We start from the raw sequence: 110820 nt of genomic DNA, 5'->3' as shown, positions 1-110820 counted from the left end.
CACCCGGTGCGGGCCGGCCCTGCGCGGGGCAGGACCGGGCACATGTCCTCCCGTCGACGCCGGTCAGCCCTGGCGTGCCTTGAAGCGGGGGTTCTTCTTGTTCACGACGAAGACCACCCCGCGGCGGCGCACCAGCTGGGCGCCCGGCTTGGACTTCAGTGAGCGCAGGGACTTGCGCACCTTCATGGCTGGATTCTCCTCGTACTCAGGAACACAGGGCGGTCAGCCGCGGGACGTGGCAGGACGGCCGTAGCGGCGGTGGAAGCGTTCGATGCGGCCGGCGGCGTCGACGACCCGCGCCTTGCCGGTGTAGAAGGGGTGGCTCGCCGACGAGATCTCCACGTCGACCAGCGGGTAGGTGGTGCCGTCCTCCCAGACGACGGTCTTCGACGCGGTGGCGGTCGAACGGGTCAGGAAGAGGGCGTCGGCGGCCCGGTCGCGGAAGACGACGGGCCGGGATGCGGGATGGATGCCTGGCCTCATGGGTGTGCCTCCTGGTGGCCGTCGGCCCGAGAGGGCGGCGGCGTGGTTCAGCGTTCCTCGCGGAAGGTGACGTGCCGGCCGGCGACCGGGTCGTACTTGCGCAGGACGAGCCGGTCGGGGTCGCTCAGACGGTTCTTGCGCGTCACGTAGGTGACGCCGGTACCCGCCGTCGACTTCAGCCTGACGACGGGACGCACGGTGCTGCGTGCCATGAGAATCTCCCTTCACCCGCACCCCGGGATTGGCCAGGGCATGTCAGCGGACTCGATGAGGTGAACCGCGCAGGGGCCGCAGGCATTCCCGCCGCTCACGGTGTGCGGTGGCGGGCCCTCTCGCGGGACTCCGCGAGCATGTCGTCGGAGCCGGCTGTCACACGTCCCGCCCTCTGACGACGAGCACGGCGACGACGACCGCGATCAACGGCCACAGCCCGTACACCGTCCAGGAACCGGGGACCGTGGCGCTGAACATGCGGGAGCCGGGCTCCGGTGCCCAGTTCTGGACCAGGCGCTGCCAGGCGGCGACGACCATGGAGTGGTTGACGTCGGCGGACCACCGCTTGCTCTGCGAGAAGACGGTGGGCAGCATCAGCAGCGTGAAGGCGCAGGTGGCCATGGTGGCGGCGCTGTGCCGGATCAGCACGCCCAGGCCGAGCCCGATCAGTGCGCAGACGGGGGCCAGCAGCGCGGAGGCCACGAGTGCCCGCGGCACTCCGGGATGCGTGATCGACACGCCCGCGTGACGTGCGTCCAGGATGGCCTGGGAGACGAGGAAGGAGCCGGTGGCGACGACTGTGCCGACGGCCGTCCACAGCGCGGCCACGACGGTCGCCTTGGCCAGGATCACCGAGCCGCGGGCGGGGACGGCCACGGTGGTGGTGCGGATCAGGCCGCTGCTGTACTCGCTGACGACCGTGATGGCGCCGACGCTGCCGGCGACGAGCATCAGCGTCATGTAGCCGGGCTGTGGACAGGCGTCGAAGGGCCGGAAGTCGGCGGGGCCGCGCGGGGTCGTACGGGCGGCCGCCAGGTTGTGGGAGTCCGCGAGCGCCGCCACGACGGCGGAACCGACCACGAACAGGCCGGCGAGTGCGATCGTCCACCAAGTGGAGCGCAGGGACCGCGTCTTGATCCACTCGGCGGCGATCAGGTCACGGAAACGGGCGGGCGAGGGGCTGGTGAGGGTGGTCATCGGTGCTGTCCTGCCAGGTATTCGACGCTGTCGGCGGTGAGTTCCATGAACGCCTCCTCCAGTGAGGCCGTTCGCGTGGTCAGCTCGGTCAGCGGGATCCGCTGTTCCAGGGCGAGCGCTCCGATCCGGTCCGCCGGCAAGCCGGTCACGGCGAGTCTCCCGGCGCCCGCCGGGCCCTGCGGCGCGATCGACGCTCCGGCGGCGGTCAGGACGGCCGCCAGTTCCGTGGCCCGCGGGCTGCCCACCACCACGCCGCGGTGGGTGCCGCGGGCCGCGAACTCCTCCAGCGACTCGGCGGCGATCAGCCGGCCCCGGCCGATGACGACGAGCTGGTCGGCGGTGTTCTCCATCTCCGACATCAGGTGGCTGGAGAGGAAGACCGTACGTCCCTCGGCGGCCAGTCGGCGGAAGAGGCGCCGCACCCAGAGAACGCCTTCGGGGTCCATGCCGTTGATCGGCTCGTCGAACATCAGCACCGGTGGATCGCCGAGCAAGGCGGCGGCGATACCGAGCCGTTGCTTCATGCCGAGCGAGAAACCGCCGATTCGCCGTCTCGCGGCCTCGGCCAGCCCGACCTCCTGGAGCACCTCCTCGACCCGCCGCGGCGCGATGCCGTTGCTTCGGGCCAGTGCGGACAGGTGGGCTGCCGCGCTGCGTCCGCCGTGCACCTGGCCGGCGTCCAGGAGTGCGCCGACGTGCCGCAGGCCACGCGGGTGGCTGCGGAAGTCGGACTCGCCGACCGTGGCGGAGCCGCCGGTGGGTTCGTCGAGGCCGAGGATCATCCTCAGGGTGGTGGTCTTGCCGGCTCCGTTGGGGCCGAGGAAGCCGGTGACCTGTCCCGGCCGCACGGTGAAGGTCAGGCGCTCCACAGCCGTCTTGTCGCCGTAGCGCTTGGTGAGTTCGTTGACTTCGATCACGGCGACAACGGTGCCCGGAGGCGCCCTGTGCGGGCATGGGGCCGTGGGCGGCAGACGCGCGCACCGGATTGGCCCGCGGGTGTACGTCCCGGGGCCGATGCCGTGGCCGGGGCCGACTGGTTAGTCTCGCGGCATGACCACCACCGACGACCCGGCCACCCTCGCGTCCTTCGGAGCGCGACGCAATCGCCGGAAGGGCCCGACCGTGGTGACGAGAGCGACGGTCACGGCCTGGGCGGGGGGCGTGCTGTACGTCTTCCTGTCGCTGGTCCTGGTGTCAGGCGCGCCACCGGACTCGGGCCCGCTTCTCGCGGTCGGGGCACTGCCGGCGCTTGCCCTGCTCGTCGGGGTGCTGCGGCGGACGCCGCTGACGGCCCTGGCGCTGACGCTTTTCGGCGCCACCGCCGTGGTGGTCGTCCCTCTTCGCACCACCACTGCGAGCCTGACGCTGTCCTATCAGGGCCAGTTCCTGGCGTACCTGGCGGCGGACCTCGTCCTGGGGTACATCGTCGCCACGTGCAGGCGCCGGGTCTCCGTCGTCGCCGTGGCTCTGGCATTCGGTGTGCAGTTGATGGCGATCGGCTTGTTCGCACACCGTCCGGAGTTCCTGATCTTGGACGGTGTGGTCGGCCTGCTGGCGATGGCCGCGTCGTGCATGCTCGGACTGCTGAGCCGCGAGCGCCGCGAGCACGCGGTGGCGCTGCGCGCACAGGAGGTCGCCGAGGCGGTCACCGCCGAACGGCTGCGGATCGCAAGGGAGTTGCACGACATGATCGCGCACTCCGTCGGCATCATCGCGATCCAGGCGGGGGTGGGCAGCCGGGTCATCCACACACAACCCGATGCGGCCCGCGACGCTCTGCGAGCCATCGAGAACACCAGCAGACAGACCCTGTCCGGCCTGCGCCGCACCCTGGTGGCACTCCGTCAGGCCGAGCCGGGCGCCGCGACGGCGGAACAGACGCGGCCCGCGCCCTCACCGGGTCTGGCGGACGTCGAACGGCTGGTTGCGGCGACGGCGGAGGCCGGGGTACGAGTCGAGGTGCGCGTCAGCGGGGAGCGGCGGCCGCTGCCGGCCGACGTCGATCTGTCGGCCTACCGTATCGTGCAGGAGGCGCTGACCAACGTGGTCCGCCACGCGGGCACCGGGCACTGCACGGTTGCCGTCGACTACGGCGACGAGGAGTTGTGCGTGGAGGTCGTCGACGACGGGCGCGGTGCCGCCGGGGACGGCTCGGGCCACGGCTTCGGCATCGTCGGCATGCGGGAGCGGGCCGCACTGCTGCACGGCCGGTTCAGCGCCGGACCGCGTCCCGAGGGCGGCTTCCGCGTGGTGGCCCGGCTGCCGCTGCCCGAACCCGTCGGCCTCGCGGTGGGGACCCGATGAGCGTCCGGATCGTCCTCGCCGACGACCAGCCGCTGGTACGGTCCGGACTGCGGGTCCTCATGGCCGATCACCCCGACCTGGAGGTCGTCGGCGAGGCCGCCACCGGCGAGGAGGCGGTCCGGCAGGTCCGGGAGACCGGCCCCGACGTCGTGGTCATGGACATCCGGATGCCCGGCACGGACGGCATCGAGGCCACACGCCTGATCACGGCCGGCCACGCGTCGACCCGCGTGCTGATCCTCACCACCTTCGACGAGGACGACCATGTCTACGGCGCACTGCGGGCCGGTGCCAGTGGCTTCGCCGTCAAGGACATGGCACTGGACGACATCCTCGCCGCGATCCGCGTGGTCGCCGCCGGCGACGCACTGATCGCGCCGAGTGTGACACGCCGTCTGATCGCGGACTTCGTCGAACGCCGGACGGCCGTTCCGGAGCGCTCCGGGCGACTGCTCGAGGGCATCACCGAGCGGGAACGGGAGGTGCTGACCCTGGTCGGACGCGGGCGGTCCAACACCGAGATCGCGCAGGACCTCTTCATCACGGTGGCCACCGCCAAGTCACATGTGTCCCGGCTGCTCACCAAACTCGGTGCCCGCGACCGGGTTCAGCTCGTGATCACCGCGTACGAGGCGGGGCTGGTCACGCCGTGGAACTGAGCACCGTACGACGATGAGCCGCGCCCCGGAATGGCACGGCCGGACCGTCAGCCTCGGGTGAGCGCCCCCGGACGCCCGCTTCCACGGCCGCCGTCCGGTCCACGCGCGATGCTGCTCGCGGGCTCAGGCGGGCGCAGGCCTTCCGGGCCGCTGTCGTCAGGCTCCGTCACAATCCCCTGCGCCTGTCGTCAGGATGCCCTCCGCTGCCGCCTGATCGGTTCTCCCACCCGGTGCATGTGGGTGAGGGCCTCGCGGTAGGACCGGATCAGGCCGGTCTCGTGGTACGGCACGCCGATCTCCGCACAGTACGCGCGGACGATGACCTGGGCCCGCCGCAGATGGGGTGTGGGCATGCTCGGGAACAGGTGGTGCTCGATCTGGTAGTTGAGCCCGCCGAGCAGCACATCGGTGAGCCGGCCGCCGCGTACGTTGCGGGAGGTGAGGACCTGGCGGCGCAGGAAGTCGGGGCGTTCGTCGCCGCTGAACGTGGGCATGCCCTTGTGGTTCGGTGCGAAGGTGCAGCCGAGGTAGACACCGAAGAGGCACTGGTGCACGAAGAGGAACGCGACCGCCTTGCCGGGCGAGAGCACCAGGAACAGCGCGGACACATAGGCCGTGAGGTGAAGCAGGAGCAGGCCGGCTTCCAGGAACCGGTGCTTCATGGCGGACGAGCGCAACGCCCGCAGGCTCGCGACATGCAGGTTGAAGCCCTCCAGGGTCAGCAGCGGGAAGAACAGCCACGCCTGGTGCCCCCCGATGAGACGGGCGAGGCCACGGCTGTCGCGGGCCTGGGCGGTGGACCACACCAGGATGTCCGGGGCGACATCCGGGTCGAGTTCCTCGTGGTTGGGGTTGGCGTGGTGGCGGGTGTGCTTGTTCATCCACCAGCCGTAACTCATGCCGATTCCGAGATTGCCGAAGAGCCGGCCCCAGTTCTCGCTCGGACGCCCCCGCCGGAACACCTGACGGTGAGCCAGGTCATGTGCCACCAGGGCGACTTGACCGAAGGCCAAGGCCAGGAAGGCCGCCACCGCGAGCTGCCACCAGGTGTCGCCGAGCACGAGGAAGGCGCCCCAGCCCGCCGCCAGCAGCGCGGTCACCAGAGCGAGCCGTGCCGTGTAGTAGCCGGGGCGCCGCCTCATCAGGCCCGCCTCGGTGATACGCCGGGACAGCCGCGCGAAGTCGCTGCCGCCTCCGGGGCCGGACGTACGGGCACGGGCGGCGGACGCCTCGGCGGCGGCCGAGGCATGCGTGGAGATCGTCATGCGTCGAGTCTCGGCGCGCCCGTCCGACCGGAACATCCGGTCAGGCCCCGACCCGATGGGGGGCTTTCCCTACGCCACCCCAGGGTGTTGCCCCCCGGCCGAGCCGCTGACCTCAGGCTTCTCGGGAGGGCGACCCGGCGAGGAGTTCGAGCGTGTCGATCACGCGGTTGGAGAAGCCCCACTCGTTGTCGTACCAGGCGACCACCTTGATGTGCCGGCCGTCGACTCGGGTGAGGGCCGAGTCGAAGATCGACGAGGCCGGATTGCCGGTGATGTCGGAGGACACGAGAGGGTCGTCGGAGTATTCGAGGACGCCGGCGAGCGGTCCCTGTGCCGCGGCGCGGTACGCGGCCAGGACGTCGTCGCGGGTCACGTCACGCGCGACGGTCGTGTTGAGCTCCACGATCGAGCCCACCGGAACGGGCACACGGATCGAGTCGCCCGACAGCTTGCCGTCGAGGCCCGGCAGCACCAGGCCGATCGCCTTGGCCGCGCCCGTCGTTGTCGGCACGATGTTGACCGCGGCGGCACGGGCACGGCGGGCGTCGCGGTGCGGACCGTCCTGCAGGTTCTGCTCCTGCGTGTAGGCGTGCACGGTCGTCATGAAGCCGTGCTCGATCCCGGCGAGTTCGTCCAGCACGGCAGCCAGCGGCGCGAGGGCGTTGGTGGTGCAGGAGGCGTTCGAGACGATCGTGTGCAGGTCCGGGTCGTAGGCGTCGGTGTTGACCCCGTACGCGAGCGTGACGTCGGCTCCGTCGGACGGCGCGCTCACGAGCACCTTTTTCGCGCCGGCGTCGAGGTGTGCCCGGGCGGCCTTCGCCGAGGTGAAGCGGCCGGTCGCCTCCAGGACGATGTCCACGCCGAGGTCGGCCCACGGCAGCTGCGACGGCTCGCGCTCGGCGAGGACGGTGATGCGACGGCCGTCGACGACGAGGGCGTCTCCGTCGGCGGTCACGGGACGGCCGAGCCGGCCGGCCGTGCTGTCGTAGGCGAGCAGCCGTGCGAGGGTCGCGGGTTCCGTCAGGTCGTTCACGGCGACGACTTCGAGGGCGCTGCCGCGTTCGAGCAGAGCGCGCAGCACGTTGCGTCCGATACGGCCAAATCCGTTGATGGCAATGCGAGTCATGGGCGGTGTCCCTTCGGTTCCCGTCGGCTCCCTCGGTTCCCCACCAGCGTCGCGTGCCGCCTTCGCGCATGACCGTGTCGAGAGCGCCATGGTTCGCAAGGATCGCGCCAGGGGGCTATTCGCCCTGGGTGAAGGTGCGCCGGTATTCGCTCGGGGTGGTGCCGAGGATCTGCTGGAAGTGGGTCCGCAGATTGGTGCCGGTGCCCAGGCCGACGTCGGCGGCGATCTGCTCGATGCTGCGCTCGGAACGTTCGAGCAGCTCGCGGGCCAGGTCGACGCGGGCGCGCATCACCCACTGCATGGGCGTGTATCCGGTGTCCTCGACGAAGCGCCGGGAGAGGGTGCGCGGCGAGACCGCGGCGTGCCGTGCGAGCACCGTGAGGGTGAGGGGCTCGCCGAGGCGGTGCAGCGCCCACTCGCGGGTGGCGGCGAACCGTTCGCCGAGCGGCTCGGGCACACTGCGCGGCACGTACTGGGCCTGTCCGCCACTGCGGTAGGGGGCGGCGACCAGGCGCCGTGCCGCGTGGTTGGACACGGCGACCCCGAGGTCCTTGCGCAGGATGTGCAGGCACAGGTCGATGCCGGAGGCGGCGCCGGCCGATGTCAGCACGCTGCCCTCGTCGACGAAGAGCACGTTCTCGTCCACCCGGATCAGCGGGTGCTTCGCGGCGAGGGCCCGCGAGTAGTGCCAGTGCGTCGTCGCACGCTTGCCGTCGAGCAGTCCCGTGGCCGCGAGCGCGAAGGCCCCCGTCGAGATGGCGGCGAGCCGCGTGCCCCGGGCGTGGGCGGCGAGCAGCGCGTCGACGACGGACCGCGGCGGATCCTCGCGGTCCGGAAACCGGTATCCGGGGATGAAGACGATGTCCGCCCACGCGAGCGCGTCGAGCCCGTGGGCGACGTGGTACGACAGCCCGTCTCCGCCCGCGACGAGCCCGGGCTGCGCCCCGCACACCCGTACCTCGTACGGCATGCTCGCCCGCGTCGTGAACACCTGGGCGGGGATCCCGACATCGAGCGGTTTGGCGCCTTCGAGCACCAGGACGGCGACGCGTCGCAGACGGGGGGACGGCACGGAACACAGGGTACGAGAAGCTCACGAGGTGTTCGCAGCCCTCCCCGTCCCTGCGGGTAGGTCTTCTCGGACGACGGGCGTACGACGACGGGCCCCGTCGGAGGTGAACCGACGGGGCCCGCTGCCCAAGGTGTGCGGCGGTGCGACGGGTCAGTCCGTGCCGGACTCCATCGCGGCGCGGTCCAGGGCCGCGTCCTCCTCCGTGACTTCGCCACGGGAGGCGATCGCCTCGGCGCCACCCTGCGGCATGGCACCGATCAGGCCGGTGGAGGCGGCCTGGGCGGCGCCGATCAGGGCCGGGTGCTCGGTGCCGACCATGCCCAGCCCTGCGTACTGCTCCAGGCGCGCTCGGGAGTCGGCGATGTCCAGGTTGCGCATGGTGAGCTGGCCGATCCGGTCCGCCGGGCCGAACGCGGAGTCCTCGGTGCGCTCCATCGACAGTTTGTCCGGGTGGTAGCTGAACGCCGGGCCCGTGGTGTCGAGGATCGAGTAGTCCTCACCGCGCCGCAGCCGCAGGGTCACCTCGCCGGTGACCGCGGCACCGACCCAGCGCTGCAGTGACTCGCGGATCATCAGCGCCTGCGGGTCCAGCCAGCGGCCCTCGTACATGAGGCGGCCGAGCTTGCGGCCCTCGTTGTGGTACTGGGCGAGGGTGTCCTCGTTGTGGATCGCGTTGACCAGGCGCTCGTAGGCCGCGTGCAGCAGGGCCATGCCGGGCGCCTCGTAGATGCCGCGGCTCTTGGCCTCGATGATCCGGTTCTCGATCTGGTCCGACATGCCGAGCCCGTGCCGGCCGCCGATGGCGTTGGCCTCCATGACCAGCTCGACCGGCGAGGCGAACTCCTTGCCGTTGACCGTCACCGGACGGCCCTGGTCGAAGCCGATCGTCACGTCCTCGGGGGCGATCTCGACCGAGGGGTCCCAGAACCGCACGCCCATGATCGGCTCGACGGTCTCGACCCCGGTGTCCAGGTGCTCCAGGGTCTTCGCCTCGTGGGTCGCGCCCCAGATGTTGGCGTCGGTCGAGTACGCCTTCTCCGTGCTGTCGCGGTACGGCAGGCCGTGCGCGAGCAGCCACTCGGACATCTCCTTGCGGCCGCCCAGCTCGGTCACGAAGTCGGAGTCCAGCCAGGGCTTGTAGATCCGCAGGTGCGGGTTGGCGAGCAGGCCGTAGCGGTAGAACCGCTCGATGTCGTTGCCCTTGAAGGTGGAGCCGTCGCCCCAGATCTGTACGTCGTCCTCGAGCATCGCCCGGACCAGGAGGGTGCCGGTGACGGCACGGCCGAGGGGCGTGGTGTTGAAGTAGGCACGCCCGCCCGAGCGGATGTGGAACGCGCCGCACGCGAGCGCGGCCAGCCCCTCCTCGACCAGGGCGGCACGGCAGTCGACCAGGCGCGCGATCTCGGCACCGTAGGTCGTCGCACGGCCGGGTACCGAGGCGATGTCGGGCTCGTCGTACTGGCCGATGTCGGCGGTGTAGGTGCACGGGACGGCGCCCTTGTCGCGCATCCACGCGACGGCGACCGAGGTGTCGAGGCCGCCGGAGAAGGCGATTCCGACGCGCTCGCCGACCGGAAGGGAAGTGAGGACCTTGGACATAGGAAGAGTATGCATCATTACGCATGCCCATGCATAGCCCGGATCCAACTTCTCGTTCCGGGGTGGCGGCCGAAGGCGGAGATCGCGACGCCGCCCGCCCGGAGGCCGGGCCGCGCCACCGGCGTGGCGCGCGGTGGCGTCGGGCTCACTCAGCAGGCGCATGCCCGCCGGCGGCGACGGCGAGGGTGAAGGCCTGCTCCACCGCGGCGGGGATGTCGGTGACCGGGAACAGCGTGTGCCGTACGGTCCGGTCGGGACCGACGACGAGGATCAGCCGCTTGATGCGCAGGTCCTGTCCGGCCCGGAAGGCCGGCAGCCGCAGGCCCGCGGTGAGCTGGAGCTGGGCGTCGGACAGCAGGAGGAAGGGCAGGTCCTCGGCCCGCGCGAAGGCGGCCTGTTCCTCGGGGGTCTGAGTGCTCACACCGTGGACGGCGATGCCCGCCGCCTCGAACTGCGGCCAGACGGCGCGGAATTGGCGGTTCTCCAGGGTGCAGCCCGCGCTGCCGGGGATCGGCGGCCCGGCGAGACCGGCCGGGACACCGGGGATGCCGGCCGCAGGGTAGGCGAACAGCACCGTGGGGCGGGGCGCGGCGGCCACGGGGTCGTGCGAGCGGCCGTCGGTTCCCGGCAGCCGGAGACCGAGGGGTACGGTCTCGCCGACGAGCGAGGCGACCCGCTGGGCCTCGGCCCCGTGGTCGGGGGCCTCGCCGGTGAGCGTGCCGTCACCGAGCAGCCACCGGTCGGCCCAGTCCTGCAGCGCCACCAGGACCGGCACCAGGCCGCGGCCCTGTTCGGTGAGTACGTACTCGTAGCGGGGCGGCCGCTCCTGGTACGGGCGTCGCTCCAGCACGTGGTGATCGGTCAGGGTGCGCAGGCGCTCGCTGAGGATCTTGCGGGAGACGCCCAGTTCGCCCGCGAGCCGGTCGAAGCGCACATGGCCGCGCGCGATCTCCCGCAGGACGAGCAGGCTCCACCAGTCCCCCACCACCGCCGCGGCCTGCGCGATGCCGCAGGCGTCGTCCGCGACCCGCCGTGAACTCATCGTCGCGCTCCTCAGGCAAAGCCGTTGACAGGCTGTCGGACCTCCATAGTAGGTTCCCATTCGGAACTTAATAAGTATCGAAAGGGAACCCACAATGTCCCAGCAGATGTGGACCGCCGTCGACGACTACTTCAACGGGTTGCTCGTGAAGGAGGACGACGCCCTGCTCTCGGCCGCCGGGGACAGCGATGCCGCGGGGCTCCCGGCGATACAGGTGGCCCCCAACCAGGGCAAGCTGCTGAACCTGCTCGCCCGGATCCGGGGCGCCCGCCGCATCCTGGAGATCGGCACCCTGGGCGGCTACAGCACCATCTGGCTCGCCCGTGCTCTGCCGGACGACGGCCGCCTGGTCACCCTGGAGAGCGATCCGCACTACGCCGCCGTGGCCACCGCCAACATCGCCCGTGCCGGGCTGGACCACATCGTCGACATCCGCGTCGGCAAGGCCCAGGACACGCTGCCGCTGCTCGCGGCCGGAGAAACCGGCCCGTTCGACCTGGTCTTCATCGACGCCGACAAACCCGCCAACCCGGAGTACCTGGAGTGGTCCCTCGAGCTCACCCGGCCCGGGAGCATCATCGTCGGCGACAACGTGGTCCGCGAGGGCGCGGTCACCGACGCGGTCAGCGACGACCCGCGCGTCCAGGGCGTGCGCCGCTTCACCGAACTCATCGCCGAGCACCCGCGGTTGACCGCCACCACCCTGCAGACGGTCGGTTCCAAGGGCTACGACGGCTTCACCCTCGCCCTGGTCACCGAGTGAGCGACCGTCCGGCCGCCCTCCGATCGCCATCGGGAACGCCGCCCCCGGCAGGAAGGATCCCCAGCCTGCCGAGGGCGTCGAGGTTCAGCTTCCGGCCAGCAGCCGGCGTACGACATATCCCGCGGAGTCCACGCCCGAGCTGCCGCCCTCGACGAGCGCGGCGACCGAGATGCGGGAGTCGTAGGCGGTCAGCCAGCCGTTGGTGTGGTCGCCTTCCTCCGCGGTGCCGGTCTTGGCGCCGACGCCCACCAGCCCGCCCAGACGCGGCGCCGCCGTACCGCTGGTGGCCACGTTGCGCATCATCGACTGCAGATAGCCGGCCGTGCGGGCGGAGATGGGCCGGGACACCGTCTCCTGGTGCTGTCCCGGCAGGATGACCGGCTGCTCGAAGCCGGCGCCCCGGACGGTGGCCGCCACGGACGCCATGAACAGAGGCGTGGCGGTGACCTTGCCCTGGCCGATGAACTGGGCCGCCTGGTCGCCGCCCTGGACGTCCGCCGGAATGCTCGGGTCGGTGGTGGCGACTCCCCCGCCGATGGACCAGTTGCCCATGCCGAAGACGTTCACGGCCTCGTCGTTCAGCGCCGAGGCGTCGCCGCCGTGCACGAGGTAGTGGAATCCGTCCTTGATGAAGGAGGTGTTGCACGACACCGTGAACGCCTGGGCCAGGGAGGAGCCGGGGTTGGCCCGCACGCCGGAGTCGTTGTGGAACAGCTGACTGTTGGCCATCAGCGAGTCCTTGCACGGCGCCGGGCTGCTCGGCGTGAGACCTGCCTTGTCGAAAAGGGCCGCCGAGGTGATGATCTTCATCGTGGAGCCGGGGGACTTGATCCCGTTGATGGCGATGTCGCCGTCGTCGCCCGAGTGCGCGATCGCCAGGATGTGGCCGTTGCGCCAGTCCAGTGCCACGGTACCGGCGGGCTTCTGCTGAAGGTGGGCGTCCTTCACCGCACGCTCGGCCACCGTCTGGAGGCCGGCGTCGATGGTCGTCCTGACGACCGCGGGGCGGCCCTTGGAGAAGACTTTCAGCGTCTTCACGCCCGCGCCGCCGGCGTCGACGACGGCCACGCCCGTTCCGGGGGTCCCGCCCGCGGGCTTCGCGTTCTTGCCGATCGTGGCCGCGATGTCCCGCAGTGACGCGAAGCCGGACAGGTCGGTCTTGCCGTCGCTCGCCACGACCTTCGTACCGCCCGCGCCGGCCGGCAGCTTGCCCGCGGTCAGCGACTGGCCGTCCCCCAGGCCCGGATAGAGCACCGAGTTGTTCCAGTGAACGGCCGAGCGACCGTTCGTGCTCTTGAGCACGGCCACCGCGCTCGGGTAGCTCCAGGTACCGCCCGCGACCTCGGCGGTCACGTCGAAGGTGACCTTGGTGGCACCCGGCGTCACCGACGAGGGGCCCTCCGACAGGATGTGACCGAACGACAGCTTCTTCAGGTGCAGGCCGTCGGCGTAGTCCCGCAGCGCCTGCGAGGCCGTACCCGGTACGTCGGTGTCGCCTGCCGCGCCGTCGAGGCTCTGCCGGGACCAGCCGTCCAGGAAGGCTCGGGCCCGCTTCACCGCCTCGGCGTCCGACGGGGGCGTACTCGACAGCGCCGACGGGTCGAAAGCGCGCGCATCCCGGGAGTCCGCGTCACCCGCCGAGCCCGAGGCCAGGCCGTGCAGGACGTTGTAGGTACCGATCCCCCCGAGGGCGAGCAGCGCGGTGCAGGTACCGGCGAGGCCGATCTTCACAGCTCTGTTCATACGCAGGATCGTATGTATGTTGCACGAACAAGTGTGCCGATTTCCGGTAGATCGTTATCGGAACGTCAAGGTGCCCGGGGCGGCGCCCCACTGCTGGTGCCCGGGGCGGCGCCCCACTGCTGGTGGCCGGGGCCGTGGTCAACCGCCCGGCCGCGGGCATGCCGCTGCCCCGCTGCTCACCGAGCGCCGTGTCCCGGCCGGTGTCCGAGGACCAACGCCGGGCCGCTGCCCAGGCGGGCGGCCTGACGACAACTGCCCCCATACATCGGATGTGTTCACTAGCAGCAGTTGCCCAACTCATTGACACGCGCGACGGCCATCTCTACGTTCCCGGATACACCCGATGTTTCGATGAACCGTCAGGTTTGGAGGGCACCGATGACCTCGCAGCCGGAGAAACGCTCGCCGGTTCCCCGCAGATCCGTACTCGGTACCGCGCTGGGCGGGGCGGCGGTGGCGGCGCTGCCGGGGACGGCCCGGGCGGCGCAGTCCGAAGGGACGGGGCCGTCCGACGGCGCCGGGTCGACCGGCCAAGGAGCCGGGCGGCCCTGGAGACTCCGCGACACCATGACCTCCGACAGCGCGTGGGAAGACTTCCTGCGCGGCCAGGACCTGCTGTGGACCAGGCTGCCGACGCTCTGGTACGAGGGCCCGTTCCTCGGGGACGGGCTGCTCGGCAGCATGGTCTACCAGGAGCCGGGGGCCAACCGGATCCGTTTCACCGTGCAGCACGGTCGCGTCCAGGACCACCGGCCCGAGTTCGGCAGCGGCTGGGGCACCTGCCGGCTCCCGGTCGGACATCTCACGCTCGATCCGGCCGGCACCATCACCGCCGTCGACTGGCGGCTGAGCCTGTGGAACGCCGAACTCACCGGCACCGTCACCACCACCGCCGGCACCCTCACCCTCTCCGCGCTCATCCACGACGAGGTCTTCGCCGCCCGCGTGACGGCGGCCGGCGGCGAGAAGGTCACCTGGACGTTCCACCCCGAGGACGCCATCAGCCCCCGCAGGATCCAGGAGGCCCCGCCCGCCGGATACACCGCCAACCCTCCCTGGACCACCCGGACCACCGCCGACGGCACCGCCCAGGTGCTCCAGCCGCTGACCGGCGGCGGCCGGACCGCGACCTCCTACCGCCGCTCCGGCGACGACCTCCTGCTGAGCGTCGGCCACAGCTTCCCCTCGTCCTCCGCCGCCGAGGCCGACTCGCTGCGCAACCTGCGGCGCGCGCCGTCGTACGACGTCCTGCGTCGCCGGCACACCGGCTGGTGGCACGCGTTCTACCGGAAGAGCTTCGTGTCGTTCCCCGACCAGCGGCTGCAGAGCTTCCACTGGATCCAGCTCTACAAGGTCGCCTCCGCCAGCCGCACGGGCGGCCCCGTGATGGCCACCTCCGGGCCGTGGCTGGAGCCCACCCCCTGGCCGGCGGTCTGGTGGAACCTCAACGTCCAGCTGGAGTACTGGCTCATCCAGGGCTTCAACCACCCCGAACTCGACTCGCTGGCCGGCACGTTGCGCCAGAACCAGGAGCAGCTCACCGCCAACGTGCCCGCCGCCTACCGCTCGGACAGCTCCGGCATCGGACGCAGCTCCGACATGTTCTGCAACCGCGAGGTGGGCCAACCGGGCACCGGAGCCGAGACCGGCGACCTCACCTGGGCGCTGCACAACGTGTGGCTGTCGTACCGGCACTCCATGGACAAGTCCCTGCTGCGCGACACGATCTACCCCCTACTGCGCCGGACCATCAACTACTACCTGCACTTCCTCGCCCCGGGCAGCGACGGCAGGCTTCATCTGCCGAGCACGCTCTCACCCGAATATCCCGTGGTGCCGCCTCAGGACACCAACTACGACCTGGCCCTGATCCGCTGGGGCTGTCAGACGCTCCTCGAGTCGGCACAACTGCTGGCAATCGACGACGAGTTGAAACCCCGCTGGCAGGAGGTGCTGGCCCGGCTCACGCCGTACCCGGTCGACGACAACGGCTTCATGATCGGCGCCGACACCCCGTACGCCCAGTCCCACCGGCACTACTCGCACCTGCTGATGGTGTACCCGCTCCACCTCGTCACCTGGGACCAGCCCGAGAACCGCGATCTGATCACCAAGTCGGTGGTCCACTGGCACGCGCTGACCGGAGCCCACCGGGGCTACAGCTACACCGGCGCCGCCTCGATCTACGCGATGACGGGGGACGGCGACACCGCGATCGGCTACCTGCGGAAGTTCTTCGACCCCAGCACCCGTTACCCGTGCCGCGCCAACACGCACTACACCGAGGCCGGTCCGGTGATCGAGACGCCGCTGTCCGCCTCGCAGTCCCTGCACGACATGTTCTGGCAGAGCTGGGGCGGCGTCGTCCGGGTCTTCCCGGCCGTTCCGTCCGCCTGGAAGGACGTGACCCTGCACAACTTCCGTACCCAGGGCGCCTTCCTGATCAGTGCCGTGCGCAAGTCGGGTGCCACCCGGTTCATCCGGGTCAGGAGCCTTGCGGGCGAGCCACTGCGGCTCCGGCACGGCCTGAGCGGGCCCCTCACCGCGGTGCTGGACGACGGCACCCCGGCCCACACCCGGGACCTGGGCGACGGCACACTCGCCATCGACCTGCCCAGGGGCCGCGAGGTGCTCGTGCACTCCGGTTCCCGGCCCGACCTCGTCATCGCCCCCGTCGCCGTGAGCGAGCCGGGCGCGGCGTGGGGCCTGCCGTAACCGCCGTCCGGAAGGGGAGGGTTCCATGGCTGTTCCGCTGAACGGAGCAAGATCCGTGGTCGCCGCGCTCTGCGCCGGGCTTGCGGCCACGCTCCTCGCGAGCGTGCCCGCCCGGGCCGAGCAGCACGAGCGCACCTGGGCCGTGTCCGAGGCGACGCACGCACCCCGCGCCCGAATATCCCTGGACGACACCGCCGGCACGCTGACCCTGTCGGTGTCCCGCGAGGGCCGTACGGTCGTCGAGCCGTCGCCCCTCGGCATCGTCACCGAACAGGCCGACCTGTCACGGGGGTTGCGCTTCGTGCGGCGCAAGGACCGTACGATCGAGGGGCGTTACCGGACGAAGTCCGGAAAGCGGCTCGACCGCTGGGTCCACATGCACGAGACCCGGCTGTCCTTCGCCTCCGGCGCCGGCGCCCGCCTCGACCTCGTGGTCCGCGTCTCCGCCGACGGCGTCGCGTACCGGTACGTCCTGCCCACCGGATACGGCGACGTCGTCGGCGAGACCTCCGCGTTCAACCTGCCGCCGGACGCGAGCGCCTGGCTCGGCACCTACCGGGTGGACAACGAGGGCCGGTTCAACGAGTACTCCGCCGCGACCGCCCCCACCGACGAGTACTCCGACCAGGCCCTCTTCGCCACCGACGGCGGCTACACCCTGCTCGCCGAGTCCGACCTCACCGGCACCTACTCCGGCGCCCGGCTCGCCCACACCCAGGGCACCGGCACCTACCGCATCAAGCTCGCCGACGACCGCGTCCGCACCGACGGGCCCCTCACCACCCCCTGGCGGGCCTTGATCACCGGTGACCTCGCCACCGTCACCCGGTCCACGTTCACCGACGACCTGGCCCCCGCGTCCCAGGTCTCCGACACCTCCTGGATCCGCCCCGGAACCGTGCTGTGGACCTGGCTCGCCGGCGGCCGCGCGGCCGGCCAGAGCCTCGCCGCGCAGGAGGCGTACGTCGACTACGCCGCCGAGCGGCACTGGCCGTACGAAGCCGTCGACGCCGGCTGGTACTTCAAGTCCGACGCGTGGGACACCACCGATCCCGACTGGCAGACGGACAGCTGGCTTCCCCAGCTCGTCGGCTACGCACGCGCCAAGGGCGTCGGGATCGTCGTCTGGATCCATCAGCGCGACCTCGACACACCCGAGGAACGCGCCCAGTGGCTGCCCACGCTGGAGCGGTGGGGCGTCAAGGGAGTCAAGATCGACTTCATGAACTCGGAGTCGCAGTCGATGCTCCAGTGGTACGACACGATCCTCCGGGAGACGGCCGCCCACCACCTCGTGATCGACTTCCATGGCTCCACGATCCCCAAGGGCATCCAGCGCACCTGGCCGCAGGTGATGACCATGAAGGGCGTCGACGGCGAGGAGAAACGCACCAACACCGCCGTCCACCTCACCACCCTGCCCTTCACCCGGAACGTCATCGGCTCCATGGACTTCACGCCGGGCGGCTTCCAGCGCGCCGGCCGGCGCCCTGATTCCGACGCGGCCGAGGTCGGACTCACCGTCGCCTACGAGTCGGGGCTCCAGATGTTCGCGGGCACACCCGAGTCGTACGACGCCCGGCCGCTCGCCCGAGGCTTCCTCGGACAGGTCCCGGCGGCCTGGGACGACACCCGGCTGCTCGCCGGCCGCCCGGGGCAGGAGGCCGTCCTCGCCCGGCGCAGCGGCGACCGCTGGTTCCTCGGCGGGGTGTACGCGGGCGCCGCCCGCACGGCCGAGATACCGCTGTCGATCGGACCTGGACGCTGGCTGGTCGAGACGATCCGGGACGGCGCCGACGGACTCGTCCGGGACCGGCAGGTACTGCGCGGCGGTGACGCGTTCAGCGTGGACATCACCGCGAACGGCGGTTTCGCGGGCATCGCCTGCCCCTGGCACCCCGGCATCACCACTTGTTACCGCTGACCCCTCGCGCCCGAGCGGCCGAACTGCCCTGCGCCGACAGGGCGGTTCGGCCGCACGCACGACCGGGACCAGCATCGGCTGCCGTGCGGCGCCTAGACGCCCGAGGTCACGGCCTTGAGCTCGGTCAGTGACTCCCGGATCAGCTGCCGCATCGCGCGTTCCTCGCCCGGTGCGATCCAGCGTTCGAAGGCGACCTTGAAGACGGCGACCGCGGCCTCGGCGGCGAGGCTCGCGGCAGGCTCCGCGAGGCCACGGCCGCGCAGGGTGTCGACGAGCGCGGCCGCCAACGACGCGAGCTTGATCAGCTCGCGCTCCTGGAGTTCCGCGTTCGCCGTGATCACGGCGTGCCGCCGGCGCGCGAACTCGCGTCGGTCGGCGAACATCTCGGCGACGGCGTCGAGCCCCACCGTCAGGGCGTCCAGCGGGACCGCGGTCTGCGGAGCGCCCGCGACCGCCCGGACGAACAGATCCTCCAGCTCGCCGGAACCGGCGAAGAGCACCTCGCGCTTGTCGGCGTAGTGCCGGAAGAAGGTCCGCTCGGTGAGCCCGGCCCGCTTGGCGATCTCCGCCACAGTGGTCTGCTCGTACCCGTACTCGGCGTAGAGCTCCAGTGCGGCCTTCGCCAGGCGTCCGCGCGCGTCCGGCTCCCATCTACCCATGCCGAGATCTTACGTGATGACAGAGGCTGACATCAGGTGTAGCGTCTATGACAGTCACTGACATCGAAATGTCTGGGGTCTCCTCATGCGCATCTTCATCACCGGCGCTTCCGGCTGGATCGGATCCGCCGTCGTACCCGAGCTCCTCGAAGCCGGTCACCAGGTCGTCGGGCTCGCCCGCTCCGACGCGTCCGCCGACGCGCTCGTCACGGCGGGCGCGGAGGTCGTCCGCGGCACCGTCGACGATCTCGACCTGCTGCGGGACGCGGCCGCCGCGTCGGACGGGGTGATCCACCTCGCCTTCAAGCACGACATCGCCTTCAGCGGCGACTTCCAGGGCGCCGCCGAGGCCGACCGCCGCGCCGTCGACGTCTTCGGCGAGGCGCTCGCGGGCAGCGACCGGCCCTTCGTCCTCGCCTCCGGCCTGGCCGGTCTCGCACCTGCGCGGGTGGCGACCGAACAGGACATGGCCGCGTTCGACGGCTCGCCGGTCTCGATCCGCGCCGCCACCGCACAGGAGGTGCTGGCGTTCGCCTCGCGCGGCATCCGCTCCTCCGTCGTACGGCTCTCGCCGACCTGTCACGGCGAGGGGGACAACGGATTCATGGCGACACTGGTCGCCATCGCCCACGAGAAGGGCGTCTCCGGCCACATCGGCGACGGCGCCAACCGCTGGCCGGCCGTCCACCGCCTCGACGCCGCGCATCTGTTCCGCCTGGCGGTCGAGCAGGCCCCGGCCGGATCGGTGCTGCACGGGGTCGCGGAGGAGGGCGTCGCGATCCGTGACGTCGCCGAGGTGATCGGCCGGCACCTCGACGTGCCGGTGGTCTCCGTGGCACCCGAGGCGGCGGCCGGGCACTTCGGCTGGCTGGCCGGCTTCATCGGCCTCGACCTTCCGGCGTCGAGCACGCTGACCCGCGAACTGCTGGGCTGGAAGCCGACCCAGCCGGGTCTCCTCGAAGACCTGGCGAAGGGATACTCCCGCTCCCCTGCCGTCGGCGCCTGACGGCACTCCGCCGACCGGGGGACTCCGGTACTCGGCCGCCCCGGGGGGGGCCTCCGGTCCCGGGCCGAAGGGCGGAACGCCGGGCCCCCAACGGCAGGGGCCGGGCGATCGGCACATCGCCGGGCTCGGCGGCCCGGGCGTACACGCCGATCGCCACCGGGGCCGGTGCCTCCGACGACCGCCCACGCGTCCCCTGCCGACAGGAACGCGTCGGCGTCGGCACACCACTCGGTGCGGAACAGCCGCCGGGCCTCGTGGCGTTCGGATGCCTGACGGTGAGACATCGGTCTCGGACGCACGGAGGGGCGGGCAGACGGACGGGAGGAAGGGCGGAGTCAGAAGTCACGGGGCTTAAGGCCGGCCAGGCCCGTGTCCCGCATGATGCGCTCGATCGTCTCCGGCAGGGAGCTGTCGGCGCCGATGACCGTCTCCGCTCCCCCGGGCAGCAGGTCGCGCTGCCGGTACCACTCCCGCAGGTCGGCCTCGCTCACGTGGCCGGCGATCGGCTTGGTCGCGTGGCGGGCGAGGGTCTCGTCGAACGGCACGTCGAGGTAGTAGCCGCAGGTGGGCCCCCGGTGGTCGGCGCTCAGCCGGGCCAGCATGTCCCCGTAGCGGTCGGCGTACAGGATGCCCTCGACGATCACGTGATAGCCGGCGTCCAGGGCATAGCGGGCCACCATGTCGATCAGGCCGATGTTCGCCGCTCCCGGCCGGTCCCGCTCACGCAGCACGACACGGCGCAGGTTGTCCTGTTCCACGAGGGCCAGCCCACGGCCGAACCGGTCGCGGACACCCGCCGCGACGGAGGACTTGCCCGAGGCGCTGTTGCCGCGCAGCACCACGAGTCGGGTCTGTTCGGTACCGACTCCCATCTGGTGCAGGGTACCGGCAGCGCCGTCCGAGTCCGGGGGTCACCAGTCGACGTGTGCGGTGATCCATGCGGCCAAGCCGTCTTCGTCGCCCGCCGGGGGCAGTTCCGGACCGCAGCTGAGTGGGGTGCAGGACAGTTGCAGATGGGTGAGGTAACCGTACGGGCCGTTGTCGGCCGACGGCCCGACCACGAGGACGTGAGTGGGCGTGCGCCAGATGCGATGTGTCAGCGCGGGCCCGGTGACGACGGTGGCGGACGACACGACCGTCCGTGCGGCGGCTGCGCCCAGGCACTCGGTCACCGCCTGTGCCGCCTGGGCGAGGACGGCCTCGCAGTCCTGGTCCGTGCACGGTTCCTGGGTGGTCCAGCCGGGCAGTTGCCGCCAGCCGTCCAGATAGCCGGACAGCCACGGGCCGTTGGCCATGGACTCATCGTCCGGGTCGACGGGGTACATCTCGCCGAAGACGAGGAAGTACCGTGCGTCGAGGCTTCCGAACGGGCTGAGGCCGTCACTGCACAACACATGCTGGTCAGCGGTACGGAAGGAGTCGCAGACCAGTTCGTGCTCCCAGTTCCAGCCGCGACGCGCTGTCTCCTCGTCAACGGCATCCACGTCTTCGGGAACGTACGGCACGAAGGGCAGCGCGACGAACTCGGCAACGGCCTCGACGGTCAAGGGGCGGTGTGCGAGGACGTGTACGGGTATCGGCATGTGGATCACTCTAGAAGCGGCGGCGGACGACCTCCCCGTGCCCCGTCAGAGGAGCCGGGCCAACTCCTGTGCCAAGGGCTCCAGTATGTGTGGTGAGTAGGGCAACGGCAGGTAGACAATCGCGAGTTCGGCGCCCTCGGCGGCGAAGGCGGCAGCGCCGGCGGCGGCTTCGGCCGGATCGTCGGTGAAGCGGACCTGGGCCGAGAGGCGGATCTCCGCGGGATCGCGCCCGACACGGTCACAGTGTTCGAACAGCACCTCGCGTGCCCTGCGGAACTGTGCCGGGGTCCCGGTGTCGAAGTTCCAGTGCTGGGCGAACCTGGCCACCGTGCGCAGCGTGCGTTTCTCCCCGCTGCCGCCGATGCACAGCGGTGGATGAGGGCGCTGAACGGGCTTGGGGTTGCAGCGCGCGTCCGACAGCTCGTAGTAGGCGCCCTTGAAGGTGGTGGTCCGCTTGGGCCCGAGAAGACCGGTGAGCACCTCGCAGGCCTCTTCGAAGCGGTCGCTCCGCTGTCGCGGCGTGCCGAGCTCGATGCCGTACGCGCGCGACTCCTCCTCGTTCCACCCCGTCCCGATGCCGAGTTCCAGCCGTCCGTGGGAGATGACATCGAGTGTGGCGGCCATGTTGGCGAGGATCGCCGGGTGACGGTAGTGGATACCGGTCACCAGGGTGCCCAGCCGCAGCCTCCGGGTGGCCTGGGCCAGTGCCGCCAGGCTGATCCAGCCCTCCAGTCGGGGTGTCGCCGCGTTCGTGCCGTGCATGGCCTGGAAGTGGTCGGAGGTCCATCCGGACTCGAAGATCTCGATCTCGTCGGCCGCACGCCATACATCGAGCATGGCCTCCCACGAGGTGCCCTGCGGCGATGTCTTGAAAGCGAAGCGCATCGCGTCAACTTAGCTCAGGGGTAAGGCCGTCGAGGTGTGTTGAGTAGGCGTGGCCGCCTGCGGCATGGCCGTCCTGGACGCCGCCATGTCGCCGGACGCCACCGTCGGGGCGGACCGGAACTAGGCCACCGCTTCCCGGTCCGCCCGGACGCGGACGCACGCACACACCTGGCCGCGACCGGGAGGCCGAGCGCCATGCCGCCGGTGGCGACGCCGTGACCGTCACCGCTCGCCTCCCCGGCGAGCGGCCGGTCGCCCCGTAGGGTGGGTCCGTGACCGGCGAGACTGATCTGCAGACACTGCTCAGCGGCATGCGTCCGGAACTGAATCCGGGACGCTATGTCTTCACCATGGCGGAGGGCGGCGTGCCATCCGGTGTCACCCCGGTGGTGACGGTGGCCGAACAGGAGGGCCTGACCCTCGTCGTGCCCCAGGCGGAGGCGGACGCGGCGGGGATGGCGTACGACTATGTGGCCGGATGGATCACTTTGCGGGTGCACTCCGCGCTGGCCGCGGTCGGGCTGACCGCCGCTGTCTCCCGCGCCCTCGCCGACGCCGAGCTGAGCTGCAACGTCGTCGCCGGCTTCCACCACGACCACCTCTTCGTGCCCTACGAGCAGGCCGAGGAGGCCATGGACGTCCTGCGGCAGCTGGCCCGCGACTCTTCCTGACTCCCTCGAGGACGGCGTCGAAGCGGCCCAGGCAGGGCAGCCACGCCGGTGCGTGGCGGCACTGTCCTCGACGCCCGGCCACCGCGGTCGTACCCCTTCGCGTAGCCGGGGCGCGGCGCCATCGTGCGGCGAAGGGCGAACATCTGGTACCGGGGCGCGGTGTACGAGGTCGAGGCCGACAACCGTCCGCGCCGGAAACCGGAGCGGCTGCGGATCGTCGAACGGCGGGCGGGAAGCGAACCGGCGGTACGGCTGGAGCACGTCCTCGGAGACGAAGGTACGGTCACGGTCGTGGCGGGCGTGCTCCACGGCGCGGCGCGCCCTGTCACCGCCGAACTGCAGGGATCCGTACGGGTACCTGGCCGCTGGGCGTCTCTGCGGCAGGCGCACGGTGACGGCCGTGCGATCTGCGGGCGTGGTGGGAGGCGGCCGCGGGACGGCGCCTCTCCGGCACGCCGTTCGAGGCACGCCTGGGGCACCGACTCCGCGAGGCCACGCTGTGGGCGGTGCCCCGGCCGCGCGGCGAAGGCCGCTGGGAGGTACGGCTCGTCGTGCTGCTCCGTGGTCGTTCCCTCCTCCACCCCGTCGCCGCGGTCGGTCTCCTGCTGTTCCGAAGCCGCGTCCACGGCCAACGACAGCTCGATGCCGGCTCCTCTGTGCGAGGACGGGGCCGAGCATCTGCGGCACACGGAACCGTACGGGGCCGCGTACGCAACTGAGGCGCACCGTGGGGATCATGCTTCTCGACGTCGTCCGCTGAGGCGGGCACCCGATCACCGGCCGCCTTGACCTTGCCCCCAGGGGCAGGGTTTAGCGTCTGGGTGAGGTGAACGGCATGAGGATCAGTGAGCTGGCGGGTCGGGCCGGGGTGACGGCGAAAGCGGTGCGGTACTACGAGTCGCTGGGGCTGATCGCACCCGAGCGCCTGCCCAATGGCTACCGGGACTACGGCGAGGACGACGTACGCCTCGTGCGGGAGATCAGGACGCTCCACCGGCTCGGTATCCCCGTGGAGCGCACGCGGCCGTTCCTCGAGTGCCTGGCGGCCGGACGGGCACACGCGGACGACTGTCCCGCCTCCCTCGCCGGGTACCGCGAGGCCATCGACGAGCTCACCGAGCGCATCGAGTCCCTGAGCGCCCGCCGCGCGAGGCTGATCGCCAACCTGAACGCCGCCGCCCAGCGGGGCAGCCGCGCCGTACCGCCCGGGGAAAGAGGCACCGGACGCATGGACTACCTCACGCTGCCGGCGGACCTGCCCGTCCCCGAGGACGACGGCGCGGCGGACCACCTCCCGGGCATGGAGGTACCGGGCCTCGAGCTGCTCGACACAGCGGGCCGAACGGTCCGCCTGGACGCGCTCGGGCCCCGGCGCACGGTCGTCTACGTCTACCCCCTCACCGGCCGCCCCGGCACCGACCTGCCGGAGGGCTGGAACTCGATTCCCGGAGCCCGTGGCTGCACGCCCGAGTCATGCGGCTTCCGCGACCACTTCCACGACCTGCTCGAAGCCGGCGCGGGCCGTGTCCACGGGCTGTCCAGTCAGGACACCGACTACCAGCGCGAGGTGGTGGAGCGGCTGGGACTGCCCTTCGACATGCTCTCGGACCCCGCCCTCGGCCTTGCCGACACGCTCGGTCTGCCCACGTTCGAGGTCGAGGGGATGCGCTTGTTCAGGCGCCTGACGCTCGTCCTCCGCGCCGGTGTGATCGAGCATGTCTTCTACCCGGTCTTCCCGCCGAACGGGCACGCCCAGCAGGTGCTGACCTGGCTGCGCGGGAACCCTCTGTAGGCACCGGCACCGGCACCGGCACCGGCCCTCGTGCCCGTCCCGGGCCGTAAAACGGGTGGAATGCCGGGTCCGGCGGCGCGACACTCCGTAGGTCGTGCGTGGACGCCGTACAGGGAGGACCGAACGGATGAGGACGACCCGGCTGGGGCGCAGCGCGGTGGAGGTCACGGAACTGGGCTTCGGTGGCGGTCCCCTGGGCGGCCTCTTCGCACCGCTCGACGACGACACCGCCACCCACACGCTGGCGGCGGCCTGGAGTTGCGGCATCCGCTCCTTCGACACGTCACCGCACTACGGCATCGGGCACTCCGAGCGCCGCACCGGCGAGTTCCTCAAGGGCGTGCCCCGGGACGAGTTCACCCTCTCGACCAAGGTCGGGCGGCTGCTCGTGGAGCAGGACCCGGCCGGGCGCGAGGACCTGCCCTTCCACGTGCCCGCCACCCACCGCCGTGTGTGGGACTTCTCCCGCGACGGTGTCCTGCGCAGTGTCGAGGACTCCCTCGCGCGCATGGGCGTGGACCGCATCGACCTGCTGTTCCTCCACGACGCCGAGGAGCACTTCGAGGACGCGCTGCGCGACGGGTACCCGGCGCTGGCGGAGCTGCGTTCGCAGGGTGTCGTGGGCGCCGTCGGCGCGGGCATGTACCACCCGGGCATGCTGACCAGGCTGGTCGAGGAGACCGATGTCGATGTGGTGATGCTGTCCGGCCGTTACACACTGCTGGACCACAGCGCGCTCGACGACCTGCTGCCCGCCTGCACCGAACGCGGGGTGTCCGTCCTCGCCGCCTCGGTCTTCAACTCCGGCCTGCTCGCCACGCCCCGTCCGGCCGAGGGAGCGTCCTTCGACTACGCCCCGGCCTCACCGGAGATCCTCCGGCGGGCACGGGCGATCGCGGCCGTGTGCGAGGCACACGGTGTGACGCTCCCGCAGGCGGCGATGGCGTTCCCGCTGCTGCATCCCGCGGTCGCCGGCATCGTGGTCGGGATGCGTTCGCCGGAGGAGGTGCGGGACAACATCGCCGCGTTCCGGTCGGACGTCCCGGGTCAGGTGTGGTCCGACCTGGTCGCGGCCGGTCTCCTGGACGAGCGGGCACCGGTGGGCGCCTGAGCGCCGAGGGATGCGTCGTGCGCCTCCAGCGGCTGCTGCTCCTCGTTCGCGCTTTCGGCGTGGGGTGCGGGCACATGGGCGGACACGGGGTCGCGGACCATGACCACATCCACCGGATCCCCGCTCTCGACAGCGAAGCCGTGCCGCTCGTAGAGCCGTTGTGCCCGGCTGCCCCGGAGCACGATCAGCCGGACCCGGGTGCCCTCGCGGTCGCACCGCTCCAGCAGCAGCCGCAGCACGGCCGATCCGACGCCTCTGCCCTGCAGGCTCGTGTCCAGGTAGAAATGCTCCAGCCAGTGGGTGTCCACGCCCAGCCGCAGCGCCACGCAACCGGCCAGAGCACCGCCCGCCTCGATCACCCAGGTGTGCTCCGGTGCGAACCCGTCCCGCAGCCGCTGCCGCACCCGGTGTTCGTCGTACCGCCCGAGACGCTCCAGATCCGCTCTGAGCACCACGGCCCTCAGCTCGGCCACCGCCTCGACGTCCGCCGCCGACGCGGGACGTATCTCCCAGTCCGCCATGATCGTGATGCTACGCGGCGGGATTCGCCCGGCTCCGGGGCCCGACGGTTTCACGGTCCGTGGGTGGCCGTTTCGCGCAGGAACGTGGCGGTGGTTGCCACGAACCGGTCGGCGTCGTCCAGCCATGGGAAGTGTCCCGCTCCGGGCTGTACGACGAGTTCGGCCTTCGGGAAGAGGGCCGCGAACTCGGCTGTCGCGGGCGGCGGGGCACCCGGGTCGACCTCTCCGGCGAGCAGCAGAACCGGTGCCTCGAACCGGGCGAGCGCGGCGCGGGTGGCATCCGGATCGAACGCGCCCTCGGCGCCGAACGCGGCCACCACGTCCCGGTTCAGCTGTTCGTCCTCCGCTGCCTTGTGCGCCTGGGCCACCTGGTTCCAACGGCCGTAGGAGAACGGCGCGATGGCCCGGAAGTTCTCGGCCGTGGCCGCGCCCGTCCCGATCGCTTCCAGGGCCGCGAACGCCGCCGGGAACCACGGCTCGTCCCGGCGGGGCCGTACGGTCTCGCGCCGGAGCCGGTCGGTGATGGTCAGGCCGACTGCCCGGACGCTCGGTGTGATGAGCGCGAGCTTGCCGATGCGTTCGGGGTGCCGACTCAGGTACTGCACGGCCAGATTGGCTCCGGCGCTGTGTGCGAGCAGGTCCATCCGCTCCAGGCCAAGATGCCGGCGCAGGGCCTCCACGTCGTCTACGAGCCGGTCACAGCGGCAGGCCGCGAGGTCCCGGGGTACGGCCGACCGCCCGGTGCCCCGCAGGTCCAGCCTGATCAGCTTCCGGTGCGCGGACAGTCCTCCCAGGTCGCCCAGGTACGTCGACTGCTGCGGGCCGCCGGGCAGGCACACCACGGGTGCGCCGTCCCCGGAGACACGGTAGGCGAGTTCGGCGCCGTCGTACGCAGTGAAGGATCCCATCACGGCATGATGCCGGGGGAATGTCCGCTCCCGCATCCCGATCTGCTCCGGCAGGAGACATCGGAAGAGTGACATGGAGGGAGAACGGCACACCACCGGGCAACGCACAGGGTTCACTCGGTGGAAACCCGCCGGTCCATCCGTATCATCCATGTGTCGGGGGACCCGCAGGACAACTCCCGTTCCCCGCCTGCCGCGACCGGAGGCGATGGGAGCGCACCAGAGTCACGATAGGAGCCACAGATGCCTGAGCCCACCGCCCCCGTCACCGAGTTGACCTCGCAGTACGTCAGCCAGGTGACCAACGACCTCGAGCACAACGTCAAGGAACAGGAACGCATCACCGTCGAAATCGCGGCGCTTCAGGAGCAGTTGGCCGCTCTGCAGCACGACCAGACGATCCTGGTGAACATGCGGCAGGCGCTCGGTGTCGCGACGTCGGTCAGCACCCCCGCCCCGACCGAGGGCGCCGTGGTGCCCGCCCCGCGCAAGAAGACCACCACCGCCTCCGAGACGCGCCGGACGCCGAAGAAGGCGGCCCCGGAGCAGTCCGGGCGCGGGAAGCAGCAGCCCGCCAAGAAGCCCGAAGCGACGAAGTCCCCGGCGGCGAAGGTCTCCCCGCCGAAGGCCCCGGCGAAGAAGGCGACGGGTCAGGCCGCCCAGCCCACGCTCATCGAACTGGTCCGCCGCCATCTCGCCGAGCAGCAGGAGCCCCGCTCCGCGGCGGAGGTCTCCGAGGCGCTCGGCAAGGCACATCCGGACCGGGAGATCCAGACCAAGGTCATCCGCACCACCCTGGAGAACCTCGTCGCCCGCAACGCCGCCCAGCGCACCAAGCAGGGCTCGTCCGTCTTCTACACCCTCGCCACCGCAGCCGAGTCGGCGGCGGCGAACGCGGAGGAGTCCCGGCCCGACGCTGCCGAATGAGCCCTGGCGACCTCGCCCCGTCCTGCACCGACAAGAGTCGGCGCGTTCCGGACGGGGCGACCCGGCACAGCTGACGTGCGGTGGGTTCCACGGCTCACAAACCGGCCATGGACCTCTGTCGCGTCTGGTCGAACTCGGCCACCGGGTTGCCCCCGGCCTGCCAGGGCCACGCGGTGACGACGCCGCCGATCTGCTCGAAGACGGCACGCGCCTCGGCGCGCCGGTCCGCGGCGACCAGCGAGTAGGCGAGGACGTTGAGGTCTGCGAGCGCCTTGGCGTGACGGAGGAACCCCGGCTGGATCCAGGTGTGTACCGCGCGGTCGAGGGCCTGCGTGGCCATGGCATGGGACCAGTGGTTCCGTGCCACCAGCGCCTCGAGCCCGCCGCGGTTGAGGATGGCGTGGTACTGGTGGACCTGAGCGGTGAGTTCGGTCCCCACACACGCCGCGTTGGCGGGCATGCGGGCGCGCAGGGTGTCCACGAACTCCAGGACCTGGATGCGCGACCCCGCCTCGTCCGGGCTGAGGTAGGCCAGCATGTTCAGGTAGGCCTCGCGGTTCCAGCGATCGCGTGCGAGCACCTCGTTCCACACCCCGAAGACCTGCGACTGCTCCCGGCGTTCCAGGCGTGCCACCGCGAGGAGGGCCACCCAGGGCGTGGGGTCCTCGGGGGCGAGTTCGGCGGCGCGCAGACAGGTCTGGACGGTGCCGGCGGGGTCTTCCAGGCGCCCCTGTGCGCGGCCCTGCGCGACCTGGGTCCAGGCGTGCAGGACGAGTGCGTCCACGCTGCGGGGCTCGCGCGTGGCCCAGGACCGGGACAGATGCGAGCCGGAGAGGTATCCCGCCAGGACGTCGATGCGATGCCCCCGGCGGTCCCAGTCGCCGGACTCCTGCTCCAGGAGGCGGGACATCTGCGCCACACACAGGTCGCTGGTCGCGATGGTGCCGGTCCTGGTGGTCGCCACGAGTGACTTCAGCAGCTTGCCCAGGTCCTGGTCGTCGAGCTCGGGAGCAAGACGGACCCTTCTGCGGCGACTGGAGAGAAATGCCATGCCCGGAGGCTAGGGCGGATCGGTGGGCGCGCAAGGGTTGGGACCGAGATCGTTATGGTTTACACGTACAACTTGCTTATACAACTTGCCTATATTGCGGTCCATGCCCGAGATACAGCCGGTCCGTCCGGCTCACGCCCCCGCGCTGTTCGCGTTCGAGCAGGAGAGCCCGGGATACTTCGCCGCGTCCGTCCCCGACCCGGGGCGATGACCATTTCGCCCGGTTCGACGAGCGGCTGCGTGCCCTGCTCGCCGAGGGGGCCGGCCTCTGCTACGTCCACGTGCTGATGGGCGCCGGAGACGAGGTGCTGGGCCGGATGAATGCCGGTGGATGTCGCGGACGGCGCCGCCGAACTCGGGTATCGCATCGCAGAACGTGCCGCGGGCCGGGGCCCGCCACCTGGGCCGTGCGGGAGATCTGCGGCCTGGCCGCCCACCGCTGCGGACCGACGGCGCTGCGTGCCGCGACGACCCTGGACGATGCGGCATCGCGGGCCGTCCTGGCCCGTTCGGGGTGCGCCGTCGTCGGCGAGACCCGGCTCTCCGGGCGCCCCGGTCTGTCGTACCTGCGCAGTCCCGCGGATCCCACCGCTCCGCCGGGTGCCACGACCGGCCAGTCGCGGAGCGGGCAAAGGATCAGTCCGGTCGCAGGGATCCCTCGGCGGCTTCGCCGGTGTGCAGCGGTACGGCGAAGAAGGCCGGCGCCGCGCAGGCCGCCACGCCCGCTGCCGTGGCCAGTGTGCCGGGAACCGACCAGGTCGCCAGCGGGCCTGCGACCGCCGCGCCCGATGCGAAGGCGGTGATCTTCAGGCTGGCGCCCGTGGTGAAGATCTGGCCGCGCAGACGGGGCGGAGCCTCCCGGTGGCGTATCGCGAACAAGGCGGTGAGCTGCGGCCCGTCACCGATGCCGGTCAGCAGCAGGGCCAGGACGAGCACCGCCGGGCGGCCTGTCGCCGCCAGGGCGAACGCGCCGGCCTGGACCAGGGCGCCGGCCCAGATGATCGAGTCGGGGGCGACGCGCCGCGGGAACCGTGCCAGTACGGCGTTTGCCGCCAGGGCCGAGACGGCCGCACAGGACAGCAGCAGCGCGCCGCGCCCCGCTCCGCCGAGGACACGCTGCCCCAGCATCGGGACGCAGGCCGTCAGCATGCCCTGCGCGGCACAGCACACGACCGAGGCGAGGGTCGCCCGGGCCAGCCGGGGTTTCCCCACGATGATCCGCGTTCCGGCGACGAGGTCACCGATGAGCGCAGCGGGCCGTGGTTCCGGCACCCGCGCGGAGCGCGCCGGCAGCATCCACGCCGCGGGTGCCGCGGAACCGATGAGCGCCGCCGCCACCACGACGGCCGTCGACGCCCCCAGCACCTCGGCCAGGGCACCGGCGAGGACCGGACCGGACAGGCTCGCCATGCCGAAGGTCATGGCGTCGAGCGCGTTGGCCCGTGACAGCCGCCCCCCGACGGCCACCCTCGGCAACTGGCCCGTCCAGCCGCCCGACAGTGCCGGTCCCAACAGCCCGGTCAAGACTGCGATCAGCACGGTGACGCCGAGCGGAAGCCGGCCGAGTCCCACGAGGATCACCGCAAGGCCGGTCGCGTACAGGACGAGCGCGGCGGCCAGCAGCCGTCCCGGCCGCTGTTGTCTGTCGAGCACCGCCCCGAGCACGGGGCCGCCTGCCGCCGCCGCGGCCGTGATGCCCGCGAGCAGCGCCGAGGCTTCGGCGGCCGAGCCGGCGACCGCGTATCCGCACAGCATCAGCGCCGGTCCCGACATCTCGTCCCCGACGCGGGCCACGACCGCGCCCGCGAAATAGCGGGCCATCACATAACGCCTTATCACCGGAATGACGTTACGGAGGTAACTCAAAACTCCGCAATATGCGTTACAGTGCACCGGTGTCCCCCAGCATCGATGCCGACGGCGACTGGTCCACCCGGCACTCCGTCCTGACCATGGCCCGCCGCACCGCCGCTCTCGTCAACGCCCTCGCTGAGGACCGCCCCGACCCGGGCCGGGTGGCGGAGGTGCTCCTCGCCCATGGCGAGAGGGGTCCGGTGGACCTCACCTCCCGGGATGTCTCGGAGATGCGCGAGGCCGCGGGCCGCGTGCGGGAGGTCTTCGCCGCCGAGCACGCCGGCGAGGCCGCCGTCGTCCTCAACCGCCTGTTGGGCGAGCACACCGGGCCGCTCCGCCTCACCTCACACGGTGGGGCCACACCCTGGCATCCCCACCTCGACCGAGACGACGACGCTCCCTGGGGTGAGTGGCTCCTCGCCTCGTCCTGCCTGGCCCTGACCGTTCTGGTCTGGGACCGCCAACTCCCGCCCGGCAGGATCTGTGCGTCGGCAGCCTGCCGGAACGTCTTCATCACCCAGGGGCCCGGCCCCGAACGCCGCTACTGCTCCCGGCGCTGCGCGACCCGCGAACGCGTCGCGGCCCATCGGCGCGCCCGCTCCACGGCATCGCCCGGGTGACCGATCTGCCCGTGCACGTCGCACCTGTTCGTCACGGCAGCACGCGGGTGAGCCGCACCGACTCGGTGCCGTCGTCGGTGCCGACCCGAACACGCTCGAAGCCGGGCTTCTCCAGCCCCTGGAACGCCGTTCCAGGCCCGCACCGTCGCCCGCAGCCGTTTCCGCCCGGTCGCGACAGCGGCGTCCAGCACGTCGGAGACCGCCTCGATCGCGCAGCAGCATCGATACCACGGCGGAACAACTCGTAAGCGATCTCGGGCTCGTCGGGGGGCGCGGACCCCGGCGAGCCCGCAGCGGCGACGAGCGCCCGATACGCCTCGGCATCCGCATCCGCATCCGTCGACGGCCTCGGGATCAGAGGAGACGTTTCGTGTGGAGCAACGTGGGCTTGTACGCGCCCAGATCACCGCCTCCCCCCTGCGCGCCACCACCGAGCAGCTGACCGGACTTCCCCCCGGCGCTGGTCATCACCGGCGAGGCCGACGTGCTGCGCACCGAGGGCGAGGCCTACGCCAACAAGCTGCGCGAGGCCGCAGTGCCGGTCACCGCCCTACACTTCCAGGGCATCATCCACGACTTCGTCATGCTCGACGCCCTGTGCAAGACGCATGCGGCCCAGGCCGCGATCGACCCGGCCGCCCGCACCCTCCGCTCGGCCCTGCACACCGCCTGAGGGCACGGTCACCACGGTCCGGCTGCTACGTGCGCCTGCCCCCGCACACCGACCAGACCTCCCGTAGCAGGGCCGGGTAGTCCTCGCCGTACGTGGCGACGCCCGCGTACACCGCGTCGAGAGCCGCCCGCAGCGGGTCGGGCTCGGCGACGGCGAGCAACGCGGGAACGGCCATGTGCGGCTGCGAGACGGGCAGGGAGGGTCCCGGCTCGCCGATCGTGACCCACACGGTGTACTGCGTCGCTCCCGTGGGCTCGGGCAGCGGCGGTGCCGGCGACGTCGGCGCCGTTGCCCAGTCGGCCGCGGGACCGCACGCTGTCGCCTCGGCCACGGGAATCGGCAGGGACACCTCGTCCCAGGCCGGCGCCGGAGCTTCGAAGGGCGGGCGCTCGGGCGGCACGGCCCGGCCGACGGTCCGGTCCGGGACCCGCGGGTCGGCGTCGAGGGCCCGCCACACGTGGTCCTCGTCGTCGAGCGGCGGTGGCAGCGGCCGGCCCTCGGCGACGGCCGCGAGGCCAGCGGCGATCCAGTCCAGCTGTGCGAGACCCGCCGCCTCGCACGCGCGGCGCGCGGCCAGCAGGGCCACGGCACGCTGTGTGACAGGGCCCGCCGCATCTACGGCGTGCACGAGCGCCGCGTCGAAGTCGAGCAGACCGCGCACGTTTCCGTCGACGTCGCGCAGCGCCTGGCTCGGCGCCCGGCCGCCCCACTCCCAGCGTTCGTAGGCCAGTTCGCGTTCTCTCTCCTGCTGTTCCTGCGCGAGGCGGGCCTGGCGCAGGGTCTCGGCGCGTTCGGCCGGTGTGGGAGGCGGTGGCAGCCGACGGGCGTAGTCGTGCCAGTACACAGCCGTCCTCGAGCTCTGTCTCACGACACGGTCCGGCACGGGCGGCGCGGGCCAGAACTGCAGCAGATAGCAGTCCAGTTGTGGCTCACCGTCGAGACGGGTGTCCTCGTCGCTCGCCGCGTCCATGCCCTTGGCGCAGTAGCGGACCCGGTAGTCGGTCTTCTCCAGGTCCAGCTCCCAGGAGCCTTCGCCTCCCCACAGCACGAGCGCGGTGCTGTCCGAGACCGGCCGGAAGGACACCTCCACGACATCCTCCCAGTCCGGGTCCAACGGCGGTGCCTCGTCGTGCACTTCGGCGGTGAAGCCGACGTCACCCGTATGAAGTCCCGTCGTCAGCCACAGGGTCCCGGGGATCGCCGCGCCGCACAGCCCTGAGCACTGGCCGGCGAACGCCTCCGCGAGGTCCGGGCCGTAGCTGTCCGGATCGCTCTCGACGTAGAGCTGGCCGTAGTGGACATGGACTTCTCCTTCGACCGGCCTGCGCACCACCATTACCCCCATCGCATCCGGAAACGGGCCGTGTTCCGCACACTACGGCCCGCCACTGACAACGCCGTCCTCCGGGACGTCAGCTCGAGGTCCGTTCGCCGCCAGCCTCCAGCGCGCCTCGCCGGTGAGATGGACACATGACTTCACAGGCAACCCTTGACGGTAGGAAGGCCCTGGTCACCGGCGGCAGCCGGGGCATCGGCGCGGCGACGGCGCTGCGCCTGGCGCGGCAGGGCGCGGATGTGGCCGTGACCTATGTGCACGGGAAGGAGGCGGCGCAGGACGTGGTGCGGGCCGTCGAGGCGCAGGGTCGGCGGGCGGTGGCCCTGCGCGCCGACGCCGCGGACGCGGAGGAGGCGGCGGGCGCGGTGGGACGAGCGGCCGAGGCGCTCGGCGGCCTGGACATCCTCGTGAACAACGCGGCCCTCGGGCTGATGCAGCCGCTGGAGAGTCTCTCGCTCGCCGACGTGGACCGCCTGATCGCCGTGAACATCCGCGGGATGTTCCTGGCCGCCCAGGCCGCTGCCGTACTCATGGCGCCGGGCGGCCGGATCATCACCGTCGGCAGCTGCATCACCCACCACACGCCGGGTCCCGGCGCCACCCTGTACGCGATGAGCAAGTCGGCGGTGGTCGGGCTGACGAAGGCGCTGGCCCGTGAGCTGGGCGGGCGCGGGATCACGGCGAACGTCGTGCATCCGGGCCCGACCGACACCGACATGAATCCCGCGGACGGTCCCTTCGCGTCCGCCCAGGCGGCGATGACCGCCCTCGGCCGCTTCGGCACGGCCGAGGAGGTGGCCTCCGCGGTGGCCTGCCTGGCGGGGCCGGAGGCGGCGTACGTGACGGGAGCGGAGCTCTCCGTGGACGGCGGGTACGCGGCGTGAGCGAGCGGGGCGTACCGTGTTCTCGGGCCCGGTTCGCCCCGCCCCGCACGGCCCGGGTCATGTCCCGTGCAGTCGGCGTACGTCGTCCTCGTCCCACTTCCTGGTGTCGCGCGGCTGGGTGTAGGGCTCGGCCCCGGGCGGAAGTCCGCCGGCGATGGCCCGCTGGCGCACGGTCTCCGCGTCGAACTCCAGGCCGAGCAGGATCGCCAGATTGCTGATCCAGAGCCAGACCAGAAAGACGATCACGCCCGCCATGGTGCCGTAGGTCTTGTTGTAGGAGGCGAAGTTCGCGACGTAGAAGGCGAACCCGGCGGAGGCGATCATCCAGATCGTCAGGGCGAGGACGCTGCCCGGGGTGATCCACCTGAAGCCCTTGACCCTGGCTTTCGGCGTCGCCCAGTAAAGGATCGCGATCATCACCGTGACCAGCAGGACCAGCACCGGCCACTTCGCGATCGACCACACCGTCAGGGCCGTGTCGCCGACGCCCAGCGCCCGGCCCGCGTGCCGGGCCAGGCTGCCGGTGAAGACGACGATGAGGGCGCCGGTCACGGCGAGCAGCATCAGCACGACGGTGAGGGCGATCCGCACCGGCAGGACCTTCCACACCGGGCGGCCCTCCGGCATGTCGTAGACGGCGTTGGCGGCGCGGATGAAGGCGGCCACGTACCCGGAGGCCGACCACACCGCCAGTACGATGCCGACGACAGCCATCACCGAGCCGGTGCCGGCGTGGTGCTGCAGCTGCTCCACGGCCCTGGTGAGGATGTCCCGGGCGGAGCCGGGCGCGAGGTGCCTGAGGTCGGTCAGCACCTTGTCGGTGACCGACCTGCCGACGATGCCCAGCAGCGAGACCAGTACCAGCAGCGCCGGGAACAGGGCGAGGACCCCGTAATAGGTCAGGGCGGCGGCCCGGTCGGTCAGCTCGTCGTCCTGGAACTCGCGCAGCGAGCCCTTCAGCACGGCGCCCCAGGCCCGCTCGGGCAGCTGCGCGGGGGTGTCGGGCGCGGCCCGCTCGACCCTCTGGTCGGGCCCGGCCTCCTCCGGCGCCGGCACACGCGGCCGCGGGGCGTCGTCGCGGTGGCGGTGGTCGCGGCCGGGGAGACGCAGTTTCGGCATACCGGGCTTCGGCATACCGGCCGGGTAACCCGGGCCCGCGGTCTCACGCAGGCGGGTCCACCGGATTCGGACGCGCGTCCCCCGGCGGGCTGGGTACTGCGACCGAGAGGTCCGGCGTATGCCCCGCACACCTTCGAGACGACTCGGGTGCCGTGGACACGACACAGGGGTGGACGGCACCGAAGTGGAGGTGACGATGGGGTACGACGAGTTCCTCGCCCGGGTACGCGAGCGCGGCGAGTACGACAGCCGGCTCGCAGCGGCGGAGGTCACGCAGGCCGTGCTGAGTGTGCTGGCGCAGCGGATCAGCCCTGGGGAGATCGACGACCTCGCCTCCCAGTTGCCCGGCCCCCTGGGTCCCGGTCCGGCCGACGCCGAGCAGGGGCAGCCGGAGGGCTTCGGGATCGAGGAGTTCCACCGCCGGGTCGCCGAGCGGATCGGCGGCAGGCCGGGCACGGCCCGGTGGGACACCGGCGCGGTCCTGACCACGGTTGCCGACAGCGTCAGCGGCGGAGAGCTGAACCATGTCCTCAGCCGGCTCCCGTCGGGCTGTGCCACCCTGTTCGGCAAGACGGAACTGGCGGACTGAGAGCGGCACCCTGCACCGTCGTCGGGGCATGTCCCCCCTGTGATTGACCGCGCCCCCGGGGTGGGTTTTGATGTGGCGCATGCCGGGTGCAGCGCAGACGGGTGCAGCAGGGAACGGGGCCGATCCGGTCCTGGCCTTCGCCACGCAGGAGGCCTGGGAGAAGTGGCTGGAGGAGCATCACGCCGGCGTGCGGGGCATCTGGCTGAAGATCCCGAAGGCAGGCTCCGGGCAGGAGGGCGTCGACTACGCGCGAGCGCTGGAGTCGGCGCTCTGCTTCGGCTGGATCGACGGGCAGAAGAAGAAGCTGGACGAGCGGCACTGGCTGCAGCGCTTCACCCCTCGCCGGCCGGGCAGCAAGTGGTCGAAGGTGAACCGGGAGAAGGCCACCGAGCTCATCGAGCGGGGCCGGATGCGACCGGCCGGCCTGCGGGAAGTGGAGAAGGCCACGGCGGACGGCCGCTGGGAGGCGGCGTACGAGGGTCAGCGCACGGCGACGGTACCCGATGACCTCCAGGCGGCCCTGGATGCCTGTCCCCAGGCGCGGGACTTCTTCGCGACGCTGGACGGCCGCAACCGGTACGCGATCCTCTACCGCGTCCAGGACGCCAAGAGGCCGCAGACGCGGGCGGCGCGCATCGAGAAGTTCGTCGCCATGCTCGCCGCGCAGCAGAAGCTCCACCCCTGATATCCGGGCCTGGGCCCCCACCGCTTCCGGTCCCGGGCGGTGCCGAAGAGGCGATGTGTGGAACGCACTTGCTTCAAGCGCACTTGAACGTCCTAGCGTGTCCTGCATGACGGTGATCGACAGCACCCCCGTGACATCCTCGTCCGTGGACGCCTGCGCGCCCGCGGTGCCGGAGCCGCCTCGGCCCGATGGCCTGGACCGCTACACCATCAGGGAGGTCGCGGCGCTCACCGGGCTTCGCCCGCACACGCTGCGCTGGTACGAGCAGATCGGCCTGCTGCCCCAGGTGGAGCGGTCGCACGCCGGCCAGCGCCGGTTCGACAACCGCGACCTGGAGTGGCTCGCGTGTGTGAGCAAGCTGCGGCTGACCGGGATGCCGGTCGCCGAGATGGTGCGCTACGCCGAGTTGGTCCGCCAGGGAGCGGAGACCTACGAGGAACGGCAGCGGATGCTGGAGCGGACCCGGCACGAAGTCCTCGCGCGCATCGCCGAGTTGCACGACACACTCACCGTACTCGACACCAAGATCGACTTTTACGCGGACGCCCGCCGGGCGTCGGAAAGGGCCTGAGCGCCATCATGGGCAACACCATCGAACAGATCCGCAAGGTCGAACTGGGCACCGGCGGCCCCCTCGTCGGCGTCCAGGGCTTCGGCGCCATGGGCATCAGTGCCGCCTACGGGCAGACCGACGACGCCGCGGCCCGGGACACCCTGGAGGCCACCGTCGAGGCGGGTGTCACCCTGATCGACACCGCCGACATGTACGGCGTCGGCGCCAACGAGGAGTTTCTCGCGCCGTTCGTGGCAGCGCACCGCGACGAGATCACCCTGGCCACGAAGTTCGGCATCGAATACCGCGCGGACGACCCGGGTTACCGTGCGGTCCGCAACGATCCCGGCTACATCAAGAAGGCCGTCGAGGCGAGTCTGCGCCGCCTGGACGTCGAGGTCATCGACCTCTACTACATGCACCGCCGCGATCCCGGGGTCCCGCTGTCCGAGTCGGTCGGAGCCATGGCCGAGCTGGTCCGGGAGGGCAAGGTCAAGCACCTCGGGCTGAGCGAGGTCACCGGTGCGGAACTGCGCGAGGCGCATGCCGTGCACCCCATCGCGGCCGTGCAGACGGAGTGGTCGCTGTTCAGCCGGGACGTGGAGCGCGGTGTGGTGGGCACTGCCGCCGAGCTGGGGGTCGCCTTCGTGCCGTACTCGCCGCTCGGCCGGGGCTTTCTGACCGGCTCCTTCTCCGACGCGAGCAAGGAACTGTCCGGCAGCGACTTCCGGCAGCTACTGCCCCGTTTCACCGGCGACAACGCCAAGGCGAACGCCGCTCTGCTCGCCCCCCTGCACAGGATCGCGTCCGATCACGGGGCCACCACGGCGCAGATCGCGCTGGCCTGGGTGCACCAGCGGGCCGAGGTCCACGGCCTGACCGTGGTGCCGATCCCCGGCACCCGCAAGCGTGGCCGCCTGCTCGAGAACGCCCGGGCCGCCCGGATCACGCTGAGCGCCGACGAACTGGCCGTACTGGAGCCTATCGCCGGGCAGGTGGCGGGCGAACGCTATGCGGACATGTCCCTCACATCCGCCGCCCGGGAGTCCCGGGCGTAGCGTGCGCCCATGGAGCAGATCTTGGTGGTGGGGATCAGCGGTGCAGGAAAGCCCACGCTGGCCCGCAGTGTGAGCGGTGTACTAGACCTTCCCTGCCACGAGATGGACGCGCTCCACTTCACCGGACCCGGGGGGCCGTCAACTCCGGCTTCGCCGGGGAGGTGTCGCGCCTCGCGGCCGGGCCTCGTCGGATCGTCGACTCGCTCGGCTACCCGAGGTCCGTGACCTGCTCTGGGGCCGCGCCGACACCGTGACATGGCCGGACTGTCCCAGACGCGTGATCATGCCGCGCGTCCTGCGCAGGTCCCTGCGGCGCACGGTGACCCGTGAGGTTCTCCTCGGAGGCAACAGGGAGACCTGGGCGGGGTGGCTGAGCAGGGAGCACCCGGTCTGGTGGGCCTGGTCCCAGCACGCCGCCAGGCGCCGCGAGATCGAGCACCGCACCCGCGATCCGCGCTTCGCTCCGCTCGACACCCTCCGCTTCCGCCATCCCGACGACACCGCCGCCTGGCCGGCATCCCTGGGAGCGGACAGGACACCTGTACGGCGGAGCGGGAGACCGTGAAGCCGGGAGCGAGGAGAGGTGCCCGGAGTGGTCGATCGGGTCCCGGGGAGCGTTGGCTCGAGGTCGGATCCGTTGGGTCCACGCAGGTTCGAATCCTGCCCTCTCCGCACTGCCGATGCCCGGTCAACGGCCTCCGCCCGCCCCGGAATCACGCCGGGACGGGCGGAGGGCAGCAAGTGGGTCACACGGCTCGGCGTGGCCCTCAGTGGCCGTCGGCGAACCGTTTGAAGGCGGCCTTGGTACCGGAGCCGGCGATGCCGTCGATGGGGCCGGGGTAGCCCCAGTACTGCTTCAGCAGGCGCTGCAGGCCCTTGACCGTGCCCTTGCCGACGACGCCGTCGATCGGGCCGGTGTACCCCCAGTACTGCTTCAGGCAGCGCTGGAAGGCCTTCCAGCTGTTGGGGCCGAGCTGTCCGTCGATGGAGCCGGTGTAGTGCCAGTACGTCTTCAGCCAGCGCTGGACCTTCTTGGCCTGGGTGGCGTTCAGGCCGAGGTTGTTCACCGCCTGCGGCGTGACGGCCTCGCCGGCCAACGCCGGGTGGGCCGACGCGGGAGCGGCGACGCTGGTGCCCGCGGCGGCGAGGCTGCCGGCGGCCAGGGCCACGGCGGTCGTGGCGGTGACGAGCGCCTTGGCCAGGATGTTCGTTCGCATGGTGTTCCCCCTGGTAGTCGAGTGCCTCTCGGCACGCCACACAAGGTATGCGCCGGCGCTTCCGCCGTCGCCAACCCGGGAGTTGACTCCCGGCTCCACCGGCGGCGGTAGGACGGCGCGCCGTACAACCTGCGCGGTATCCGGGAGGGGCACTCCGTCCGCCGCCGGGCGTCACACGGCGGCCGTCAGGTGGGAGGACGTGTGGCCCGGCGCGACGTTGGCCATCACGGTGGCGGTCACCGCGCCGATCGCGGACACGACCCGTACGTGCCCTTCGTCGTCGGTTTCCGGATCTGCGGATCGAGGGCCTCCGGCAGCGTGAGTCCTGTCGATCCTGATCGCCGCGGCTGCAGCCCTCGTCCTGGGTATCGGTGCGGGTGTCCTCGGCACCCGCGCCTACGACCGCAAGGGCCTGGCCCGGCACCACGGCACGCCTGCGGAACAGACCGGCTGCCCGGACCCGACGCCCAGGCGCCGTGGCCGCTGATACGCCCCGACGGCGGGTCACCGCGGGGACGCGGCCCGCACCCCCAGGTGGCGCAGCGCGGCCGCCGCGGCTCCGGCGCCGCACATACCGTGCGTGCCGGCACCGGGCGGGGTCGCCGCCGAGCACAGGAACACGCCCGGCAGGCCCGTCGAGTACGGCTCGGTGGTCGGGCGGGGACCCAGGAGGAGCTGAGGGACCGTACTGGCCCCAGTGATGATGTCGCCGCCGGTGAAGTTGGGATTGGCGGCGGCGAACCGGGCGGGCGAGGTGGCCCGGCGGCCCACGACGCGGTCGCGGACACCGGGGGCGAACCGCTCCAGCTGACGGAGTACCGCGTCGGTCGCGGACACCGGGGGCGAACCGCTCCAGCTGACGGAGTACCGCGTCGGTCGCGTCCCCGTCGTAGCCGTACGGGACATGGGCGTAGGTGTAGACGGGGTGGATGTCACCCGCGGAACGGGAGGGGTCCGCCAGGTACTGCTGGCCGACCAGCACGAAGGGGCGTTCCGGCATGCGGCCGGCCGCCACGGCCCGCTCCGCGTCGGCCACCTCGGCGAGCGGGCCACCGAGGTGCACGGTGCCCGCCCGGCGTGCGTGTGCGTTCGTCCAGGGCACGCCGCCCTCGACGGCCAGGTCGAGCTTGAAGACGGCGGGGGCCCGCCGGAACCGCCGGTACGCACGGCGCACCCGGGCCGGGAGCCGGTCGCCGTAGAGGGCGACGACCTGGCCGGGGTCGAGGTCGAGGAGGGTCACGTCGGCGGGCGGCAGCTGCCGGTGGTCGGTGACCCGCACGCCGGTGTGGACGCTGCCTCCGTGCAGGCGCAGCACGCTTTCCATGCTGCGGGCGATGGACTGTGAGCCGCCTTCGGCCACGGCCCAGCCGGCGGCATGCCCCGCGGTGAGGATGCCGAGCCCGATGGCCGAGGTGAACGGCAGTGACAAGGGACGGAAGGCGTGGGCCGCGACGCCCGGCCACAGGGCCCGCGCCCGCGGGGTGGTGAAGAGGCGGGCGAGGAGGGAGGCGGGGAGGGTGGTCGGCAGGCCGAAGCGGGCGAGCAGCAGCGGGTGCGAGGGGATCCGCGGCAGGGGGCCCATCACATCGTGGGCCAGGGCGTCCCAGTGACGTACCGGGGTGGTGAGGAGTGCGCGGTACCGGTCACCGTCCGGACCGAGCATGCGGGCGGTGTCCGGCACGGAACGCAGCAGGACGCCGGCGCTGCCGTCGTCCAGCGGGTGCACGCAGTCGATGTCCGGCAACAGCCAGCGCAGCCCGTGCCGTTCGAGGCCCAGCGCGCGCAGCGCCGGGGAGCTGACGGCCATGGGATGGATGGCCGAGCAGTGGTCGTGCACGAGTCCTGGCAGGATCGCCTCGTGGCTGCGGGTGCCTCCCCCGACCTCGTCCGCGGCCTCCAGGAGCCTGACCTGCAGGCCTGACCTGGCGAGGAGGGCAGCGGCGGCGAGGCCGTTGGGTCCGCCGCCGACGACCACGGCGGAGGTCATGTGACGCACCTCGATGCGGTCGGGGCCGACACTGCGCGCGGTGACGTCATCAGTCTCATGTGTCCGAGTCTGGCGGTGCACCCGCCCGATGTGCCCATGTTTCCGGCGGGGCACACGAGAAGGGCGCCGGTCCGCGATGGTGCCGGCGCCCTTCAGGCCCGTACGTGTCCGTCCGAGTCCTCAGGACTGGGGCCGTTTGCCGTGATTGGCGCGATGGTTGCGCCGCGACTTCTTCTTCCGGCGTCGCTTCGAGGACATGGAGACCTCCTGGGGGAGAGGGAATCAGGCATGGAAAAATACCTGAAAACACCGTATATCGGGACAGCGGGCGCCTCCACCGCAGCCGCCTCGCCGACCCCGAGCGCGGGACGGCACGACCTCGGGCACTCGTTGATACGATGCGAAAAATGCCCGACTCGTCAATGTTTCTCCCCTCGACCAGAGGAGCCGGAATGACCGGTGACCCGGAGCCGATCAGTGCCGCTGCCCGCCGCGCGCTGGAGCAGGAGCTGGCCGACCTGCACGACGAGCGCCGACTCGTCGCCGGAATCCTGCAGGACCGCACGGATGTGGGCGACCAGGCCGACCAGGCCGAGCAGTTGCAGCGCGCCAATCAGCTCGATCGCCTGGACCGTCGTATCGGGGCCATCACCGAGCGGCTGCGCCAGGCGGAGGTGGCCGGTCCTGCCCCCACGGACGTGGTCGGCGTGGGCAGCACGGTCACCGTCCGCTTCCCGGACGGCTCGGTGGAGACGCTCCAGATCGGCGAGGTCGCCGAGGCCCTGGACCAGAACCTGGTCACCTCCGACAGCCCGCTCGGCCGCGCGCTGCTCGGACACCGTCCCGGTGACTCGGTCGACTTCGTCACGCCGGACGGCCCGTCGAGCGTGGTCGTGGTGTCGATCGGGGAGCAGATCGAGCACGGGTGAACAGTGCGGGGGAGCGCTCCTCAGCCCTCCTCCCCGTCACTTCTGCGCCGACGCGGCCCCGCCCTCGGCAGGCTCGCTGCTCCTGCGGACCGTACAGTGGAGCGAGTCGTGTTCGACGTCGGCCACGATGGTGTCTCCCGGCTCGGCCTCGCCGCTGAGCAGCAGGGTCGCGATCCGGTTGTCGAGTTCCGCCTGGATCGTGCGGCGCAGCGGCCGGGCACCGAACTCCGGCTGGTGGCCGTGCGCGATCAGCAGTTTCTTCGCCGCCTCGGTCACCTCCAGCGTCATCCCCTGGGCGTGGACCCGGCGTTTGCTCTGGTCCAGCAGATGTTCCACGATCTTCCCGAGATCGTCCTCGGTCAGCCCGTGGAAGACGATGATGTCGTCGATCCGGTTGAGGAACTCCGGCAGGAACCTGGTCCGCAGGTCCTCCATCAACTCGTCCTTCAGCTCCGACACATCGCCCTTGTGGTCCAGGATCCGGTGCGCGCCGATGTTGGACGTCATGATGATCACGCAGTGCCGGAAGTCGACGGTGCGGCCCTGGGCGTCGGTGAGCCGGCCGTCGTCCAGGATCTGCAGCAGGGTGTTGAAGACGTCCGGGTGCGCCTTCTCCACCTCGTCGAACAGCACCACGCTGTAGGGCCGGCGGCGCACCTTCTCCGTCAACTGACCCGCTTCCTCGTAGCCCACGTATCCCGGAGGGGCACCCACGAGCCGGGCGACGGTGTGCTTCTCCTGGAACTCGCTCATGTCGAACCGGATCATCCGGTCCTCGTCCCCGAACAGCAACGCCGCGAGGGCCTTGGCGAGTTCGGTCTTGCCGACACCCGTGGGGCCGAGGAAGAGGAAGGATCCCACCGGCCGGTTCGGATCCCCCATGCCGGCCCGGTTGCGCCGTACCGCCTGGGAGACGGCGGTGACGGCCTCGTCCTGGCCGACGATCCGGGCGTGCATCTCCTCCTCGAGCCTGAGCAGCTTCTCCCTCTCACTTGCCGTCAGCTGCGACACCGGGATTCCCGTACGGCGGGAGACGACGTCGGCGACATCGGCGGCCGTCACCGACACCACGCCCTCGCGGCGTTCCTCGATGCCGGCGAGTTCGCCCTCCACCTCGGAGATCTGCCGCTTGAGCTCCGACGCCCTCTCGAAGTCCTCCGCGGAGACGGCCTGGTCGAGTTCGCGGCGGAGCTGGGCGATGCGGTCCTCGCAGCTGACCACCTCCGTGGACCGGCCCACGCTGCGCAACCGCACCCGCGCACCGGCCTGGTCCATCACATCGATCGCCTTGTCGGGCAGGAAACGGTCGGTGATGTAGCGGTCGGAGAGCTCCGCCGCGGCCGCCAACGCGCCATCGCCGAACCGGACCTGGTGGTGGGCCTCGTAGGAGTCCCGCAGACCCTCCAGGATCTGCACGGTCTCCTCGACCGTCGGTTCGGGCACCATCACCGGCTGGAACCGCCGCTCCAACGCCGCGTCCTTCTCCACGTACTTGCGGTACTCGTCGATCGTCGTGGCGCCCACGACGTGAAGTTCACCGCGTGCGAGGGCGGGCTTGAGCATGTTGCCCGCGTCCATCGACCCCTCCCCCGTCGCCCCCGCGCCCACGACGGTGTGGAGTTCGTCGATGAACAGGATGACCCGGCCCTTGGCGGCCTGGACGTCCTCGACGACCTTCTTCAGCCGCTCCTCGAACTGGCCCCGGTACTGCGCCCCCGCGACCATGCCCGACAGGTCCAGGGCCACGACCCTCTTGTCCTTGAGGGTGTCGGGCACCTCACCGGCCACGATCCGCTGCGCGAGCCCCTCCACGATCGCCGTCTTGCCCACACCCGGCTCGCCGATCAGCACCGGATTGTTCTTCGACCGCCGCGAGAGGACCTCGATCGTCTGCTCGATCTCCTCCGCACGCCCCACCACCGGATCCAGCTTCCCCGCCTTGGCCTCCTCCGTCAGATCCCGGCCGAACTCGTCCAGCGTCGTCGCCGGCGTCTTCTTCCGTTCGGCGGGAATGCTGTCGCTGCGTGCCGCACGCTCGGTGAGACCGGCCAGTTTCGGCGTGTCCATGCCCTCGGCGCGCAGCAGCCTGGCAGCGCCCGTGTCGCTGTCGCCCAGCAGGGCGCCGAGGACGTGCTCGGGACCGATGTACGACACACCGGCCGCCTGTGACTGTGCGTAGGCGGCCCGGAGCGTGCGCTTGGCCGCCGGGGTGAGGCCTGGTTGGGCGGACGGCTCGCCTGCCTCCCGGGGCAGGAGCTTGACGAGTTCGGCCGCCAGCGTGTCGGGGTCGACGTCCAGCTGGGAGAGCAGTCTCCGGGACGGTTCGACCTTGGTGGCGGCCCACAGCAGATGTTCGGTGTCCAGGTCGGAGGTGCCGTCCTCGACCGCCCGCTGCGCGGCCAGGTTGAGCAGTTCCTGCGACGACTCCGTCAGCAGCCGGCCGATGGGCACCCGCTGCACCGCGGGAGGCGACGACGCCGGTGACATCCCGAAGAACCGGTTGAACAACTCACTGAAGGGATCCGACGAACCGAGCGGTGCACCGAACGACATCGACATGGCAGCTCCTGGGCGCGGGGGAAGCCGGTAACCGCGGGGCCGTTGTTCCGGGGTCCGTAAACACTGAACCCCGCAGCACACGGCACCGCAAACGGAAGACACGGACGCGGGCGGAGGGCGAGCGGGCCCGGACTGGCTTTACCGGGTGCGGTCGGGTACACCCGTGCCGTGCTCTTTCGTCAGCTGGAATACCTCGTCGCCCTCTCCCGGGAGCGCCACTTCGCCCGTGCCGCCCAGGCCTGCTACGTCTCCCAGCCCGCCCTGTCGGAAGCGCTGCGCAAGCTGGAGGAGGAACTCGACGTGCCGCTGGTGCGGCGCGGCCGCAAGTACGAGGGCCTCACCCCGGAGGGAGAGCGCATCGTCGTATGGGCGCAACGGATCCTCGCCGACCGTGATGCCCTCAAGGACGAGGTCGACGCGCTGCGCACCGGGTTGAGCGGCAGGATGCGGATCGGTACGGTGCCGACCGCGTCCGGTGCCGTCGCCCTGCTGACCGGCCCGTTCTGCGCGGCGCACCCGCTGGTCACGGTCGAGGTCACAGCGGACATGCAGTCGGTGGACATCCTGCGGCAGCTGCAGAACTTCGAGCTCGATGCCGGGGTCACCTATCTGCGCGAGGATGTCTCGGACGGCTTCCACACGGTTCCGCTGTACCGGGAGCGGTACGTCCTGCTGCTCACGGCCGCCGACGGCCTGGCCCGGCGTGCGTCGGCCACCTGGGCGGAGGCGGCACGGCTGCCGCTGTGCATGCTGACCCCGGCGATGCAGGGCCGTCGGGTGCTGGACGAGCTGTTCGCGCGGGCGGGGACGCAGCCCTCGCCCCGGCTGGAGACCGACTCCGTGGCGGCGCTGTTCGCCCACGTCAGGACGGGCCGGTGGGCGGCCATCGTGCCGCACGCCTGGCTCCATGTGTTCGGTGTCCCGCACGGGATGCGGGCGGTGCCGCTGGTCGAGCCCGCCGCGGCGGTGCCGGTGGGTCTGGTGATCGCCGCCCGGGAGCCGGGTTCGGTCATGGCGAGGGCGCTGACGGACATCGCCCGTGCCACCGACATGGCCTCGGCCCTGGAGCGCGTGCCGGGGGATCCGGGGCGGTAGCCGCCGGGCGCCGGGCCCGGACATGGCTCGCGGTGTGCGCTGCCCTCCCGTCGCCCTGGAACGGCCGGCCGGTGTCAGCTCACATCAGCCCACGTCAGCTCACCGGCTGCGGCTGGAGCCGCTCCGCACCGGCGTACACGTTCATCGACGTACCGCGCCGGAAGCCGACCGGGGTCAGCCCGCTCCCGGCCGCCAGGTCCACGGCCAGCGACGAGGGGGCGGAGACGGCCGCCGGCAGGGGGTTCCGGCGAGTACGGCCTTCTGCACCAGCTCGAAGGAGGCGCGGCCGCTGACCATCAGCAGGGTCCCGCGCAGCGGCAGCAGGTCCGAGCGAAGGCATGGCCGTCGACCTTGTCCACGGCGTTGTGCCGGCTCACGTCCTCGCGCAGGCACAGCAGCGCGCCGTCGGCCATGAACAGACCGGCCATGAACAGACCGGCCGCGCGCAGGCCCCCCCGGTGCTGTCGAACGCCTTCTGCGCCGCGCGGAGTCTTCCGGGCAGGGAGGCCGGCAGCTCCGGGCACGCTCAGCGGGTCGTCTGCCACGGACCGCCTCGTGGCCATGCGCACCGAGTCCAGGGCCGCTTTGCCGCACAGGCCGCACGAGGAGGTGGTGGAGAGGTTCCGTTCCATTGACGCGGTGGGCATGGCCACGCCCGGGGTGCGCATGGTCACGGTGAGGGGGCGCCCGCCGACCCGTATCTCCATCGGTTCCTCGGCGGCCAGGGTGTCCGGTCGGGCGGAGGGCACTCCGTCGCGGATGCGGAGTACCCGCCGGCGCACCGTCACTCGTCCCATGGTCCGGTTCCTCTCCCCTGCCTCCCGGGTGCTCCAGATGTGTCAGTAGGCCGCGCGCGTGGGTTCCAGGCGGATCAACACTCCTTTGGAAGTGGGGGTGTTGCTGATGTCGGCAACGCTGTCCAGCGGTACCAGCACGTTGGTCTCGGGGTAGTAGGAGGCCGCCGAGCCACGGCTGGCGGGGTAGGCGACGACGCGGAAGTCCTCCGCCCGGCGCTCCAGCCCGTCGTGCCAGACGGCGACCAGGTCCACCCGGTCCCGGTCGGCAAACCCGAGGGCCGTCAGGTCGGCGGGGTTGACGAGCACCACCCGGCGGGCGTTGTGGATGCCTCGGTACCGGTCGTCCATCGCGTACGGCACGGTGTTCCACTGGTCGTGGGAGCGCAGCGTCTGCAGCAGCAGATGGCCCTCGGGGATGTCCGGCGTCGTGAACTCGTTGACGGTGAAGACCGCCTTGCCGCTCGGAGTGCGGAAGACACGCTGGTTGACCGGGTTGGGCAGCCGGAACCCGCCCGGCCCGGCCACCCGGGCGTTGAAGTCCTCGAAGCCGGGTACGACGCGGGAGATGCGGTCGCGGACACTGCCGTAGTCCGCCTCGAACTCCTCCCAGGGGATGGCCGGTGTGTCGCCGAGGGTCCGGCGGGCCAGCCGGCTGATGATCGCGACCTCGCTGAGCAGGTGCGGGGAGGCCGGCGCCAGGCGACCGCGGGAGGCGTGCACCTCGCTCATGGAGTCCTCGACGGTGATGAACTGCTCGCCCGAGGCCTGCATGTCGCGGTCGCTGCGGCCGAGGGTGGGCAGGATGAGGGCGGTGTCGCCGCAGACCGTGTGGGAGCGGTTGAGCTTGGTGGAGATGTGCGCGGTGAGCCGGCAGCGCCGCATCGCCTCCTCGGTGACATGGCTGTCGGGGCTGGCCCGGACGAAGTTGCCGGCGACGCCGAGGAAGAGCTTCGCGGTGCCGTCGCGCATGGCCCGGATACCGTCGACCGAGTCCAGTCCGTGCCGCGTGGGCGGGGTGAAGCCGAACTCGCGGCCCAGGGCGTCGAGGAAAGTCCGGGGCATGCGCTCCCAGATGCCCATGGTGCGGTCGCCCTGGACGTTGCTGTGGCCGCGCACCGGGCACACCCCGGCGCCCGGCCGGCCGATGTTGCCGCGCAGCAGCAGGAAGTTGACGACCTCGCGGATGGTGGGGACGCCGTGCTTGTGCTGGGTGAGGCCCATGGCCCAGCAGACGATGATCTTTCCGCTGTCCAGCACCCGGTCGTGGACGCGCTCGATCTCCTCCCGGGTGAGCCCGGTCGCGTTGAGGACGTCCTCCCAGGCGATCTTCCGGGCGTGGTCGGCGAAGTCGGCGAAGCCGGTGGTGTGGGCGCTGATGAAGGCGTGGTCGAGTACGGTGCCCGGGCGCTCGTCCTCGGCCTCCAGCAGCAGCCGGTTGAGCGCCTGGAACAGGGCGAGGTCGCCGCCGGGACGGATCTGCAGGAACTGGTCCGCCATGGCTGTGCCCCGGCCGATCACACCGCGTGCCTTCTGCGGATGCTTGAAACGGATGAGTCCGGCCTCCGGCAGCGGGTTCACGGCGATGACCTTGCCGCCGTTGCGCTTGGTCTCCTCCAGTGCGGTCAGCATCCGCGGATGGTTGGTGCCCGGGTTCTGTCCGACGACGAAGACGAGGTCCGCGGTGTGGATGTCGTCCAGGGAGACACTGCCCTTGCCGATGCCCAGGGTCTCCGTCAGCGCGGAACCGCTCGACTCGTGGCACATGTTCGAGCAGTCGGGCAGGTTGTTGGTGCCGTAGGCGCGGGCGAAGAGCTGCAGCAGGAAGGCGGCCTCGTTGTTGAGCCGCCCGGAGGTGTAGAACAGGGCCTCGTCGGGGGAGTCCAGCCGGCGGAGCTCTCCGGCGAGCACGTCGAGCGCCTCGTCCCAGCCGATGGGTTCGTAGTGCTCGGCACCGGGCCGCTTGATCATGGGTTCGGTGAGGCGGCCCTGCTGGTTGAGCCAGTAGTCCGACCTGACGCCCAGTTCGGCGATCGAGTTCTGTTGGAAGAAGTCGGCGGTGACCCGGCGAGAGGTGGCTTCGTCGTTGATGTGCTTGGCGCCGTTCTCGCAGTATTCGTTGCGGTGCCGCTTGCCCGGTGCGGGCTCGGGCCAGGCGCAGCCCGGGCAGTCGAAGCCCTTGACCTGGTTGATGTTCAGCAGCGTCAGCGCGGTGCGTCGGACGGTCGTCTGCCCCAGCGAGTACTCCAGTGCGTGCGTCACCGCCGGGACACCGGTCGCCCAGCGCTTGGGCGGGGTGACCGACAGATCGTCGACGGGGTCCTCGATACCGCTCATGGTCCGGTCCGCCTCTTTCTCCGATGGGCACTGCGGGGCAGCATCCGCTTGTTTCCGAAGGCACGTCAAAGAGGTGTTTTCGATGGCCTGATAAGCGCTGGTTATCAGATGGGCGGCGCCTGTCGGCGGCCAGGCGGGACCTCTTTGACTTCGTCGGACGGCTCACCAACGATGACCCGCATGACGGCTTCCCGGGCGCGCCCGGCCGACGGCACGGCACCGCACGGACCACGGACCGGGCCGGACTCGCTCCGGCCCGCGCGGACCTGGGAACGGGCCCGCGCGATCGCCCGGTCCTGCGCCGGGCGGCCGCTGCCCGCGGTCCCCCGCGCCCTCACCGACGCGCTGGGCCACGCGCCGGCCGAACCGCTCGTCGCGCTCACCGACCTGCCGCCGTTCACGGCGGCCGCGATGGACGGCTGGGCCGTGGCCGGACCGGGCCCGTTGCGGCTCGGCGACGCCGGAGTCCTGGCCGGCCGGGAGCCCGGGCCGCTGGCGCCGGACGCGGCCGTCCCCATCGCCTCCGGCGCCCCGGTGCCGCCCGGCGCGACCGCCGTACTGCGGCGCGAGCACGGCGAGGGCGGACTCCAGGCGGGGCTTGCCGTACGGCCGCTCCCCCGCGCCGGTGCCCGAAGGCCGCGACATCCGGCCGCGCGGGCAGGAGTGCCGCTCCGGTGAGCCGCCGCTGCCCTCCAAAACCACCGTGACCGAGCGGGTGCTGGGCCTGGCGGCCGCCGCCGGGTGCGACCGGCTGGCGGCCGGCATCTGCGGGCCACGCCGGTCGGCGGCCGGGCGGAGGTGCGTGCCGAAGTGTCCGTCTCCGTCACGGGCGGGCGGGCGGGCGGGCGGCAAAGGTTCGCGGTGCGGGCCGTCGACGGCTCGGGCCGGCTGGTGGCCACGGCGAGATCGACCGGTGATCGTCGACCGGCAGCGGTTCCTGGCGCGCACGCCGGACCCGGGGGACCGTTGACCGGCAGGCCCGTCACACGGGCGTGTGTCCGCGGAGGTACTCGCGTACGGCTGCCGGGAGTGCGACATCGGTGGTCTCGGCAATCGCCGCCCAGCGCACCTGCTCGGGTGCGAGAGCGGCCCCGTCCGACGGGGACTCGCTCAGCAACTGGCACACCACCGCCGACGCACCGTCTGCCGATGCACCGTCTGCCTGCGGAGCGTGGTGTCGGGCCAGGGATTCCGTGCCGTCGACGAGGTATCCGGTGAGTTCGTAGACGGCACGCGCCGCGGTGGCCTCGGCCGGCTCGGCCTGTTGGGGAGTACCGGACGGCAGTGCCCAGCCGTGGCCGTCCGCCACGAGCAACAGCCGTCCGTCGTACAGGACGACCGCCTGCACCACTCCCTCCGCGGGCTCCAGCGTCATGTCCGACCAACCCCTCCCCCGGCGCGCTCGGCCCGGTTCCCTTCCCCTACCCAGGGTCGGCCGGTCATGCACCGACGTCGTGTCACTTCTCGGTCCGGACCAGGAATTCCCGTGCCGCGGCCGAGCGGGATCAGTACAGCACCGGCAGGTCTCCGGGGCGTACCCGCACCGTGACGGGCAGGGTGGCGTCGACCTCGCCGTCGGCGCCGTAGGGGACGGGCCGGTTCGCCTCGATCCGCAGTTCCCTGCCGCGCAGCACGCGCACCTCGGGGCGGTGCACATGTCCGCCCGTCTTCAGCTCGTTCATGAGGGTGAAGAAAAGCCGGCGCGGTGCCTCGCGGATCATCACGACGTCCAGCAGGCCGTCGTCGACACGTGCGTCGGGGGCGATGAGCCGGCCGGAGCCGTAGTAGGGGGAGTTGGCGGCTACGACGGTGTAGCCGCGGTGGGTGTGTTCCTCGCCGTCGACGGTGACGCGGTAGTCGGCGGCGCGCCAGGTGGTGACGGCGCGCAGGCCGCCCGCGTAGTAGGAGGCGGAGCCGCGCAGCAGCCGGGCGTGGTTGGCGTGCCGGTTGGCCACCGCGTCCACGCCGGCGTAGACGCTGCCCAGGACGACGGTGCGCGGGTGGACTGCCGACTCCACCTCGATGGTGTCGACCGGCCGTGGCTCGGCGTGCAGCAGGATGCCGGCGAGCGCGGCTGGGTCGGCGGGGAGTTTCAGGGCTCGGGCGAAGTCGTTACCGCGTCCGGCGGGCACCAGGCCGAGGACGGTTCCGGTGCCGCTGAGTGCGCCGCCGATGCCGCCCGCGATGCCGTCGCCGCCGACGGCCAGGACGATCCGGCCGCGCTCGCCGGCACGGCGGGCGATGTCCTGGGCGTGGGCGAGGCTGTGGCTGTACTCCGTGTCCAGCTCGGCCCCGGCCTCGCGCAGCAGCCGGGCCAGGTGCAGCAGTGTCGCCGCCCCGGTGGAGCCGCCCGCGGTGGGGTTGACGACGGCGGTGAACTGTCGCATCGGTGTGCCTCCGAAGCAGGCGGATCGGGTGGGGGTCGGTCGGTGCGGGTGAGTGGGTACGGGTCAGTCGGTGGGGAGCAGGACGCCTGGGTTGAGCAGGCCCTCGGGGTCCAGGCGGCGCTTGACGGCGCGCAGGGCCGAGATGCCGAGCGGTCCGGCCTCGCGGACGTACCAGTCGCGGTGGTCGGTACCGACTCCGTGGTGGTGGGAGATGGTGCCACCGGCCGCCAGTACGGCCTCGTTGGCCGCGTGCTTGGCGGGCGTCCAGTGGGCCACCGGGTCCTCGCCCTGGGCGCTGACCACCGTGAAGTACAGCGAGGCGCCGTTCTCGTACACGTGGGAGATGTGGCACATCACCAGGGGCGGGGTGCCGGCCTCGGTGAGAGTGTCGGTGAGGGCGGTGCGTACGGCCGTGTAGAGGTCGGGGATGCGGGACCAGAAGGCGGCGGTCTCGAGGGTTTCGGCGAAGGCGCCGACGTCGAGCAGGGCGTCGCGCAGGTACGGCGCCGAGAAGCGGCCGTGGGCCCAGCGTTCGCCCGGTTCCGCGCCGACGAGGGTGCCGCCGCAGGCGGTGAGGACGGCCGCCGCCTGCTCCCGGCGCTGTGCGGTGTCCTCGGGCGTGCCCTCGTAGCCGGTGATGGCCAGGCAGCCCGCTCCGCCCTGGGACAGGTCGCCGCCGATGGCGTCCGGTTGGGCCAGGCCGATGAGGGTCTCGGTCTCGTCGGACAGGCGCAGTACGGTCGGCCGGGGTCCGTCCTGGGCGAGCCTGCGCAGCGCGGCGGCACCCTCCTCGAAGGAGGCGAACCGCCAGCCCTCGTAGGCGCGCACCTGCGGCAGCGGGCGGATGCGTACGGTGACGGAGGTGATGACGCCGAAGGCCCCCTCCGAGCCGAGGATCAGCTGGCGCAGGTCGGGTCCTGCGGCGGAGCGCGGGGCGCGGCCGGTCTCGATGGTGCCCTCGGGCGTGGCGAGGGTCAGGCCGAGGACCATCTCGTCGAAGCGGCCGTACCCGGCGGAGGCCTGGCCGCTTGAGCGGGCGGCGGCGAACCCGCCGATGGTGGCCCACTCGAAGGACTGCGGGAAGTGGCCGAGGGTGAAGCCGTGTTCGGCGAGCAGGGCCTCGGCCTCGGGGGCGCGCAGTCCGGGCTGGAGCACGGCGGTGCGCGAGACGGGGTCCAGGTCGAGCAGGCCGCTCATGCGGCGCAGGTCCAGGGCGATGAACCCGGTGCGCTGGGGAGCGAGTCCGCCGACGACCGAGGTGCCACCGCCGAAGGGGACGACGGCGAGGCCGTGCGCGGCACAGGTGCGCAGGACGGCCAGGGCCTCGTCGTGCGAGGCGGGCAGGACCACGGCCTGCGGGACGTCCGCGAAGTCCCCGGCGCGGATGCGCAGCAGGTCGGGGGTGGACTTGCCGCGGGTGTGGCGGATGCGGCTCTCGCTGTCGGTGCGGACGTGGCCCTCGCCGCCGACGGCCTCGGCGAGCGCCTTGAGCGTGGCGGGGGCGGCCGTGGTGGCGGGCAGCTCGATGTCCTCGAGGGCGAGGGCGGGGGCGGTGCGGGGCTTGACGCCGAGCAGGTCGCGCAGCAGTCCGGTCACCGAGTCCGGCAGCGGTGCCGCCTTGGCCGGGTCGCCCCAGCCGTTCCACAGCATGTCCATTGAACGGTCGTCCTCACAGGTCGGTGTGCTCGGTTCGCGCGACGGCCGGCGGGCCGTGCCCGGGGCGACGGTGTCTGCTCCGCCGGACCCCCGGGGCGTTACACTGTGACACATGACGCCTATTCGTCACAACGGTTCGGACAACGATCAGGTGCTGGACGCGGTACGCGACTGTGTACTGGCCGTCGGGGTCCGCCGCACCACCCTCGCCGACGTGGCCCGCCGCGCCGGTGTCTCACGGATGACGCTGTACCGGCGCTGGCCGGATCTGCGGACCCTGGTGGGCGATCTGATGACCCGCGAGTGGATCGACGTGGCCACCCGGGCGATCCCCGAGCCCGCCTCCGGCACGGACACCCGCACCCGGATCGTGGACGGACTGGTGGCGGGTGTCGAGGCCTTCCGGGCGCACCCGCTGTTCCGCAAGATCGTCGACGTCGATCCGGAACTGCTGCTTCCCTATGTGCTCGACCGGCGCGGAGCGAGCCAGGAGGCACTGCTGACGCTGCTGACCGACGGGCTGCGCGACGGCCACGCGGACGCCTCCGTGCGCCCCGGGCATGTCGAACGGCAGGCCCGCGCCCTGCTGTTGACCGTGCAGTCCTTCACCCTGTCCCTGCGCACGATGACCGACGAGGCCGATCCGGAGCTGGACTCCGCAGCCTTCCTCGGCGAGTTGCGCACCCTCCTGGAGAGGACCCTCACGCCATGAGCCACACCAGGGCCGAAGCCGGCTCGTCCCTCAGCGCACACCGCCGTAGCCGCGAACTGGCCGAGGCCGCCGACGGCAGGGTCGCCGACGTCCTGGTCGTCGGGCTCGGCGCCACCGGGGCCGGAGCCGCGCTGGACGCGGCGGCCCGCGGCCTTGACGTGGTCGCGGTGGACGCCCACGACCTCGCCTTCGGCACCTCGCGCTGGAGCTCGAAGCTCATCCACGGCGGGCTGCGCTATCTGGCCTCCGCGCAGTTCGACGTCGCGCACGAGAGCGCGGTCGAACGCGGGGTGCTGATGACCCGGACCGCACCGCATCTGGTGGCCGCCCAGCCGTTCGTCCTGCCGCTGACCCCGCTGGTGTCCCGGGCCCAGGCCTCCCTGGCGTGGGCCGGGTTCCGGGCCGGTGACATGCTGCGGCTGGCCGCCCGGACCCCGCGCCAGGTCCTGCCCGCCCCGCGCCGGCTGTCGGCGACGGAGGCCCGGCACCTGGCGCCCTCGGTGCGCTCGGCCGGACTGCGCGGCGGACTGCTGTCCTGGGACGGCAAGGTGACCGACGATGCCCGGCTGGTGACCGCCCTCGCCAGGACGGCCGCCGCTCAGGGCGCCCGGGTGCTGACCCGGGTCAGGGTGCTGGAGCTGACCGGCACCGGCGCCCGGATCCGCGACGAACTCACCGGCGAGGAGGGCGAGATCAGGGCCCGCGCGGTCATCAACGCGGCCGGGGTCTGGGCGGGCGACCTCGTGGCGGGCATCCGGATCCGGCCCTCTCGCGGCACCCATCTTGTCCTGCGCTCGGAGCGGCTGGGCGCCCTGCCGGCCGGCCTGCACATTCCCATCCCCGGCGAGACCAACCGGTTCGTCCTGGTCCTGCCCCAGGGCGACGGCAGGGTGTACGTCGGTCTCACCGACGAGCCGGTCGAGGGCGGGATCCCGGACGTCCCGGAGGTGCCCGAGACCGACATCGGCTTCCTGCTGGACGTGCTCGGCTCGGTCCTGGACACGCCGGTGACCCGGGAGGAGGTCGTCGGCGCGTTCGCCGGACTGCGCCCCCTGCTGGACACCTCCGGCCACGACGGCCGCGACGGCGCACCCGCCCGCACCTCGGACATCTCCCGCCGGCACGCGGTGCTGACGACCCCCGACGGCATCACCACGATCGTCGGCGGCAAGCTCACCACCTACCGACGGATGGCCGAGGACGCCGTGGACGCCGCTACCGCCGCCCGGGGACTTCCCGCCGCACCCTCCCCCACCGCCGCGCTGCCCCTGGTCGGCGCCGCCGCGCCCGGCCGGCTGCGCGTCCTGTCCGCACCCCCGCGCCTGGTCAGCCGCTACGGCACCGAGGCCCAGGCCGTCCACGCCCTCGCGACCGAGGACCCCGCCCTGGCCGAGCGGGTCCTGCCGGGCCACCCGGTCACCCGCGCGGAGCTGGTGTGGGCGGTCCGGCACGAGGGCGCACTGGACGAGTCGGATCTCCTGGACCGCCGTACCCGCATCGGACTGGTGCCCGAGGACCGCGCCGAGGTGCTCTCGGTGGCGCGGGAGGTGCTGGCGGAGGCGGCGAGCGCACGACCCTGAGGGCTCACGCCGTGCCGAGCCGGGGAGCACGAGGTTCGCCCTCAATGTCCTTGCGTGGCAGGGAAGTTGGTCACGGAGGCGACTGCCGCGCGGCCCCGGAATCCTGGCGGCCGCCCGGAGACAGGGACGAGCGTCACAGCAGGCGGCGGATGTCGCCGCGGACGCGGTAGAAGCCGCCGGCCGCCGAGTGCAGGGCGTCCACGACGTAGCGGGCGCCCGGGTGGCGTATCGCCCGCGGGAACTGGACGTTCCAGGAGGTGTCGTAGCCCTCGGACACCACGTGCACCCGGAGCCGGCCGCTCTCCTGCACGCACTCGACCACGACGGCTCCGGCGGGAGCCTGCGCGACGGTGGCCACCGCGGCCACGGCGGTGGCGGGTTGGTAGGTCGGCAGGGCCGCGGCGAGCTTGACGTCCCGGGCCACCGGCACCGTGCCCTGCTGGGCGGCGGCGATGGCCGTCTCACTCGCGTCGACGCACACCAGCGAGCCGTCGGTGGTCACCAGGTACAGCCGCTCGTCGCGGTACTGCATCGACAGCGCCGAGCCGCCGCCCGTGCCGAGCTTCCACAGGCGCGTGCCGTCCTGGTCGAAGCAGTAGACGGAGGACGCGGCGTCCCCGGCGAAGACGAACCGCCCGCCCGGGGAGGTGGCGCACGAGTACACCGCGCTGTCGCAACGGTATGTGGCCTCGATGGCGCCGGTCGCCTTCGACAGCCGCTGGACCACGCGGTGTCCGGTGCCCGCGTAGACGGCGGCGTCCTCCTGCCAGCCGAAGAGGACGCTGCCGTTGGTGGCCGTGTGCCACAGCTCGCCGGTGCCGTCGGGCGCGTAGGCGGTGACGCCCCGGTGGTGGCCGTGGTAGACGGCGCGGTCGTCGGCGCGGACCATCCAGGCGTGTTCGCCCTGGCTGCGGCGGGACCACTGGTGTTCGTCCTCGTGGTCGATGACGGTGAGCCGGCCGTCGCGGTCCGACACGTTCAGGATGCCCTCGTGGATGTCCAGCCAGAAGATGTCGACGTCGGCGGCGATGTCGTACGCGGCGAACGGCAGCTTGGAGGAGAGGTCGTAGACCTTGCCGTCGTCGCAGCCCGCGTAGATCCAGAAGTCGTCGGCGACCAGGCACTTCACCCCGTCCGGCAGTCCGAACCTGGCGAGGACGGCGCCGTCGTGGCCGAGGGTGTAGACGTCACCCGCCTGGTTGCCGACCCAGCAGTGGTCGTCGTCGACATGGATGCCGAAGGCGGCCGAGCCGGTGCGGAACCGCCACAGCACAGGCGCCACCGCCCGCGCAGTGGACGGGGCCGAGCTGACCTGACGCCGGGTCACCGGGCGCGGGGCCCGCTGCCCCTGAACTGCCGGGGCGTATCCCTTGCGGACCTTCTCCCCCACCTTCTTGGCAGCGGCCGCCCTGGCCTTCTCGGCGGTCGGGAAGGTCGTCGTCTGGGTCTGCCCGGCGGCGCCGATCCTGCCGTACCGCACCGTCACCACTGTGCCGTCGACGGTCACTTCGTAGAACTTGTGGGCGCCGCCGCCCTCCTGCGACAGCTCCAGATACGTCGTCGACACCGCGGACGCCGTGGTCATGGCAGACCCCTCCCCAGGACGGACCCGCGGCCTTTCCCGCAGGTCCTCACTGGTCAAACCGTAAGGGCGACCACTGACATTGATGCTGATACTCAGGTTCCGGCGGTGCGCCCGGGCGGGCCGGCGGCCGGCCTCACTTCCCGGCGCGCAGGAAGGCCGGTATGTCCGCACGGGTCGGGTAGTTCGGCAGGGGCGCCCGTGCACCCTGGAGGAAGGCGGTGACGACGGCGGCGGCACGTTCGTCGTTGTCTTCGAGGCCGTTCCACAGGTGATGTCCGACTCCGGACAGGTACTGGGTGCGCTCGACCGCGGGATCGGCGGCCAGGACGGCGGTCTCCCACCGGCGGAGCTGGGAGGAGCACTCGGCGATCACCAGCATCGCTGGAGTCCGGGAGCGCTGCAGTCGGGGGGCGAGGGACGCCGAGTCCTTGACCGTCTGCTCGACGCGGAGACTCGCGGCGGGGCTGAAGGAGAAGTTCTCCGCCGTGTCCTCCACCGGGATGCGATGGGCGTCGCGGGCGCAGTAGGCGGAGGCGGTGTCGCCGCCGAGGTCGGCGGCGGTGAACGCGTTGTCGCCCTCGGCCTGGCCGATCAGACCGTTGTCGGGGCTGAGGAGCCCGAGGCGCATCAGGCCGAACGCGACGGCGTACCGCGGGACGTGGGTCGACCGCGGCCCCGTCGGGGCCGGTGCCAGGCCGCGCGCGGAGGGGCGGCCGGTGTGTCCGGTGAGTCGCGCGGTGGGGCCGTCCATCGGGCCCGGCTCGGCGATGACCGCCCGGTGCAGGTGCGCGGCGACACGCGGGTCGGCCAGCGCCCGGGTGAGGACGACCGCGCCCGAGGAGAAGCCGAGGACGTCGACTCCGCCCCGGCCCAGGCGGTCGGCGAAGGCGCCGAGGTCGCGCACCGACCTGTCGATCGTGTACTGGCTCATCGGGAGCAGGTCGCTGCGCCCGCCACCGGCCTGCTCGTAGGCATAGACGTCGTAGCCCTTGCGTGCCAGGAGGTGCAGGAAGCGGTGGTCCAGCAGCGAAATGCCCCGGACCGGGCCGCCGTTGAGATACACCAGCGGGACGCGGTGCCGGGCGCCGGAGTCGCGGGGTGGGTAGTGGTAGACCGCGACCCTGCTGCCCGTGGACAGCCGCCAGTGCTGTGCGGTCACGAAGGGCGACGCGGCCGGGTACCGCCGGGCCGTCGGCACGGTCGGGACGCAGACCGATGCCGTCAACGCGGCTGCGAGAGCCACCGTCAGGAAGGGAACGAGCCGGGCGGGCCCGGTGCGGCGCCGGCCGCGCCAGAGCGCGACGGCCGTCCCGGCCGCGAGGGTCGTCCCCCACGCGGCCAGTCCCCCACCGGCCCCGTCCGTCAGCACGAGCGACGTGAGGAAGACGGCGACCAGGGCGACGACGGCGGCGATGACCAGCAGTAAGCGGCCGACGGAACGGAGCGGACGCGGAGCGGATCCGGATGTGGACATGGTGAGCCCCCAGAGTTTCAGAACGATGTTTCAAAACTACGTTATCAAACTCGCTAGACTGCTCCCATGGGACGGCCGAGAACGAACGACGAGTCAGTCGGGGAACGACTGGTGGCGTGCGCGACCGAACTGCTCGCCACCGGCACGCACGAGTCACTGACCGTGCGCGCCGTCGCCGCGGCCGCGAACACGTCGACGACGGCGGTCTACTCGCTGTTCGGCGGCAAGGACGGACTCATCGGCGAGGTACGGGACAGAGCCGTCGCCGGACTGCACCAGCGCCTCTCTGCGGTACCGGTCTCGGCAGATCCCCTCGCCGACCTCCACGCGCTGGCCGTCGCCTACCGGCGGTGGGGACTCGAGCACCGCCGGCTGTACGCGGTCCTGTTCGGCGGGGTCCAGTCCTTCGACCCGTCGGGCCCGGTCGGCACGGCCGACCCCGTCCGACCGCTGCTCGCGGCGATCGACCGCGCGTCGACGGCGTCCGTGCTCACCGGCGAGGCGACCCGGATCGCCCTCTCGCTGTGGGTGACTTTGCACGGCCTGGTGATGCTCGAACTGGCCGGCGCCCTCGACGCCCCCTCGGCGGAGACCACGTTCCGGTCGACCATCGAGGCCACGCTGCGCGGCTGGATGACCCCTGCCGCGTTTCGCAGACACAGGGTGCCTACGTCGTCGTCCGGCACCGACCGCGGGATGCGAGAGCGTCCCGGTGAAGGATGACGGTGTCGTGGACGCGCGGCCGGTGACCGCTGGGCGGATTGCTTCTCCTGTACTGGGGACGCCCTCCGCGTACCGCTAACCCTCGCTGTCGCCGCCCGGCACCAACGCGCTCATTCCGCACGCCAGTTGGCGCAGACAGTGGATCGCCAGGGCCGCCGGTGAGCCCTCGCCGGTGACTCCTGCTTCCGTGTCCGCCCAGATCTCCAGCGCGATCCGGATCGCGTCCGCGGCCGCCGCCGCGACGAGTCGCACCTGTACCGCTCCGAGCCGACCGTCCGCGAGTCGGGCCACGACCGGCACGAGTCGTTCCTCCGACTCCTGGTTGACGCGGTACCAGACCGCGCGGAGCGCGGGATCGTCGGCCGCGGCGCGCAGCAGCTCGCGGGTGCGCAGCAGCGCCGTCGCGGCCGCCTCGTCCGGTGCCGCCGGCAACCGCTCCACCGCCGTCTCCAACGCCGTGGTCAGGTCGGCGCCGGGTTCCGCGGCCTCCAGCAGGGTCCGCCATCGGTCGGCTCCGGCGGCGAGCAGCGGGCTCACGGCGTCCTGCTTGGAGCCGAAGTAGCGGTAGAAGGTGCGCAGCGCGACGCCCGCGTGCCGGGCGATCTCCTCGGCCGTGGTCGCGTGCGGCCCCTGCGTGGCGAACAGTTCGGCCGCCGCGTGCGCGATCTCGAGCCGGGTCGCGGCCTTGCGGCGCTCGGTCAGGGAAGAGGGCGGCTCGGTGCTCACTTCAGCAGGGTACGGTCCGACGGTCCGCGGTGGCGCAGATGGACTTGATGGCACATGTGCCACCGCCCAGGCGTACCGTGAATCGGTTGCGAAGGCCGCCGCGCCCGGGGCCTGGACGTTCGCCGGCCCCGAGTCGGTGGCCTCGGAAGTGGGTCCGCACCATGGGGCACCCCCTGGTGCGGGCCGCCGCTCAGGAAAGGGTGCGGCCGGACCAGCCCGAGCCGACGCGGACCCGGCCGCCGAAGGTGCCGTGGCCGGTGCCCGGGTTGAGCCAGGCCACGCCGTCGGAGTCGACCGAGAGCAGGTCGGCCTTGCCGTCGCCGTTCAGGTCGTCGGCGCCGAGCACCTGGTGGTAGGACTTGCCCCAGTCGCGGAAGACCAGCACACGGTCGGCGAGCTTGCCGGTGCCGGTGCCGGTGTAGCGCCACAGCTCGCCGGAGCCGTCGAGGGCCAGCACGTCACCATGGCCGTCGCCGTTGAGGTCCCCGGCACCGATCACCCGGCTGTACCCCTTCCAGCCGGACCGGATCTTGACGCGCGGGGCGAAGCCGGCGCTGCCGTTGCCCGCGTACAGGTAGATGTCACCGGTCGAGGCGGAACGGGCCAGCAAGTCGGCGCGGCCGTCGCCGGTCAGGTCGCCGGGGGTGGTGAGGACGTTGTAGCCGCGCCAGTCGCTGCTGGTCCTCTTGTACGGGGAGGCCGGCGCGGGCAGCCGGCCCGCCGGGGTCTCGTACATGCGTGCCTCGCCCGTGGGCAGCACGGCGAGGACGTCGTTGAGGCGGTCGCCGTTGAGGTCGCCGAAGCCGGTGAACCGCGTGCCTGCAGGCCAGCCGGTGGTGACGGCTCCGCTGTGCACGGAGCCCGCGGTGAGGTGGCCCGCGGCGTCGCCGTCGTACCGGGTCAGGGTGGTACCGCTCAGGGAGAGCACGTCGGCGCGGCGGTCGTCGCCGTAGTCCCGGGCGCGGGGCAGGGGGCGGGTGGTGCCGGAGACGGTGTACAGCGGGCCGCCGACGACGGAGCTGTCGTACCAGAGCGCGGTGGGGCGGGTGCCCGCGACCGTGACGGCGCCGCCGATGCCCCGGTTGTCGGTTGTGGTGCCCAGCGTCTCGGGGGCCGACCAGCCGCCACGGGTACGGAAGCCGGAGACGAACCGGTACTTGCCGTTGCCGATGGACACGGCCCAGCCCGCGTGCACCGTGCCGTCGCCGGCGATGGCGGAGCTGACGGCATAGTGGGCGGAACCGAAGGGACGGCGGTCGTCGGCCTGTTCGACGGCGCCCCAGACGCCGGTGCGGGCGGAGCGGGTGGTGGAGATCACCGACTTGGCGGTGGTGTCGACGAGGGTGACGTCGCCGTTCGGGGCGGTCAGCGGACGGGGCAGGGCACGGGGGGCGTACCAGCCGGTGAGCGGGGTCTGCTCGGCGGCGCTCCACGCCTCACCGGGGGCGCCCTTGCGGGCGAAGCGGACGGGTCCGTTGCCGGCGGCCGCCCACAGGAGGGTGAGGCCGCCGGCCGGGTCGGCGTCGAGGCGCAGAGCACCGGGCTGGGTGCCGGCGAGCGGGGTCAGCCCCTCGGCAGCGCCCCACGTGGTCGCGCCGGCCTTGCGCTCCATGATCCGGGAGTGGTACGAGACCTCGGTCCCGTTCGCACTGGTGAGGCCGCCGCCCTCGCGCAGGGCGTCGTCGAGGTTCCATGCGATGGCCGCGTTGCCCGCCTTGTCGACGGCGGCGTGCAGCCCGGTCAGGGTCCACTCGCCGTCGTCGGTGTCGCTCTTGACGGTGTCGAACACGGTGGGCTCGGACCAGGCCTCGCCGGGGGCCGGCCGCTCGGACATGCGCAGCTCACGGCCGCCCACGACCGGGGTGGCCCAGACGGCGGTGAGGCGGCCGGTGGCGCTGCCGAAGACCACGGGAGGGCAGTCGATCCAGTCGGTGGTGGCCACGGTGGTCGGGTCGGACCAGAGGGAGGCGCCGGGGGCCAGGGTGGCGGCCTTCAGGACGAACTGGCCCCCGCCGAGGCGTTCGTACCAGGAGGCGATGAAGGAGCCGTCGGCCTGTGGGGCGAGGGTGCTGGCGTCGATGAGGTAGTTGGTGGCGGTGGACAGCGTCCGGGGCGCGGCCCAGGTGGTGGAGCCCGCCGGGCGGACCTGGACGGTGAGCCGGCGCACCTCCAGGCTCTGCGTGGGATCCTGCGGCTGGTCACGCAGGGCGACGAGGGCGCCGTCGGCGCGGGCCTGCAGGCTGAGGACGCGGTGCTGGGCGGTCGGGGCGACCCCGGTGGACGTGCCCCAGACGCCGGGCTGTACGGGGTCGGTGGCCACCGTGGTCGTCCCGGCGGCGGTGCCCGCGGTCGGCACGGACGCCGCCTCGGTGGACAGCGCCCCCACCATGGTCCCGCTCAGCACGAGCGCGAAAGCCCCCTTGACGACATGCGAGTTCACGATCCGGTCCCCCAGGCCCCTGATTTGGTAAGCAAATTGTGTGGATCTTATATGACCGATGTGAAATTCGAACGAGGGGGCGAGGCAGCAGCAGGACGCGGTCCGGGTGGAGGAGGTCGTGAGGAACCCGACCGGCCCGGTGTGTGTGATCGTGCCGGCGGCGGGCCGGGACCGTCCGGCGAGCGCGGTCAGCAGGGTGGTCCTGCCGGCGCCGTTGCGGCCGACGAGCCCGGGCTTCGGGCGGCGCAGATGTTGTCGCGCCGCTCGCATGCCTGCACAGCCGGCGTCAGGGCAGCACCTTGACCCCGACGCCCGCGATCCGGCCGGCCGCGTCGAAGTCGACCTCGACGGCGTTGCCGCCCGGCAGGTCGGCGACGATCCGGCCGGCCTCGTCGCGCCGGGGCAGGCCGTGGTGGTCGAAGTAGCCGGTCACCACGTGCCGGGAGGAGCGGCCGATGAGTCCGGCTCCGGTGAGCAGGGTCCTGGGCAGGCTCACGGGGTCGACTCCGGCGCGCGGGACCTGCGGGTCGTCGGGGAGGAAGTAGACCTGGGTGTCACCGCCCGCGGGCACGCCGATGTAGCCGGGTGCTCCGGTCACTCCCATGCCGGTGAAGGCGAGCATCTCCGCCGCGCGCCGCGGGTCGGGGAACCCGGACAGGTGCAGGACCTCCTCGGTCAGTTCGGCGATGCCGTGGGCTCGTCCATACCGCTCGACGGCGCCCGTCGCGGCCACCACCTCGGTGCCCCGCAGGCCGGGGTTGGCCCAACCCCACATCCAGGACTGCTCGGCCATGTCGTACGTGCCCAGCACGGCCACACGCAGGGTCACATCCCCCTGCCGGTACAGGCAGGACGACAGCTCGGCGCTCCACGGCCCCTCGGGCAGGAACGCGGTCAGAGCCTCCAACTGCGCGGCGCCCCAGGCGGCGTGCCGTTCGGCCTCCAGCAGGAAGTCGTCACTGAACTCACTCGTCATGGCTCGACCCTAGGGGACGGCCGCGACGGGGTGTCTGCCAGGTCCTGCCGGCCTGGTGCGGCGCGGCCGAACATCTACGCATGCAGCCGGGGGCGCTTGGTCCGCCCCGCTCGGTAACGACTTTCATCCACCGACGAGTTCGGCGAACCGCCCGGTGTCGATGTTGCCGCCGGAGGCGATGATGCCGATGCGGTGCGGGAGGTTGTCGACGCGGCCGGCCAGGAGTGCGGCCAGGCCGGTGGCGCCGCTGGGTTCGAGGACGATCTTCAGGCGCTCGAAGGCGAAGCGCATGGCGGTGACGATCTCCGGGTCGCTGACGAGGGCGATGGCGTCGACCAGGCGTCGGTTGATCTCGAAGGTGAGCTCGCCCGGCGTGGGCAGGGCCTGCCCGTCGGCGATGGTCCGGGGCACGGGCAGGGTGACGCGGGTGCCGCTCTCCAGGGAGCGCTTGGTGTCGTCCCCTTCCTCCGGCTCCACGCCTACGATGCGGATTCCGGGTTGCAGGGCCTTGGCGGCCGTGGCGCTGCCGGCGATCAGGCCACCGCCCCCGACAGGCACGAGCAGCGCGTCGAGCGGGCCGGTCTCGTCGAGGAGTTCGAGGGCGGCGGTGCCCTGTCCGGCGATGACATGGGGGTGGTCGTAGGGCGGGATGAGGGCCAGGCCGCGGTCCTCGGCCAGCGCCGTACCGAGTGCGGTGCGGTCCTCGGTGTAGCGGTCGTAGGTGACGATCTCGGCACCGTATCCGGCGGTCGCCTCCCGCTTGAGGCGCGGGGCGTCCTCGGGCATCAGGATGACGGCGCTGGTGCCGAGTTCGCGGGCGGCCAGGGCGGTGGCCTGGGCGTGGTTGCCGGAGGAGTAGGCGGCAATGCCCTTGGCGAGTTGGTCCGGGGAGAGCTGGGCGGCCGCATTGTAGGCGCCGCGGAACTTGAAGGCGCCGACGCGCTGGAAGTTCTCGCACTTGATGAACACCTCGGCGCCCACGCGGGCGTTCAGGGTGCGCGAGGTGACGACGGGGGTGCGGTGGGCGACGCCTTCGAGGCGTGCGGCGGCCGCACGGACGTCGTCGAACGTTACGGGCGAAGCGGCGGCCATGGCGGTCTCCCCTTGTCACTTGGACCAGATTTCCATCATTGGACAAGAACTCTAAGTATCCCGCAGCCCGTCTGTCCAGGAAAGGGGCAGACGGGCGCTCGACGAGGGCAGGACACCGCCCCCTTCCCTCACCGGTCCTTGGCCAGAGCGACGAGTTCGGCGAAGAGCCCGTCGGCGTGCACCAGGTCGTCGTAGCTCCCCTGCTCGACAACGCGGCCGTTCTGCAGGACCACGATCCGATCCGCGAGGCGGGTGTTCTCCAGCTGGTGGGTGACCACGATGGTGATGCGCCGCGCGGCGATGCGTTTGATCTCCAGGAAGATCTGGTGCTCACCGCGCGGATCCATCTGTGATGTCGGCTCGTCCAGAATGAGCAGGGGCGTACGGCGGTACAGCGCGCGCCCGCAGGCCAGGCGCTGCCACTGGCCGCCGGACAGCTCGGCGCCGCCGAAGATCTCGCGTGCGAGCAGGGTGTCGAGCCCGTGCGGAAGCCGCTCGACCGCTTCGCGCATGCCGACCGCATCGATGGCCTCCCACACCGGACCGTCGTCATGGGTGCGGGGCTGACCGAGCGTGATGTTCTCCCTGGCACGCAGCGGCCAGCAGGCGAAGTTCTGCGGGACGAGCGCGGTCCGGCTCCACACGGAGTCGGGCCGGGCACGCGCGAGGTCGACACCGTCCCACAGGACCCGGCCCTTGTCGGCGAGGAGGATGCCGGTGATGAGCTTGGTCAGCGTGGACTTGCCGGAACCGTTCTCGCCGACGACCGCGAGGATCTCGCCGCGCCGCAGGGTGAGGGAGACACCGTCCACGGCGGGCTCGTCCTTGCCGGGGTAGTGGTGGACGACCTCCTCGAGCCGGATCTCCTCGACCAGACCCGGGATCGCCAGCTCCCCGCGTTTCGGGGCGCGTTCGGCGGCCATGTCGAGGAAGGAACGCATGTCGGCGAGGTAGAGGGAGGTGTGGAACATCGCGGCGCCGTACTGCACGAACTGGGACAGCGCGGCGAGTGTGGTCTGTACGGCGACCACCGCCGTCGCGGCGACGGGCAGGGCGACCCGCCCGGTCATGGCGAGCCAGGCGAGGGCGGCCCAGGTGATGAGCAGGAAGGCACCGCCGAGAGCGGAGGTCGCGAGGACGATACGGAGCATGCGGGGCGCGGCGGTCAGGGTGCGCCGGTCGATGCGCTCGGACAGCGCGCGGTACCAGTAGACGAGGTAGTCGGTCATGCCGTTCGCGCGGACCTCGTCGCCGTGCCGCGAGTAGGTGGCCCACCAGCGCATCATGCCGCGTACGTTGCGGTCGCCGACATTGGCGTAGTGCGTCTCGTAGTCGACGCGGGCGGAGAGCACGGCCCCCAGGCCCGCGGGGAGGACGGCCAGCAGCAACAGCGGCAGCATCAGCCAGTGCAGTGCGGTGATGACCCCGCCGGCGGCGATCATGCGGATGAGCGAGGCCAGGAACTGCTGCGCGTCCTTGACCATCGTGGTGGTGCGGGTGACGCCGACCTCGGCGGCCTCCTGACGGTCGGTGAAGCCGTCCTCGTCGTGGGCACAGGCCTCCACCCGGCAGACGGCGGAGACGAGCGCCACGTCGGCCTCGGTCACCAGCCGCGGAGTGATCCGCCCGTCGGCGTAGGACGCGAGGGCCCGGCCGATCCGGCCGACCGCCGCGGCCGCGGTGACGACCACGAGCGCGGGCAGGGCCCCCTGCAGACGTTCGGACACGGGGCCCGCGCCGAGGATGTGGGTCATGGCCTGCGCGGTGCAGCCGAGGACCACGGCGGCCGAGACGCCCGTGAGGAGCTGGCAGACGAGAAGCAGGACGACGCCGGAACGGTCGACGGACCAGGCCATGCTCGCGGTGCTGCGCAGCACCGACGGCAGCCGCCGGCACATCCTGCGGAAGCTGGCTTCTTCCAGGGGGTTCTTGCCGAACTTGCCCTCGTAGCTGATGGTGGCCGGCGGCGGAGGGGGTGGCGGGAAGTCTTCTGTCGAGGCGTCGGTCACGGTCACCTGCGTCCCTCCTTCGGGTCGGCACCGCACCTGGATGGTCCGGGGATGCCCAGCTCAACGACGACGCGAGCGATTCGAACGCACGCGTTTCCGGACGAAGCGCGGACCCGGGATTCCGGGGGCGTCGAACGCGCGGTCGCAGCCCCCCAGGGCTTCCGCGACCGCGGTACGTGGCCGAAACGCCGGTGCTCGCGACGGCTGTGACCAGTGAGGTTTCGCCGCTCGACCGCCTGCGGACGCCTGCTCGGGCAACTGGGGACACAGCGCCGCGAGGTCTCCGGCGAGCCCCGCGCGCGAAACTCGCCGGGCACCCGTCCGTACGAGCCGTACTGGCCGCTCGGCCGGCCGGCGATCGGGCCGCGCCGCCGCCGTTGATCGACACGGCCTGGCTGCGCACGCTGTGCCTGGAGACGGGAGCGGACGACGACGCGGCGGTGAGCCTGGCACACCCCGGCCTCGCCAGGGAGCGCGAGCACGTCCTCGCCGCGCTGCCCGGAACGCGCCCGCCGGTCTCGCTGATGGTCCGCATGAACCGCGACAACACCCGCTCACCCGCGCGCAGCGTGGCCGGCCAGGAGTTCCACCAAGCGCTTCCCGGGCCGCATCTGGGTGGTGGCCCGCAAGACGGTCGCGGTGGCCGCCGGCCTTGGTGTGATGGGGCTGCACCGCAACGTCATCCACCTCCGTTTCGGCAACTACGTGCTGCTCGCCAAGGTGCTCGTGGACGCCTCGGTGACCGCGTACGGGCAGAAGCTGGACCACAGCCCTTGCCTGGACTGCAAGTTGTGTGTCGCGGCCTGCCCGGTGGGCGCCGATCGGCAAGGACGGCTCGTTCGACGCCCTGGCCTGCACGACCCACGACTACCGGGAGTCCCCGCCGACTTCCGCTCCCGGGTCAGTCATCCGGAGAACGCGTCGATGGGGCAGAGCCTCGCCTTCAGGCCCCGCTACAAGTCCGGTTACCGCCTGGCCGTCTGCCCCGCGGGCGAGGACGTGCTCGGCCCGTATCTCGACGGCCGCAGGGCCTACCTGGACACGGTCCTGCTGCCCCTCCTGGACAAGACCGGGACGCTCTACGTCCTGCCGGGCTCAAAGGCACAGCGGTACGCCGAACGCCGCTTCCCGCACAAGCCGGCCAAGGAGGTCTCCGGCGGGTGGAGGGCTCCCGCGCGAAGCAGCTCGGACTCCTCCGGCGGGCACTGAGCGACAGCGGCGAGCCCCGGCCGAGCCGGGGCGGGAGGGCTGGAAGGGCGGGGAACGACCCGAGCGCATGGATTAACCGTTCCCCGCCCCCGGCGCGTCGGCCCGCCTCGTCACGGACACGGAGGGACGACCCGCGACCGGTCGGACGAAGCTTCGACTCACCGATCTTGTTCCGACCATCCGACACCGACGACACACAGGCCAGCGGAACGGGCCGCCCGGGTGACGCCCACCCGGTGCACGGGGCAGGCCGGCCCGGGAGATGCGTCCGACGCACGGGCACATGCCCGGCCCTTGAGGTACCTCCGATGCGCAGGGCAGACCGTCCGAGTGCCGGGCACGGCCGGGCGTACGGGCAGGCCCGGCCGTGTGAGACACGCCCGGTTCTCCCGGTCGTGCCCGGACACCACCCACCGCAGACGCCCCGATTTGTGTGCGGCATCCTGCCCGGCCGTCAGGATCGCATCCTGAGCTCCGGGAACTCCGTGCGCGCACCCGGTAGTTGATATGGGAAGCTTTGGCCAACCGTTTGCGGGGCCGAGGCCGTGACGGTCGTGGAGAGGAGCACAGCGTGACTCAGGAAGGCGGCCAGGCCGTGCACATCGACACCAGCAAGCCGCACCCCGCACGGATCTACGACTACCTCCTGGGCGGCAAGGACAACTACGAGGTGGACCAGCTGGCGGGCGACCAACTGGCCGCGGCGGCACCCGAGGTGTGGATCTCCGTGCGGGCCAACCGCGCCTTCCTGCACCGCGCGGTCCGGTACGTCATCGGCAGCGGCGTCCGCCAGATCCTCGACATCGGCACCGGGCTGCCCACCTCGCCGAACGTGCACGAGGTCGCCCAGGAGGCGGCCCCGGACGCGCGCGTCGCCTATGTCGACAACGACCCGATCGTGAAGGCGCACGCCGACGCGCTGCTCAGCCGGGCCGGCACGACCAGCATCGTGCTCGCCGACCTGCGCGATCCGCAGTCCGTCATCGATCACCCCGAGGTCCGCGGGATCATCGATTTCGGCCGGCCGGTCGCCCTGTTCCTCGTCGCCGTCCTGCACTTCATCCGCGACGCGGAGGAGCCCGAGCGGATCGTGGCCACCCTGCGAGACGCACTCCCGGCCGGCAGCTTCCTGGTGCTCTCGCATGCGACGGGCGACTTCGCCGACGACCGCAGCGAGGCCGAAGCCGTCTACAACAGCGCGACCGCCACCATGAACCTGCGGTCCCGCGACCGGGTCGAGGGGTTCTTCGACGGGCTCGAACTGGTCGAGCCCGGCCTGACCCAGGTTCCGTTCTGGCGCCCGGACACCACTCCGCCGCCCGGCTCCGAAGCGATCGGCTTCTACGGAGGCGTGGCCCGGAAGACCGGCTGAATCCTGGACCTCCGGCAGGGACATCGAGGCGTCCCGCCCTTACGTCCCCCTCCCCTCCCCTCCCCCTTCCCCTTCCCCGCACCGGGCCCTGCGCACCCGGCCTCCCGGCCCGGCGCGCAGGGCCCGGTGTTCCGTTTGCCGTTCACCCCCTTGACCCACCCCCCGTCGGCGGCTCCATACTGACGGCCAAATCGATTTGGCCAAATCGATTTGGCCGCCGTCCCGGCCGGATCGTCGAGGCCTGCGCCGAGCGAGCCGAACGGAGCCCGCGCGTGTCCAGTCCCGTACATCCCGTCGACCCCACCCCCGTACCGTCCGACAACCCCACTCCCGCACCGTCCGCCGAACCCGGTGCCGTGCACCCCGTCGACGAGTCCCGCCCCCTCGGGCGGATCCTGCTCTTCGGCATCCAGCACGTCCTCGTCATGGCGGCCACACCGATCTCCGCGATCTTTCTGATGAGCGCCACCCTTCGGCTCGCCCCGGGCATCACCGTCGACCTGCTCTCGGCGGCCCTGCTGCTGTCCGGGGTCGGCTCGCTCGTCCAGTCCCTCGGCCCGTGGAAGTTCGGGCCACGGCTGCCGTTCGTGATGCTGCCGGGCGGTGCGCCGCTGATCCTGTTCCTGTCGATCGCGCAGCAGCACGGGCTGCGCACGGCGACCGGTGCGGTGCTGCTCACCGCCGCCTTCACCTTCCTGGTGCTGCCACTGTTCGCACGGCTGCTGAGGTTCTTCCCTCCGCTGGTCATCGGCACGATGATCGTGATCGTCGGGGTCAACCTGGTGAAGGTCGGCGCGCTGCTGGTCACCGGGCAGCCCGGCACGCCCGGCTTCGCGGACCCGGTACGGCTGGGGCTCGCCTTCGCCACCATCGGCCTGATCGTCGTCTCCACCCGGCTGCTGCGCGGAGTCCTGCGCCAACTCGCCGTACTGCTCGGCCTCGCCGTCGGCACCGCCCTCGCCTTCGTTCTCGGCCAGGTCCACGCGGGGTCCGCGCTCTCCGGTCAACTCGTGGGCGTGCCCAGGCCGTTGCCGTTCGGCGCACCCGTCTTCGACCTGCTCGCCGCGCTGCCGCTGATGCTGTACAGCCTCGCGTCCATGGCGGAGGCGACCGGGCAGACCGTCATCAACGCCGAGGCGGTCGGCAAGGACATCGACGTCCGCACCGACGTGCCGCGCACGGTGCGCGGGGACGCGCTGACCTCACTGCTCGGCGGCTGCTTCGGGCTGCCGTTGATGGTGACCAGCGGGGAGAACATCGGCATCGTCCGGGTCACCGGCGTGCGCAGCCGGTACGTCACGGCCGCCGCGGGCGTCGTCCTCGTCGTCCTGGGCTTCGTGACCCCCGTCGCGCGCGCGATCAGTGTGATGCCGTCGTCCGTGGTCGGGGGCGCAGCGATGGTCGTGTTCGCGGTGATCACCGTACTCGGTGTGCAGATGCTCGGCCGGGCTCGGCTGGAGGACCACACCGCCACGGTGACCTGCGGCGTCGCGCTCGCGCTGGGGCTGCTGCCGATCCTCGTCCCCGGCGTCTACGCCGGGTTCCCGTCCGACGTGCGGATCCTGCTGGAGAGCGGAGTCGCCGTGGGCACCCTCGTCGCCGCCGTCCTCAACGTCGTCTTCCACCACCTGGGGCGGCGCGCCGCGGACACCGGTGCCGCCGTGCCCGCCGAGGCGCCGAGTCCGGCCGCCCGTGCCTGAACTCCCGCACCGCCACCTCTCGAACAACGGAGAAGCATGACCGACCTGACCCCCGACCGGCTCCGCGACGACGCGCTGCTGCTGGTCCCCGATGTGACGCTGACTCCCGACGGCCCGCTGGAGCAGCTCGCGGTGGTGGTGCGGGACGGCGTGTTCCGCGACGTCGGCCCGGTCGAGCGGATCGTCCGGACGCACCCGTCGCTGACCCCGCTGCCGCTGTCCGGGCACGCGCTGATGCCGGGCTTCGTCGACGCCCACCACCATCTGACGCAGAGCTTCGGCGGCGCCCTCGCCTTCGGGGAGCCGTCGGAGATCTTCCGCCGGGTGTGGGTGCCGCTGGAGCGCGCCCTGGACGAGGAGTCGGCCTACGTCGCCGCGAAACTGGCCGCGCTGGAGTCCCTGCGGGGCGGTTTCACGACGGTGGCCGAGTCGGGGACCCGGGCCTCGGTGGACGTGGACGTGGTGGCCTCAGCCGCGCGGGACGCGGGGATCCGCTGTGTGCTGGGCCTCGTCTGCAACGACGTCCCGGACGGCACCGGAGCGGACGCGGATCCGCAGACGGTGCTCGCCGCCGCCGAGAAGCACCTGGCGCGCTACGGCGATGACGACCTGGTCCGTCCCTCGCTCGCCGTGTCCGTGCCGGAGGCCGCGACGGCGCACACGCTGGCCGCGACGGCACGGCTCGCCGCCGACGCGGGCACGGTCGTACAGATCCATGCGAACGAACACCTCGTCGCCGTCGAGCGCTCACTGGTCCGGCACGGGCTGCGGCCCCTGGAGTATCTGCACCATGTGGGCGCGCTGGGCCCGCAGTTGCTGGCCGCGCACGCGACGCTGCTCACCCCTGCCGAGGTCACACTGCTCGCCGACAGCGGCACTGCGGTGAGCTACAACCCGGTGGCCAGCGCGTGGAAGGGCAACGCCGTCGCCCCGGCGACCGCCTTCGCCGAGCGCGGCATCCGGTTCGGACTGGGCACCGACGGGACCCGCGGGGACGGCTTCCGGCTGACGGACGCGGCGGAGTTCACCCAGCGGCTCACCTACGGCCTCGCCAGCGGGGACTCCTCCTGCGGCGCCGGCTGGACGTGGTGGGAGCGGGCCACCGCGGGCGGCGCGGACGCGGTCGGACTGGGTCGGCACACGGGACGGATCGTGCCCGGTGCCGCCGCGGACTTCCTCCTGGTCGACCTCGACCGGCCGGAGATGCGGCCGTCCTGGGACCTGCCGTGGGAACTGGTGCGACGCGGCAACCGGGACCAGCTCACCGCCGTGTTCGTCGCCGGGCGCCTGCGCCTGTGGCGGGGCTGGCCGCCGGACTGGGACGGCCCGGCACTGGTCCGCCGGGCTGCCGAGCTGGCCCCGCACGTGGTACGGCGCGCCGGGGTGACGCGGGCCCATCCGACATCCGTGGCGGCTCGGCAACGGACGGCGGCGCACGCCGAGGGGACGGCCGGGGACATGCCCTGTCCCGGTGACCGGCGATGAACGGCGGCACGCTGGCGGTGCTGGCGGTGACCGTCGCGGCGGCCGCCTTCGTGCAGGGGGCCAGCGGCCTCGGGTTCGCGCTGATCGTGGCGCCGGTCGCGGGGCTGCTCGATCCGGGGCTCCTGCCCGTGTTCGTGCTGACCGCGATGATCCCGCTCAACCTGTACGTCGCCTGGCGTGAACGGCACAGCCTCGATCTGCGCGGCGCCGGCTGGATCACGGCGGCGCGCCTTGCGGCGACACCGGCGGGGCTGGCGCTGCTGTGGGCGATCCCGGCAGGCTCTCTCGGAGCCGTGGTCGGCGCGGCGACGGTCCTGGCGGCCGTGGTGAGCCTCGTCGTGCCGTCGTTCGTGCCCGGGCGCGGTGCCTACCTGGGCGCCGGTGTCGTCACGGGGCTGACCGAGACCGCGACCGGCGTGGGCGGGCCGCCCCTCGCGCTCGTCTACCAGCACCGGCCGCCCGGCGAGCTGCGGGCCACGGTCGCCGCCTGCTTCCTGGTGGGCGAAGTCGCCTCGCTGGCCCTGCTGTTCGTCTCCGGACGGGGCCGTCCGGCGGACATGGGCTGGGCGCTCCTGCTGCTGCCCGCGCTCGCGGCGGGAGCCTGGCTCAGCCGCCTCGTGCACCGGCGCCTCGACGCGAAGAGGATGCGCGCCTTCGTTCTCGTCTTCGCCCTGGTGTCGGGGGTGGCGCTCATGGCGGGTACGTGACCCCGACGGCTCCTCAGCCGTTTCCGAAGCGTCCCCTTCTACTCCGCTCCCGGGGGCGTCCCTTCCAGGGCGGTCGGCCGACGCCGCAGGGACGAGGCGCGCGGGACGAGCCGGGGTACGGCGGCGGCCGGGGGCCCGCCCCCGGTTTCCGGCGGCCCGGTTTCCGCCGGCCCGGTTTCCGTCCGCACGGCTGCCGCGTCCGCGGCCGGTCGCGCGCCCAGCCGGGCGAGCAGCAGTTCCACCGCGTCCGCGGCGGCTTGGTCCAGGCCCAGGTCGACGGCGGTGAGCGGGGGTTCGCAGGTGCGGGCGCGCAGCCCGTCGTACCGGGTGACGACCATGACGTCGTCGGGGATACGACGGCCCGCGTCCCGCAGCGCCCGTACGGCACCGACCGCGAAGGCGTCGACGAGCACGCACAGCGCGTCGATGCCGGGGTGCTCGGCGAGCAGCTCGGCACACCGGTCGTACCCCGCCTGCTCGCCGCCGTCCTCCGGCGCGGTGGCGACGACGGCCGGCCTGCCCTGCGCGGCGGCGATCCGTTCGAAGGCGGCGCGGGCGTCGACCGCGGAGTGCCGGGTGCCCGCGCCGACGATGAGCGCCGGGCTGCGGGCGCCCTGGTCGCGCACGTGGTCCAGGAGCAGTTCGACCACCCTGCCGCCGTGCAGGTCCACATAGGGGGCGTCGTCGTCGGGTGCGGTGGGACGGCCCAGCGCGACGTACGGCAGTCCGCGCTCGCGCAGTTGGGCCACGGCGGCGTCGTCCGCGGCGGGTTCGACCACGATCGCGCCGTCGATGTCGACGGAGTAGAGCGCGGAGCCCGACTGCACCGGCGGGATCAGCACCAGGGCGTAGCCGTGGACGAGGGCCCGCTCGGCCGCGGCGGCGGCCACCTCCATGTAGAAGCCGAGCCGCGAGGGGCCGCCGGCCACCGCGAACGGCATCGAGGAGGCCAGCGCGATGGCCTTGGCCTGGCCCCTGCGCAGCCGCTGGGCGCGCAGGTTGGGACGGTACCCCAGCTCGGCGGCGATCTTCTTGATGCGTTCGCGGGTCCGCGGATCGACCTTGCCGATGCCGTTGAGGGCGTGGGACACCGTGGTGCGCGACACCGACGCCGCCGCGGCGACGTCGGCGATCGTGGGCCGACGAGCGCCGTGCGAGGTGGTCATGGGCCCATCTTCGCAACCTCCACCGCGTCGGGGCCAGCGGCCCCTGCCGCTGCCGCCGGGACCTGTGCGCGGGTTCGGGCGCGGGTGCACCGGCACTGCTCGCCGCGCGCGCTTTCAACGGCTGCGCTCCGCGCGCCGACCGCATCGGGCGCGGACACGCGCTGTGCACGGCCGTGTACACGGACCACGGCCCGGTGCGCCCCTGCTCGTGCGCCGCCGCGCCGGGGCAGGGGCCGGAGAGTTCCGGGGCTGCGTCGGCCCGCAGGTGCCGGCCGTGCCTGGTGAGGCTCGCTTGTCGGTGCGACGCTGAATGAAGGAGGCTGCGACGAGGGGCATCATGGAGGGCCGATGGGACGCGACGTCCCGGCGCTCGTCTTCACCCGCGAGGACCGCCGCCGGTACCGGATCAAGATGCACGCGTGCCTGGACACGCTGGCGCAGATGCTGCGCGAGTCCCGGTTCGAGTCCGAGCGGCCGCAGGTCGGTCTGGAGATCGAGCTGAACCTGGTCGGCGACGACGCCGAGCCGGCGATGCGCAACACCGACGTGCTGAAGGCGATCTCCGACCCCGCCTGGTCCACCGAGCTGGGCCGCTTCAACCTGGAGATCAACGTGCCGCCCCGGCGGCTGACGGCGGGCGGTCCCGACGCGTGGGAGTCGGAGATCCGCGCCGCGCTGAACCACGCGGACGAGCGGGCGAGGTCGATCGGCACCCGGCTGATCATGATCGGGATCCTGCCCACCCTGCGCCAGGAGGACATCGGCGAGGAGACCCTGTCGGAGAACCCGCGCTACCAGCTGCTCAACGACCAGATCTTCGCGGCCCGGGGTGAGGATCTGCGCATCGAGGTGGACGGCGTGGACCGGCTGCGCACCTACGCGGACACCATCACCCCGGAGGCCGCGTGCACGAGCACGCAGTTCCATCTCCAGGTGTCTCCCGAGGAGTTCGCCCCGTACTGGAACGCGGCGCAGGCCATCGCCGGGGTCCAGGTGGCGCTGGCGGCGAACTCACCGTTCCTGTTCGGAAAGGAGCTGTGGCACGAGACCCGTATCCCGCTGTTCGAACAGGCCACGGACACCCGCCCGGAGGAGATCAAGGTGCAGGGCGTACGGCCCCGGGTGTGGTTCGGGGAGCGGTGGATCAACAGCGTCTTCGACCTCTTCGAGGAGAACCTGCGCTACTTCCCCGCCCTCCTCCCGCTGTGCGACGAACAGGACCCTGCGGAGACCCTGGATCGCGGCGACATCCCGGAACTCGGCGAACTGACCCTGCACAACGGCACGATCTACCGCTGGAACCGCCCGGTGTACGCCGTCTCCCACGACGTTCCGCACATCCGGGTGGAGAACCGGGTGCTGCCCGCCGGACCGACCGTCGCCGACACCCTCGCCAACGGTGCCTTCTACTACGGCCTCACCCGGGCCCTGGTGGAGGAGGAACGGCCGGTGTGGTCGCGGATGTCGTTCGCGGCCGCCGAGGACAATCTGCACGCCGCCGCCCGGCGCGGCATCGACGCCCTGTTGTACTGGCCCGGGATGGGCGAGGTGCCGGTCCCGGAGCTGGTGTTGCGCAGGCTCTTGCCGCTGGCGCACCGGGGACTCGAACAGTCCGGCATGGACGAGGCGTGGCGGGAGCCGCTGCTCGGCATCATCGAGCAGCGCTGTGTGGCGGCACGCAACGGCGCCGTGTGGCAGATGGAGATGTTCCACCACCTCGACGCCATCACGCGCGCCGACCGCCACGAGGCCCTGCGCCGGATGACCCAGCTGTACATCGACTACATGCACCTCAACGCCCCCGCTCACACCTGGCCGGTGGACTGAGCCGGCTCAGCCGCGTCCGCTCAGCAGGTTCACCGCGCGGTCGAAGGCCGAGTCGCGGTTCTTCGCGAACTCCTCCTCGGTGAAGACCGGTTCGGTCAGCTGCGGCGGGATGCCGGTGCCGTCGTAGGTGCGGCCGGTGCGGGTCAGGTACTCCTCGTTCGGCAGGCCGAAGAGCAGGCCGTCCGGCAGGTCGCGCACCATCACGTCCGAGAAGACACCCTGGGTGGGCTGCCCGATCCGCACCGTCCGTCCGGGGCGGTCCAGCAGCGCCTGTGTGAAGGTCTCACCCGCGCTGACCGTGGAGCCGCCCGTGAGGACGGCGACCGGTCCGGTGTAGCGGGGCGCGTCGGCCGGCACGACGGGGACGGGTTCGGGGCGGGTGTGGCGGGTGGGGTCGGCCGGGTCGTTGCGGGCCCGTTTCGCGTACGCGGTGTACGGCGTGTCGGTCAGCCGCTCGGCGATCCGGATACCGAGGCTGTCGGAGCCGCCGCCGTTGATGCGCAGGTCGATGACGAGCCCCTTGAGCCGCTCGGTACGGCTCGGCTTGAGCACGGTGTTCAACGCCCGGTCGAGTTCGGCCCGTTCGGCGGTGTACGGCGCGTCCTTGCCGGCATAGCCGCCGAATCCGGAGACACGCAGATAGCCGAGGTTGCCGGGCAGGTCGGCGTAGGTGATCCGGCCCGCGGCGAAGTCCTGGCGGTGGGAGGTGTCCCCGAGGTCGCGGGCCGTGATGAACTCCTTCACCCTGGCGTCGAGTTCGGGGCTCGGGCTCTGCGTACCGGGGCGGACCTGGCCGAAGAGGCGGTCGCCGTCCACCAGCGTGACATGGGCGTCGTACAGCGGACGCACCATGTCGCTGAGAATGCCGAAGAGCTGGTCCTTGGTGGTGTCCTTGTGCACCAGCGGGCGGTACCGGTCGCGGACGGCGTGCCAGTCGATGTGCTTCTGGGCGAAGAAGGGGTAGTTCTCCTCGAAGGTCCGCCAGAAGATGTCGAAGGCGGTGCGCGGGTCCGTGGGGGCGGGGCGCGTGCACTGGGCGGGCAGGGCGGTCAGGCGGCGCAGCTTCCGGTGTCCCACGGAGCTGTCCGCGCCGAGCACCGCGTGATCGCGGTCGTGCAGGGTCCGTACGGTGAGCATCGAGCCGTCCGGCGCCGCATAGGTGCCGGGACCGGCCTGCCGTGAGGTGTCGCCCTCGAGGCAGCTGACGGATGTCGTCTGGTACTCCTGCAGCGCTCCGCCGCCGAGGACGAGGACGGTGCCGTAGCCGTCCATGCGCCACACCCCGTCGGTGGGGGGCGGCCCGGAGCCTGCGGCGGCCGCGGCCGGTACGGCTCCGGCGGCGAGCATCAGGGCGACGGCGGTGGCCGTGAGGGTGCGCACGTGCGTGTCCTTCCGACGGGTGTCCACGGGAGACCACCGTCGCCCACGTATCCCGGCCCGCACCATCCGGCCACCCGGGGCACCGGAACGGGGGACAACCCCCGTACTGTCACCAGCCCATGTCCCTGGCGACCTCCTCCTGAGCGGCGGCAATCTCTGCGGCGGTCGAGCCGGTCAGGTCGGTGTCGGTGTCCGACTCGAACCGGGCCAGCAGGTCCGCCAGCGCCTGCTTCCGGGCAGGGTGGGTCACTGGCACCGAGTCGAGATTCGTGCTCATCAGCCAGTCGAACAGCACGACGGCATCAGCGCGCCACAGGCGTACGGTCACGGTGGGCAGATCGGTCGTCACGGACACATGATGCCCGTTCGGTCCTGGTTGAGCCCGCGTGGAGACCTCCGGCGCAGCGGCGGTGCAAGGGCGCAAGGGCGAGGTCCACCGGTGTCCGTACCGACCCGTCCGGGCGCGGCACCGAGCCCCCTGGACCGGGCGTGGCCACCGCCGTCCGCCGATTCCACCGCGACCACGTCGGTGACGTGACGGGCAACGCGATTCCCTGCACCCAGCGCCACTGCGGAGGTCGAGTTGTCCGCCGTCCACGAGGTGGCCGTGCAGGGAAAACAACTCGGTGATGGCGAAGCGCTCTTCGGGCGTGAGTGCGATGGGCGTCCCCCCGGTGTCACACGACGGACCGGGAGCCCGGTCCTCTCGCAGGCGCCACCGGGCTATCGCACCGGCCCGCACTCGTCGACCAGCACGGCCGGTTCCCCGAGGAACACGTCACGCTCGACCGCGCCGTAGGCGACGTTGAAGGTGTCGAGGGAGTACGACCAGTCCGCCATCCCGGAGGCGCTGCTGGAGCGGTGGTTGAGCTGCCGGCGGAGCCACTTGCCGGGCGGCAGCCACACCGCCGGCGGCCTGCGGGGCCGGAGCGGCACACCGAAGCCGTTGTGGACGAACACCCGGAGGCCGCCGTCCCGTTCCCGCACGCTCACGCTGATGCCGCCGAGATCCGTCCGGCTCTCCCTGGGCTCGAAGCCGTGCCGCTCGGCCACCCACACGGTGTGCGCGCCGTCCAACGGCACCTCGGGCAACGGGAACCCGACCGGCACGGCGTTCCGCCGGGCAGCGGCCGCGCCGCCGCGTGACCGCTTGGTCCAGACGGTCCGCACCAACTGCACGGTGACGTCCATGGCCGGACCGCGCCCTACGCGAGCGATCCGGCCGGCCGGTCGCGCTCCTCGCCGGTGCATCGCGGTGCGTCCGGCAGGTGGGTCTTCGCCCACTCGCCCAGTTCCCGGAGCGCCGGCTCCAGGGCGGCACCCGCCGCGGTCAGCCGGTAGGACACGCGCAGCGGCGGGCCCTCGTCGACCTCGCGGAGGACCAGTCCGGCCGCGCCGAGCTCCGCGAGCCGGTCGGACAGCATGCGCTCGCTGATGCCGGGGACGGCCCGGCGCAGGTCGGCGAAGTGCGCGGGCTGTTCCACCAGGACGGCCACGATCGGGCCGCTCCAGCGCTTTCCGAGCAGCTGGAACACGCGGGTGATGCCATCGTCCACCCGCTTGCACGCCGCGCTGTCATGAGTCACGTCCGCCGCCATGGGATCAGGGTACTACCCTGCCGTAGGGGGGTGAAAAAAAGTAAGCCCCTGTGTTAGACATAGTCCTGTACGAAAACTCAGCTACTGCTGAACCACGGGTACACCCCCGCCCCTTTTGTCTTCTTTCTGGAGTCATCATGGCCACCCTGCTGCACATCGACTCGTCCGTGCTCCCGACCGAGGCCTCGGCCTCACGCGCCGTGGCGGAGGCCTTCCGCACGCACTGGCAGGAGCAGCACCCGGACGGCACGGTCGTCTACCGCGACCTCGCGGCGCAGCCCGTCCCGCACATCACCGCCGCAGCGCACACCGCCGGTTTCGCCGACCCGGCCTCGCACACCCCGGAGCAGGCCGCGGCCTTCACCGAGCGTGTCCGGCTGATCGAGGAGCTGGAGCAGGCCGACGCGGTGCTGATCGGCGCCCCGATGTACAACTTCTCGATCCCCTCGACCCTCAAGGCCTGGCTGGACAACGTGATCCTCTTCGGCCGTACCGCGGGCGAGACCCAGTCCGCGAAGGGCACCCCGGTGACGGTCGTCGCCAGCCGGGGCGGTGCGTACGGGCCGGGCACCCCGCGCGAGGGATACGAGTACGTGCAGAACTACCTCACGGCGGTCCTCGCCGACGCCCTCGGTCTGGACCTCGACTTCATCGTCCCGGAGCTGACCATGGCCCCGCAGAACCCGGCGATGACCGAGCTGATCCCGCTGTACGAGGCCTCCCGCGACCGCGCCCTCGAGCAGGCCGCCACGAAGGCCAAGCAGCTCGCCGAGCGTCTGGCGGCCTAGCCGGCCCACCCGTCCCGGCCCGGCGCCACCGTGTACCCGGCGCCGGGCCGGGCCGCTTCAGGTCGTGTTGTACTGCCCGCAGGTGGGACACCGGCGGAGGACCACCTCATGGGTGAGGGATCCGTGGCGTTCGGCCCCGGCCGCGCTGAGCACCGGCTCGCCGACCGCGGTGCCGGCAGCCGTCCCCCTGAGCCGGCCTCGACTGGAGTGCGCGGGGAAGCCGCCGCACAGGCGGCGACCGCGGCGCGCACGAGGTTCCGACGGGGGATCCGGCTCCGCGCACAGGGGACGCGGCCGAGCTCGGCCCACACCTGCCCACCACCCGGGCCGACCCCCGGGCGCTCCCTCACTCCCGTGCGGGCTCCGTCGGATCGCCCGAGTCCTGAGTCCCGGCCGCCCCTTCCGTACGCGTCGCCCCCACCGAGCCCAGCCCCACCGCCGCGACTCCCGCCCACTGGGCCACCGCGAGGTGCTGCCCCAGGAACAGCAGTCCGATGAGCGCGCCGATCGCCGGTTCCAGGCTGGTCAGTACCCCGAACGTGCGCGCGGTCAGGCGGCGCAGCGCCTCCAGCTGGAACGTGTAGGGCACGACGCTGGAGAGCACGGCGACCACCGCGGCCACGGCGAGGGTGCCCGGGTCCAGGAGGCGGGTGCCCGCTTGTGCGATGCCGTAGGGAAGGCTGAGCAGCGCTCCCCAGGTCACGGCCAGCGCGAGGCCGCGGCCGTCGGGGACGCGTCCGGCCAGCCGCTTGCCGATGAGGATGTATCCGGCCCAGCAGCATCCGGCGACGGTGGCGCAGGCGATGCCGGTCGCGTCCAGGGCCGTACCAGTACGGCTGAGCAGGAGGACGCCGGTGGCGGCGAGGCCCGCCCACAGCAGGTCGGGGGCGCGGCGCGAACCGCACAGGGCGATGGCGAAGGGGCCGAGGAACTCCAGGGTGGTGGCGGCGCCGAGCGGCAGCCGGGCGACCGCCTCGTAGTACGCGAGGTGGTGCACGGCGAGCAGGGTTCCGGCGGCGGCCGCGATGCCGAGGCCGGCCCGGTCGCCGCGGATCCGGGGCCTCCACAGCGCGGTGAGCGCGAGCGCGGCGATGCTCAGCCGCAGAGTCACCACTCCGGCCGGTCCCACGGCGGGGTAGAGACGCGTCGTCAGCGCCGCTCCACCCTGCAGGCCGAGGATGCCGCCCAGGACGAGCCCCGGGGCCGGTACGGCGACGAGTCCCCGGCCCAGGGCGAGGGCTGCGCGCGCACGCGCGGTCAGGTACTGGCTGATGGTTATCGGCTCCCGGTACGGCTGTCCTCGCACCCTAGGGCGACGACCCGCCGATGATCAACGGATCGGCCGGGTGGCACGGCCCCGGGCGCCACCGCCTGGCGTGCTGTCATGCGCGTCGACTACTCGCCCGAGTCCATGACGACCGGGGCGTATTACCGTCTGCTCACCGCCGTGGTCGTACCCCGGCCGATCGCCTGGGTCTCGACCCTCGCGCCGGACGGCGGGACGGCGAATCTCGCCCCGCACGCGTTCTTCACCGTCGCCTGCACCGATCCGCCGGTCGTGCAGTTCACGTCGGTGGGCCGGAAGGACTCGCTGCGCAATGTCGAGGAGACCGGCGAGTTCGTCGTCAACTTCGCCCCGGAGCCGCTCTTCTCCCAGATCAACGCGACCGCGACCGACTTTCCGCGCGACCGGGGCGAGTTCGACGCCGTCGGCATCGAGCGGGAGCCGTCGCTGCGGGAGCCCTCGCTGCGGGTGCGGCCGCCGCGGGTGGCCGCGTCTCCGGTCGCGCTCGAGTGCACGCTGCACTCGACGCTGCGCCTCGGCGATTCGACGGTGGTGTTCGGCCGGGTGGTGCACGCCGCCGTCCGTGCGGACGTGCTGGTGGGCGGCCGGCCCGACACCGGGCGGCTGCGGCCGCTGTCCCGGCTGGGCGGGAACGAGCGGGGCACGCTCGGCGCGGTCCACGAGCCGGCCCGCGTGCCGTACCGGGACCCCGAGCTCGGCTGAGCCGCCCGGCTCCTCAGGCGAGCACCAGCACCAGCGGCACGCCCCGGCACGGCACCAGCCGCATGCCGTCGTGCGCGCCGGGCCGCGCGGCGCTGAGCAGTTCGCCGAAGTCCGGGCCCTTGGTGAGGGAGCCGGCCAGGTGGGCGGGGTCGGCGGAGGCGGCGACCCGGCCCCGGGCGTTGACCAGGTGGGCGGGGCGGGGCAGGCCGCGCAGGAGGGGAAGGACGGCCGTCTCGAAGTGCCGCAGGTAGACGTCGGCGGCGGCCACCCCGGCGAACCGGCCCTGGATGAGGACGGGTTCGGAGAGGGTGAGGCTGTACTCGTCGGAGCAGAGGTAGTCGACGTACGGTCCGGCCACCGCCCGGCGCCCGGTGTCGCGGGGCAGCGCGAACCAGTCCCAGTGCGTGTAGTCGGAGTACGCCGACTGGCGGGGATCCAGGTCGAGCAGGAGCGGGCGTACTTCGCCGTCGGCGCCGGACTGCCACCACTCCAGCCAGGCGGGCACGTCCGCCAGGAGGCCGGGCGCCGCGACGAAGCCGACGCCGGAGACGAGTGCCTTGCGGGTCAGGTGGACGTGCAGTCCGGGGCGCAGGGCGGCGAGGTCGGCACTGACCGGCCGCCGGTCCTCGGCGGCCACCCGGCCGAGCAGGGTTTCGGTGTCGGCGCGGGTGGCGGCGACCGTCTCGAAGACGGCCTCCAGCGCACCGCCGACCTGTGCGGCCACCCACGCCTCCGCTTCCGTGTCGAGGGTGGCGACCCCGGGGCTCCGGCCCATGGTGTCCTCCAGCGGACGGGAACCTGACGCGGCGCGGTCAGAGGGTGAGGCGTACGGCGACGAGCCGCGCCGTCGACCCCCTGACGCACCGCTCGGCCAGCGTGCCGGCCGTTTCGTGGGCCCCATCTTGCACGGCGGAGATCACGGAGCGGTGACAGTCCGCAACTTCTTCACGATATGCGTCGTCGGCCAGGACCAGGCACAGCAGTGCGCCGATCTCGCTCTGCAGGGCGACCTGTTCGCGGGTGAGCCGGGCGGACTGGGCGGCCGCCGCGAGTTCGACGTGGAAGCGGCCGTACAGCCGGCTGCGTGCCGCCGCGTCCTCGGCCCGGGTCAACTCATCTGCGGTACGGCGGAGTTGGCGGAGGTCCTCGGGTTCCGTGCGCTGAGCGGCGAGCCGGGCGGCGGCGCCGGACAGGGCGGCCCAGTGGTCGCCCAGGTCACGCAGTTCCTCGGTGCTCCAGCCGCGCAGCCGGGCCTTGAGGCGGTCGTCGGCGGGGACCTCGGGGAGGGAGACGAAGCTGCCGCCGCCGCGACCGCGGCGCGTGGTGACCAGGCCCTGTTGCCGCAGGGCCATGAGCGCCTCGCGCAGGGTGACCGTGGAGACGCCGAGCTGTCCGGCCAGCTCGGTCTCGCCGGGCAACTGCTCGCCGTCGGCCAGGAGACCCAGTTCTATGGCATCGCCGATGCGGCGGACGACCGCGTCCACGCGGGCCCGGTTGTCCACCGGGCTGAAGACGGCCCTGCGGGCGCCGCCCTCGATCTCGTACTGCCTCACGGTCACCACCTCATGCATTGACTCAAGCTTTACCTTAAGGGGACCTTGAGCTTAGAACTATGACTTCATATGTTTACGGTCAACTGTTTCGACGTACAGCGCGCCAGAAAGGTTCCCGTATGGAGGGAGTTGCGATCCGGCTGCAGGACCTGCGGAAGTCGTTCGGCGAGACGACGGCCGTGGCCGGGGTCGACCTGGAGATCCGGGACGGGGAGTTCTTCTCGATGCTCGGCCCGTCCGGATCCGGCAAGACGACCGTACTCCGGCTCCTCGCCGGCTTCGAGACACCGGACCAGGGCCGGATCGAACTCGCCGGCCAGGAGGTCACCGGCCTCGCCCCCTTCGAGCGGGACGTGCACACGGTCTTCCAGGACTACGCCCTCTTCCCGCACATGACGGTCGAGCAGAACGTCGCCTACGGACTGAAGGTCCGCAAGGTACCGAAGGCCGAACGGCTCGTCCGCGCCCGCAAGGCCCTCGCCGAGGTCCGCCTGGAGGGCTACGGCCAGCGGCGTCCGGCCCAGCTCTCCGGCGGGCAGCGCCAGCGCGTCGCCCTCGCCCGCGCACTCGTCGGCCGGCCCCGGGTCCTGCTGCTGGACGAGCCGCTCGGCGCCCTCGACCTGAAGCTGCGCGAGCAGATGCAGGTCGAACTCAAGGCGATCCAGCGGGAGGTCGGCATCACCTTCGTCTTCGTCACCCACGACCAGGAGGAGGCCCTGACGATGAGCGACCGCATCGCCGTCTTCGACCAGGGCCGCATCGCCCAGGTCGGCACACCCGCGGAGATCTACGAGCGGCCGGCGACCCCCTTCGTCGCCTCCTTCGTCGGCACCTCCAACCTTCTCGACGGAGAGGTGGCCCACCGGACAGTCGGCGCCCCGGGCACGTACAACATCCGGCCCGAGAAGATCCGCGTGCTGAAGGAGTCGGCCGAGGCGGACGAGCCCGAGCAGGCCACCGCGACCGGAACCGTCGCCGAGGTCGTCTATCTCGGCGACGCCACCCGCTTCCTGGTCGACCTCGACGGCGGCGGCCGACTCACCGCGCTCCAGCAGAACCTGGAGACCTCCTCCGAGGACGTCGCCGCCTACCGCGGCACCAGGGTCCGCCTGACGTGGCACCGCCGGCACGCCGTCCGGCTGCCCTCCTGACCGCTCCCCCGCCTCTACGTCCCCATGGAGAACGCCGTGCGTCCCACCCGTACCCTGCGCACCGCGGCCTGCGCCGCCGCGCTGCTGCTCGCCGCCGCCTGTGACTCCTCCGGCTCGGGCGGCTCGTCCGCCACCGGGCTCAACCCGCCCGACCTCAAGGCCCCGACGAAGCTCGGCAAGACGGAGGGCCAGGTCAACCTGATCGCCTGGGCCGGCTATGTCGAGGACGGCTCCAACGACCCCAAGGTGAACTGGGTCGGCGACTTCGAGAAGCAGACGGGCTGCCAGGTCCACTCCAAGGTCGCCGCCAGCTCGGACGAGATGGTCAAGCTGATGAAGACCGGCGAGTACGACGCCGTCTCCGCCTCCGGCGACGCCTCCCTGCGCCTGATCGCCTCCGGCGACGCGGCCCCGGTCAACACCGCCCTGGTCCCCAACTACAAGGACATCTTCACCGGGCTGAAGAACGGCGCCTGGAACTCGGTGAAGGGCCAGATGTACGGCATCCCGCACGGCCGGGGCGCCAACCTGCTGATGTACAACACCGAGAAGGTCAAGCCCGCGCCCACCTCCTGGTCCGCCGTCTTCGACGACGCCGTGAAGTACAAGGGCCATGTCACCGCGTACGACTCGCCGATCTACATCGCCGACGCTGCCCTCTATCTCAAGGCCACCAAACCCGAGTTGAAGATCAAGAACCCTTACGCGCTCGACCAGGAGCAGTTCGACGCGGCCGTGGCCCTGCTCAAGCAGCAGAACAAGAACGTCGGCGAGTACTGGAGCGACTACCTCAAGGAGGTCTCCGCCTTCAAGAGCGGCGACTCGGTGGTCGGCACCACCTGGCAGGTCATCGCCAACCTCGCCGCCTCCGAGGGCGCCAAGGTCAAGGCAGTGGTGCCCAAGGAGGGTTCGACCGGCTGGTCCGACACCTGGATGGTGTACAGCAAGGCCAAGCACCCCAACTGCGCCTACAAGTGGCTGGACTGGATCGTCTCGCCCAAGGTCAACGCCCAGGTCGCCGAGTACTTCGGCGAGGCTCCGGCCAACTCCAAGGCCTGTGCCGAGACCAGCGACAAGAACTTCTGCACCGTCTACCACGCGGCCGACGAGAACTACTGGAAGCAGATCGCCTTCTGGAACACGCCCATCGAGCAGTGCCTCGACGGCCGCAAGGACGTCAAGTGCGTGCCGTACACCAAGTGGGTGCAGGCCTGGACCGAGATCAAGGGCTGAGCCGTGGCGACCGACGTGACGACCGCCGCCGGCCGGGGAACCGTCCGGCGGCTGGCCGGAAGCCTGCACCGCAGGCCCCGGCTGCGGCTGACCCTGCTGCTCACCGCCCCGCTGCTCTGGCTCGCCGTCCTCTACCTCGGCTCGCTGGCGGTGTTGTTCGTCTCGGCGTTCTGGACCACGAACTCCTTCACCTCGCAGGTGGTGAAGGTCTGGTCGACGGACAACTTCCACGAGCTGTTCACCACGCCCGTCTTCCGCCAGGTGATCCTGCGCAGCGTGGGCGTGGCGCTCGCGGTGACCGTGCTGTGCGCGGTGATCGCCTTCCCGGTCGCCTTCTACACCGCCCGGGTGGCCCGGCCGAGGTGGCGCCCCCTGCTCGTGGTCGCCATCCTGACACCCCTGTGGGCGAGTTACCTGGTCAAGGTGTACGCCTGGCGGCTCATCCTGTCCGAGGGCGGCCTCGCCGACTGGATGCTCGCGCCGTTCGGGCTGAGCGGCCCCGGCTTCGGCCTGCCGGCCACCGTCCTCACCCTGACGTACCTGTGGCTGCCGTACATGATCCTGCCGATCCACACGGCCCTCGAACAGCTTCCGGCCAACCTGCTGGACGCCTCGGCCGACCTCGGGGCGCGGGCCGGGCGGACCTTCCGCTCGGTGGTGCTGCCGATGGTGCTGCCGTCGGTCGCGGCCGGTTCGGTGTTCACCTTCTCGCTGAGCCTCGGCGACTACATCACCGTGCAGATCGTCGGCGGCAAGACCCAGCTGATCGGCAACCTCGTGTACTCCAACATCGAGCTCAACCTGCCCATGGCCGCCGCGCTCGGCACCGTACCCGTCGTCGTGATCGTCCTGTACCTGCTGGCGATCCGCCGCACGGGTGCCCTGAACAGCCTGTAGGACCTGGAGGAGAACAGCGCCATGCATCTCAGCCGCACCGCGCGCATCGCCCTGCGCACCGGCGCCGGGCTCGGTTTCGCGGTGATCTACGTCCCGCTGCTGCTCGTCCTCGTCAACTCGCTCAATCCCGACCGCAGTGCGAGCTGGCCCCCGCCGGGCCTGACCGGGCACTGGTGGTCGGTGGCGGTGCACAACTCCGGTGCCCGGCAGGCGCTGTGGGTCTCGGTGAAGGCGGGGCTGGGAGCGACCGCGATCGCGCTGGTCCTCGGCACGCTCATCGCGTTCGCCGTGGCCCGGCACCGCTTCTTCGGCCGTGACACGGTGTCGTTCATCGTGGTCCTGCCGATCGCGCTGCCCGGCATCGTCACCGGCATCGCCCTCAACTCGGCCTTCGGTACGGTCCTGGAACCGCTCGGCGTGGGACTCGGACTGTTCACGGTGATCGTCGGGCACGCCACCTTCTGCATCGTGATCGTCTTCAACAACGTGGTGGCCCGGCTGCGCCGTACGGCCGCCTCGTACGAGGAGGCGGCCATGGATCTCGGCGCGACCACCTTCCGTGCCTTCGCCGACGTCACCTTCCCGCTGGTCCGCTCCGCGCTGCTGGCCGGCGGTCTGCTCGCCTTCGCGCTGTCCTTCGACGAGATCGTGGTCACCACGTTCACCGCGGGACCCGGCATCGAGACGCTGCCGATCTGGATCTTCGACAACATGACCCGGCCGCAGCAGGCACCGGTGGTGAACGTCGTGGCCGCGGTACTCGTCCTGCTGTCGGTGATCCCGATCTACGTCGCCCAGCGGTTGTCGGCGGACACGGCGACGTCGAGCCGGGTGTGACACCCTGTACGGCGGACGATCAAGGGGAGACGCATGAGCACAGGGGATGCCTCCGGTCCGGCGCGGGCGGTGCGCGCGGCGTACGAGGCCGCCTCGGCGGTCGTCGCGGGACTGGGTGACGAGGAGTCGTGGCTGCCGACCGGCTGTACCGGCTGGGCGGTCCGCGACCTCGTGTTCCACTGCCTGACGGACGCCCAGCGCGCTCTGGTGGCCCTGCACACGCCGGCGCGGGAGCCGGCCGACCGGGACGCGGTGACGTACTGGCAGGACTGGCGGCCGGACACCGTGGGGGCGGCGAACGGCCGGCGCTGGGTGCGGGTGAACGCGAGCATGTTCCTCGACTTCGGTCAGCTCCAGGGCCTGTATCTGGACACGCTGGCGGCGGTCGTGCGGGCAGCGGAGGCGACCGACCCCGCGCAGCGTGTCGGCACGCAGGGGCATGTGCTGACGGCCGGGGACCTGCTGACCACCCTCGCGGTGGAGGCGACCGTCCATCACCTGGATCTGACCGTCCGCCTCCCGCACGCGCCGGGACCGGCACCCGAGGGGCTGGCCGCGGTGCGCACCACCCTGGACGGTCTGCTCGGCCGGCCCGCGCTCCCGGAGTGGAGCGACGCGCACTATGCGCGCGTAGGGACCGGCCGGGCCGCCCTCACCGAGGCCGAGCGCGCCGCGCTGGGCGCTGCGGCCGACCGGTTCCCGCTGTTCGGCTGAGGCGCGGCCGGTACCCGTCCGCGGCGGCGAGCGCCGATCACACGCCCAACACGGGGACACGCGCGGGCGACACCTGCGCGGTGCGGGGCTCACCGCCCGGGTTGATGGAAACGTGCGCCCCATGCACACCCCACCGAGCATCAACAGTTACGTCGACCGGGTCACCGCGGGCCCCGGCGGGGCGATGACCGACGAGATCGGCGTCATCACCGGCGACCTGACCGTGGCCACCATCCTGCTGTCCGACGGCCGCAGCGTGCGCGTGGCCGTCCAGCACTCCGGCGGCGACACCTGGTACACCCTTGCCGGCAGCCCCGCCCCCGTGCCCGCCGGGCAACTCGCCGCCTATCACCGGGACCTGCTGGGCCGCATCCGCCGGGGAGGCGGCACCCGCGCCACCTGAGCCGCACACCGGCCGGCGCCCGGTTTCGACACGGGTCCCGGGGGAGTCGGTGCCCATGGTCTCGTGCGGGCCGGAGCAGCGTGTGCACGTGCCCGAGCTGTGCGCCGCCTGGCGGGAGCAGACGTTCCTGCACTGGGCCCACGCAGCGGAGCGGGTGCAGCGCCTGCTGCCGGACGGGCTCGTCGTGGACACGTGCGAGGGGTCGGCGTGGGTGAGCCTCACGCCGTTCGTCATGGCCGGCGTGCGCCCGCCCGGGTGCCCGGCCGCGCTGCCCGACTTCGCGGAGACGAGTCTGCGGACCTGTGTGCGCGGGCCGGACGGCCGGGACGGGCTGTGGTTCCTGTCCATCGAGCCGGCCTGCCCGGTGGTGCTGGTCGCCCGCGCGACAGGGCCGCCCCACCGCCTCGGCCGCCCGGCGCTGTGGCGACGCGGGGACCGTCAGGTGTAACACCGGTGCCCGGTGGCGCGGCGGTCCCCGGTACCGGGTGGCCGTCCGTACCGGCGAGCCGATCCGGCCCACCCACCGGGACGTGTGGCTGACCTCCGCCGGCGGTGCCACTCGCTCCGGCTCGGGATGATGTGGGAGACGCCCGTCGAGCACGAGCCCTGGCCGCTGCGCGCGGCACGCCCCGACGGGGTCGAGGAGACCCTCACCCGGGCCGCCGGGCTGCCCCCACCCGGCGCGGAGCCGCTGCTGCACTTCTCGGAGGGCGTGCGCAGGGTGCGCTTCGGCCTCTCCCGCCCGGTCCGGCCCGAGCACGGTCGTTGAGGGGCCGCCCCGCCCCCTCCTGACGTGTCATCAACTCTCTCCAGCCCGACTTGTGTTGACTCCCATGAACCGGCAAAAGGCCACTCCCGCACCTTGACCGGCGACTGGTCCAGACCAATCATGGACTAGACCATTAGGCCCGTCGGGCAGCACGGCGCGCGCCACGTCCACCCAACCTCCGCCCGCCGGCCTGTCGTTCGCATCCGGGAGTTCGCATGACACGTCCGAGACCCGTACGCGCCCTGCTCGCGGGGCTGGCCACCCTGGCCGCCTCCGCGGGACTCGCCCTCGGGACAGGGGGCACCGCACATGCGGCGACCCCGCTGCCCACGCATGTCTTCGCGCCCTACTTCGAGGCCTACAACGGCGACAGCCCCGCCGCGCTCTCCCAGGCCTCCGGCGCCAAGTACCTGACCATGGCCTTCCTGCAGGCCGACACGAAGGGCTCCTGCACCCCGTACTGGAACGGCAACTCCAGCACCCCCGTCAACTCCTCGATTTTCGGCGCCGACTTCACCACCATCCGCTCGCGGGGCGGCGACGTGATCCCGTCCCTCGGCGGCTACGCGGCGGACAACGGCGGCACCGAGATCGCCGACAGCTGCACGAACGTGGACTCCATCGCCGCCGCCTACGAGAAGATCATCACCACCTATGACGTCTCCCGGCTCGACATGGACGTCGAGGACAACTCCCTCACGAACACCACCGGCATCGACCGCCGCAACCAGGCCATCAAGAAGGTCCAGGACTGGGCCGCCGCGAACGGCCGCTCGGTGCAGTTCTCCTACACCCTGCCGACCACGACGACCGGCCTCGCCGACAGCGGCCTCGCCGTGCTGCGCAGCGCGAAGAGCGCCGGCGCCGAGATCGACGTCGTCAACATCATGACGTTCGACTACTACGACGGCGCCACCCACCACATGGCGACCGACACCGAGACGGCAGCGAGCGGACTGCACGACGAACTGGCCGGGCTCTACCCGAACTTGTCGGACAGTCAGCTGTGGAACATGGTCGGCGTCACCGAGATGCCCGGCGTGGACGACTACGGCCCGGCGGAGACCTTCACCACCGCCGACGCGCCCACGGTGTACGACTGGGCGGTCGCCAAGGGCATCAACACCCTCTCCTTCTGGGCCCTCCAGCGAGACAACGGCGGCTGCCCGGGCGCCGGCGCCTCCGACACCTGCTCCGGCATCGCCCAGGACACCTGGTACTTCTCGCACACCTTCGCGCCCTTCACCGGCGGTACGACGACTCCGCCGGCCAACGACTTCTCCGTGTCCGTCTCCCCCGCCACCGCCTCGGTCGACCCCGGCGGCACCGCGACCACGACGGTGAAGACCTCGGTGACCTCCGGCAGCGCCCAGACGGTCGGTCTGACGGTGAGCGGCGCGCCGAGCGGAGTGACCGCCTCCCTCAACCCGTCGTCGGTCACCGCGGGCGGCAGTTCCACGCTCACCGTGAAGACCGGTTCCGGTACGGCACCCGGCACCTACGCCCTGACCGTCACCGGCACGGCGGGCTCGACCCGCCACAGCTCCACGCTCACCCTGACGGTCAAGGGGTCCGGCGGCACCGCCGTCCTCGGCAACGGCGGCTTCGAGACCGGCTCGCTCGCGCCGTGGACCTGTGACAGCGGTGCCACGGTCGTCTCCACCCCCGTGCACGGCGGCTCCCACGCACTGAAGACCGTGCCCTCCGCCTCACAGACCGGCCAGTGCGCGCAGACCCTGGCCCTGAAGCCCAACACCTCCTACACGCTCAGCGGCTGGGTGCAGGGCCCGTACGCCTACCTCGGCGTCAGCGGAGGCGCGACGGCCAGCACCTGGGCTTCCTCCTCGTCGTGGTCGAAGCTCACGGTGCCCTTCACGACCGGCACGTCGGGCACGGTCACGGTGTACATCCACGGCTGGTACGGCCAGGGCGCGGTCTACGCCGACGACCTCACCCTGAGCTGACCGGCCGCTCCGAGGGGCCCCGCTCCGCGGTGACCGGGCGGGGCCGGCTCAGGTGATCCGCTTGCCGGCAGCCGGGGGCGTCAACCGGCATCCGACCGCCGTCTTCCGTAGGCTGAAAGGACCGAAGCTCCTCCGGGAGGCCTCCCGAAGGCAGGGGACGGCCGTGATCGAACTGGCCGCGGCGTTCGCCGTCGCGGGCGCGGCGAGCAACGCCGTGGGTACCGCCTTCCAGCGCAAGGCCGCGTCGGCGAGCAGCCGCGGCGGGTTCCGGCTGCTCGCGGAGCTGGTGCGCCGGCCCTTCTGGGTGATCGGCATGTGCGGTGTGGTCTGCGCCGCGCTGTTCCAGAGCCTGGCCCTGGTCAACGGCCCGCTCGCACTGGTCCAGCCGCTCTTCATCCTGGAACTGCCCTTCGCCCTGCTCGTCGCCGCCCCGCTGATGCACAGACGGCTGCCCCACTCGGGCTGGTGGGGCGTCGGTGCCTGTGTCGCGGGGCTCGCCGTGCTGCTGGTCGCCGCCGCCCCGCACGGCGCCGTCGACCACGCGCCGCTCAGTCGCTGGATCCCGGCACTGTGCCTGTGCGTCGGAGGGATGGCCGCGGCGGTTCTGCTGTCCGGCCGGGGTCACTCGCCGGCCCGGCGCGCCGCGCTGCTGGCCGCGGCCGCCGCCACGGGCAACGCGCTGACGGCCGCCCTGCTGAAGTCGGCCAGCGGCACCTTCGCCGACCACGGTTTCGCGGCGTTCCTGCGCTCCTGGCAGACGTACGGCTTCGCGCTCGCGGGCGTCGGGGCCGTGATCCTGCTGGAGAACGCCCTCCAGGCCGGTCCGCTGGCCGCGGCGCAGCCGGCCCTGACCATCGGCGACGCCGTGGTGAGCCTGACGCTCGGCATGACCCTGTTCGGGGAACGGATCCGCACGGGCTGGTGGCTGCTCCCGGAGGCCGCGGGCGCCCTGCTGATCGTCGGGGGCGTGCTGGTGCTCAGCCGGGCCGTCCAGCACATCGCGGTGGTGCCGGTCGCGGTGGAAGAACGGGACCTGGCGACCTGAGCCGGGCCAGGACCCGGTGGCGAACGGGAGCGCTCCCCGGCCGCACGTCAGGGCCGCCCACAGGGCGTCGACCGGTGCCCGTGGGGTCCCTGGGCCGGCGCGGGGGAGCGCGAGCGCGTCAGCCGTACGCCCTCCACGCCGCGCAGGCCGAGGAGCGTGACCTTGCCGACCCGCTGCACGGGGTCCGCCACAGCCCGGCGCCGCGGACCGGATCGAGCAGCGGCTCGGCGAGCGGCATCACCGTGCGCCGGCCCGAGCAGCGCTCGGAGGAGTGGGCGAAGGGCAGATACCCGGGAGCGGTGTCGGCGTCGAGGTCGTCACAGCGCTCCGGGCGGAAGCAGCCGCAGGGACTCGAGGACGATGTTCCGGCTGGGCATGGCGTCGTCGAACGGCCAACCGAGCCAGAGAGCGTTGGCCTCGCTCCCTCCCCCGTCCCGGGGCGCTGATCAGGGACCGCTCCGGTCCTCCGATGCCGGACGGCTCGGCGACGGGAGCGGACTCCTCCCGTCGCAGGGCCCGGTGATCCACCGGCCGGAGATCGGCCGGACGCGGCCGTACGCGGCGCGCGCTGCGGTCGGTCCGGGAGGGCCCGTACGGCCCCTGCCGAACCCTCCCCGGCGGCGATCGCCAACCTAACGCCCCGCGATCCCGTCGATCCACAGCCGGAGGCGTTCGCCCTGGGCGGCCATCAGGCCGGGGTCGCGCAGGGTGTTGGTGAGGACGGACATGCCCTGGTAGGCCGCGACGAGCTCGACGGCGAGGGCGGCGGCGTCGGCGCGGCCCAGCTGGGCGAACTGGGACTCCACCCAGTCGAGCAGGGCCTGCATGACGTTTGCCGCGGCCCGGTCCAAACCGTCGTCACGCTTGTCGAGTTCGGTGGCGAGGGTGCCGAAGGGACAGCCGAAGCGGGCCGCGGTCTCGCGCTGGTCGACCCAGCCGGCGACGAGGGCCTTCAGCCGGGTGGCCGGATCCGGGAGCGTGTCCAGCCGGCCCGTGAGCGCGTCCAGTTGCTCGCAGTGGGCATCCACCGCTGCTTCGACCAGCTGGTCCTTGGTCTTGAAGTAGTAGTAGACGTTGCCGAGCGGCACCTCGGCGGTGCGGGCGATGTCGCCGAGGGTGGTCTTCTCCACACCCTGCTCATGGAAGACCTGGACGGCCGCCTGGACCAGGCGCTCACGCTTGCCACCCCGGCCGGATCGGCTGGATCGGCCGGGCCGCGCGGTTCGGGCTGCGGCGGCGGAATCTGAGTCAGTCACCTGACTAAGGATAGACAACGGCTGCGCCACGCACTATGGTCTCGATTTAGTTAGTCAACTAACTCAGTTGGAGGAGTCGTCATGATCGCTGTCTCGGGTGCCACGGGGAACGTCGGACGAGCCCTGGTCGCGGCGTTGGTCCGGGCCGGGGAGACGGTGACGGCCGTCGCCCGGCGCATCGGCGTGGAGGACGTGCCGCCGGGTGTGCGGCCCGTCGCCGCCGATCTCGGGGAGCCGCAGAGCCTCGCCCCCGCACTGGAAGGTGCCAAGACGCTGTTCCTGCTCGTGGCCGGAGAGGATCCGGGCGGCATCCTGCGCCGCGCCGCCGCGGCCGGTGTGGCGAAGGTGGTGCTGCTGTCCTCGCAGGGCGTGGGCACCCGGCCGGACACGTACGTGCACGCGGGACGCTTCGAGGCGGCGGTGGCCGAGTCGGGGCTGCCGTTCACCGTGCTGCGCTCGGGCGGGCTGGCCTCCAACGCGCTGGCCTGGGCCGAGCCGGTCCGCCGGCACCGCACGGCGGCGGCACCGTTCGCCGATGTGGCACTGCCGTTCGTCGACCCGGACGACGTCGCCGCGGTGGCGGCGGCCGTACTGCGCGAGGACGGGCACGACGGCGCCACGTACACGCTGACCGGCCCGGAGCCCACCACCCCGCGCCAGCGCGCGGCGGCGATCGCCGCCGCGCTCGGGGAGCCGGTCACATTCGTGGAGCAGAGCCGCGAGGAGGCCCGCGCGCAACTGGTCCGGTTCATGCCGCCCGCCGTCGCCGAGGGCACGCTCGACGTCCTGGGCGCACCCACCCCGGAGGAGCAGGCGGTCGGCGCGGATGTGGCGCGCCTGCTCGGCCGGCCCGCGGCCCCCTTCTCCGCCTGGGCGGCACGCAACGTGGCGGCGTTCCGCTGATCCGCACTCCCAAGCGTTGATTCCCGCAAACTCGTCCGGTGAGCGGCGGAGGTACGACCGGGATGCTGCGGGGATGAGCGAGAAGGCGGGACGCGTCGACGGCGACGGCGTGGGCCCGGGCAGGTACGGACGTGTCGAGCGCGAGCGCCGCTTCCTGCTCGCCGCCCCGCCCACGCCGTCGGCGGTGACCGCACCCGAGTGATCACCGATCGCTGTCCGCCGGGCACGCACCTGAAACTCCCGCGTGCCGAACCGCCGGACGCCACGGTCGAGTTGAGGCTCACGCAGAAGGTGCCGACGGCCCGGCGCCGCGCAGGGGCTTGTCACGAACATGTGGCTGTCGTCGGCCGAGTACGACGTACTGGCCGTGCTGCCGGCCCGGGCGCTGGCCAAGACCCGTTTCCGCGTGGACGCCCCGTCCGGGCGACCCATGCGGAACTGCTCACTTGGCCGGCCGAATACGGTATGCGGCCAGGGGCCTCCTGAGGCAACGGTCCGGCCCGGGGCGCCGTGGAGCCGCCGGACGGGTGACGTGTGCCAGGCCGGGCGGCCGCTTTGCGCGCCACACCGCACCCGATTAACCAGTTTGTATATTTATCTCCTCTATGGTGCGAGATGACGGGATTTTCGGCTGAAGGTGCGCGCAACGCGTCGCGGCAGGGCGCGGGTTGGGATGGTGGCCATGAGCGGGATCAGCCGCCGGACTGTGGCACGCCTCGCTCTCGGCGCCGGCATCGGTATGGCCGGCGTGTCGTTCGCCGCATGCGGTGGCGGGGGTGGACGCGACGGCTCCCCCGGGAGCCCGGACGAGGAGGGGGTGTACCGGCCGATCGGGGACGGCTCGACGTCGTACACCGGTCGCCAGCCGCACCAGCCCGCCTCGCCCACGGCCCTCGAACCCGGCCGGACACCGCCGCAGTTCGTGGTGTTCTCCTGGGACGGCGCCGGCGAGCTGGGCACCGGCCTGTTCCCCCGCTTCCTGGAACTCGCCCGCGCCCAGGGCGCGCACATGACCTTCTTCCTGTCCGGCCTCTATCTCCTGCCGGAGGACAAGAAACGGCTCTACGACCCGCCGAACAACCCGCTCGGCGCCTCGGACATCGGCTACCTCACCGACGCACACCTCAAGGACACGCTGAAGTACGTCCGTCAGGCCTGGCTGGACGGCCACGAGATCGGCACACACTTCAACGGTCACTTCTGCACCGGCCCCGGATCGGTGGCCAACTGGACGCCGGCGCAGTGGGGTACGGAGATCGAGCAGGCGAGGTCCTTCGTCAAGTCGTGGCGGACGCACACCGGTTGGCACGACGAACCGGCGCTCCCCTTCGACTACGACAAGGAGCTCGTGGGCGGCCGCACCCCGTGTCTGCTCGGACAGGAGAGCCTGCTGCCGGTAGCCCGTGAACTCGGCTGGCGTTACGACGCCTCCTCACCGGGCGGGCTGCAACGCTGGCCACGGAGGCGGGGCGGCGTCTGGGACCTGCCGCTGCAGAGCATCCCCTTTCCCGGGCACACGTTCGAGGTGCTGTCCATGGACTACAACATGCTGGCGAACCAGTCCAAGACCACGACGCGAGCACCTTCCTACAACTACCCCTACTGGCGGGCACAGGCGACACAGTCGTACCTGGCCGGGTTCCAGCGGGCGTACGAGACCAACCGGGCGCCGCTGTTCATCGGCAACCACTTCGAGCACTGGAACGGCGGCATCTACATGGACGCGGCCGAGGAGGCGCTCCGGCAGATCGCCGGCCGGGAGGACGTGCGTCTGGTCTCCTTCCGGCAGCTCGTCGACTGGCTCGACGCCCAGGACCCGGAGATCCTCGCGAAGCTGCGCAGCCTCGAGGTGGGTGAGAAGCCGGAGGGCGGGTGGAGCGCGTTCCTGCGCCCCGAGAAGCGCGCAGGAGGCGGCACGGGCAGCGAAGGGCAGCGGGCGGAGCAGAGCTGAACGGCCGTTCCGTGAAGCACCACAGGGAACCACGGGTGGCCCGTCCGGCGCAGATGTCGTCGTCGGGGTGAGCGACTCGCTCGCCGGGCTGGCCGCGTTGCGCCGCGGCATCCTGGAGGACCGCAGAACCGGCCGCACACTGGTGGCCGTGCGAGCCTGGGAACCGCCCGGGGGAGACTCCCTCCACCGACGCCGGCCCGAGCCATCGTGGGCCCGGCTGTGGGCCGCCGAGGCACGGCGGCGACTGGACCGGTCCTTCGAACTGGCGGCCGGCGGGCCACGGCCGGCCTGCGGATCGTTCGGCGGGTCGTCAGGGGCCCCGCGGGGCCGGTGCTCTGGTCGGTCGCGTCGTCCCCGGACGACCTGCCGGTCATCGGCATGGCCAGACTCCGGGGCCCGGCGGCCCGGCTGCACCCGCAGGCCGGTGCACCGGCACATCCCGGCCCGGGCCCGGTGCGAGGTCCTGGTCGTGGCCGGCCCCCGGCTGCTGCCACGCGAGGCGAGGATCCTGCGCCGCTTCGGACAAGGGAAGCGTCGGGGTCGGGCGACGGGCCTGGTGACGTGAGCCCGGACGGACCTGGCGCGATGAGCCCGGACGGGCCGGTGCCGTGGGCTCGGACGGGCCCCGGCGTCCTGGGATCGGCGTTCGACGGGCTCACGGGTCGTGGGGCCGGCCGTGACGCGGGTGGGATCAACCGGCGTGGCGGCGGGCGTCCACCTCGATCTCGATCTTCATACGAGGGTCGGCGAGGCCGCACTCCAGCATGGTGGCGGCCGGGCGGACGGCGCCGAAGCAGCGGCGCAGCACCGGCCAGCAGGGTTCGAAGTCCGCGCGGTCGGGCAGCAGGTAGCGCACCCGCACCACGTCGGCGAAGGTGCACTTCGCCTCGGTGAGTGCGGCCTCGATGTTGCGCAGGCACTGCTCGGCCTGCTCCACGACGTCGTCCGAGATCGTCATGGTGGTGTAGTCGAACCCGGTTGTCCCGGACACATGCACCCAGTCGCCGTCGACCACGGCACGGGCGTAACCGATCTGCTCCTCGAAGGCCGAGCCGCCGAGGATGGCGCGTCGCTCTGTCATGCGCGGAACGCTAGGTGAGCAGCGTCGATACGTCTAATACGGACTACTGGATGAGCTGATATCTCTGGGGATATGGAACGCCCGGAACTCCCGCTCCCCCAGCTGCACGCCTTCGTCGTGCTCACCGAGGAACTGCACTTCGGCCGTGCCGCCGCCCGCCTGGGCATCGCCCAGCCCCCGTTGAGCCAGCAGATCCGCCGGCTGGAAGGAGAGGGTCGGGCATCCGCTCTTCGACCGTGAACCGGGGCGCGTCCGGCTCACCCCGGCCGGCGGTGCACTGCTGCCGGCCGCCCGGCAGGCCCTGGCCGGGCTGGCCGACGGGCTGGCCGCGGCGCGGGCCGTGGGCAGCGGCCGGTCCGGGCGGCTGCGGATCGGCTTCGCCGCCTCACTGGCCCTGACCGTCCTTCCGGGCCTGCTCCGCGACTTCCGCCGGCGGTTCCCCGACGCACATCTCGACATCCGCGAGATGACCACGGCGCCGCAGCTCGACGCCCTGCGCGACAGGACGATCGACGTCGGCCTGCTGCGGGAACCCCCGGCCGATGTGTCCGAGCTGGGTTTCCGCACCGTGTTCAGCGAACCGTTCGTGGCGGTGCTGCCGTCAGCCCACCCACGGGCCGCCCAACGGACGGTGTCGCTCGCGCAGTTGGCGCACGAGCGGTTCGTCCTGCTGCCGCGTGCCGTCGGCCCGCAGTTGTACGACCGGATCACCGGCCTGTGCGACGAGGCGGGGTTCACGCCCCGGATCTCGCAGCACGCGGTGGAGTGGCAGACGGTGTGCGCCCTGGTGGAGACGGGGCTGGGGGTGTCAGTGGCGCCGGCGAGCATCCGGCGCATCCGGCTCAGGGGCGTGGCCTTCCGTCGGATCGCCCCCGGCACGGCTCGTACGCGGGTCGCCGTCGCATGGCGCACGAGCGACCGCAATCCCCTGATCGCCCCACTGCTGGAGACGATCGATCAGGACCCGGGGTCCGCGCCCTGAACGCGGCCGCGTGCCGTCACCGCTCCGGCCGCACCGGATGCCTGCTCATGATCGAGACCCTGTTGAAGGCGTTGATGGTGACGGCCACCCAGATCACCGCCGCCGTCTGGTCGTCGGTGAGCACGTCCCGCGCCGCCGCGTAGGCGGCGTCCTGCGCTGCGGCGTCCGCGGCGGCGGTGGTCGCCTCGGCCAGCGCGAGGGCGGCCCGTTCGGCCGGCGTGAACAGCTCGGTCTCGCGCCAGGCGGCGAGCACGCCCAGGCGCTCCGGGGTGTCACCGGTCCGCAGCGCGGCGCGGGTGTGCACGTGCAGGCAGTAGGCGCAGCCGTTGATCTGCGACACGCGGAGGTTGACCAGCTCCACGAGGGTGCGGTCCAGGCCGGCCTCGGCGGCGGTCGCCCGGACCGCCTCGGACGTCTGCCCCAGCGCGTGGTACGCCTTGGGGCTCTGCTTGTCGATGAAGATCCGCCGCGTGGCACCGGCCGTGACGGGACTGCTCAACCTGGACTCCTCCGGCTGCGGTGGCCGACCACCCTTGATTGTTGAATACGAAACTATCACGGCCTCACGGTCGCCGGCCTCGTCACGAACAGCGTCCCAGGCGTCACCGCGCCCGCGGCGCCGAGGCCCGCATCACCGTCGGTGACCAGAACGCCGCCGGCCCACGGGTCGAGGTCGCCGCCGTAGAGGTGCCGGATGCCCTCGACGATGCCTCCGGGCAGCTTGATCGCGCCGGAGGACCGCAGCGCGAACAGCGCGGTGCGCACCTTGGCAACGGCGATTCGGCTGGTCATGGGCATACCGCCAGCGTCCCGCCGGTGGACGATCACCTCTCCGGCGACATCGACGACGGCCATGGCGAGCGGCCGGGCCGAAATTCCCTCGCCGCCCGATGTCCGATGTGCCAGGCTTGCGGAAGCAGCCCTCTGTGACCAAGGAGCCGACCGATGCGCCGACAGTTCATGTCCCACTCGAAAGGAATCGCCATCGACCTGAAGGACATGACACTCTGTGCGCACCACCTCTCGCACCCTGAACCTGGGGATCCTGGCACACGTCGACGCCGGTAAGACGAGCCTGACCGAGCGGCTGCTGTACGCGGCCGGGGTCATCGACGAGATCGGCAGCGTCGACGCGGGCAGCACCCGGACCGACACGCTGGAGCTGGAACGCCGCCGTGGCATCACCATCAAGACCGCGGTCGCCAACTTCGCGCTCGGCAGCGGCACTTCGGCCGTCTCGGTGAACCTCGTCGACACCCCTGGACACCCGGACTTCATCGCCGAGGTCGAACGCGTCCTCGGCGTCCTGGACGGCGCGGTGCTCGTCGTCTCCGCCGTGGAGGGTGTGCAGCCGCAGACCCGCGTGCTGATGCGGACACTGAAGCGGCTCGGCATCCCCACACTGCTGTTCATCAACAAGGCCGACCGGCACGGCGCCGACGACGGCCGGGTTCTGCGCGAGATCGAGCGCAGGCTCGCCGTACCCGTGATTCCCATGGGGCGGATCGTCGGCGGCGTCGGCACGGCCGAGGCACGGGCCGTAGCCTTCGCTCCGGACGACACCACCTTCACGCAGCGCCTCCTGGACGCGCTCACCCTCCACGACGACACCCTGCTCGGCGCGTACGTCACCGACGCGCGCTCCGTCACGTACGAGCGGCTGCGTGCCGCGCTCGCCGCGCAGACCCGCGCCGGGCAGATCCATCCGGTCTACATCGGCTCGGCGATCACCGGCACGGGAATCGCCGAACTCATCGAGGGCGTGAGGGAGTTCCTGCCCGCCGGGCGCAGCAACGCCGAAGGTCCGCTGTCGGGCCGGGTGTTCAAGGTGGAACGCGGCGCGAGCGGCGAGAAGATCGCCTACGCCCGGCTGTTCTCCGGCGAACTCGGAGTCCGCGAGCGCGTCCCGGTCGCGGGGCGCGAGGGCAGGGTCACGGACCTGGCCGTCTTCGACCGGGGTGCGGTGGAGCGCCGGGTGTCGGTACGAGCCGGTCAGATCGCGGTGCTGCGCGGTCTCGCCGACGTCCGGATCGGGGACGAGATCGGGCGGGAGCCGGACGACCGCCCGTACCAGCACGTCTTCGCGCCGCCCTCGCTGGAGACGGTCGTGGTGCCCGCCGACCGGGCCGACAGGGGCGCCCTGCACCTGGCCCTGACCCAACTCGCCGAGCAGGACCCGCTGATCGGGCTGCGCCTGGATCCGGAGGGCCAGGATCTGTCCGTCTCTCTGTACGGCGAGGTCCAGAAGGAGGTCCTTGCCGCCACTCTGGCGGAGGAGTACGGGCTCGCGGTCGCGTTCCGGGAGACCACCCCGATCTGCGTGGAGCGCGTCACCGGGACCGGAACGGCGTACGAGATCCTCGACCACGACGGGAACCCCTTCCTGGCCACCGTGGGTCTGCGCGTCGAGCCGGGCCCCGTCGGCGACGGGGTCGTCTTCCGCCGCGAAGTCGAGCTCGGCTCGCTCCCGCTGGGCTACATGCGCGCCGTCGAGGAGACGGTCCACACCACGCTGCGGCAGGGGCTGTACGGCTGGCAGGTGCCCGACTGTGTGGTGACGATGACCCACTCGGGCTTCTGCAGCATCCGCAGTACCGCCGGCGCGTTCCGCGGCCTGACCCCGCTGGTCCTCATGACCGCGCTGCACCGGGCCGGGACCGTCGTGCACGAGCCCATGCACCGCTTCCGCCTGGAGTTCCCGCAGGACGCCTACGCGGCCGTGTCGCCGGCCCTGGCCCGCCGCCGCGCCCTCGCGGACCCGCCCGTGGCGCTCGGGGACGCGTACGCCGTCGAGGGCCACGTCCCCGCGGACCAGGTGCACGGCCTGGAAGCCGAGCTGCCCGAACTCACCGGCGGCGAGGGCGTCCTGGAGACGGCCTTCGACCACCACCGTCCGGCCACGGGTCCGCGAACCCGCAGGCGCACCGACCACAACCCACTGCACCGCGAGGAATACCTGCTGCACGCGCATCGGAGGGTGTGAGTGGCCGGGACCTGCCGCTGGCGCTCGTCGAGGCGTGAACCCGTGCGGCTCGCCTGCGGTCGGCGCACTGCCTGTGTGCTACGACCCCGCCCTGCCGGTGTTCAAAGCCGGCCGGGCCGGGAGCGCCGCCGGGCCGGCTCGGCTCACACCGACGGACCGATGAGCTCGTCGGCGACCCACTGGGCGACCTCGGCGGGGTACGGCGACGGCAGTCCGAGCACGATGTGCCGGAAACCGGCGTCGACAGCCTCGCCGATCGCATCCCGGGTGGGGCCGGTCCGGTCGTACGACACGGGCAGGTGGATCGAGCGGGTGACCGAGGCGGGGTCACGGCCGGTCTCGGTGCAGTAGCGGTCCAGCAGTGCGCTGCGGCCGATGATGTCGCCGATGTCACCGCCGCCGGGGATGTTCCACAGGTCGGCGTGCTCGGCGACCACGCGCAGCGTCGCGGACGAGCGGCCGCCGATGAGGATCGGCGGGTGCGGGCGCTGGACGGGTTTGGGGTTGCCGAAGGCTCCGGTGAGGCGGTGGTGGGTGCCGTGGAAGTCGAAGGGCTCGGTCTCCGTCCACAACCGCCGGATCACCGTGCAGGCTTCGGCGAGGCTCGCCACGGCGTGCGCGGAGCCTTGGAAGGGCAGGCCGTGTGCCTCGTATTCGCGCCGGGCCAGGGGATGGCCGGGCCGTGAACCGACGCCGATGCCGAGGTCGAGCCGTCCGCCGGAGACGATGTCGACGGTCGTCGCGATCTTGGCGAGCATCGCGGGCGGCCGGAACCGGTTACTGGTCACGAGCACGCCGATGCGTAGGCGCCGGGTGTGGGCGGCGAGGGCCGAGAGCAGTGTCCAGCCCTCGTAAGCCGGGCCGTCGGGGTCGCCGAAGATCGGCATGAGGTGGTCGAACAACCAGGCGTGCTCGATCTCCGCGATCGCGTCCGCCTCGCGCCAGACCCGCAGAACATCGTGGTAGTCGACCTGCGAGGGGGCGGTCATGATGCCGAAGCGAGGCCGGGATGTGTGCGGCATGAGCTGTCGGTCCTTTCGGCAAGCGGAAGTCGGAGGCCCGGGACAGGGCCGCGGCGCATGCGGCGGTCACCGGCGCCGCAGTGCCGGGTCGAGCAGCGCGGGCGGGGTGTCGTGCTTCTCCTCGGGGGCCAGGTCGAGCCCGGGGGCCACGATCTCGTCGATGGCATCGAGTACGTCGGCGGACAACACGGTGTCGGCGGCGGCGAGTTGGGCGTGCAGGTGGTCCGGCGTGCGAGGGCCGATGAGCGCGCTGGTCACCGCCGGATGCGCGGTCACGAAACCGAGCGCGAGCTGGATCAGCGTGAGACCGGCCTCGTCGGCGACCCCGGCCAGCCGCTCGACGGCTTCGAGCCTGGACCTGTTGACGGGGACGCCGATGTCGAAACGTTGCGGCATGAACGCCGAGCGGTTGGTGGTGATGTCCCGGCCCGCGCGGACCGCGCCCGACAGCCAGCCCGAGGCCAGCGGGCTCCACACCAGCACACCGAGCCCGTACTCCTCGGTCACGGGCAGCACATGACTCTCGATCCCGCGCTGCAGGACGGAATAGCTGGGCTGTTCGGTGGCGTAACGGCTCAGGTGATGTTCACGGGCGGCCCACTGCGCCTGGACGATGCGGTACGCCGGGAAGGTCGAGGAGCCGAAGTAGCGGATCTTTCCCGCGCGTTGCAGGTCGGTCAGCGCCGACAGCGTTTCCTCGTCGCTGGTGTTCGGGTCCCACCGGTGGATCTGGTAGAGGTCGACGTGGTCCACACCGAGGCGGCGCAGGCTGTTGTCCAGCGCGGTGACCAGCCAGCGGCGCGAACCGCCCCGGTGGTTGCGCTCGTCCCCCATGGGCATGGCGGCCTTCGTCGCCAGCACTATGTCGTCACGGCGGCCCGCGACGGCCTTGCCGACCATCTCCTCCGACTCACCGTCGCCGTACATGTCGGCGGTGTCGATGAGGTTGATCCCGCCCTCGAGAGCGGCGTCGACGATGGCCGTCGCCTCGCCCTGGGTGGTGCGTCCGATCCTGCCGAAGTTCATCGCGCCGAGCGCGAGGGAGCTGACCTGCACGCCGGTGCGGCCCAAGGTGCGGTACTGCATGACCTGTCTCCTTGTTGCGAGGGGGAAGCGTCGTGGAAACCGATGACGAGAAGGGGTGTGTCGGAAACCGATTACGGGAGCGGCAGCGGGAACGTCGCGGCCATGACACGGCCGGCCAAGACACGGCCGGCCATGGCGGGCCCGCCTTGGCGGTCGGCCGACGCTCTGACACCATGAGTAAGCGGAACATCGTTCCGGTGATGACGATACGGAACATGGTTCCGTTTAGCAAGCACGGCTGTGAAGGGAGCGGCGCTGTGAACGACAGCGGCGAGGAGACCGGGCGTGCGGCCCGGTCCAGGCGGAGCGACGCCCGGCGCAACAAGGAGACGCTGCTCGACGCGGCCGCGGCGGTCTTCGTCACTTCGGGTGTGGAAGCGCCGGTACGCGACATCGCCGCCCGGGCCGGGGTCGGGGTGGGAACGATCTACCGCCACTTCCCGACGCGCGCGGACCTCATCATCGCCGTCTACCGGCACCAGGTGGAGAGTCTGGCCGAGGCGGGCCCCGCGCTGCTGAAGACAACTCCCACCGCCCACGCCGCACTCGGGCAGTGGATCGGCTTCTTCGTCGATTTCCTGGTGACCAAGCATGGCCTCGCCGCCGTGCTGAAGTCCGACAGCGCGGGCTTCGACACGCTGCACGCCTACTTCCTCGACCGGCTCGTCCCCGTCTGCACCGAACTGCTCGATGCCGCGGCCGCCGCCGGCGAGATCCGCTCCGACCTGCAGGCCTACGAGCTCATGCGGGGTGTCGGCAACCTCTGCATCGGCGCTGAGAGCGATCCCCGGTACGACGCACGCCGGCTGGTGGAGCTCCTGGTCCAAGGCCTGCGCACCACACCCGTCGACCGGCCCGGCAGGTGAGCGTGGCGGGTCTCGGCATGGCCTGAGGCCCGCCACCCGCACGGCTGCGTGTACGGCATCCGTATGCTCCCGCCATGAAGTTCTTCCGGTCGCGTGGCCGAAACGAGGCGGGAACGACCGCGACATCGCCGTTGGCCCAGGCCATGAGCCTGTACATGGACGGGCGTTACACCGAGGCGGAGGCCGAGGCCCGCGCCGTGGCGGAGGCCCGGTCGGTGCTGCGTCTCGATTCCTACGCGCCGCTGGCCCTGAGCGTCGCCGCGCTCGCGATGTGTGCCCAGGGCCGCCATGCCGAGGCACTTGCCGCCTACGACGAACTGCTGCCGGTGTTCGGCAGGACGTTCGGCGCCGAGCATCCGCAGACGCTCAAACTCCGCTCGGACCGCGCGCAGACACTGGTCAGACTCGACCGGTATGCCGAATGCGAGGCGGAATGCGCGGCCGTCGCCCGGATCGCCGACCGTGGTGCGGGGTCGCTGATGCCACTCACAGCGGGGGCCGCCCGCAACGGACTGATCTTCGCCCTCAACAAGCAGGGCCGCCACGAGGAGGCCGAGGCGCTCGCCCGCGAGACTCTCACCGCCCGTCCCGCACCGAGCCGGCTGGCCCTGGTCCTGCAACTGGGCCTGACCCGCGCTCTCAACGGTCAGGGCCGCCACGAAGAGGCTCTTGCCGAGGCCGAACGCGCCGAGGCACTGCGCCGCAAAACGCCCGACAACCTCTCCCGCACGGAGACCGGCGCGGTCGAACTGGCCTTCGCCACCGCCCTTTTGGGGCTTGGCCGCGCCGCCGAGGCCCGTACCCGGGCCATGGCCGCCCACGGCGCCTGCCGGGCCGCGTTCGGCCCGGAACATCACCGCACCATCGAGGCCCGGGCGCTGCTCGACCGTATCGACGGCACGTGAGAGGCGGGCATCGCACGGGAGAGGCCGCAACGCGCATGTGAGGGCTGCAACGCACGTGAGAGGCGTGCGACGGTCATCGAGGGCGACCGTCGCTTGCGGTCGTCGAGGGCGACCGTCGCTTGCGGCCGTCGAGGGCGACCGTCGCTTGCGGCCGTCGAGAGCGACCGTCGCTTGCGGCCGTCGAGAGCGACCGTCGCTTGCGGCCGTCGAGGGCGGCCGTCGAGCAGCCCCTACGGACAACCCTGAGGGTCAAGATGGGGGCTTGCCCCTGATGTGCGGGTGCCGACGTGTCGTCAGGCTTGATCCATGACGAATCGTCTCCCGACCACCCTTCGCAGGGGCATCCGACGACGAGCACGTGCCGCCTGCGCCGCCGCGCTCTTAACGCTGACCGCAGCGCTGCCCGCCGCCGCGGCCGCCCGCGCCGTCCCGGCGTCCGCCGCGCCGAGCCCGTCGTCCGCTCGCCCCCTCTCCCTTCCCGCCCCGAGCGACCGGTTCCGGGTGGCGGAGGTGGACCTGCATCTGGTGGACCGGTCACGGCCCGACCCCTGGCACTCCGGGCAGGGCCGGCGGGAGCTGATGGTCAGCGTGTACTACCCCGCGACACGCACGGCCGGCCGGCCGGCGGCCCCGTACATGGTGCCTGCGGCGGCCGCCCACTTCGACGACGTCACCGCGAACGGCTACCTCGGGCTGCACGTTCCGCCCGGCCGCGCGGACTGGGCCCGCACCGTGACCCACGTGACCCGAGGCGCCCCCGTGGCCGCCGGGCGCGGTGGGCGGCTTCCGGTGGTCCTCTATTCCCCGGGACTGGGCGAACCGCGCACCTGGGGCACGACGTTGGCGGCCGATGTCGCCAGCCACGGCTATGCCGTCGTCACCATCGACAACACCTACGAGTCGCCCGAGGTCCAGTTCCCGGACGGTTCGCTGGCCACCATGCCGCCACCGCCCTCGACTCCCCACGCGATCGACGCGTACGTGCGCAAAGCACTGGCTGTCCGGGTCACAGACACCCGCTTCGTCCTGGACCAGCTCCAGGCGCTGCACAGCGGCCGGAATCCCGACGCGGAGGGACAGGCGCTGCCTCAGGGCCTGGCCGGGGCGCTCGATCCGGCCGAGGTGGGCATCTTCGGCCATTCGATGGGCGGTACCGCCGCCGCGCTGGCGATGGACTCCGACCACCGGATCACCGCGGGCATCGACATGGACGGCAACCTGACCTACATCGACAGTTCACTGATGCCCGTCGCCCGACACGGCCTCGACCGGCCCTTCCTGCTCCTGGGCAAGGACGGCGACACGGACACCGGCCCCGGCTGGCAGTCGTTCCGCGCCCACACCCCGGGGTGGAACCGTCAGCTCACCCTGCGCGGCTCTGCGCATGGCTCCTTCACCGATGCGGAGGCGCTCGTGCCACAGCTGCATCTGCGGCCCTGCGAGCGGGAGGACGACATCGGCACCATCGACCCGGGCACTGCGATACGCACCAACGAGGCGTACGTCTCCGCGTACTTCGATCACTGGCTGCGCGGAGGCAGCGGCCGCCTGCTGGAGGGACCGTCTCCGAAGTACCCGGACATGGTGTTCGTGAAGTGACCTCGGCACCGCCGAGAAGGCCGAGAAGAGGGAGCGGGAGGATCACAGGGCTGACAGGAGGGAGGCGTCACCGGCACTGACAGGAGGGAGCGGCGTAACGCGCCAGCTGGTCCTTGACCCACGGGTCGAACACCGCCAGGCGGTGCCGGGCGGCGGGGTCGAACCTCGCCAGCTGGCCGGCGACCCACGGATCCATGCACTGCAGCCCGCGCCGGTGGTGCCCGGCGTGGCCGGCGGGCACCCCCGTGGCGCCGACGGCCTTGTGTCCGGTCGCCCCGGAAGCCGCCGGCACGGCGGCGGCCGCCGCGGGACTGCCACCCGCGAGGAGCGCGCCCGCGGCCATCACGGTGGCAGCGCCGGCCGCACCCGCGTTCCGTATCAGCTTCTTCATGGCCTTCTCCTTCCGGTAGGGCCAGGGCCAGGGCCGGCAGGGGGCAGGGCCAGGATCGTCCATCCCTTGCCGGTAGGGGCGTCTACCCCGCAAGTCGCGCCCCATTCGTCCCCCCTCCCCCTCCGGGTTCCCGCCCGGAACGCGGCGTGCGGGCCATCCCGAGGGGCTTCCGGCTGACCGCGGCCGACCTCGCGCACGCTCACGAGGTGCCGGCCGTACCCCCACTGCGCTCGATGGTCTGACCGGCTGACGTAGAGGCGCGTGCCGGTGGGAGTTGTCCTGCTGTCCCGCCTCCGTGCGCCCGATGCGGCCGCGGACGCTGTGCTGCCCGTGGCCGCGGGATTATGGTGGGCCGTCACTTGCGTCCGCACAGAGGGGAACCGATGGAGCCCGGGACCAGGATCGTGCGATACGCCGCCGTCTGCGCGGCAGCCCTTCTGCTCTGTACCGGCCTCACCACCACAGCATCTGCCGAGACGATCACGGCATCCGCCGACACCACCACAGCGTCCGCCGACCGTGCCACGAGCGGCCCGGACCCACTCGCCGTCCAGCTCGACGCCTACTGGACGCCGGCCCGCATGGAAGCCGCGCTGCCCGTCGACCCCTTCAAGGGGAACGGGGCCGGTACGGCGGGGACCGGGGCGTCCCCGGCCGTGGACGGTCCCCGGCCGGGCGAGTACATCCCGCCCAGCAGGAGCTTCGACGGCATCCCCCAGGCCGGCACGTTCTTCTGGACGGACGCCAGCGGTACCGGTCGGACGTGCAGCGGCTCCGTCGTGCGCAGTCCCGGCCACGACCTGGTACTGAGCGCCGGCCACTGCCTGAAGGGCTACGCGGGCACTTCGCCCAAGCGGCACCTGGCCTTCGTGCCGCAGTACCATGACAGCCTCAAGCCGTTCGGGATCTTCCCCGTGCGAATCAACGGCGTCTACGTCCCGCAGCAGTACTACGACCTGGGTGAACACGCGGGTGCCGCATACGACTTCGCCTTCGCGACCACCGAACCCAACCAGGACGGCACACGTCTGGAGGACGCGGTCGGCGGAGTGCGGCTGCTCACCGGGACCGGCTACTACCACGCCCCGGTACGGATGATCGGCTATCCGGCGGGGGCGGAGAAGCCGCTGGAGTGCTGGAGCTGGACCACCCGGTGGGACAGCGACGACCCGGCCGACCCGGGCACGTTCCCGCGTATCGCCTGCGACGCCTTCGTGGGCGGGACGAGCGGTGGACCCATGCTCGTGCCCTGGCCCGGTGGATGGGCGGTCGTCGGAGTGATCGGCGGCTACCACACCGGCGGCAACACCCCTCAGATCTCCTACAGCGCCTACTTCGGTACGGCCACCGAGTCGCTCTACCGTGCGGCGGTCACCGGCGCTCCACCGGCCGGGCCAGGCCTCACCTCCGGTTGACCGAGGGGCGCGGGCGGTCCTCGGCAGGCGCAACCGCGTCAGAAACCGGTGCGTGCACGGTGAGTGCCATGACCGCGTCACCGTGGCACGATAGTGATGCATATCACCCTATCGAGGGGGTGTACCCATGGCCGTGTCAGAGGCGACACCCGGCCCGAAAACGCACAAACCCGGACTTCGGCGTGAGATCGGCTTCGTCGGCCTGATCTGGGCCTCGGAGGGGTCGATCATCGGATCCGGGTGGCTGTTCGGCGCACAGGGCGCCCTGGCGGCCGCCGGGCCGGCGGCGATCATCTCCTGGGCCATCGGCGGCGTCGCGATCCTGATCCTGGCGCTCGTACACGCGGAACTCGGGGGCATGTACCCGGTCTCGGGTGGCACCGCGCGCTTCCCGCACTACGCCTTCGGCGGCGCCGCCGGTGCGTCGTTCGGCTGGTTCTCCTGGCTGCAGGCTGCCACGGTGGCACCCATCGAGGTGCTGGCCATGATCACGTACGGCCAGCACTACTCCTGGGCGAGCGGCTGGGAGAAGGTCAAGGGCGGCGAGCACGTCCTGACCCCGCCGGGCATCGCCGTCGCGGTCGGACTGATGGCGGTCATCACCGCCATCAACTTCCTCAGCATCCGGCTCCTGGCCCGCACCAACAGCGCCGCGACCTGGTGGAAGGTCGGCGTCCCCCTGCTGACGATCTTCGTGTTCGCCATCGCCCAGTTCCACACCGGCAACTTCACCGCGGCGGACGGTTTCAACCCGTACGGGGCCAAGGGCATCCTGTCCGCCGTGTCCACCAGCGGCATCATCTTCGCGCTGCTGGGCTTCGAGCAGGCCGACCAGCTCGCCGGCGAGAGCGCCAACCCGAAGCGGGACATTCCGCGGGCGGTGATCGGGTCGATCCTGCTCGGCATCCTGATCTACATCCTGCTGCAGGTCACCTTCCTGGCCGCGCTGCCCGCCTCCCAGATCGGCAGCCACTGGGCCAACTCCGCGTTCACCGCGCTGAGCGGGCCGTTCGCGCAGGTCGCCACGCTCATCAGCCTGGGCTGGCTGGCCACCGTCCTCTATCTCGACGCGGTGATCTCCCCCGCCGGCACCGGCCTGATCTACATCACCGGCTCCTCCCGGGTGTCGTACGGCCTCAGCCGCAACGGCTATGTGCCGTCCGCGTTCGAGAACACCAACCGGCGCGGTGTTCCCTGGGTGGGCCTGATCACCGCCTTCGTAGTGGGCTGCGTCTGCTTCCTGCCCTTCCCCAGCTGGCGTTCCCTGGTCGGCCTGATCACCAGCGCCAGCGTGCTGATGTACGCCGGTGCCCCGCTGTCCTTCGGGGTGTTCCGCAACCGGCTGCCCGAGGCCCACCGTCCCTACCGGCTGCCCGCCGGTGGCGTCATGTCGCCGCTCGCCTTCATCGTCGCCAACCTGCTGATCCTGTGGTCGGGTTGGACCACCGACTGGAAGCTCGGCGTCGCCATCCTGATCGGTTACGTCATCCTGGTGGCCAACCGGGTGTTCAAGATGAACCCCATCACTCCCCAGCTCGACCTGCGCGCCGCGCAGTGGCTGCCGGTCTACCTGGTGGGCATGGGGCTCATCGTCTACCTCAGCGACTTCGGGCCGCTCAAGCACCCCTGGTTCCCGCTGTGGTGGGACATCGGCGTCACGGCCGCGTTCAGCATCCTCATCTACTACTGGGCCATGGCGGTCGCCCTGCCCAGCGAACAGATCCAGCACCTGATCGACCAGGTCGTCGTACCGGAGGAAGAGGACATCGTCTGACACCTGGCGTACCACCCGTGGCGGCCCAGGGGCGACCCGCTGTCAGCCCAGCCGGAACTTCTGGGCCGCCGAGCCGTTGCAGTCCCAGATCTGCAGCCGCGTCCCATTGGCCGTCGCACCACTGGGAGAGTCCAGACACCGCCCGGACTGT

At 71.9% G+C, this 110820-nt stretch carries 104 protein-coding genes and 6 pseudogenes; 55 read left to right on the top strand and 55 right to left on the bottom strand.

The window, feature by feature from the left end:
- Positions 1–63: 63 nt before the first annotated feature.
- From ykgO to ACWGJ5_RS03185, 5 genes are all read right to left on the bottom strand, one after another.
- On the bottom strand, positions 64–186 hold the full coding sequence (gene ykgO / locus ACWGJ5_RS03205) for a type B 50S ribosomal protein L36 (protein WP_153537567.1): 123 nt from the start codon (positions 184–186) through the stop codon (positions 64–66).
- A gap of 36 nt (positions 187–222) precedes the next feature.
- On the bottom strand, positions 223–483 hold the full coding sequence (locus ACWGJ5_RS03200) for a type B 50S ribosomal protein L31 (protein WP_453308053.1): 261 nt from the start codon (positions 481–483) through the stop codon (positions 223–225).
- A 47-nt stretch (positions 484–530) separates the two neighbouring features.
- Complete coding sequence (rpmG, locus tag ACWGJ5_RS03195; RefSeq protein WP_153537563.1) at positions 531–695, bottom strand: 50S ribosomal protein L33; 165 nt, start codon at positions 693–695, stop codon at positions 531–533.
- Positions 696–852: 157 nt separating this feature from the next.
- On the bottom strand, positions 853–1674 hold the full coding sequence (locus ACWGJ5_RS03190) for an ABC transporter permease (protein ID WP_453308052.1): 822 nt from the start codon (positions 1672–1674) through the stop codon (positions 853–855).
- The gene (locus tag ACWGJ5_RS03185) at positions 1671–2591 is read right to left on the bottom strand and encodes an ABC transporter ATP-binding protein (protein WP_453308051.1); all 921 of its coding nucleotides are present in this window, start codon (positions 2589–2591) and stop codon (positions 1671–1673) included. Before ACWGJ5_RS03185 ends, ACWGJ5_RS03190 begins: the two co-directional genes overlap by 4 nt.
- Before the next feature lie 133 nt (positions 2592–2724).
- Between ACWGJ5_RS03185 and ACWGJ5_RS03180 the strand changes: the two genes are divergently transcribed.
- Positions 2725–3978, top strand: a complete 1254-nt coding sequence (locus ACWGJ5_RS03180; protein WP_453308050.1) for a sensor histidine kinase — start codon at positions 2725–2727, stop codon at positions 3976–3978.
- Positions 3975–4637, top strand: coding sequence for a response regulator (locus ACWGJ5_RS03175; RefSeq protein WP_453308049.1), 663 nt, complete (start codon positions 3975–3977; stop codon positions 4635–4637). Before ACWGJ5_RS03180 ends, ACWGJ5_RS03175 begins: the two co-directional genes overlap by 4 nt.
- 188 nt (positions 4638–4825) lie before the next feature.
- Here the strand turns inward: ACWGJ5_RS03175 and ACWGJ5_RS03170 are convergent, their stop codons facing one another.
- The 5 genes from ACWGJ5_RS03170 to ACWGJ5_RS03150 form a co-directional block, all read right to left on the bottom strand.
- Positions 4826–5902, bottom strand: coding sequence for a fatty acid desaturase family protein (locus ACWGJ5_RS03170; protein WP_453308048.1), 1077 nt, complete (start codon positions 5900–5902; stop codon positions 4826–4828).
- 112 nt (positions 5903–6014) lie between these two features.
- On the bottom strand, positions 6015–7028 hold the full coding sequence (gap, locus tag ACWGJ5_RS03165) for a type I glyceraldehyde-3-phosphate dehydrogenase (protein WP_453308047.1): 1014 nt from the start codon (positions 7026–7028) through the stop codon (positions 6015–6017).
- A 115-nt stretch (positions 7029–7143) separates the two neighbouring features.
- Entirely contained in the window at positions 7144–8100 is a 957-nt protein-coding gene (locus tag ACWGJ5_RS03160) for a GlxA family transcriptional regulator (RefSeq protein WP_385308829.1), read from the bottom strand.
- Positions 8101–8250: 150 nt separating this feature from the next.
- Entirely contained in the window at positions 8251–9699 is a 1449-nt protein-coding gene (gene argG, locus ACWGJ5_RS03155; protein WP_453308046.1) for an argininosuccinate synthase, read from the bottom strand.
- 145 nt (positions 9700–9844) lie between these two features.
- On the bottom strand, positions 9845–10741 hold the full coding sequence (locus ACWGJ5_RS03150; protein ID WP_453308045.1) for a winged helix-turn-helix transcriptional regulator: 897 nt from the start codon (positions 10739–10741) through the stop codon (positions 9845–9847).
- Positions 10742–10835: 94 nt separating this feature from the next.
- On the opposite strand from ACWGJ5_RS03150, the gene ACWGJ5_RS03145 reads away from it, so the two are divergent.
- Positions 10836–11504: an O-methyltransferase gene (locus ACWGJ5_RS03145; protein WP_453308044.1), complete on the top strand. Its 669-nt coding sequence runs from the start codon at positions 10836–10838 to the stop codon at positions 11502–11504.
- Positions 11505–11588: 84 nt separating this feature from the next.
- Here the strand turns inward: ACWGJ5_RS03145 and ACWGJ5_RS03140 are convergent, their stop codons facing one another.
- Positions 11589–13247, bottom strand: coding sequence for a penicillin-binding transpeptidase domain-containing protein (locus ACWGJ5_RS03140; protein WP_453308043.1), 1659 nt, complete (start codon positions 13245–13247; stop codon positions 11589–11591).
- A gap of 378 nt (positions 13248–13625) precedes the next feature.
- Between ACWGJ5_RS03140 and ACWGJ5_RS03135 the strand changes: the two genes are divergently transcribed.
- Both ACWGJ5_RS03135 and ACWGJ5_RS03130 read left to right on the top strand, forming a co-directional pair.
- Positions 13626–15962, top strand: coding sequence for a glycosyl hydrolase family 95 catalytic domain-containing protein (locus ACWGJ5_RS03135; RefSeq protein WP_453308042.1), 2337 nt, complete (start codon positions 13626–13628; stop codon positions 15960–15962).
- Positions 15963–15987: 25 nt separating this feature from the next.
- The gene (locus ACWGJ5_RS03130) at positions 15988–17886 is read left to right on the top strand and encodes a glycoside hydrolase family 97 catalytic domain-containing protein (RefSeq protein WP_453308041.1); all 1899 of its coding nucleotides are present in this window, start codon (positions 15988–15990) and stop codon (positions 17884–17886) included.
- A 92-nt stretch (positions 17887–17978) separates the two neighbouring features.
- Here the strand turns inward: ACWGJ5_RS03130 and ACWGJ5_RS03125 are convergent, their stop codons facing one another.
- A complete protein-coding gene (locus ACWGJ5_RS03125; protein ID WP_453308040.1) occupies positions 17979–18545 on the bottom strand; it encodes a TetR/AcrR family transcriptional regulator in 567 nt (188 codons plus the stop codon).
- A gap of 85 nt (positions 18546–18630) precedes the next feature.
- On the opposite strand from ACWGJ5_RS03125, the gene ACWGJ5_RS03120 reads away from it, so the two are divergent.
- A complete protein-coding gene (locus ACWGJ5_RS03120) occupies positions 18631–19551 on the top strand; it encodes an SDR family oxidoreductase (RefSeq protein WP_453308039.1) in 921 nt (306 codons plus the stop codon).
- A 335-nt stretch (positions 19552–19886) separates the two neighbouring features.
- Here the strand turns inward: ACWGJ5_RS03120 and ACWGJ5_RS03115 are convergent, their stop codons facing one another.
- Genes ACWGJ5_RS03115 through ACWGJ5_RS03105 form a run of 3 tightly spaced genes read right to left on the bottom strand, consistent with a single transcriptional unit; the run spans position 19887 to position 22019 of the window.
- A complete protein-coding gene (locus ACWGJ5_RS03115) occupies positions 19887–20423 on the bottom strand; it encodes an AAA family ATPase (protein WP_453308038.1) in 537 nt (178 codons plus the stop codon).
- A gap of 39 nt (positions 20424–20462) precedes the next feature.
- Positions 20463–21134: a hypothetical protein gene (locus tag ACWGJ5_RS03110; RefSeq protein ID WP_453308037.1), complete on the bottom strand. Its 672-nt coding sequence runs from the start codon at positions 21132–21134 to the stop codon at positions 20463–20465.
- Positions 21135–21179: 45 nt separating this feature from the next.
- Positions 21180–22019 (bottom strand): LLM class F420-dependent oxidoreductase, encoded by an 840-nt coding sequence (locus tag ACWGJ5_RS03105; protein WP_453308036.1) that lies wholly within the window; start codon positions 22017–22019, stop codon positions 21180–21182.
- A 272-nt stretch (positions 22020–22291) separates the two neighbouring features.
- Here ACWGJ5_RS03105 and ACWGJ5_RS03100 point away from each other — a divergent pair, with 272 nt between their 5' ends.
- From ACWGJ5_RS03100 to ACWGJ5_RS03090, 3 genes are all read left to right on the top strand, one after another.
- Complete coding sequence (locus ACWGJ5_RS03100) at positions 22292–22690, top strand: ACT domain-containing protein (RefSeq protein WP_453308035.1); 399 nt, start codon at positions 22292–22294, stop codon at positions 22688–22690.
- An 835-nt stretch (positions 22691–23525) separates the two neighbouring features.
- The gene (locus tag ACWGJ5_RS03095; RefSeq protein WP_453308034.1) at positions 23526–24482 is read left to right on the top strand and encodes a MerR family transcriptional regulator; all 957 of its coding nucleotides are present in this window, start codon (positions 23526–23528) and stop codon (positions 24480–24482) included.
- Positions 24483–24609: 127 nt separating this feature from the next.
- Positions 24610–25593 carry an aldo/keto reductase gene (locus tag ACWGJ5_RS03090; RefSeq protein WP_453308033.1) on the top strand — a complete coding sequence of 328 codons (984 nt, stop codon included), beginning with the start codon at positions 24610–24612 and terminating at the stop codon, positions 25591–25593.
- Here the strand turns inward: ACWGJ5_RS03090 and ACWGJ5_RS03085 are convergent.
- Both ACWGJ5_RS03085 and ACWGJ5_RS03080 read right to left on the bottom strand, forming a co-directional pair.
- Positions 25530–26114 (bottom strand): GNAT family N-acetyltransferase, encoded by a 585-nt coding sequence (locus ACWGJ5_RS03085; protein ID WP_453308032.1) that lies wholly within the window; start codon positions 26112–26114, stop codon positions 25530–25532. The two genes, ACWGJ5_RS03090 and ACWGJ5_RS03085, sit on opposite strands and share 64 nt — an antisense overlap.
- 50 nt (positions 26115–26164) lie before the next feature.
- On the bottom strand, positions 26165–27022 hold the full coding sequence (locus ACWGJ5_RS03080) for an alpha/beta fold hydrolase (protein WP_453308031.1): 858 nt from the start codon (positions 27020–27022) through the stop codon (positions 26165–26167).
- Between the two features lie 243 nt (positions 27023–27265).
- On the opposite strand from ACWGJ5_RS03080, the gene ACWGJ5_RS03075 reads away from it, so the two are divergent.
- Entirely contained in the window at positions 27266–27949 is a 684-nt protein-coding gene (locus tag ACWGJ5_RS03075; protein WP_453308030.1) for a hypothetical protein, read from the top strand.
- A 94-nt stretch (positions 27950–28043) separates the two neighbouring features.
- On the opposite strand, the gene ACWGJ5_RS03070 is transcribed toward ACWGJ5_RS03075, so the two are convergent.
- Positions 28044–29000 (bottom strand): hypothetical protein, encoded by a 957-nt coding sequence (locus ACWGJ5_RS03070; protein WP_453308029.1) that lies wholly within the window; start codon positions 28998–29000, stop codon positions 28044–28046.
- 103 nt (positions 29001–29103) lie between these two features.
- Here ACWGJ5_RS03070 and ACWGJ5_RS03065 point away from each other — a divergent pair.
- Positions 29104–29587: pseudogene (locus tag ACWGJ5_RS03065) on the top strand (GNAT family N-acetyltransferase); the annotation flags it as partial.
- Positions 29588–29636: 49 nt separating this feature from the next.
- On the opposite strand, the gene ACWGJ5_RS03060 reads toward ACWGJ5_RS03065, so the two are convergent.
- Positions 29637–30821 carry an MFS transporter gene (locus ACWGJ5_RS03060; protein WP_453308028.1) on the bottom strand — a complete coding sequence of 395 codons (1185 nt, stop codon included), beginning with the start codon at positions 30819–30821 and terminating at the stop codon, positions 29637–29639.
- A 56-nt stretch (positions 30822–30877) separates the two neighbouring features.
- On the opposite strand from ACWGJ5_RS03060, the gene ACWGJ5_RS03055 reads away from it, so the two are divergent.
- Together ACWGJ5_RS03055 and ACWGJ5_RS03050 are read left to right on the top strand one after the other, a co-directional pair.
- Positions 30878–31474 carry a CGNR zinc finger domain-containing protein gene (locus tag ACWGJ5_RS03055; RefSeq protein ID WP_453308027.1) on the top strand — a complete coding sequence of 199 codons (597 nt, stop codon included), beginning with the start codon at positions 30878–30880 and terminating at the stop codon, positions 31472–31474.
- Positions 31475–31867: 393 nt separating this feature from the next.
- Positions 31868–32147: pseudogene (locus ACWGJ5_RS03050) on the top strand (alpha/beta hydrolase fold domain-containing protein); the annotation flags it as partial.
- Between the two features lie 25 nt (positions 32148–32172).
- On the opposite strand, the gene ACWGJ5_RS03045 reads toward ACWGJ5_RS03050, so the two are convergent.
- Positions 32173–33483, bottom strand: a complete 1311-nt coding sequence (locus tag ACWGJ5_RS03045) for a hypothetical protein (RefSeq protein ID WP_453308026.1) — start codon at positions 33481–33483, stop codon at positions 32173–32175.
- Positions 33484–33617: 134 nt separating this feature from the next.
- Here ACWGJ5_RS03045 and ACWGJ5_RS03040 point away from each other — a divergent pair, with 134 nt between their 5' ends.
- Positions 33618–34367: an SDR family oxidoreductase gene (locus tag ACWGJ5_RS03040; protein ID WP_453308025.1), complete on the top strand. Its 750-nt coding sequence runs from the start codon at positions 33618–33620 to the stop codon at positions 34365–34367.
- Positions 34368–34424: 57 nt separating this feature from the next.
- Here the strand turns inward: ACWGJ5_RS03040 and ACWGJ5_RS03035 are convergent, their stop codons facing one another.
- Positions 34425–35486, bottom strand: a complete 1062-nt coding sequence (locus tag ACWGJ5_RS03035) for a YihY/virulence factor BrkB family protein (RefSeq protein ID WP_453308024.1) — start codon at positions 35484–35486, stop codon at positions 34425–34427.
- 196 nt (positions 35487–35682) lie between these two features.
- Between ACWGJ5_RS03035 and ACWGJ5_RS03030 the strand changes: the two genes are divergently transcribed.
- The 6 genes and pseudogenes from ACWGJ5_RS03030 to ACWGJ5_RS03005 all read left to right on the top strand — a co-directional run bounded on the left by ACWGJ5_RS03030 (position 35683) and on the right by ACWGJ5_RS03005 (position 39043).
- A complete protein-coding gene (locus ACWGJ5_RS03030) occupies positions 35683–36075 on the top strand; it encodes a DUF2267 domain-containing protein (RefSeq protein ID WP_453308273.1) in 393 nt (130 codons plus the stop codon).
- Between the two features lie 79 nt (positions 36076–36154).
- The gene (locus ACWGJ5_RS03025; RefSeq protein ID WP_453308023.1) at positions 36155–36760 is read left to right on the top strand and encodes a YdeI/OmpD-associated family protein; all 606 of its coding nucleotides are present in this window, start codon (positions 36155–36157) and stop codon (positions 36758–36760) included.
- A 106-nt stretch (positions 36761–36866) separates the two neighbouring features.
- Positions 36867–37331, top strand: coding sequence for a MerR family transcriptional regulator (locus ACWGJ5_RS03020; RefSeq protein WP_453308022.1), 465 nt, complete (start codon positions 36867–36869; stop codon positions 37329–37331).
- An 8-nt stretch (positions 37332–37339) separates the two neighbouring features.
- A complete protein-coding gene (locus tag ACWGJ5_RS03015) occupies positions 37340–38371 on the top strand; it encodes an aldo/keto reductase (RefSeq protein WP_453308021.1) in 1032 nt (343 codons plus the stop codon).
- Positions 38372–38654: 283 nt separating this feature from the next.
- A complete protein-coding gene (locus ACWGJ5_RS03010; protein WP_453308020.1) occupies positions 38655–38936 on the top strand; it encodes a hypothetical protein in 282 nt (93 codons plus the stop codon).
- A gap of 12 nt (positions 38937–38948) precedes the next feature.
- Positions 38949–39043 (top strand): annotated as a pseudogene (locus ACWGJ5_RS03005).
- A 95-nt stretch (positions 39044–39138) separates the two neighbouring features.
- Here the strand turns inward: ACWGJ5_RS03005 and ACWGJ5_RS03000 are convergent.
- Entirely contained in the window at positions 39139–39588 is a 450-nt protein-coding gene (locus ACWGJ5_RS03000; RefSeq protein WP_453308019.1) for a peptidoglycan-binding domain-containing protein, read from the bottom strand.
- A gap of 504 nt (positions 39589–40092) precedes the next feature.
- Positions 40093–40494 (bottom strand): hypothetical protein, encoded by a 402-nt coding sequence (locus tag ACWGJ5_RS02995; RefSeq protein WP_453308018.1) that lies wholly within the window; start codon positions 40492–40494, stop codon positions 40093–40095.
- Positions 40495–40513: 19 nt separating this feature from the next.
- Between ACWGJ5_RS02995 and ACWGJ5_RS02990 the strand changes: the two genes are divergently transcribed.
- Positions 40514–40933, top strand: coding sequence for a hypothetical protein (locus ACWGJ5_RS02990; protein WP_453308017.1), 420 nt, complete (start codon positions 40514–40516; stop codon positions 40931–40933).
- Here ACWGJ5_RS02990 and ACWGJ5_RS02985 read toward each other — a convergent pair.
- A pseudogene (locus ACWGJ5_RS02985) lies at positions 40877–41575 on the bottom strand (phytoene desaturase family protein); the annotation flags it as partial. The gene ACWGJ5_RS02990 and the pseudogene ACWGJ5_RS02985 overlap by 57 nt on opposite strands.
- 452 nt (positions 41576–42027) lie before the next feature.
- On the opposite strand from ACWGJ5_RS02985, the gene ACWGJ5_RS02980 reads away from it, so the two are divergent.
- The gene (locus tag ACWGJ5_RS02980; RefSeq protein ID WP_453308016.1) at positions 42028–42504 is read left to right on the top strand and encodes a GreA/GreB family elongation factor; all 477 of its coding nucleotides are present in this window, start codon (positions 42028–42030) and stop codon (positions 42502–42504) included.
- Between the two features lie 36 nt (positions 42505–42540).
- Here ACWGJ5_RS02980 and ACWGJ5_RS02975 read toward each other — a convergent pair whose 3' ends face one another.
- Entirely contained in the window at positions 42541–45063 is a 2523-nt protein-coding gene (locus tag ACWGJ5_RS02975) for an ATP-dependent Clp protease ATP-binding subunit (RefSeq protein WP_453308015.1), read from the bottom strand.
- Positions 45064–45231: 168 nt separating this feature from the next.
- Between ACWGJ5_RS02975 and ACWGJ5_RS02970 the strand changes: the two genes are divergently transcribed.
- The gene (locus ACWGJ5_RS02970; RefSeq protein ID WP_453308014.1) at positions 45232–46158 is read left to right on the top strand and encodes a LysR family transcriptional regulator; all 927 of its coding nucleotides are present in this window, start codon (positions 45232–45234) and stop codon (positions 46156–46158) included.
- Positions 46159–46252: 94 nt separating this feature from the next.
- On the opposite strand, the gene ACWGJ5_RS02965 is transcribed toward ACWGJ5_RS02970, so the two are convergent.
- From ACWGJ5_RS02965 to ACWGJ5_RS02955, 3 genes are all read right to left on the bottom strand, one after another.
- Positions 46253–46360: a hypothetical protein gene (locus ACWGJ5_RS02965; protein ID WP_453308013.1), complete on the bottom strand. Its 108-nt coding sequence runs from the start codon at positions 46358–46360 to the stop codon at positions 46253–46255.
- 94 nt (positions 46361–46454) lie between these two features.
- Entirely contained in the window at positions 46455–46955 is a 501-nt protein-coding gene (locus ACWGJ5_RS02960) for a formate dehydrogenase accessory sulfurtransferase FdhD (protein ID WP_453308012.1), read from the bottom strand.
- 42 nt (positions 46956–46997) lie between these two features.
- Complete coding sequence (locus ACWGJ5_RS02955) at positions 46998–49289, bottom strand: FdhF/YdeP family oxidoreductase (RefSeq protein ID WP_453308011.1); 2292 nt, start codon at positions 49287–49289, stop codon at positions 46998–47000.
- Between the two features lie 180 nt (positions 49290–49469).
- Here ACWGJ5_RS02955 and ACWGJ5_RS02950 point away from each other — a divergent pair, with 180 nt between their 5' ends.
- The gene (locus ACWGJ5_RS02950; RefSeq protein ID WP_453308010.1) at positions 49470–49967 is read left to right on the top strand and encodes a hypothetical protein; all 498 of its coding nucleotides are present in this window, start codon (positions 49470–49472) and stop codon (positions 49965–49967) included.
- Positions 49968–50271: 304 nt separating this feature from the next.
- On the opposite strand, the gene ACWGJ5_RS02945 is transcribed toward ACWGJ5_RS02950, so the two are convergent.
- The 3 genes from ACWGJ5_RS02945 to ACWGJ5_RS02935 form a co-directional block, all read right to left on the bottom strand.
- A complete protein-coding gene (locus ACWGJ5_RS02945) occupies positions 50272–50664 on the bottom strand; it encodes an NUDIX hydrolase (RefSeq protein WP_453308009.1) in 393 nt (130 codons plus the stop codon).
- Positions 50665–50794: 130 nt separating this feature from the next.
- Entirely contained in the window at positions 50795–51676 is an 882-nt protein-coding gene (locus ACWGJ5_RS02940; protein ID WP_453308008.1) for a diacylglycerol kinase family protein, read from the bottom strand.
- Between the two features lie 63 nt (positions 51677–51739).
- Positions 51740–53332: an FAD-binding oxidoreductase gene (locus ACWGJ5_RS02935; protein ID WP_453308007.1), complete on the bottom strand. Its 1593-nt coding sequence runs from the start codon at positions 53330–53332 to the stop codon at positions 51740–51742.
- Between the two features lie 112 nt (positions 53333–53444).
- Here ACWGJ5_RS02935 and ACWGJ5_RS02930 point away from each other — a divergent pair, with 112 nt between their 5' ends.
- Positions 53445–54044 carry a TetR/AcrR family transcriptional regulator gene (locus ACWGJ5_RS02930; protein WP_453308006.1) on the top strand — a complete coding sequence of 200 codons (600 nt, stop codon included), beginning with the start codon at positions 53445–53447 and terminating at the stop codon, positions 54042–54044.
- A complete protein-coding gene (locus ACWGJ5_RS02925; RefSeq protein ID WP_453308005.1) occupies positions 54041–55624 on the top strand; it encodes a glycerol-3-phosphate dehydrogenase/oxidase in 1584 nt (527 codons plus the stop codon). Before ACWGJ5_RS02930 ends, ACWGJ5_RS02925 begins: the two co-directional genes overlap by 4 nt.
- Positions 55625–55757: 133 nt before the next feature.
- Here ACWGJ5_RS02925 and ACWGJ5_RS02920 read toward each other — a convergent pair whose 3' ends face one another.
- Positions 55758–57209, bottom strand: a complete 1452-nt coding sequence (locus ACWGJ5_RS02920; RefSeq protein ID WP_453308004.1) for a WGR domain-containing protein — start codon at positions 57207–57209, stop codon at positions 55758–55760.
- 133 nt (positions 57210–57342) lie between these two features.
- Complete coding sequence (locus tag ACWGJ5_RS02915) at positions 57343–58683, bottom strand: alpha/beta fold hydrolase (protein WP_453308003.1); 1341 nt, start codon at positions 58681–58683, stop codon at positions 57343–57345.
- 66 nt (positions 58684–58749) lie between these two features.
- Between ACWGJ5_RS02915 and ACWGJ5_RS02910 the strand changes: the two genes are divergently transcribed.
- On the top strand, positions 58750–59406 hold the full coding sequence (locus ACWGJ5_RS02910) for a TetR-like C-terminal domain-containing protein (protein WP_453308002.1): 657 nt from the start codon (positions 58750–58752) through the stop codon (positions 59404–59406).
- A 75-nt stretch (positions 59407–59481) separates the two neighbouring features.
- Here ACWGJ5_RS02910 and ACWGJ5_RS02905 read toward each other — a convergent pair whose 3' ends face one another.
- From ACWGJ5_RS02905 to ACWGJ5_RS02880, 6 genes and pseudogenes are all read right to left on the bottom strand, one after another.
- The gene (locus tag ACWGJ5_RS02905) at positions 59482–60132 is read right to left on the bottom strand and encodes a TetR/AcrR family transcriptional regulator (protein ID WP_453308001.1); all 651 of its coding nucleotides are present in this window, start codon (positions 60130–60132) and stop codon (positions 59482–59484) included.
- Between the two features lie 190 nt (positions 60133–60322).
- On the bottom strand, positions 60323–62572 hold the full coding sequence (locus ACWGJ5_RS02900) for an FG-GAP-like repeat-containing protein (RefSeq protein ID WP_453308272.1): 2250 nt from the start codon (positions 62570–62572) through the stop codon (positions 60323–60325).
- A gap of 150 nt (positions 62573–62722) precedes the next feature.
- Positions 62723–62842, bottom strand: a pseudogene (locus ACWGJ5_RS02895) (ATP-binding cassette domain-containing protein); the annotation flags it as partial.
- 16 nt (positions 62843–62858) lie between these two features.
- A complete protein-coding gene (locus tag ACWGJ5_RS02890) occupies positions 62859–63548 on the bottom strand; it encodes a DUF6882 domain-containing protein (protein ID WP_453308000.1) in 690 nt (229 codons plus the stop codon).
- Positions 63549–63671: 123 nt separating this feature from the next.
- Positions 63672–64640, bottom strand: a complete 969-nt coding sequence (locus ACWGJ5_RS02885) for a threo-3-hydroxy-L-aspartate ammonia-lyase (RefSeq protein WP_453307999.1) — start codon at positions 64638–64640, stop codon at positions 63672–63674.
- Between the two features lie 128 nt (positions 64641–64768).
- Entirely contained in the window at positions 64769–66649 is a 1881-nt protein-coding gene (locus ACWGJ5_RS02880) for an ATP-binding cassette domain-containing protein (protein ID WP_453308271.1), read from the bottom strand.
- A 618-nt stretch (positions 66650–67267) separates the two neighbouring features.
- Between ACWGJ5_RS02880 and ACWGJ5_RS02875 the strand changes: the two genes are divergently transcribed.
- The 5 genes from ACWGJ5_RS02875 (at position 67268) to ACWGJ5_RS02855 (ending at position 73122) form a co-directional block, all read left to right on the top strand.
- Positions 67268–67858, top strand: coding sequence for a hypothetical protein (locus ACWGJ5_RS02875; RefSeq protein WP_453307998.1), 591 nt, complete (start codon positions 67268–67270; stop codon positions 67856–67858).
- 571 nt (positions 67859–68429) lie between these two features.
- Positions 68430–69230 (top strand): SAM-dependent methyltransferase, encoded by an 801-nt coding sequence (locus ACWGJ5_RS02870; protein ID WP_453307997.1) that lies wholly within the window; start codon positions 68430–68432, stop codon positions 69228–69230.
- A 272-nt stretch (positions 69231–69502) separates the two neighbouring features.
- Positions 69503–70930 carry a uracil-xanthine permease family protein gene (locus ACWGJ5_RS02865; RefSeq protein WP_453307996.1) on the top strand — a complete coding sequence of 476 codons (1428 nt, stop codon included), beginning with the start codon at positions 69503–69505 and terminating at the stop codon, positions 70928–70930.
- 36 nt (positions 70931–70966) lie between these two features.
- The gene (locus ACWGJ5_RS02860) at positions 70967–72415 is read left to right on the top strand and encodes an amidohydrolase family protein (RefSeq protein WP_453307995.1); all 1449 of its coding nucleotides are present in this window, start codon (positions 70967–70969) and stop codon (positions 72413–72415) included.
- The gene (locus ACWGJ5_RS02855) at positions 72412–73122 is read left to right on the top strand and encodes a sulfite exporter TauE/SafE family protein (RefSeq protein WP_453307994.1); all 711 of its coding nucleotides are present in this window, start codon (positions 72412–72414) and stop codon (positions 73120–73122) included. The genes ACWGJ5_RS02860 and ACWGJ5_RS02855 overlap by 4 nt, the downstream gene beginning before the upstream one ends.
- 38 nt (positions 73123–73160) lie before the next feature.
- Here ACWGJ5_RS02855 and ACWGJ5_RS02850 read toward each other — a convergent pair whose 3' ends face one another.
- Positions 73161–74288 carry a substrate-binding domain-containing protein gene (locus ACWGJ5_RS02850; RefSeq protein ID WP_453307993.1) on the bottom strand — a complete coding sequence of 376 codons (1128 nt, stop codon included), beginning with the start codon at positions 74286–74288 and terminating at the stop codon, positions 73161–73163.
- Positions 74289–74636: 348 nt separating this feature from the next.
- On the opposite strand from ACWGJ5_RS02850, the gene ACWGJ5_RS02845 reads away from it, so the two are divergent.
- Positions 74637–76115 carry a glutamate-cysteine ligase family protein gene (locus tag ACWGJ5_RS02845; protein WP_453307992.1) on the top strand — a complete coding sequence of 493 codons (1479 nt, stop codon included), beginning with the start codon at positions 74637–74639 and terminating at the stop codon, positions 76113–76115.
- Between the two features lie 6 nt (positions 76116–76121).
- Here the strand turns inward: ACWGJ5_RS02845 and ACWGJ5_RS02840 are convergent, their stop codons facing one another.
- The 4 genes from ACWGJ5_RS02840 to ACWGJ5_RS02825 form a co-directional block, all read right to left on the bottom strand.
- On the bottom strand, positions 76122–77495 hold the full coding sequence (locus ACWGJ5_RS02840; RefSeq protein ID WP_453308270.1) for a S41 family peptidase: 1374 nt from the start codon (positions 77493–77495) through the stop codon (positions 76122–76124).
- 109 nt (positions 77496–77604) lie between these two features.
- Positions 77605–77844 (bottom strand): hypothetical protein, encoded by a 240-nt coding sequence (locus tag ACWGJ5_RS02835; RefSeq protein ID WP_453307991.1) that lies wholly within the window; start codon positions 77842–77844, stop codon positions 77605–77607.
- 374 nt (positions 77845–78218) lie between these two features.
- Positions 78219–78686, bottom strand: coding sequence for a hypothetical protein (locus ACWGJ5_RS02830; RefSeq protein ID WP_453307990.1), 468 nt, complete (start codon positions 78684–78686; stop codon positions 78219–78221).
- Positions 78687–78700: 14 nt separating this feature from the next.
- A complete protein-coding gene (locus tag ACWGJ5_RS02825; protein ID WP_453307989.1) occupies positions 78701–79093 on the bottom strand; it encodes a winged helix-turn-helix transcriptional regulator in 393 nt (130 codons plus the stop codon).
- 137 nt (positions 79094–79230) lie between these two features.
- On the opposite strand from ACWGJ5_RS02825, the gene ACWGJ5_RS02820 reads away from it, so the two are divergent.
- On the top strand, positions 79231–79881 hold the full coding sequence (locus tag ACWGJ5_RS02820) for an FMN-dependent NADH-azoreductase (RefSeq protein WP_453307988.1): 651 nt from the start codon (positions 79231–79233) through the stop codon (positions 79879–79881).
- A gap of 346 nt (positions 79882–80227) precedes the next feature.
- On the opposite strand, the gene ACWGJ5_RS02815 is transcribed toward ACWGJ5_RS02820, so the two are convergent.
- Positions 80228–81187, bottom strand: a complete 960-nt coding sequence (locus ACWGJ5_RS02815) for an EamA family transporter (protein WP_453307987.1) — start codon at positions 81185–81187, stop codon at positions 80228–80230.
- A gap of 78 nt (positions 81188–81265) precedes the next feature.
- On the opposite strand from ACWGJ5_RS02815, the gene ACWGJ5_RS02810 reads away from it, so the two are divergent.
- Positions 81266–81889, top strand: coding sequence for a flavin reductase family protein (locus ACWGJ5_RS02810; protein WP_453307986.1), 624 nt, complete (start codon positions 81266–81268; stop codon positions 81887–81889).
- Between the two features lie 13 nt (positions 81890–81902).
- Here ACWGJ5_RS02810 and ACWGJ5_RS02805 read toward each other — a convergent pair whose 3' ends face one another.
- On the bottom strand, positions 81903–82664 hold the full coding sequence (locus ACWGJ5_RS02805; RefSeq protein ID WP_453307985.1) for a cache domain-containing protein: 762 nt from the start codon (positions 82662–82664) through the stop codon (positions 81903–81905).
- Between the two features lie 37 nt (positions 82665–82701).
- The gene (locus ACWGJ5_RS02800; RefSeq protein ID WP_453307984.1) at positions 82702–83460 is read right to left on the bottom strand and encodes a FadR/GntR family transcriptional regulator; all 759 of its coding nucleotides are present in this window, start codon (positions 83458–83460) and stop codon (positions 82702–82704) included.
- Positions 83461–83561: 101 nt separating this feature from the next.
- Here ACWGJ5_RS02800 and ACWGJ5_RS02795 point away from each other — a divergent pair, with 101 nt between their 5' ends.
- The 10 genes from ACWGJ5_RS02795 to ACWGJ5_RS02750 all read left to right on the top strand — a co-directional run bounded on the left by ACWGJ5_RS02795 (position 83562) and on the right by ACWGJ5_RS02750 (position 92455).
- Positions 83562–84593: an ABC transporter ATP-binding protein gene (locus tag ACWGJ5_RS02795; RefSeq protein WP_453307983.1), complete on the top strand. Its 1032-nt coding sequence runs from the start codon at positions 83562–83564 to the stop codon at positions 84591–84593.
- Between the two features lie 36 nt (positions 84594–84629).
- A complete protein-coding gene (locus ACWGJ5_RS02790) occupies positions 84630–85826 on the top strand; it encodes an ABC transporter substrate-binding protein (RefSeq protein WP_453307982.1) in 1197 nt (398 codons plus the stop codon).
- Between the two features lie 3 nt (positions 85827–85829).
- Positions 85830–86723 (top strand): ABC transporter permease, encoded by an 894-nt coding sequence (locus tag ACWGJ5_RS02785; RefSeq protein ID WP_228618050.1) that lies wholly within the window; start codon positions 85830–85832, stop codon positions 86721–86723.
- A 21-nt stretch (positions 86724–86744) separates the two neighbouring features.
- Positions 86745–87560, top strand: coding sequence for an ABC transporter permease (locus tag ACWGJ5_RS02780; protein ID WP_453307981.1), 816 nt, complete (start codon positions 86745–86747; stop codon positions 87558–87560).
- A 33-nt stretch (positions 87561–87593) separates the two neighbouring features.
- The gene (locus tag ACWGJ5_RS02775; RefSeq protein ID WP_453307980.1) at positions 87594–88274 is read left to right on the top strand and encodes a maleylpyruvate isomerase N-terminal domain-containing protein; all 681 of its coding nucleotides are present in this window, start codon (positions 87594–87596) and stop codon (positions 88272–88274) included.
- Between the two features lie 121 nt (positions 88275–88395).
- Positions 88396–88677 (top strand): hypothetical protein, encoded by a 282-nt coding sequence (locus ACWGJ5_RS02770; protein ID WP_453307979.1) that lies wholly within the window; start codon positions 88396–88398, stop codon positions 88675–88677.
- Between the two features lie 55 nt (positions 88678–88732).
- Entirely contained in the window at positions 88733–89125 is a 393-nt protein-coding gene (locus ACWGJ5_RS02765) for a DUF2071 domain-containing protein (RefSeq protein WP_453307978.1), read from the top strand.
- A gap of 84 nt (positions 89126–89209) precedes the next feature.
- A complete protein-coding gene (locus ACWGJ5_RS02760; RefSeq protein ID WP_453307977.1) occupies positions 89210–89446 on the top strand; it encodes a DUF2071 domain-containing protein in 237 nt (78 codons plus the stop codon).
- Between the two features lie 215 nt (positions 89447–89661).
- Positions 89662–91410 (top strand): carbohydrate binding domain-containing protein, encoded by a 1749-nt coding sequence (locus ACWGJ5_RS02755; protein ID WP_453307976.1) that lies wholly within the window; start codon positions 89662–89664, stop codon positions 91408–91410.
- Between the two features lie 163 nt (positions 91411–91573).
- Positions 91574–92455 (top strand): DMT family transporter, encoded by an 882-nt coding sequence (locus ACWGJ5_RS02750; RefSeq protein WP_453307975.1) that lies wholly within the window; start codon positions 91574–91576, stop codon positions 92453–92455.
- 632 nt (positions 92456–93087) lie between these two features.
- Here ACWGJ5_RS02750 and ACWGJ5_RS02745 read toward each other — a convergent pair.
- Positions 93088–93711, bottom strand: coding sequence for a TetR/AcrR family transcriptional regulator (locus tag ACWGJ5_RS02745; protein WP_453307974.1), 624 nt, complete (start codon positions 93709–93711; stop codon positions 93088–93090).
- An 81-nt stretch (positions 93712–93792) separates the two neighbouring features.
- Between ACWGJ5_RS02745 and ACWGJ5_RS02740 the strand changes: the two genes are divergently transcribed.
- From ACWGJ5_RS02740 to ACWGJ5_RS02730, 3 genes are all read left to right on the top strand, one after another.
- Entirely contained in the window at positions 93793–94614 is an 822-nt protein-coding gene (locus ACWGJ5_RS02740; RefSeq protein WP_453307973.1) for an SDR family oxidoreductase, read from the top strand.
- Between the two features lie 73 nt (positions 94615–94687).
- The gene (locus ACWGJ5_RS02735) at positions 94688–94816 is read left to right on the top strand and encodes a hypothetical protein (RefSeq protein WP_453307972.1); all 129 of its coding nucleotides are present in this window, start codon (positions 94688–94690) and stop codon (positions 94814–94816) included.
- A 480-nt stretch (positions 94817–95296) separates the two neighbouring features.
- Positions 95297–96565 (top strand): hypothetical protein, encoded by a 1269-nt coding sequence (locus ACWGJ5_RS02730; RefSeq protein ID WP_453307971.1) that lies wholly within the window; start codon positions 95297–95299, stop codon positions 96563–96565.
- Positions 96566–97256: 691 nt separating this feature from the next.
- Here ACWGJ5_RS02730 and ACWGJ5_RS02725 read toward each other — a convergent pair.
- Positions 97257–97646, bottom strand: coding sequence for a RidA family protein (locus ACWGJ5_RS02725; RefSeq protein WP_453307970.1), 390 nt, complete (start codon positions 97644–97646; stop codon positions 97257–97259).
- Between the two features lie 72 nt (positions 97647–97718).
- Between ACWGJ5_RS02725 and ACWGJ5_RS02720 the strand changes: the two are divergent.
- A pseudogene (locus tag ACWGJ5_RS02720) lies at positions 97719–98628 on the top strand (LysR family transcriptional regulator).
- 16 nt (positions 98629–98644) lie between these two features.
- Here ACWGJ5_RS02720 and ACWGJ5_RS02715 read toward each other — a convergent pair.
- On the bottom strand, positions 98645–99127 hold the full coding sequence (locus tag ACWGJ5_RS02715) for a carboxymuconolactone decarboxylase family protein (protein ID WP_453307969.1): 483 nt from the start codon (positions 99125–99127) through the stop codon (positions 98645–98647).
- A 56-nt stretch (positions 99128–99183) separates the two neighbouring features.
- Positions 99184–99738, bottom strand: coding sequence for a heme-binding protein (locus ACWGJ5_RS02710; protein WP_453307968.1), 555 nt, complete (start codon positions 99736–99738; stop codon positions 99184–99186).
- Here ACWGJ5_RS02710 and ACWGJ5_RS02705 point away from each other — a divergent pair.
- The gene (locus ACWGJ5_RS02705) at positions 99638–101611 is read left to right on the top strand and encodes a GTP-binding protein (RefSeq protein WP_453307967.1); all 1974 of its coding nucleotides are present in this window, start codon (positions 99638–99640) and stop codon (positions 101609–101611) included. The genes ACWGJ5_RS02710 and ACWGJ5_RS02705 overlap by 101 nt on opposite strands.
- A 143-nt stretch (positions 101612–101754) precedes the next feature.
- Here the strand turns inward: ACWGJ5_RS02705 and ACWGJ5_RS02700 are convergent, their stop codons facing one another.
- Complete coding sequence (locus ACWGJ5_RS02700; RefSeq protein WP_453307966.1) at positions 101755–102633, bottom strand: LLM class flavin-dependent oxidoreductase; 879 nt, start codon at positions 102631–102633, stop codon at positions 101755–101757.
- Between the two features lie 66 nt (positions 102634–102699).
- Positions 102700–103719, bottom strand: coding sequence for an aldo/keto reductase (locus ACWGJ5_RS02695; protein WP_453307965.1), 1020 nt, complete (start codon positions 103717–103719; stop codon positions 102700–102702).
- A 257-nt stretch (positions 103720–103976) separates the two neighbouring features.
- Here ACWGJ5_RS02695 and ACWGJ5_RS02690 point away from each other — a divergent pair, with 257 nt between their 5' ends.
- The 3 genes from ACWGJ5_RS02690 to ACWGJ5_RS02680 all read left to right on the top strand — a co-directional run bounded on the left by ACWGJ5_RS02690 (position 103977) and on the right by ACWGJ5_RS02680 (position 107089).
- Positions 103977–104585: a TetR/AcrR family transcriptional regulator gene (locus ACWGJ5_RS02690; RefSeq protein ID WP_453307964.1), complete on the top strand. Its 609-nt coding sequence runs from the start codon at positions 103977–103979 to the stop codon at positions 104583–104585.
- A gap of 74 nt (positions 104586–104659) precedes the next feature.
- Positions 104660–105490, top strand: coding sequence for a tetratricopeptide repeat protein (locus ACWGJ5_RS02685; RefSeq protein ID WP_453307963.1), 831 nt, complete (start codon positions 104660–104662; stop codon positions 105488–105490).
- A 510-nt stretch (positions 105491–106000) separates the two neighbouring features.
- Positions 106001–107089, top strand: a complete 1089-nt coding sequence (locus tag ACWGJ5_RS02680) for an alpha/beta hydrolase family protein (protein ID WP_453307962.1) — start codon at positions 106001–106003, stop codon at positions 107087–107089.
- A 67-nt stretch (positions 107090–107156) separates the two neighbouring features.
- Here ACWGJ5_RS02680 and ACWGJ5_RS02675 read toward each other — a convergent pair whose 3' ends face one another.
- The gene (locus ACWGJ5_RS02675) at positions 107157–107480 is read right to left on the bottom strand and encodes a hypothetical protein (protein WP_453307961.1); all 324 of its coding nucleotides are present in this window, start codon (positions 107478–107480) and stop codon (positions 107157–107159) included.
- A gap of 383 nt (positions 107481–107863) precedes the next feature.
- Between ACWGJ5_RS02675 and ACWGJ5_RS02670 the strand changes: the two genes are divergently transcribed.
- Entirely contained in the window at positions 107864–108895 is a 1032-nt protein-coding gene (locus ACWGJ5_RS02670) for a trypsin-like serine peptidase (RefSeq protein ID WP_453307960.1), read from the top strand.
- Positions 108896–109022: 127 nt separating this feature from the next.
- The gene (locus ACWGJ5_RS02665) at positions 109023–110669 is read left to right on the top strand and encodes an APC family permease (protein WP_453307959.1); all 1647 of its coding nucleotides are present in this window, start codon (positions 109023–109025) and stop codon (positions 110667–110669) included.
- Positions 110670–110711: 42 nt separating this feature from the next.
- On the opposite strand, the gene ACWGJ5_RS02660 is transcribed toward ACWGJ5_RS02665, so the two are convergent.
- Entirely contained in the window at positions 110712–110804 is a 93-nt protein-coding gene (locus ACWGJ5_RS02660; RefSeq protein ID WP_453308269.1) for a hypothetical protein, read from the bottom strand.
- Positions 110805–110820: the final 16 nt, after the last annotated feature.

The sequence above is a fragment of the Streptomyces sp. NPDC054783 genome (genome assembly GCF_053611725.1).
This window is presented reverse-complemented; position numbering and strand designations above follow the sequence as displayed.

What these genes read in the sequence shown, in the direction of transcription:
- ACWGJ5_RS02730 (WP_453307971.1), top strand. Translation starts at nt 95,297, where the DNA reads ATGAGCGGGATCAGCCGCCGGACTGTGGCACGCCTCGCTCTCGGCGCC.
- ACWGJ5_RS03125 (WP_453308040.1), bottom strand. Translation starts at nt 18,545, where the DNA reads ATGGGTAGATGGGAGCCGGACGCGCGCGGACGCCTGGCGAAGGCCGCA.
- gap (WP_453308047.1), bottom strand. Translation starts at nt 7,028, where the DNA reads ATGACTCGCATTGCCATCAACGGATTTGGCCGTATCGGACGCAACGTG.
- ACWGJ5_RS02825 (WP_453307989.1), bottom strand. Translation starts at nt 79,093, where the DNA reads ATGGCGGCGGACGTGACTCATGACAGCGCGGCGTGCAAGCGGGTGGAC.
- ACWGJ5_RS02725 (WP_453307970.1), bottom strand. Translation starts at nt 97,646, where the DNA reads ATGACAGAGCGACGCGCCATCCTCGGCGGCTCGGCCTTCGAGGAGCAG.
- ACWGJ5_RS02675 (WP_453307961.1), bottom strand. Translation starts at nt 107,480, where the DNA reads ATGAAGAAGCTGATACGGAACGCGGGTGCGGCCGGCGCTGCCACCGTG.
- ACWGJ5_RS02685 (WP_453307963.1), top strand. Translation starts at nt 104,660, where the DNA reads ATGAAGTTCTTCCGGTCGCGTGGCCGAAACGAGGCGGGAACGACCGCG.
- ACWGJ5_RS03175 (WP_453308049.1), top strand. Translation starts at nt 3,975, where the DNA reads ATGAGCGTCCGGATCGTCCTCGCCGACGACCAGCCGCTGGTACGGTCC.
- ACWGJ5_RS02700 (WP_453307966.1), bottom strand. Translation starts at nt 102,633, where the DNA reads ATGCCGCACACATCCCGGCCTCGCTTCGGCATCATGACCGCCCCCTCG.
- ACWGJ5_RS02780 (WP_453307981.1), top strand. Translation starts at nt 86,745, where the DNA reads ATGCATCTCAGCCGCACCGCGCGCATCGCCCTGCGCACCGGCGCCGGG.
- ACWGJ5_RS03070 (WP_453308029.1), bottom strand. Translation starts at nt 29,000, where the DNA reads ATGGCATTTCTCTCCAGTCGCCGCAGAAGGGTCCGTCTTGCTCCCGAG.
- ACWGJ5_RS03170 (WP_453308048.1), bottom strand. Translation starts at nt 5,902, where the DNA reads ATGACGATCTCCACGCATGCCTCGGCCGCCGCCGAGGCGTCCGCCGCC.
- ACWGJ5_RS02925 (WP_453308005.1), top strand. Translation starts at nt 54,041, where the DNA reads ATGAGCCACACCAGGGCCGAAGCCGGCTCGTCCCTCAGCGCACACCGC.
- ACWGJ5_RS03110 (WP_453308037.1), bottom strand. Translation starts at nt 21,134, where the DNA reads ATGCCGATACCCGTACACGTCCTCGCACACCGCCCCTTGACCGTCGAG.
- ACWGJ5_RS03090 (WP_453308033.1), top strand. Translation starts at nt 24,610, where the DNA reads ATGAGGACGACCCGGCTGGGGCGCAGCGCGGTGGAGGTCACGGAACTG.
- ACWGJ5_RS02885 (WP_453307999.1), bottom strand. Translation starts at nt 64,640, where the DNA reads ATGGCCGCCGCTTCGCCCGTAACGTTCGACGACGTCCGTGCGGCCGCC.
- ACWGJ5_RS02930 (WP_453308006.1), top strand. Translation starts at nt 53,445, where the DNA reads ATGACGCCTATTCGTCACAACGGTTCGGACAACGATCAGGTGCTGGAC.
- ACWGJ5_RS02955 (WP_453308011.1), bottom strand. Translation starts at nt 49,289, where the DNA reads ATGAGCGGTATCGAGGACCCCGTCGACGATCTGTCGGTCACCCCGCCC.
- ACWGJ5_RS02810 (WP_453307986.1), top strand. Translation starts at nt 81,266, where the DNA reads ATGCGCGTCGACTACTCGCCCGAGTCCATGACGACCGGGGCGTATTAC.
- ACWGJ5_RS03085 (WP_453308032.1), bottom strand. Translation starts at nt 26,114, where the DNA reads ATGGCGGACTGGGAGATACGTCCCGCGTCGGCGGCGGACGTCGAGGCG.
- ACWGJ5_RS03075 (WP_453308030.1), top strand. Translation starts at nt 27,266, where the DNA reads ATGCCTGAGCCCACCGCCCCCGTCACCGAGTTGACCTCGCAGTACGTC.
- ACWGJ5_RS02915 (WP_453308003.1), bottom strand. Translation starts at nt 58,683, where the DNA reads ATGTCCACATCCGGATCCGCTCCGCGTCCGCTCCGTTCCGTCGGCCGC.
- ACWGJ5_RS03000 (WP_453308019.1), bottom strand. Translation starts at nt 39,588, where the DNA reads ATGCGAACGAACATCCTGGCCAAGGCGCTCGTCACCGCCACGACCGCC.
- ACWGJ5_RS02740 (WP_453307973.1), top strand. Translation starts at nt 93,793, where the DNA reads ATGATCGCTGTCTCGGGTGCCACGGGGAACGTCGGACGAGCCCTGGTC.
- ACWGJ5_RS02820 (WP_453307988.1), top strand. Translation starts at nt 79,231, where the DNA reads ATGGCCACCCTGCTGCACATCGACTCGTCCGTGCTCCCGACCGAGGCC.
- ACWGJ5_RS03010 (WP_453308020.1), top strand. Translation starts at nt 38,655, where the DNA reads ATGCCGCGCGTCCTGCGCAGGTCCCTGCGGCGCACGGTGACCCGTGAG.
- ACWGJ5_RS02805 (WP_453307985.1), bottom strand. Translation starts at nt 82,664, where the DNA reads ATGGGCCGGAGCCCCGGGGTCGCCACCCTCGACACGGAAGCGGAGGCG.
- ACWGJ5_RS03115 (WP_453308038.1), bottom strand. Translation starts at nt 20,423, where the DNA reads ATGGGAGTCGGTACCGAACAGACCCGACTCGTGGTGCTGCGCGGCAAC.
- ACWGJ5_RS02845 (WP_453307992.1), top strand. Translation starts at nt 74,637, where the DNA reads ATGGGACGCGACGTCCCGGCGCTCGTCTTCACCCGCGAGGACCGCCGC.
- ACWGJ5_RS02940 (WP_453308008.1), bottom strand. Translation starts at nt 51,676, where the DNA reads ATGCGACAGTTCACCGCCGTCGTCAACCCCACCGCGGGCGGCTCCACC.
- ACWGJ5_RS03180 (WP_453308050.1), top strand. Translation starts at nt 2,725, where the DNA reads ATGACCACCACCGACGACCCGGCCACCCTCGCGTCCTTCGGAGCGCGA.
- ACWGJ5_RS03145 (WP_453308044.1), top strand. Translation starts at nt 10,836, where the DNA reads ATGTCCCAGCAGATGTGGACCGCCGTCGACGACTACTTCAACGGGTTG.
- ACWGJ5_RS02995 (WP_453308018.1), bottom strand. Translation starts at nt 40,494, where the DNA reads ATGTCCCGTACGGCTACGACGGGGACGCGACCGACGCGGTACTCCGTC.
- ACWGJ5_RS03105 (WP_453308036.1), bottom strand. Translation starts at nt 22,019, where the DNA reads ATGCGCTTCGCTTTCAAGACATCGCCGCAGGGCACCTCGTGGGAGGCC.
- ACWGJ5_RS03045 (WP_453308026.1), bottom strand. Translation starts at nt 33,483, where the DNA reads ATGGTGGTGCGCAGGCCGGTCGAAGGAGAAGTCCATGTCCACTACGGC.
- ACWGJ5_RS03135 (WP_453308042.1), top strand. Translation starts at nt 13,626, where the DNA reads ATGACCTCGCAGCCGGAGAAACGCTCGCCGGTTCCCCGCAGATCCGTA.
- ACWGJ5_RS02945 (WP_453308009.1), bottom strand. Translation starts at nt 50,664, where the DNA reads ATGACGCTGGAGCCCGCGGAGGGAGTGGTGCAGGCGGTCGTCCTGTAC.
- ACWGJ5_RS03130 (WP_453308041.1), top strand. Translation starts at nt 15,988, where the DNA reads ATGGCTGTTCCGCTGAACGGAGCAAGATCCGTGGTCGCCGCGCTCTGC.
- ACWGJ5_RS02960 (WP_453308012.1), bottom strand. Translation starts at nt 46,955, where the DNA reads ATGGGACGAGTGACGGTGCGCCGGCGGGTACTCCGCATCCGCGACGGA.
- ACWGJ5_RS03055 (WP_453308027.1), top strand. Translation starts at nt 30,878, where the DNA reads ATGCGTTACAGTGCACCGGTGTCCCCCAGCATCGATGCCGACGGCGAC.
- ACWGJ5_RS03200 (WP_453308053.1), bottom strand. Translation starts at nt 483, where the DNA reads ATGAGGCCAGGCATCCATCCCGCATCCCGGCCCGTCGTCTTCCGCGAC.
- ACWGJ5_RS02855 (WP_453307994.1), top strand. Translation starts at nt 72,412, where the DNA reads ATGAACGGCGGCACGCTGGCGGTGCTGGCGGTGACCGTCGCGGCGGCC.
- ACWGJ5_RS02770 (WP_453307979.1), top strand. Translation starts at nt 88,396, where the DNA reads ATGCACACCCCACCGAGCATCAACAGTTACGTCGACCGGGTCACCGCG.
- ACWGJ5_RS03080 (WP_453308031.1), bottom strand. Translation starts at nt 27,022, where the DNA reads ATGGGATCCTTCACTGCGTACGACGGCGCCGAACTCGCCTACCGTGTC.
- ACWGJ5_RS03120 (WP_453308039.1), top strand. Translation starts at nt 18,631, where the DNA reads ATGCGCATCTTCATCACCGGCGCTTCCGGCTGGATCGGATCCGCCGTC.
- ACWGJ5_RS02710 (WP_453307968.1), bottom strand. Translation starts at nt 99,738, where the DNA reads ATGACCCCGGCCGCGTACAGCAGCCGCTCGGTCAGGCTCGTCTTACCG.
- ACWGJ5_RS02950 (WP_453308010.1), top strand. Translation starts at nt 49,470, where the DNA reads ATGACGGCTTCCCGGGCGCGCCCGGCCGACGGCACGGCACCGCACGGA.
- ykgO (WP_153537567.1), bottom strand. Translation starts at nt 186, where the DNA reads ATGAAGGTGCGCAAGTCCCTGCGCTCACTGAAGTCCAAGCCGGGCGCC.
- ACWGJ5_RS03190 (WP_453308052.1), bottom strand. Translation starts at nt 1,674, where the DNA reads ATGACCACCCTCACCAGCCCCTCGCCCGCCCGTTTCCGTGACCTGATC.
- ACWGJ5_RS03040 (WP_453308025.1), top strand. Translation starts at nt 33,618, where the DNA reads ATGACTTCACAGGCAACCCTTGACGGTAGGAAGGCCCTGGTCACCGGC.
- ACWGJ5_RS02800 (WP_453307984.1), bottom strand. Translation starts at nt 83,460, where the DNA reads ATGCATGAGGTGGTGACCGTGAGGCAGTACGAGATCGAGGGCGGCGCC.
- ACWGJ5_RS02670 (WP_453307960.1), top strand. Translation starts at nt 107,864, where the DNA reads ATGGAGCCCGGGACCAGGATCGTGCGATACGCCGCCGTCTGCGCGGCA.
- ACWGJ5_RS03030 (WP_453308273.1), top strand. Translation starts at nt 35,683, where the DNA reads ATGGGGTACGACGAGTTCCTCGCCCGGGTACGCGAGCGCGGCGAGTAC.
- ACWGJ5_RS02775 (WP_453307980.1), top strand. Translation starts at nt 87,594, where the DNA reads ATGAGCACAGGGGATGCCTCCGGTCCGGCGCGGGCGGTGCGCGCGGCG.
- ACWGJ5_RS02850 (WP_453307993.1), bottom strand. Translation starts at nt 74,288, where the DNA reads ATGACCACCTCGCACGGCGCTCGTCGGCCCACGATCGCCGACGTCGCC.
- ACWGJ5_RS02795 (WP_453307983.1), top strand. Translation starts at nt 83,562, where the DNA reads ATGGAGGGAGTTGCGATCCGGCTGCAGGACCTGCGGAAGTCGTTCGGC.
- ACWGJ5_RS03140 (WP_453308043.1), bottom strand. Translation starts at nt 13,247, where the DNA reads ATGAACAGAGCTGTGAAGATCGGCCTCGCCGGTACCTGCACCGCGCTG.
- ACWGJ5_RS02935 (WP_453308007.1), bottom strand. Translation starts at nt 53,332, where the DNA reads ATGGACATGCTGTGGAACGGCTGGGGCGACCCGGCCAAGGCGGCACCG.
- rpmG (WP_153537563.1), bottom strand. Translation starts at nt 695, where the DNA reads ATGGCACGCAGCACCGTGCGTCCCGTCGTCAGGCTGAAGTCGACGGCG.
- ACWGJ5_RS03025 (WP_453308023.1), top strand. Translation starts at nt 36,155, where the DNA reads ATGCCGGGTGCAGCGCAGACGGGTGCAGCAGGGAACGGGGCCGATCCG.
- ACWGJ5_RS03095 (WP_453308034.1), top strand. Translation starts at nt 23,526, where the DNA reads ATGAGGATCAGTGAGCTGGCGGGTCGGGCCGGGGTGACGGCGAAAGCG.
- ACWGJ5_RS03015 (WP_453308021.1), top strand. Translation starts at nt 37,340, where the DNA reads ATGGGCAACACCATCGAACAGATCCGCAAGGTCGAACTGGGCACCGGC.
- ACWGJ5_RS02975 (WP_453308015.1), bottom strand. Translation starts at nt 45,063, where the DNA reads ATGTCGATGTCGTTCGGTGCACCGCTCGGTTCGTCGGATCCCTTCAGT.
- ACWGJ5_RS02665 (WP_453307959.1), top strand. Translation starts at nt 109,023, where the DNA reads ATGGCCGTGTCAGAGGCGACACCCGGCCCGAAAACGCACAAACCCGGA.
- ACWGJ5_RS02830 (WP_453307990.1), bottom strand. Translation starts at nt 78,686, where the DNA reads ATGGACGTCACCGTGCAGTTGGTGCGGACCGTCTGGACCAAGCGGTCA.
- ACWGJ5_RS02980 (WP_453308016.1), top strand. Translation starts at nt 42,028, where the DNA reads ATGACCGGTGACCCGGAGCCGATCAGTGCCGCTGCCCGCCGCGCGCTG.
- ACWGJ5_RS03035 (WP_453308024.1), bottom strand. Translation starts at nt 35,486, where the DNA reads ATGCCGAAACTGCGTCTCCCCGGCCGCGACCACCGCCACCGCGACGAC.
- ACWGJ5_RS03150 (WP_453308045.1), bottom strand. Translation starts at nt 10,741, where the DNA reads ATGAGTTCACGGCGGGTCGCGGACGACGCCTGCGGCATCGCGCAGGCC.
- ACWGJ5_RS02890 (WP_453308000.1), bottom strand. Translation starts at nt 63,548, where the DNA reads ATGACGAGTGAGTTCAGTGACGACTTCCTGCTGGAGGCCGAACGGCAC.
- ACWGJ5_RS02735 (WP_453307972.1), top strand. Translation starts at nt 94,688, where the DNA reads ATGAGCGAGAAGGCGGGACGCGTCGACGGCGACGGCGTGGGCCCGGGC.
- ACWGJ5_RS02695 (WP_453307965.1), bottom strand. Translation starts at nt 103,719, where the DNA reads ATGCAGTACCGCACCTTGGGCCGCACCGGCGTGCAGGTCAGCTCCCTC.
- ACWGJ5_RS02755 (WP_453307976.1), top strand. Translation starts at nt 89,662, where the DNA reads ATGACACGTCCGAGACCCGTACGCGCCCTGCTCGCGGGGCTGGCCACC.
- ACWGJ5_RS02765 (WP_453307978.1), top strand. Translation starts at nt 88,733, where the DNA reads ATGGTCTCGTGCGGGCCGGAGCAGCGTGTGCACGTGCCCGAGCTGTGC.
- ACWGJ5_RS02860 (WP_453307995.1), top strand. Translation starts at nt 70,967, where the DNA reads ATGACCGACCTGACCCCCGACCGGCTCCGCGACGACGCGCTGCTGCTG.
- ACWGJ5_RS02910 (WP_453308002.1), top strand. Translation starts at nt 58,750, where the DNA reads ATGGGACGGCCGAGAACGAACGACGAGTCAGTCGGGGAACGACTGGTG.
- ACWGJ5_RS03060 (WP_453308028.1), bottom strand. Translation starts at nt 30,821, where the DNA reads ATGGCCCGCTATTTCGCGGGCGCGGTCGTGGCCCGCGTCGGGGACGAG.
- ACWGJ5_RS03020 (WP_453308022.1), top strand. Translation starts at nt 36,867, where the DNA reads ATGACGGTGATCGACAGCACCCCCGTGACATCCTCGTCCGTGGACGCC.
- ACWGJ5_RS02920 (WP_453308004.1), bottom strand. Translation starts at nt 57,209, where the DNA reads ATGACCACGGCGTCCGCGGTGTCGACGACGTATCTGGAGCTGTCGCAG.
- argG (WP_453308046.1), bottom strand. Translation starts at nt 9,699, where the DNA reads ATGTCCAAGGTCCTCACTTCCCTTCCGGTCGGCGAGCGCGTCGGAATC.